This window comes from Staphylococcus sp. GDY8P126P (genome assembly GCF_017891965.1).
Lineage (GTDB): Bacteria > Bacillota > Bacilli > Staphylococcales > Staphylococcaceae > Staphylococcus > Staphylococcus saprophyticus.
In genome coordinates, this window is the sequence record NZ_JAESKG010000001.1 from 230,686 (window position 1) to 346,028 (window position 115,343).

Here is a 115,343-nt window from a genome sequence, read left to right on the forward strand (position 1 = left end):
AACCACAAAATAGTCTGTCATATCACTAATACCTTGCATATTTAAAGAAATAATATCTTCTGCTTTTTTATTCTCAGTTGCTTCCACAGCTAATTTTAATAATTGATCTGATTTCATTTAATCATCCTTTACTCTTTCGTCACTGTAATTGTAATAATTCAAGCATGCAATCGTCGCGTCATAGACATTAATATCTTTATTAATTAAATATAAAACGGTACGCTTAGATATTTCATATATTGTTTTATCTAAGCTACCTTTATTGTATGCTAAATCTCTAATTTCTTCAACGCCTGGGGTTTGACGCCCAGGTTCTATATAGTCTGCAATAAAGACAAGTTTCTCTGTTTTTGTCATTTGAGCACGACCTGTCGTATGGTTTTTTATCGCTAATAATACTTCTTCATCATCGATACCATACTTCTCTTTCATAATAACCGCACAAACAGGTCCGTGTAAAATTTCCGAACCATAACTTAATAAATTGCTATCTAAATCATGTTGCGTAACAACTTGATACATCGTTCCTAAATCATCATATTTAGAATAATCGTGTAATACACCCGCAAGTTCTGCTTTATCTTTATCACCATCATAAATATCTGCTAATTTAACCGCAGTTTCAGCCACTCTTAATGAATGGTTAAACCGCTTTTCAGGCAATTTCTCTTTGACAATTTCTATTGCTTCATTAACTTTCATATAATCCTTCCTCTCGGATATATTGTTCAACACTTGGAGAAACGAGTGCTTGAATATTCTCTTTATTCTTCACTCTTTTTCTAATTAATGTTGAGCTTATATCAATACGTGGAATTGTTATCGATAGCATATCTGATTCGACTTCTTGTGTCGTTTTATCTCTATTGACGATTACAAAAGTAATGTACGATTTTAATTCATTAATCTTATACCACTTATGCAGTTGATTATATTGGTCTGTCCCTATCACAAGATAAAGTTTTGCATCAGGATGCTTATCTAAAATATACATCACTGTATCATAGGTATAACTTTGTCCTCGTCTTTCTATTTCATTTAAACAGATACGACCAAAACCCAGATCATCTATAACAGATTGAATCATATCAACTCTATATCGACCTTCCAAATAATCTGTATGTTCTTTTAGCGGAGATATAAAACTAGGTATAAAATAAAATACGTCCGGTTTTATAAATGCGTTAACTTCACTAGCTACGACCATGTGGGCGATATGAATCGGGTTAAATTGCCCACCATATAAGACAATCGATTTAGCCATTATGGTAACTGAATTTGTTTATTATCTTGTGATTCTTTGTAAAGTACAATCATCGACCCGATTACTTGTACAATATCACTACGTGTTGCATCACTTAATGATTGTGCTAAGTCATTTTTATCTTCAAAGTTGTTTTGCAATACATGTATTTTAATTAACTCTCTATTTTCTAGAATATCTTGTATTTGCGCTACCATATTGTCATTAATACCAGCTTTCCCTATTTGAAAAGTTGGATCTACGTTATGAGCTTTACTTCGTAAAAATCTTTTTTGTTTACCTGTTAACATAATTCAATCTCCTTTTATAAATATTTTAAAACAGTGTCTTTCATTATTTGAATTTGTGGTAATTCACCTGTCCAAATTCTATAACTTTCAGCACCTTGGTATACGAACATATCTAATCCATTATGAATAGGATTTCCTTTAGCTTCTGCAATTTCTAAAATAGGTGTCTTAAATGGTACATAAACGATATCACTCACTAACGTGTGACTATCCAAATTATCAAGGTTAATAATAACCTCTTTATTTTGATTCATACCTGCTGGCGTTGTATTGATAATAATATCAAATTCTGATAATGCTGCTTCAGCTTCTTGTAAACTAATTTTATTCACTTCTAATTGCCAACTTTCAAATCGATCCATAGATCTATTGGCTACTGTAAGTTTGGGTCTAACGAATTTTTTTAGTTCATTAGCGAGCCCTTTACTCGCACCACCAGCGCCTAAAATTAATATATATGCATCTTCTAAATCTGGATATACTTGTCTTAAACCTGTTACATAGCCAATACCATCCGTATTGTAACCAATCCATTTACCGTCCACAATTTTCACCGTATTAACTGCTCCAACTGTTTTTGATTGTTCATCGATTTCATCCAGATAGGGTATAATACGCTCTTTATGTGGTATTGTAACGTTAAATCCAGAAAGTGCTTTGTCATTAATTATCTCTTTGATACGATGAAAGTCTTCGTTTCTAATATTAATCGCTTCATAAGATGATAAATCATTTAAAGCTGCAAAATTTGCATTATGCATAACTGGTGATAAAGAGTGATCAATAGGATTGCCTATCACTGCGTACTTCACATTAAACCCGCCTTACATTATAGAATTTCGTAATACGACATCGACATTTTTAGGTACACGAACAATGATTTTAGCACCTTCATCAATGGTAATAAAACCTAATCCAGAAATCATAACATCACGCTTTTCTTTACCTGTTTCTAGGCGTACGGCTTTAACATTTTGCAAATCAAAATGATCTGGGTTATTAGGGGGCGACAATACATCCCCTAATTGATTACGCCACAATTTATTTGCATTTTCCGTTTTAGTTCTATGGATATTAAGATCATTTGAAAAATAACATACTAATGGTCGTTTACCACCACTTATATAATCAATACGTGCTAAACCACCGAAAAATAATGTTTGTCCTTCATTTAATTGATATACACGTTGTTTAACCTCTTTTTTAGGCATGATTGTTTTTAATTCTTTTTCCGTTACGTAATGCGTCATTTGATGTTCTTGAATCACACCAGGTGTATCATACATGAACGAAGTGTCATCAAGTGGTATATCAATCATATCTAAAGTTGTACCAGGGAATCGAGAAGTGGTAACTACATTCTTTTCACCCACACTGCGCTCTATCAATTTATTAATCAGTGTAGATTTACCTACATTTGTAGTCCCTACAATATAGACATCGTCATTATTTCTCAAAGTATTAATAGCATTCAATAAATCTTCGATACCCTCATTTTTTTCAGCAGAAATTAAAATGACATCTTCTGCATCTAAGCCGTATTTTCTCGCTGTTTTCTTCAACCATTCTTTTACACGGCGTTTATTAATTTGTTTCGGTAATAAGTCTAGTTTATTACCTACTAAAATGATTTGTTTATTTCCAACAATGCGTTTGATTGCATTAATAAAAGATCCTTCAAAGTCAAAAACATCCACAACATTTACAACAATACCTTTTTTGTCTGCTAAGCCATTAAGTAAATTTAAAAAATCTTCACTATCCAAGCCTACATCTTGCACTTCGTTGTAATTTTTTAACCTAAAACATCTTTTACAAATAACGTCTTCTTTATAAAGACTACTTTCTGGAACATATCCAGGCGCATCTGAATCTTCAGATTGTAAGGGTGCGCCACAACCGATACATTTTAATATCTCAGTTTCTGCCAATCAATTTTCCTCCCATTTAATATAACCTTTTTCTCTAAAATGCTGTAGTAATCTACGTTCAATCATGCGATTAAACTTCGTTATAAATCCATCTGTTTTTTTCACTGGGACAACCATAATTGTGAATAATCCGCGTCTATTTCCGCCAAACACATCTGTTAGCATTTGGTCTCCAATGACAACTATTTCTTCTGGATTCAAATTCATTAATTTAGATGCTTGATTAAAGGCGCGACCTCTGGGTTTTTTTGCTTTAAATATATAGTCCACATTTAATGATTTTGAAAAATTGCCTACGCGTTGTTCGTTGTTATTTGAAACAATTGTTACAGTTATGCCGAGTTCTTTTGCTCTATCGAACCATTCTTTTACTGCTTCTGTTGGATCAGCTACATCCCATCCTACAAGTGTGTTATCTAAATCTGTAATTATACCTTTTACGCCTGAATTTGCGAGTTGTTCTATATCAATTTGAAAAATAGATTGTACATATTCGTTTGGCATAAAATAGTGCTTTATCATACCCATGTTTTATTTCACCTTTTTATATAGTTTTAATTAAACGATCAACAATTTGACTTGAAGCAATTGCTGCTTTTTCTAAGAATGCTTCGAATGTTATACCTGCATCACCATCTGCTAAATCAGAAATAGCACGTGTAATTATGAATGGTAGGTTAAACTGATAACATGTCTGGGCAATCGCTGTTGCTTCCATTTCTGCTGCCATGGCTTGTGGAAAGTTTGTTTTGATATCTGCGCGTTGTTCTGCAGTGCCAATAAAACTATCTCCACTTACAATTAAACCAGATTTAGCAACCCATTTTTGATCATTTATTGCTTCTTTTGCTAATTCAATTAAATGGCTATCCGCAACAAATTGTGCAGGCATTTGAGGAATTTGACCCAATTGATAACCAAATGCTCTTGCATCTGCATCGTGATAAGCTACCATGTCACTTACTACAATATCTCCGACACCAAGTGATTTGTCTAATGCACCCGCCGAACCTGTATTAATAATTAAATCTGGGTGAAAACGATTTATTAATAAAGTAGTAGAAATTGCAACATTTACTTTTCCAATAGCACTTTGAGTCAAGATAACTTCTTTATCATGTAAACGCCCTTTATAAAAAACAACATGAGCAACATTAATTATTTCTAAGTTAACAATTTTATCTTTTAAGATAGCTACTTCTTCTTCCATAGCACCTATAATACCTATCATTATATTTCACCTCATCTTAAAATCCTAGCCTTTGTTATTCTACCATATTTGAACACATAGCTCGATAATAGTTCAATGTTTTTGCATAAAATAATAATTATTGAAATTATTTAAACTTTTTAATTATATTAACTATCATAAATTCGTTTATTTTAAAAACTTAACATGAAAAATACCCTGAACTTATTGTATTGTAACCATAAGTCAGGGTATTATCTATTTTCATTTAGCTACCAAATAATTCAGTTAAACCTTGAAGCGAGAAGATACCAGTTACAATCGTTACGACTACTGCAACAATCCCGAACCAAAGCATCCATGTCGGGTGTTTGTAATCTCCTACGATTGATTTACGTTTACTAGCAATTAATATCGTACCTAATGTAATAGGTAAAATCAAACCATTTAGTGCACCTGCTACAATAAGTAACGTGACAGGTTTGCCTAAGAATAAAAATACTAACGTTGACACTACAATGAAACTAATTACAATAATATTCGTTTTATTATAAACAGATTTATGTAATGTTTTTAAGAATGTTGCACTTGTATATGCAGAGCCAATAACTGAAGACATTGCAGCCGCAAATAGTACAATACCGAAAATATTTCGTCCTATAGGTCCTAACACATGTTCAAATACAGAAGCAGGTGGATTATCAGCATTCAATGTAACGCCCGTTACTACTACACCTAATACAGCTAAGAATAATAATGTTCTTAGTACACCAGTTGTTAATATACCTGAAATCGCAGCCTTATTTACAAATGGTAAATAATCTTTACCTTTAATTCCAGAATCTAATATTCTATGTGCGCCAGCAAAAGTAATGTATCCGCCAACCGTACCACCAACTAATGTGATAATTGGTAAAACAAGCGCTAGTGGTTGCTCTGGCATCACTAAATGTTTTGCAGCCTCAGCATAGGGTGGATTGGCTTTAAACATAACAAAAGCGACAACGATAATCATCAATACACCTAAAAACATTGTTACGATGTCCATTATCTTTTGTCCACTTTTACTAATAAATATTGCAATTGAAAGAACGGCAGTAATTGCTGCACCTATTTTAACATCTAACCCAAATATCGCATTCAAACCTAATCCAGCACCGGCTATGTTACCAATATTAAAAGCTAGACCACCAATTGCAATGAGGATTGATATAAATGTACCCAGTCCATTAAAAATTTCATTAGCTACTTCTTGTCCACGTTTACCTGTAACAACGAGTACACGCCAAATATTAATCTGTGCACCAATATCAATTAATATAGATAGTAAAATTGCAAATGCAAAACTAGATGCAAATTGTTCTGTAAATACAGCAGTTTGTGTTAAAAATGCTGGTCCTATCGCGGATGTTGCCATTAAAAACACAGAACCTAATAATAACCTTTTGTGATTTTTAGTAAACTGGAAATCTTTCTCGTCTGACCTTAATTTTTCTCCCATTGCTTACCCCCCTAGCCTTGTAATTGAAATGCCTTCTTTCGTTAATTGTTCTCTAATTTGTGTTACAAATTCAATTGCATGTGCCCCATCGCCGTGCACACAAATAGTATCTGCTTTAATATCTATTGTATTGTCATTTTTTGTAATTACTTTTTGAAATTTAACCATATTTATCACTTGTTTAATCGCTTCATCTGTATTGGTAATCAATGCATCAGCTTCTTTTCTGCTTACTAACTGTCCATCGTCTTCATAACGTCTGTCGGCAAAAACCTCAGAAGCTGTGGACAATCTTAAAGCCTGTGCTTCTGAAATTAATAAAGTATTATAAAGTCCCACATAGATTAAAGTCGGATCAAAGTCATAAACTGCTTTTGCAATAGCATGCGCAATAACTTTATCTCTTGCTCCCATTTGATAAAGTGCACCATGCGGTTTAACATGATTAATCTTAACGTCATGAATTCTACAAAAACCATTCAATGCACCTAATTGATAAACAACAATATCATAAACTTCTTCAGGAGATAAATCCATATTTCTTCTGCCAAAGCCTTGTAAATCAGGAAGTCCTGGGTGTGCGCCGATACCTATACCGTTGTCTTTTGCAAGTTTAATGGTATCGTTCATCACATGTTGATCGCCAGCATGAAAGCCACATGCAATATTTGCTGATGTTATTAAAGGAATAATTTGATTGTCACTACCAAATGAATAGTTACCAAACGCTTCTCCTAAATCACAATTCAAATCTACTTTCATTTATACTTCCTCCTTTAAAATTTGATGTCTATCTAAAAATTTAATGTCTACTTGGCTTGCATCACCATCAGCATATTCAGGATAAGATAATACAGCATATAGAAAATCAGCAGTTGTCGTAAAACCATCGATGACCATTTCATCAAGTGTTACTTTTAATTTATTAATAGCAAGTTGTCTAGTGGAAGACTTCACAATCACCTTTGCAACTAATGAATCATAATATGGTGAAACTTTATATCCGTGATATAACAAACTATCAACACGTATATTAAAGCCCTGTGGCAGATGTAAAGCTTCTACAGTGCCTGGTGTAGGTTGAAATTGTTTCTCTGGATTTTCTGCATTGATTCTTGCCTCAATGACATGACCATCAAAAGTAATGTCTTCTTGTGTGAATGGTAGTTCATTATGTTGCATGAGATACAATTGTGCTTGTAATAAGTCTCTGTTTGCTCTCATCTCTGTTACTGTGTGTTCAACTTGGATGCGTGCATTCATTTCTATAAAGTAATACGCATCATCCGTAACTAAATATTCAATGGTGCCTGCACTGCGATAATGAGATGCACGCGCCACTTTAACAGCATCATTACACATTGCTTCTCGCATCGACTCAGAAATTGCAGCGCATGGTGATTCTTCAATTAACTTTTGATTTTTCCTTTGTACAGAACAATCTCTTTCACCTAAGTGAATAAAATTATTTTTGCCATCACCGATAACTTGAACTTCCACATGTTTTGCAATAGGGATGAAAGCTTCAACATAAATACGGTCATCATCAAAATACTTTTTACCCTCACTTTTAGCTTCTTTAAAAGCTTTTTCGAGTGACGCTTCTTCTTTGACAATACGTATACCTTTACCGCCACCACCACTCGCTGCTTTTAACACAAGTGGATAACCAGTATCTTGAGCAATAGATTTCACTTCACTTATCGAATCAACATCACTTGTAGAACCCGGAATAATAGGAACACCGACATTATCAACTGTTTGTCTAGCAGTGATTTTATCCCCCATCATTTCCATAGTTGTCTTAGTAGGACCAATAAAATAAATCTCGTTCTCTTCAACTTTTTGGGCAAACGATGCACTCTCCGATAAAAAGCCGTACCCTGGATGAATCGCGTTAGCTTGTGTTATTTTGGCTGCGCTAATAATTCTGTCTTGGTTTAAATAACTTTCAATTGGATTTGCCTCACCTATACAAACAGCTTGATCTGCTAAACTTACATGCAAACTTGATTCATCACCTATCGCATAGATTGCAACAGTTTCAATATTTAGTTCTCTGCACGCTCTTATAATACGTACAGCAATTTCTCCTCTATTTGCTATCAGACAACGATACAATGCAAACACCCCTTTATTTGACTTATTTTACGTTAACAATCAGTTGATTGTATTCTACGCTCGAACCGTGCTCAACTAAAATTTCTTCTACAACGCCTGAAACATCGCTTGTTACTTCATTAAGCACTTTCATCGCTTCAATATATCCGACTGTATCTCCTTTTTTAATTTCGTCACCCACTTGTATAATAGGGTTTGTTAACTCTTTTTCGTCTTGTAAGAAAAATGTGCCTACCATTTGAGATTTAATTTGTTGATATGTATGCTCATTTGTTGAATCATTCTCTTCATTTTTAGCATTATCTATTTTATTACTATCATTTTTTTCTGCTTGGTTTGATGTAATATGATTTGCATCATTCTCAGTAAAATCAAGTTCGATTTCGTTTTCATAGTCTTTATATTTAAATTTTTTAACGTCGTTCTCTTTAACTAATTTAATTAACTGTTCTATTTTTTCAAAATTCATTATAATTCCCCTTTTAATAAATTTTTGATTCGTGACGCTGTTGGTCGAAGTTGTTTTATTTTAAAAATTGGATTTTTTATTATTTCTTTTCTTTTTTCAGAAAAACATTTTTCTTTTTGCTTTAGTGTCTTGATTGCATCTTCGACTGATATCCATTGGAATCGGATGGTTTCACCTGGCTGTTTTTGTGCCAGTATCGATAAATCAGCTGCACAAACTGTTGCAATTTTAGTATAGCCTCCCACAGTTTGCTTATCATTCAGTAAGATAATGGGATTACCATCGTTAGGCACTTGAATACTACCAAGTGCTACTGGTTCTGAAATGATATCTGCAGAATTGGTTGGCGCAATATTTTCGCCTTGTAAGCGGAATCCCATACGGTCAGATTTTTCTGAAATTTTAAACGATTCAGATGTTAATTTTGCTTTTACTTCTTCTGAAAACTGCTCTATTTGTGGCCCTTCTATAATATGAATCGTGTGTTGTTCATCGTTTTCATTTTCAATACGCGCACTTATACCTATCTGAGATAAATAGTGATCGTTTTGTTGAATAGTCAATACATCACCTTTTTTTAAAGCTCGTCCTTTATAGCCGCCAATTTGACTACGGGTGTGTGTGGCATAACTATTAGCTATCAAAGGTACATTGATAGGTTGTCCAAAAGCTATGTATCCTCTGGCACCATGTAACGCTGAATTTAACTTTAATATATCGCCTTTTTGTGCTTTAATAACCGTTTGATGAGATATAGGTTCATCATTAATAGTAGCGTCAAACTGAGCACCTGTTATAACAAAGGTATTATCTGCTAAAAATTGAATGGACGGGCCGATAATAGTAACTTCTATTGCAGGTCCTTCATTATTAATTAATGTTTGTGCAAGTCTATACGCATAGATGTCTAATGCACCAGCTGTTGAAAACCCTTGATTTTGATAACCAATTCGCCCTTTGTCTTGGATTGTACTAAACAAACCGGGCGTTAATATTTTAATACTCATTACTTACTGTCACCCACTTTTCAATATCAAATTGATTACTTTTTTGTTCCTCTTCAATCTGATTTAAGGTTTGTTCATTAATAGCATAAAACTTAATATAATCTCCTGAGTTGTATAAACACATTGGATCTCGATTTATATCAAACACTTGTATAGGTGTTTGTCCGATAATTTGCCAACCACCTGGAGAAGATTTTGGATATAATCCTGTTTGGTTATTTGCAATACCAACAGAACCCGCAGGAATACTTGTCCTCGGTTCCTCTCTTCTGGGTGTATGTAATTGTTTATTTAACCCTCCTAAAAATGGGAAACCTGGCATAAAGCCCAGCATATATATTAGGTAGGTATTTTCAGTATGTAATTTAATAACTTCTTCTGAAGTTAATTGATTATGTTTCGCGACTGTTTCTATGTCTGGGCCACGGTCACCACCATAGTATACGGGTATATGTAAAATTTTAGATTGTGAGTTTGATGTCAGTCCTGCATCAACATCAACATTGCCTAAGTCCAAGCTGTTTATGATTTCTGTCGCATCGCTTTGAGTGATATCGATAGTCAACATAATTGCGCGATACGAAGGTATTATTTCTAAAATAGCTTTATTACTTTGATCCTTAATATACTGTTCTATTCGCTGTACTTCTTTAAAAATATCAGGATCAATCTGTTCATCAAAATAAATCATGATGGTTTGTTCATTAATGATTTTATATTCCAGAAACGTTGCCCCCTTTGTTAATTATCACAACTTATTATAAAAACAAACTAAGTTGTACATTCAACATTTCTATTATATCATTTATTATAAATTTCTGTTTAATAGCAAATAATTATCATAGATTATAATAAATAATGAATTCGGCTTATATGAAAAGAATCAATATAGATAGCCTAAATAATTTTATAATTGTTATCAATTTATCAGAATATAGTCTGCAAGTATAGAAATATTTTAGCAAAGTGTAAAATCCCCCCAGACATTTAACATGTGTGGGGGGATTTGCACTAAAACTTATTTGATATTTACGATTTTAACATTTATTTCTCCACCATTTGGTAGTGGAACACGTACTTCATCGTCTAATTTTTTGCCAATTAAACTTTTGGCCATAGGTGATTCGTTAGAAATTTTACCTTTAAATGCGTCTGACTCTGCAGAACCAACAATTTGATATTCTTCTTCTTCTTCACCAGGTAATTCAACAATCGTAACTGTTTTACCTAATTGTACTTCGTTATTATTACCTGTATCTTCGATAATAAGTGCATTACGTAACATGTTTTCTACACGTTGGATATCTTGCTCAATAAAACCTTGTTCATCTTTTGCCGCATCATACTCTGAGTTCTCTGATAAGTCACCAAAAGAACGGGCAATTTTAATTTTTTCAACGACTTCAGGTCGTTTAACAGTTTTTAATTCTTCAAGCTCATGTTCTAATTTCTCAAAACCTTCTTGCGTCATTGGATATTGCTTTTGGTTTTCCATTATGTCATCTTCCTTTACTTATAAATACTATTGTTTACTAACTAAAGTTTGAATCTTCGTCGTCATTATATCGATAGCTACTTTATTACTTCCGCCTTCTGGTATGATAATATCTGCGTATCTCTTAGTTGGTTCTATGAATTGATTATGCATAGGCCGAACTACATTCAGATATTGATTAATAACAGATTCCATTGTACGTCCTCTTTCTTCGGTATCACGAAGCAGACGTCTTAATATGCGCAGATCAGCATCTGTATCAACATAAATTTTGACATCCATTAAATCTCTTAATGTTTTGTTTTCAAGTGCAAATATACCTTCTACGATGATAACATCTTTTGGCTCAAATGCAATCGTTTCCTTACTTCTCGTATGATTTGAGTAGTCATATGTTGGCACTTCAACCTGCTTACCATTCCTCAAGTCATTCAAATTGTCAATTAATAAATCATTATCAAATGCAAATGGATGATCGTAATTGGTTTCTAAACGTTCATCAAAAGTTAAATGTGATTGGTCTTTATAATAATAGTCTTGAGCCAATAGTGCAACACTATGACCTTCTAAATTTTTCATTATTTCGTTTGTAACGGATGTTTTCCCCGATCCTGAACCACCGGCAATGCCTATTATTGTTGTACTTTTCATTATCCAATTTCCTTTCTCATCATGTTATTCGCATAAATTGGATGATCGACTTTAATTTGAACTATCTGCAACGGATGGCGTGCAGCATCAAGTTCATTTCCCTCTTCATCATAAATTGTTTCCACAACTTGTCGAAAAGTATCAATTTCTGGTCCAAAAAATTCAATTTCCTGTCCAGGTTCAAATTTATTGCGTTGTTGTACTGTAGCAATTTTAGTCGCTTTATCATAATCTAACACTAACCCACAGAAATCATAAGCAGAATTTTTCTTATTTTGTTGACCAAACATTTGCTCTTCATAACCTGGTGTACCTTCTATAAATGCAGATGCAGTATCTCTATTAGCGCATTTGTCTAGTTCAATCAACCATTCTGGCTTAATCTTAAAGTTCTCTGGATCACTTGCATATGCGTCTATAACTTTTCTATAAATTGAGACTACTGTCGCAATATAATGTATGGATTTCATGCGTCCTTCAATTTTTAAAGAATCTACACCAATATCCATCATATTGGGAATCGATTCTATTAATTTCAAATCTTTAGGGCTCATTGCAAAAGGTGCAACCTCATGATCACCATAATATAAATCTAATTCCCCATCAGATTCAATATGTAATAAATCATAATCCCATCGACAACTTTGACAACACCCACCACGATTTGAGTCACGCGCAGTCATATGATTACTTAATGTACATCTTCCTGAATAAGCAATACACATTGCACCATGTATAAAAGATTCAATTTCAATATCAACTTTTTCTTTCATCTCTTTCATTTCCATAGCACCTGTCTCACGTGCTAAAACAACCCTATCTAAACCTTCTTCTTTCCAAAACTCAACTGCTCTGTAATTAGAAAGTGATTGCTGTGTTGAAAGGTGGATTTCCAATTCTGGCGCTACTTTTTTACAAGTTTCAATTATAAGCGGATCAGCAACGATAATACCAGTTGCACCTGTTAATGCTAAATCGCGTAAATAGGTGTCTAAGCCGTCTATATTTTCATCATGAGCAATTATATTAGTGGTTACGTATATTTTAGCACCATAACGCTTTGCAAATGCAACACCCTCTTGGATTTCTGGCATTGTAAAGTTATCTGCATTAGATCTCAAACCATATTCTTGTCCACCGAGAAAAACAGCATCTGCACCATAATGTATAGCTATTTTAAGTTTCTCTAAATTACCAGCAGGTGCAAGAAGTTCAGGCTTTTTCATTTTAGGTTTATTTTGAACATTAATTTCTTCTAAAATTTTCACGAGTTAACCTCCATTAGTATACTGTTTGTTTATATAAGAAGCCTTCGTCAAACGGGCGATGTTCCGGTTGTATTGCTTCTATTGGATCGACAAGCATGAATTTTTCATCTTCATATGCATCTGGGTCCTCATTATACAGATCTATTGCTTCTCTGTATTGTTCAGTACAAACATTGATATAACTTTCTGACTGTAAGATGCCGTCTATTTTCAGTGAATCTATACCCGCTTCAAGTAATGGTTCCAATTCTTCTATTAAGCAAATATCGTTTGGTGACATAATATGTGTTCCATTATAATCTTCATAAACTGGGTATTTATTATCACGTTCTTCGTCATATAATAATAAATCATTCGTTTCATCGTTACGGGAGATCTTCATTTGACGTTCTTGGAAAGTGTAATAATTACCTAACAACATACGCTTAGATTGGAACATGCAAGTCATACCATGAACTTGAACTTCAATTTCAACATTCGCATGGGCTTTGATATTAAGGATTTCGTCCAAACTCAATTCTCTAGCAAGTTGTGCACGTGCAGCTCCTTTTGCTCCCCAATAATTACATTGAAAATAATTAGTCACCAGTGCTTCTGCATCCCAATGTAAAGGAATTGGATCTGTGTGTTGTTTAACATACATAACAACAGCTGGGTCTCCAAAGATAATTCGATCAACTTTTATTTCATGAAGAAAATCAATATAAGCTTCAACTGCACTTAAATGATAGTTATGGAATATACCATTTACTGCAGCATATGCCTTTTTACCATTACGATGAATCATATCCACTGCTTCAATCATTGCTGCTTTATCAAATTCTCCTGATAATCTCAAACCAAATTTTTGCTCGCCAATGACAAAGGCATCAGCACCTTTTTCAATTAATGTTTCGATATGTTTAACCGATTTGGGTGTCACTAATAATTCTGTCATTTAGATTCTCCTTTAATTGAAATGGCTAATCCATCATCAATATTTAAAAAGTTAGTCGTATAAGCTTCGTTATTCATAAGCCATTCGTTATATTCAATCACCTTTTTAACCATTTGGCGCACATTGCGAGTCCGCACAACTGAAATATCAGAAACAAAGCCATGATAGAGTACATTATCCGTAATAACTACGCCACCTTCTTTTAATAAAGGTGTATATAATTCAAAGAATTTCTTAGACTGTGCTTTAGCAGCATCAATAAATATCATATCGAAACTTTCTTGTTCGACATTATGAAATTGCTCTAACGCGTCACCCTCAACCAATGTCACTTGATTTGAAAAATCGTATTTCCTAATATTTTCTTTTGCTTGCTGTTGCATATCTGAATCACGTTCAATTGTCGTAATATGTACATCTTTAGATACAGATGCAAATTGCATTGCACTATAGCCAATCGCTGTACCAATTTCTAAAATATTTTGTGGTTTATGCAGCCTAATCAATTGCTTAATCATTTCTAAAGTAAGTCTGTCTACAATAGGGACGTTATTCGCTTCTGCATATGGTCTCAAAGACTCTATCGTTTCATCGGTTTGTTTATGTAAATTTAATAAATAGGATTGATTATTATCCATTTTCAAAACTTCCTTCGTTATAATATAATACATAAGTTTTAACAATAAAATAGGGAGTAGTATAGAAGCCTTTTGCACATAAGGTTCCTTGCCCCATCCCGGCAAAAATGGCCAATTAAAAACTCAAAATACTTATAGATTTGCGCTAGAATGCGTCATTTTATGTATGACCATCATATTTTCTTTAGAAATTATGCTTTAACATCTATTATCATTGTATTTTCAACTTAATCAGTTACCGCACAGACTATCAATCACACTAGTCATTGGTGCTCGTGCTAGTTTAATTTTAGTAAAGATGAAAAATATATTTACATATAACATTTATATGGTCTATTCCATTATTAATAAATGCAATTTCAAAATCGTATGTGTTTGAATTTAACTTTATATATTTTACCATAAACACCCCGATAATATAAGCATAAATTCCGTAGTTAGTTAACTCTTAAATATATAATTATCATTAATCATTCGATTTTTATTCGTTTATTTACAGAAAAAAACCATACTGCTTTTCCAGTATGGTTTACTTCATAGTGACTTATATTTAAAGAACGATTTTTTAATTATTCGTGGTCATGATCGTGGTCATGATCATCCATTTCTGTATTAACGACTTCTTCAATCATATCCCATTCTTCGTCAGTTTCCACTAGTAAGAATTTGCCACCTTCACCATTTTCATCTGGCTCATTAATCATAGGCACCAATTCAATTAAATCGTCATCATCTGATTCTGCACCTTCTTCAGCAAGAATAACGTATTCTTTTTTGAATTCTGGGTGGAAAAATTCTAATACTTTACGATATAAGACTTCATTACCTTCTTCATCATATAATGTAAGTAATTCCTCTTCATTGTTAATTTCTAATTGAGAATCATGGTTATGCTCTGTCATTATTAAAAGCTCCTTTTTATTGTAATGAGTCTAAATAGCCTTGCAATATAAATACTGCTGCCATTTTATCTATTACTTTTTTTCGTTTCTGTCTAGAAACATCCGCTTCAAGTAATGAACGCTCCGCAGCCATAGTGCTTAGACGTTCATCCCACATAATTATTTCTAATGATGGCAGTGCTTCTTGAAGTTGCTCCTTGTATTGTAACGAAGCCTCGCCTCGAAATCCAATAGAATTGTTCATGTTTTTTGGTAATCCAATAACTACAGTACCAACGTTATCTCTTTTTATAATTTTTACTAATGCTTCAATACCTAATTCATTGTTCTCTTCGTCTATACGGAGTGTGTCTAATCCTTGGGCTGTCCAACCCATCAGATCACTTATTGCAATGCCAACAGTCTTACTTCCTACATCTAATCCTATAATTTTATGCTTTAACATAAACTAATTCGATTTCTCTTGCAAATAGTTTGAAACTAATTCTTCCATGATATCATCGCGATCAATACGACGAATTTGATTTCTAGCTTCGTTATTGCGTGGAATATACGCAGGATCTCCTGATAATAAGTAACCAACAATTTGGTTCACAGGATTATATCCTCTTTCTTCTAAGGTATGATAGACATTTTGTAATACTGTTTTGACATCTTCTTTTGGAATTTCATCATAATTAAATTTCATTGTTTTATCAAAATTTTCCATTGTTCTTACACTCCTTTGTATCGAGTAAAAAAAGTTCTTACTTATATTCTACATTAGAATCGAATCAACTTATAGAGATTTAATGTAATCTTTAATGAAACGTAATGATTCTGTTATGTTCTCTGGTTCAGTACCGCCGCCTTGAGCCATATCAGGGCGTCCGCCACCTTTACCGCCTACTACAGGAGCCATGTTTTTAATGATATCTCCTGCTTTCACTTTATAAGTTAATGCTTTTGGTACGGTAGCTACTAATGACACCTTACCATCTATATTACTAATAAGTACAATAACAGTATCTTGTAATTTTGATTTAAAATCATCCATAGTTTCACGTATTGCTTTAGCATTAGGAACTTCTACTTCCGTTGCTAAGACTTTCAATCCATTAATTTCTTCTACTTGATTAGTGATGTCACCCATTTTTAATGATGTCACTTCTTTATTCTTTTGTTCAAGTTGTTTTGTAAGCTCTTTTTCTTTGTCTTGCATATGAACGATTTTCTCTAATACTTGGTCATCTGATTTTACTTTTACTTGCGATTTAACTGCGTTAAATTGAGATTGAATCGTTTCTAAGTATAAGAAAGCTGATTTACCAGTCAATGCTTCTATTCGACGCACTCCAGCACCTGTACCAGACTCACTTACTATTTTAAATAAACCGATTTCTGATGTGTTGTTCACGTGAATACCACCACATAATTCAATTGAAAATGGGGCCATATTTACAACTCTTACAATTTCACCATATTTTTCACCGAAAAGTGCCATAGCACCTAGTTGTTTTGCTTCAGAAATTGGCATTTCTTGAATATCTACTTCAATACTGTTCCAAATTTCTTCATTAACACGACGCTCAACCGTGTCAATTTCCTCTTGTGTCATTGGGCCAAAGTGTGAAAAGTCAAATCTTAGACGATCTGCTTCAACAAGTGAACCTGCTTGATTAACGTGATCTCCAAGGACTTCTTTTAATGCAGCGTGTAATAAATGTGTTGCACTATGGTTTTTCTTGATTGAACGACGTTCTTTGTGATTCACACTCGCTGAAACTTCAGCATTCTTCTTAACAGTACCAAATTGAATCTCACCTTTGTGCAAATTCTGACCATTTGGTGCTTTAGTCACTTCAGTAACTGCGATTTCAAAGTTTTCATTACTAATTGTACCTTGGTCTGCCACTTGACCACCACTAACAGCATAAAATGGTGTCTCACGTAAAATAAAGTAAATCGTCTCTCCTGCTTCTGCAGATTCTACAAGTTCACCATTTTGGATAATATCTGTGATGACAGAGGCTTTGTCCATAACATCATACCCAACAAATGTGCTATCTGTGGTAATCTTTTTCAATACTTCACTTTGAACTTGCATAGATTGTGAATTTTGTCTTGCTTGTCTTGCTCTGTCTCGTTGCTGTTGCATTTCTTCTTCGAATGTTTGCATATCTATTGATAAATTTTCTTGTGTCGCAATTTCTTCTGTTAACTCAACTGGAAAGCCGTAAGTGTCATATAATTTAAAAGCGTCTTTACCACTGATTTCATGGGTAGATGTTTTCGCTTGTGCAACTAAGTTATTTAGAATAGCTAGACCTTCTTCTAATGTTTCATGGAAGCGTTCTTCTTCTGATTTAATGACGCGCTTAATAAAGTCTGCTTTTTCTTTAACATTAGGATAATATGGTTCCATAATGTCAGCTACAATATCAACTAGACGATACATAAATGGTTCATTAATATCTAATGATTGACTGAATCTTACTGCTCTACGTAATAAACGACGTAAAACATATCCTCTTCCTTCATTAGCTGGTAGTGCACCATCTGCAATGGCAAATGCAATTGTACGAATATGGTCGGCAATCACTTTAAATGCCACATCATAGTTATCATTTTCCAAGTATGTTTTACCTGATACTTTTTCTACTTCATGAATGATAGGCATAAATAAGTCTGTTTCATAATTTGTACGCACATTTTGAGCAAGTGATGCCATTCTTTCAAGACCCATGCCGGTATCAATATTTTTATTGGGCAGTGGTGTATAAGTGTGATCTTTATTGTGATTGAACTCACTAAACACTAAATTCCATACTTCAAGGAAACGTTCATTTTCTCCCCCTGGATACATTTCTTCTGCAGGATCATCTTGTCCAAAATCTTCTCCACGATCATAGAAAATTTCCGTATTCGGACCTGATGGACCTTCACCAATATCCCAGAAGTTGCCTTCAATGCGAATAATACGACTTTCCTCAAGTCCAATGTCTTCATTCCAAATTCTATACGCTTCTTTATCCTCTGGATGTATTGTTACATATAAAAGTTTAGGGTCCATTGCCATCCACTTTTCACTTGTTAAAAATTCCCATGCAAATTCTATAGCTTCTTGCTTAAAATAATCCCCAATTGAAAAGTTACCTAACATTTCAAAAAATGTATGATGACGTGCTGTGAAGCCAACATTTTCTATATCATTTGTACGAATTGCCTTTTGAGAATTAACTATTCTTGGTTTTCTAGGTGTTTCTCTACCATCAAAATATTTTTTCAATGTAGCTACACCAGAATTAATCCATAATAGTGAATCATCGTCAATAGGGACTAATGGTGCAGAAGGTTCTACCATATGGCCTTTTTCTACGAAATAATCAATAAAATTTTGTCTAATTTCACTTGCTTTTAAGTTTTTCATACTTAAAATTCCTCCATCTCAACTCATGTTAGTTCTTTAAATAATTAAAAAAGAAAATAAAAAACGCCCATCCTCATAAAAGGGACGAACGTTTCGCGGTACCACCCTAGTTATAAGTGTTAACAAATTAATTCAATCTTAATTGTAAGTATCATACAGATCAAACGACTGACTTTAATTCCCTAACATACACTTATCACTTAATTAGTTATTATGCTTGCTGACACAAAGTAGCATTCAACTATACCGACTGTACTTTTCACCAACCAGTACATCTCTTTTCGCTCAGTATAATTTACTCATCTTTATGTGAAGTTAATTATATTGTATTTATTTTCTTGTCACATGTCAATCTTCAACGAAGTCATATGGGGAAATATCTCCCATATTAATCATTGGGTTAATTTTAAAAATATTGTCTTCAGTTAGAATGATATCAGCATCAAATGTGTCGCTGATTTCTTCTTCAGTAGATGCATCGTTATTAAAGTAGGCTTTTAAAAATGTGCATAACTGTGTCATTCTCACTTGTCCATGCGTTTTTAAACCAATATCAAAGGCTTGCGGATCACCTAAAAAGACAAGGGATTGTTTAGCCCTTGTTAAGCCAGTATATAATATGGGCTTTTGTAGCATTCTAAAGTATTGTTTTACCATAGGCATGATGACTATTGGGAATTCAGAACCTTGTGATTTATGGATCGACGTACAATAAGCATGAGTTAATTCTATTATATCTTGACGAACAAAAGTAATTTCATTACCTTCAAAATCAACGACTAATACATCTTTGTTCAACGCATTTTCTTTTGCCCAAAAAACACCCACGATTACACCAATATCACCGTTGAAAATATTATCATTAGGCCTATTTACAAGTTGCAAGACTTTGTCACCTTTTCTAAAAAGCACATCACCAAATTCTATTTCACGTGTATCTTTATCCTTAGGATTTAAAATATCTTGTAATACCATATTAAGTTTTTTTATGCCTGCTGACCCTTTATACATTGGTGCAAGCACTTGAATATCACTCATATCATAGCCTTTATTCACAGCGCTTGAAACAACTTTTTCCACAACTGTCGGAATCTGATCTGTATTACAATTTATAAAATTTCGATCATGAAAACGTTGGGTTATATCAATCGGTTCACCTAGTTTCATCCGATGCGCTAATTCAATAATACTAGAACCATCTTGTTGTCTATAAACTTCTGTTAAATTAACACGAGGAATCACTTTTGAATCAATTAAATCTTTAAATACTTGACCAGGACCTACAGAAGGCAATTGATCTTCATCACCTACTAAAATGATTTGTGCATCTATTGGAACTGCACTTAAAAATTGGTGGAACAGCCATGTATCAACCATAGACATCTCATCAATGATAATTAATTTTGCTGATATTTCATTATCTAAAATATCTTCCGGTTGTGTATCCTGATTCCATCCGATTAAGCGATGAATTGTCATGGCTTCTAAACCTGTCGACTCTGCCAAACGCTTTGAAGCTCTTCCTGTAGGCGCACCTAATACGACTGGATAATCATCATTTTGATAATCATCATAATTTAATGAGAGACCATGAATTTCTGCATATAATTCTACAATACCTTTTATCACAGTTGTTTTACCTGTACCAGGACCACCTGTGAGTAACATAATTTTAGAATTAATAGCAGTCTGTAACGCATCTTTTTGTGAATTTGCATAATTAACTTGATTGCGCTCTTCAATTTCTCCAATCTTCATTAAAAGATCAGACTGTTCTATTTGTTTGAGTTTATTCGTATACGCATAATTGCGATAAAGATTCTGCACACTTTTTAATTCTGAATAATATAAACTCGGAATTGCAACTTCATTTTCTTGTTGAATGAGTTTGGTATCATTTACCAATTCTTGTAATACATGATTCAATTGTTGCATTTCTATTATTTCACTAGGTGCTTGAGAAAGCATATCTTGAGTCATTTCTAATACATTTTGAGTAGGTAAATATGTATGTCCTTGCTTAATACATTCCTCTTCAAGTACATATAACAAACCCGCTTTTAGTCTTTCTGTATCATTGAACTGGATTCCAACATTTCGTGCTAAGGTATCAGCTTTATTAAATCCAATTCCTTTTACATCATATACGAGTTGGTAGGGTTTATTTTCAACAACATTAAGTGTTTCTCCTAAATACGCTTGGTAAATCGCCATAGCTAGTTTTGGTCCAAACCCTAAATCATGTAAGCGTATGATAATTTGCTCCGTCTCTTGATTACTAGCAATTTGTTCAGCAATTTGTTTTTGCTTTTTCTTAGGTAAACCAGGTACTTGCTCTAATACCGACGGGTCATTCAAGATATCGTTTATAGCATTTTCACCTAGTTTATTAACAATACTTTGCGCAGTTTTTTTACCAATACCTTTAAATAAATCACTTGATAAATAACTAATAATTGCCTCTTTAGTTTGTGGTAATTCTTTTTCAAACGTTTCAGCTTTAAGTTGTTTACCATACTTCGGATGTGTAACAACTTGGCCTTTGAATGTATAAACATCACCTTCAGCAATTTCTGGGAAAAACCCTACAATCGTAGGCATTGAATCAAATGTTTCACTTGACTCAATTGTATCAACTTTTAAAACCGTATAAAAATTTTCTTTATTTTGAAATAAAATCGCATCAACGGTTCCTTTAATCATTGAATTATTAAATAGTGTAGGGTCTCCCATCAGTTATTCCTCCTCTGCGATAGATTTAAATGTTTTTATAGCATGCTGACTCATAACATGTTCTGGATTTGCGTCTACAGCAGCTTCAAAATATTCAATTGCTTGTGCTGTATCTTCAGTCTGCATATAAGTTGCCAAACCTAAATTATATAATGCATCTGATTGTTTATTATCCATTTCTAACACCGACTTAAGTTGCTTTATCGCTTGATCAAACATTTCTAAATGACAAAGTACAAGTCCATACTGAAATTGAACCTCAACATCATGACGGTCATCTTGTTCTGCTGCAGTCATTAAAAAAGGTAAAGCCTCTTTAAATGCTTCTAATTGATTAAATGACATGCCAATCATATAGTTAGTATCGACTTGATCAACGTTAAATTTCAACGCTTGTTGATACAATTTAATCGCTTCATTAAAACGGCCTTCATTGTAATATACATTCCCGAGATTATAATAGATTGCGCCATTTTGCGGATCTAAAGTAATTGCACGTTGAAAGAATTTTTCTGCTTTATCTACTTCGTTCGCTTCAGCTAATAAAATCCCTGCATTTATGTAATTTTCTACTTCTTTTGGATTTGCTTCTATGTTTTCAAATAATGCTTTTAATGCTTCTTCAAAATTGCCCTGTTTAATTAAATTATATATCTGTTCTTGATTCATTTCTAACCCTCATTTCTGACTACTTATTATAACATTTACCACGGTATTTGAAATGATAATTTCAAAAAAAGAAATCGCTAGTTACTATATTGAATAGCTTTCTAACGATTTCGAATAAAATTCAAAATTAATATTTATACAACGTAACTTAGTTGACCAGATTCTTTATAAACGTCATCTATCGTAGCGCCACCTAAACATACATCACCATCGTATAAAACGACAGATTGGCCAGGTGTAATAGCGCGAACTGGTTCATTAAATATCACGCGTATAGCATTTTCGTTTTCTTTTTTTACAAATACTTTCGTATCTTTTTGACGATATCTAAATTTAGCTGTACATTCGAAACCATTTTCTAGATTTACATCATTTACGAAAGAGATATCAGATGCTATAAGGTAATCGCTGTATAATGCGTCATGATGGAATCCTTGTTCCACATATAAAATATTGTCATCTAAATTTTTACCTACAACAAACCATGGATCACCATCGCCACCAATACCTAATCCGTGACGTTGACCAATTGTATAATACATCAAGCCAGCATGAGTGCCGATTTTTTTACCTTTTAGTGTTCTCATTTCTCCAGATTGTGCTGGTAAATATTGTGATAAGAATTCTTTGAAATTACGTTCGCCAATAAAACAGATTCCTGTTGAATCTTTCTTTTTAGCTGTAGCTAGGTCTTGTTCTTCTGCTATTCTGCGTACTTCTTTTTTCTCTATATCTCCAATCGGGAACATCACACGTGACAACTGGGATTGAGATAACTGATTCAAGAAATATGTTTGATCTTTATTATTATCAACACCTCTTAGCATTTCAACATGACCATCTTCATGACGACGCACACGTGCATAATGTCCAGTTGCAACATAATCTGCACCGAGTTTTAACGCATGTTCTAAAAATGCTTTAAATTTAATTTCTTTATTGCACATAACATCTGGATTTGGTGTACGTCCTTTTTTATATTCGTCCAAGAAATAAGTAAACACTTTATCCCAATATTCTTTTTCAAAATTAACTGCATAATATGGAATACCTATTTGATTACATACAGCGATAACATCATTATAATCCTCTGTTGCAGTACAAAATCCATTTTCATCTGTATCATCCCAATTTTTCATAAAAATGCCAATTACATCATATCCTTGTTCTTTTAAAATATGTGCTGTAACTGAACTATCAACGCCGCCTGACATGCCAACTACTACGCGTGTATCTTTATTTGACAACTACATTTCCTCCCTAAATTTATGGTATATTTTGTGAATTTCTGAAACTATATATTTAACTTCTTGTTCTGTTGTCTGTTCATTAAAGCTAAATCTAACTGAGTGCTTCGCTCGCTCATCATCACTATACATTGCTTGTAACACGTGTGATGGCGTCGTTGTTCCTGCTGTACATGCCGAGCCTGATGATACATAAATATTTGATAAATCTAATAATGTGAGCATTGTTTCAACATCTACAAACGGTAAATATAAATTAATGATATGTCCTGTTGAATCTGTCATGGATCCATTGAGTTCAAAAGGAACTGAGCGCTCTTGTAACGACACTAGAAACAAATTCTTTAAATTCATAAGGTGCACATTATTTTCATCTCTATGCTCATTAGCTAATTTGATTGCTTCAGCTAAACCTACAATTTGTGGCACATTTTCAGTACCAGCTCTACGTTTTGCTTCTTGTTCTCCACCTAATTGTTGATACTTCAATTTAGTTTCTTCTTTTAGCAAAAGTACGCCGACACCTTTTGGACCACCAAATTTATGTGCAGTAATACTCATAGCATCCATATTAAAATCATGGAAATCAATTTCTAAGTGTCCAATAGCCTGAACTGCATCAACATGGAATAATGCATTCGATTCTGAAACAATTTCTTCAATATCATACATAGGTTCAACAGTCCCAATTTCATTATTAACAAACATAATTGAAACTAAAATGGTTTCTTCAGTAAGTGCATTTCTTAATTGATTAAGGTTAATCAATCCTTCTTTATCCACTTCTAAATAAGTAACTTCGAAACCTTCTTTTTCGAGTTGTTCAAATACATGAAGTACAGAATGATGCTCAATCTTAGTAGTAATGATGTGTTTACCTTTGTGCATGTGCTCATAAGCAATACCTTTAATTGCAGTGTTATTTGATTCAGTTGCGCCACTAGTAAAGATGATTTCACTTGGCTTAGCATTAAACGATTTAGCAATTGTAAGACGCGCATCATCTAAGTATTTTCTGGCATCCCTACCCATGCTGTGAATTGATGACGGATTACCAAAATGTACTGAATAGACTTCCATCATTTTATCAATAACTTCTTGTTTGACGGGTGTTGTTGCAGCATAATCTGCATATACTTCCATGTTTGACACTCCTTAAATTTTTATCAATGTTCCAATAATAGCACCATATAATTTATTTTTCTAGTCGTCTGTTTCAAAATGGCCATTTTCATCTATATCTCTGAAATCATTTAATAAATTCAACGTATTTTGCGTATTAATTTTTTGTTCACTATTCATTGTAACATTAAGTAATTGTTTGTTTTTTACAACCCAATGTGTCGCATCAAAATGTTTTTGTAAATATAAATCATGTGTAACAATCAAAACTTGTCCTTTGAACTGTTTGATCATATTTAAAATTAAGTCTTGCGTTGTAATATCAAAGTAATTCGTTGGTTCATCTAAAATGAGTAAATTAGCATTTGAAAAAAACAATAGTACAAATTGCAATCTACTTTTTTCACCCATAGATAAAGAACGAATCGTTTGTTGTATTTTATCTTTATCAAAACCGAACGAAGCCAAGATTGTTTGAGCATAACTACGTGTCATATGATCTATTGACATGACCATATCTAATGGTGTTTGTCTGTAATTCAAATTATTATTTTGTTGATCAAAATACGCAATTTTTACTGAAGGCGTTACATAAACTGTACCTTTATCCGGTTTCACTTGTTGTCTTATAAGCGCAATTAGTAATGATTTACCACTACCATTCGGACCAGTTAATAAAATATGTTCATCTTTTTTAATTTCAAAATTTGCTTTGTTATAAATTATTTTTTGTCCAATACCTATACATATATCTTCTAATTTCACTAATTCTCGATTATGCACTGATTGTTCATCATTAAAATGAAACTTTCTATCCTGTTTATCCGGAGACTCTAACTGCTTTTCATTTAATTTATGTGTTAACTGAGCATTTTTTACTTTTGCTTTTTTAGCTAGTTTGCTAAGACGCTTTTGTTGTTTAGGATCACGCACACTTGTCGTAGCTTTGGCAGTTGAATGCCATTCATTCACGCGTGCAATTGATTCTTCCAGCGCTTTGATTTCTTTTTGTTGCTTATCATATGCATTTTTATGAGATTGAAATTCTAATTGTTTGACTGAATGGTATTGATTATAATCACCTTGAAATTTTCTCGATGTTTTTTTAGTGATTTCATAAACATGACTCGCAGTCTGATTTATAAAACCACGGTGATGTGAAACGTAGAGTATCGTTTGCTTAGACTTATTTATTTCTAAAATTAAATTATCTAGCATTGCTTGATCAAGATGATTTGTAGGTTCATCTAATATAATTAGCGGTTTTTCAGATATAAACGCTCTGATTAATGCAACGCTTGTTTGTTGTCCGCCACTTAATAATCGTATTGGCTTATCTAAATCTTGTTCACTTATATTAAACCGCTTTGCGGTAGTAATTATTTTTTGTTCTATCTCATAACCATTTAAAGCGATATAATCACTTATCTTGTCATAATCGGTTACAATTTGCGTTTTCAAAGTTGCAACCTCAGGAAATATTGAAATGATAAAGGTCATCGCGGTTAAATCAAATACTTGCGTCAAGTCTTGCTTCATTAAATATGATTGCGTTTCATATTTTAAATTTAAAGCATTTAACAATGTTGACTTGCCGACACCATTATCACCAATCATTGCAACATGCTTACCTAGTTCAATATCAATATTTACGTCTTCTATCAATATTTTACCAAACTGTTCAAATGGTTTTTCTGAAAAATAAAAAGACATATCATCTTCCTCGCTCTCAATAAGGACATGACACATCTTTAAATATTATAACTGTAAAAGATTATAAGGTGCTTTCACATAAAAATACTAACCAGACAATGCCTATCCCATAATAGTTTTATTTTCTTGTACATCGTTGTTATTTACCTTATGAGCATTATCCATAGTATTTTTCTTGAGCCACCTCTCATTTTAATTTCATTAATTATAACAGTGAGCAATTTCTTACGCAAGTTTAAAAACCACTGTTATACTTCTTTATATTAGTTATTTAAAGGAGGATTACGTTAATTATGAAAGACTTAAAGTTATCGGCACTTAACTTAGTGCCAATTCGTGAAGGTCAAAATGACCAGAATGCCATAGAAGATATGGTGACGTTAGCACAACAATTAGAATCCTTAGATTATGAGCGTTATTGGATTGCCGAACATCATAACGCGCCTAATCTAGTCAGTTCAGCGACCGCATTGTTGATCCAACACACTCTAGAACATACTTCAAAAATACGTGTTGGATCTGGAGGAATCATGTTACCTAATCATGCACCTCTGGTTGTCGCTGAACAATTCGGTACAATGGAAACAGTGTTTCCAAATCGTGTAGATTTAGGTTTAGGTCGTGCACCAGGAACAGATATGATGACGGCTAGCGCGTTAAGAAGAGACCAGCATAATGGCGTTTATGAATTCCCTGAAGAAGTTGAACAATTGGCAACTTATTTCGGACCAGCAAATAAACAGGCTTATGTTCGCGCGTATCCTGCAGTAAACAAAAACGTTCCACTTTATATACTTGGTTCTTCCACTGACTCGGCTCATTTAGCTGCGCGTAAAGGCCTTCCTTATGTATTTGCGGGTCACTTTGCTCCTCAACAGATGAAAGATGCTATACAAATATACAAAGAATTATTTGAACCATCAGAGGTATTAAGTGAACCTTACGTTATCGTTTGTTTAAATGCAATCGTCGCAGATACAGATGAACAAGCTGAATACTTATCAACGACACAAGCACAAGTAATGGTCAGTATAACTAGAGGAAGAATGCAACCAGTTCAACCGCCAACAGACGATTTAAGAGGTTTATTAACGCCTACTGAATTTGAATTAGCGAAACAGAGAATGGCTCAATCATTAATAGGATCAGAAGAAACTGTAAAAGCTAAATTAACTTCATTTATTGAAGAACATGGTGAGATAGACGAACTAATGGCAATAAGCTACATTTACGATCAAGATGCACAGGTAGAATCTTACCGTAAATTAAAACATGTGATTGAATCTCTATAACATTATGTTATATACAACACTGATAAAATTCAATGCACTAGAGCGCGTATGTGTACTATACATTGGAATATCAACTCAAGTAATGATAAAAAAGCACAACTTACTTTATAAAAGTAAGTTGTGCTTTTTATTTAATCGAATAAACTATTATTTTTCGTCTTTTTCTTTTTTACCATCTTTATTATCGTTATCACTGCCACCAGTGAATTTATCGATTTGTTCAGATGCTTGTTTAGCTTTTTCATTATCTGTATCTTTTAATTTATCTGATACTGTTTTTGCAGTTTCTTTTGCTTTTTCAAAGAAATTTTCAGCCATATGAATCGCTCCATTTAATTAATTGAATTAGTGTAAATTATTTTTTGAATTTATCGATAACTTCATTAGCTTTATCTTTTGCATTTTCTACAAACTCTTTAGCTTTACCTGAAGTTTTATCTTCTTTACCTTCGTTTTCTAATTCTTTATTATCAGTAACGTTTCCAACTGTTTCTTTCACATTACCTTTTGCTTGTTCAAATTTATTTTCATCTGCCATAATAATTACCTCCTTGCGATATATAATATACATACCACTCAGTAAACTAATTAAACATACAAATAAAAAATTTTTGTTTTTTACTAACATAGATATATAAACTAATAAAAAATGATAGCTTACACATTAAATATAAAACATATAACCGTCTAAGTTATTAGTTTCTTTATACTCAGCTAAATATTTTAAAGATGTATTATCAAGTACATCTCTTACCGCATCTCTCATTCTGATCCAAAGCTGTTTCTGTGCAGGTGGTTCAGACTCTATGCTTTCGACAAAGGTAATTGGTCCTTCAAGTAAGCGTATAATATCACCAGCAGTAATTTCATCCGCTGGTACTCTTAATTGATAGCCACCTTTTGCACCACGAACACTTCGAATTAATCCGGCATTTCTTAATGTACCTACTAATTGCTCTAGATACAGATCACTTAAGTTGTTTTCTTCTGCTATCGATTTTAATGACACACATCCTTGGCCTTCTTTTTTGGCAAGCGATATCATTAATGTTAACCCATATCTTCCTTTTGTTGAAATTTTCATTATATTACCTCACTTAATTCGAATACTATATATTAACATTCTATCATTTTTTAAGTTAATATAGAATAAGAAAGGTGTGAAAGATTTTGACAAATGAACCATTAGCTTCAAGAATGCGTCCAAATAATATCGATGAAATCATTTCTCAAGAACACTTAGTTGGACCAAAAGGAATTATTCGAAGAATGGTTGAAACTAAAAGACTTTCTTCAATGATATTTTATGGACCTCCTGGTATTGGTAAGACGAGTATCGCGAAAGCCATATCAGGAAGTACTCAATTTAAATTCAGACAGTTAAACGCTGTTACAAATACTAAAAAAGATATGCAACTCATTGTAGAAGAAGCAAAAATGTCTGGACAAGTTATTTTATTACTAGATGAAATCCACCGTTTAGATAAAGCGAAACAGGATTTTTTATTACCACATTTAGAAAATGGAAAAATTGTGTTAATCGGTGCTACGACGTCAAATCCCTATCATGCGATAAATCCTGCGATTCGATCTCGTGCTCAAATTTTCGAGTTATATCCACTTGACGAAAACGATGTCAGGGTATCATTGGATAGAGCATTAAATGATTCTGAAAGAGGTTTAGCTAGCTACAATCCAATGGTCGATGAAGACGCTATGGCTTATTTTACAACCCAAAGTCAAGGTGACGTTAGGAGTGCATTAAATGCCTTGGAACTAGCCGTATTGAGTTCGGAAAATATTGATCAACAACGACATATTACTTTGCAAGATGCAAAAGATTGCCTACAAAAAGGCGCTTTTGTAAGTGATAAAGATGGCGACATGCATTATGATGTGATGAGTGCATTCCAAAAATCAATCCGCGGTAGTGATGTTAACGCTGCGTTACACTATCTTGCCCGTTTAATTGAAGCTGGGGATTTACCCACAATAGTTAGAAGATTACTGGTAATCAGTTTTGAAGATGTTGGACTAGCTTCTCCAAGTGCAGGTCAACGTACACTAGCTGCAATTGAATCAGCTGAAAGATTAGGTTTTCCTGAAGCTAGAATCCCATTAAGTCAAGCAGTCATAGAACTTTGTTTATCTCCAAAATCAAATTCAGGTATCAGTGCGATTGATGCAGCCCTTTCCGATATTAGAAAAGGTCATGTTGGTCAAATACCAGATCATCTAAAAGACGGTCATTATGCTGGTGCAAAAGAACTTGGTCGTTCTATCGGTTATAAATATCCACATAACTATGAAAATGGTTTTGTCGCACAACAATATCTACCAGATAAATTGAAAAATAGAATATACTATGAACCAAAAACAACTTCAAAAAGTGAGCAACAATTTAAAGCTGTGTTCGATCATATTAATCAATCGCAGCAAAAAAATAAAGGCTAAAGCCACATTACCTCAAATACGATGAAATCATTTTCTATTTTAAGCCTTACAAATATAAAAAGCGCTAACCCAATGAAGATGGATTAGTGCTTTTTAATTTAGGCTTTATTATTACTTTTAATTGTTTGAATTAAATATCGCACAAAAATAGTCTTTTGTAGCACTTATTATTTTTTATCCTTAATTCTAGTTACAGGTATATCTTTTAAAATGTCATTAACAACGTAACTAGCACTAATTAAACCCACTACACTCGGTACAAAGGCATTAGATGAAGGTGGAATTTGTGCCTTTCTTGTTGAAGCATTTGCGTCTCCAACAGTTTCTTTAACATCTTCTCTAATGACGATTGGACTTTCATCAGAAAAAACCACTGGTACCCCTTTGGTTATACCTAATTTTTTTAATTTTCTACGAATGATTTTAGCCATTGGATCCATATATGTTTCTGAGATATCGGAAATTTGGAATTTTGTAGGATCTGTTTTATTTGCCGCACCCATGCTCGAAATCACAGAAATCCCTCTATCCAAACACTCTTTCATAAGATGAACTTTATACATAATTGTATCACTTGCATCGACAAAATAATCGATATCATAATTATTAAATAATTCCTCATATGTATCCTCAGTATAAAACATATGCAGAGATGTCAACTTACAATCAGGATTAATAAGTTTAATGCGTTCCTCCATCAATGTTACTTTACTTTGCCCAATGGTTGTTGTCAAAGCGTGAAGTTGTCTGTTGACGTTAGTAATATCAACATCATCTTTATCTATAAGAATAATATGTCCAATATTAGTTCTTGCAAGTGCCTCAGCTGCGAATGAACCTACGCCACCTACACCTAAGATAACAACAGTCTTTTGTTTTAAAAGCGCCAGGCCTTCCTGACCGTATGCTAATTCATTTCTAGAAAATTGGTGTTTCATGTCATACTCCTTATTCATAAAAAATTATTTATTTTAAAAAATCATATTGTCAAAATTATATTTTCGTCGTTCATGTATTTTAAAAGTATAGTTTATCGTTTAATATCAAAAAAATACGCAAGACCGAAGTCTTGCGTACCGATAGAGTCCGTTAGTGCCGTAGTTATAAAATGCTTGATCATTCGGCCTGCTTATAACAGGTGGGTGCCCTGTTTCTTGTTTTGCAAGTCCTCCTAAATGAGGCGTGTGCGCTGCAAGAAAACCCATTGGGCTCCCGGATCAAAGAGTGTTAGGCCCAAATATGAAGCAAACTTACGAACACTACAGATGACTATCTTATGGAATAATCATAACACAATATTAAAATATAGCAAGAATTAAAACTTCGTGAACCTATTAATGACGTATACGTAATGATAGTTCTTCTAATTGATTTTCAGAAACTTCACTTGGTGCATCTGTTAATAGACACGTTGCTGAAGCCGTTTTAGGGAATGCAATCGTATCACGTAAATTCGTACGACCTGTTAATAGCATAACTAAACGGTCAAGTCCTAACGCAATACCACCATGTGGTGGTGCACCATATTTGAATGCATCAAGTAAGAAACCAAATTGTTCCTGAGCTTGTTCTTCAGTAAAGCCTAAGACTTCAAACATTTTAGCTTGCAGCTCTCCGTTATGGATTCTGATTGATCCACCACCTAATTCGTAACCATTTAACACAACATCGTATGCATTAGCTTGTGCATTTTCAGGTTCGCTATCTAATTTTTCAATATCTTCTTGTTTTGGTGCTGTGAATGGATGATGTGCTGCAGTATAGCGTTTGAGATCTTCATCATATTCTAATAATGGCCAATCTGTTACCCACAAGAAATTCAATTTAGATTCGTCTATTAAGTCTAACTCTCTTGCAAGTTTAAGTCTAAGTGCACCTAAACTTTGAGCAACAACATTGGGTTTATCAGCAACAAATAATACTAAATCTCCAGATTCTGCATTTGTTAATGATTGTAATTTTTCAATATGTGTTGTTTCAAAGAATCTAGCGATTGGACCACTTAAACCGTCATCAACCACTTTGACCCAAGCCAATCCTTTAGCGCCATAAATATTTACAAATTCAGTTAATGCATCAATATCTTTTCTAGTATATTGATCAGCTGCCCCTTTTGCAACGATTGCTTTAACTTGGCCATCATTATTAACGGCATCTTTAAATACTTTGAAGTCCATCTCTTCGCCAAGTTCAGATACATTAATTAACTCCATTTCAAAACGTGTATCTGGTTTATCTGACCCATAACGTTCCATTGCTTCATTATATGTCATTCTTGGGAATGGACGTGGAATTTCAACATGTTTGACATCTTTTACGACATTTTGCAACATTTCTTCACCCATATCCATGACATCTTCTTGATCAACAAAGCTCATTTCGATATCGACTTGAGTGAATTCTGGTTGACGGTCGGCACGTAAATCTTCGTCACGGAAACATTTGACGATTTGATAGTATTTATCAAAACCACTAATCATTAATAACTGCTTAAAAATTTGAGGTGATTGTGGTAATGCATAAAACTCTCCATCATGTACACGAGAAGGTACAAGATAATCACGCGCACCTTCAGGCGTTGATTTAGTTAATACTGGCGTTTCGATATCAAAAAAGCCTTCTTTATCTAAATATTGTCTTATTGAACGTGTTGTTTGATGTCTCATTTTAAAAGTTTGTGCTAATTCTTGTCGTCTTAAATCAAGATATCTATATTTCAATCGAATGTTTTCATCAACATTTTGATTTTCTTCATTAATAGCAAAAGGTGGCGTTTCTGATTTATTAATGATATTGATTTCTGATACTTGCACCTCTACTTGACCCGTTGCAATTTTATGATTGACTGTTTGAGGGTCACGTTTTTTAACTAGACCTTTAACCTCTACAACATATTCCGATCTTACGGTTTCAGCAGTTTTCAATGCTTCTTCAGAAAAATCTGGATTAAACACGATTTGTACATAACCTTCACGGTCACGTAAATCAACAAAAATTAATCCTCCCAAATCTCTACGGTTGTGTACCCAACCCTTTAATGTAACTTCTTGATCTAATAAAGATTCCGTTACTAAACCACAATATGTTGTACGTTTACTCATTTTATCTTCTCCTTATTTTTTAAAATAATTAACTAATTTATCTAAATCAACGCTTTCACTTTCACCTGTTTGCATATTTTTAACATTAATTTTATTTTCTTGTAATTCTTGCTCACCAATAACAATTGTGTAATTAGCATTTAATCTATCCGCTTGTTTCATTTGACCCTTAACTTTACGTTGTAAGTAATCTTTATCTGCCTTAACACCATTTCGACGTAAATCATTAAGTAGTTTAACTGCATATCGATTTGCTTCTTCACCCATCGTAACAATGAATAAATCAAAGTCATGTTCAGTATCTAGTTCAATGTTTTCTTCATCAAGTGCTAACAGTAACCTTTCAATACTTAAAGCAAAACCTATACCTGTTTGGTGAGGTCCATCTAATAACTCTAATAATCCATTATAACGACCGCCACCACATAAAGTTGTTATCGCACCATCATAGTTAGGATTATCAATCATTAATTCAAATGCAGTGTGCGTATAATAGTCTAGGCCTCGTACCAAATTAGGATCTTCAACATAAGGTACACCTAAGTCATCTAAATGTTGTTTGACATCTGCATAATACTGCTTAGATGTTTCATTTAAAAATTCTATAATTCTAGGCGCAGTTTTCACTGCTTCTTTATCTTTATCTATTTTACAATCCAATATTCTCATTGGATTCGTGTGCAATCTTGATTGACAATCACTACAAAAGTCGCCAATAACTGGTTCGAAATGTTTAACTAAAGCTTCGTTATATTCGTGACGTGAATCGATATCACCAATACTATTAATCACTAATTTTAAATGTTTTAACCCAAATGATTGATAAATGTGCATTGCCATAGCTAATACTTCAGCATCAACACCAGGGTTTTCAGCACCAATTGCTTCAACTCCAAATTGTGTAAATTGGCGATAACGTCCTTTTTGTTTGCGTTCATATCTAAACATCGGACCATTATAATAAAGCTTAATAGGTTGATTTGGTAAACCTTGCATTTTATTTTCAATGTATGAACGAACTACTGCAGCAGTCCCTTCTGGACGTAACGTAATGCTTCTATCACCTTTATCTTTAAAAGTATACATTTCTTTTTGTACAACATCTGTAGAATCTCCTACACCACGTGCAAACAATTCAGTACTCTCAAAAATAGGTGTACGAATTTCTTGATAATTATATACTTCCATTAATTCATCTAATCTTGCTTCTATAAAACGCCATTTTTTAGTTTCATTTGGTAAAATATCTTGCGTCCCTCTAGGTATATTGATCATAGAATCTCTCCTTTTATGCAATAAAAAAACCCTTGCATGACTAATAAGTCATACAAGGGACGAATTTCCGTGTTGCCACCCTAATTGGTTATAAGTTGTAATTTATAACCCACTTCTTACGATTAACGCTCGTTACGCGGCTTTTTAAAAAGCACCTGTTCTTGTGTTATATATTTCTAACTTAATTTGCATAATTTTTCAGCCATGAATTATGTCTCTACACACGTAAAATGCTACCATTTCAATTAGAAATTTCAAGAATCATATCGGTTTTAATATAGAATTCATATTCAATGATAACGACTTTGTTAAAAATATGCAACCTTTTTATTCTGAAAAATACGCCCGTAGTCCTTCAACAATTGTTTGTTCTACAATATGACGATGTAATTTTTCTGTAATCATATCTTCATCTGTTGGATTACTAATATAACCTAGCTCTAATAAGACAGCAGGTACGTTTGTTTGTCTCAATACTTGGAAGTTTTCTTGTCTTGCGCCTTTATTGGTTAATAACGCTTTCTTTTGCAAGCTGGCACTTAAGGTTTCAGCTAATGCTTTTTGATTGTCTTTAAACCAATAGACTGTACTTCCATTTGCTGTGGAAGATTTAAGTGAATCATTATGTATACTAATATAAGCATCACCTTTAATATTACGGTCATCAAGTGTTACATAAGTATCAGACTCACGCGTCATACTTACTGTTGCGCCTTCTTTTTCAAGAAGTGCTCTTAATTCTTTAGCCGTTTTTAAAGTATATACTTTCTCTTTGCTTTTTTTGTGGGTATTACTTGATGCACCCTGATCACTACCACCGTGACCAGGATCAAGTACAATTGTTTTATCTTTTAATGGTTTAGCATTGGGATTCTTATCTGCTTGAATATTCAAATTGGTATGCCAACCTGCTACCCAACCTTTTTCTTTGTTATTACTGGATACAACTTCTATCCATTTACCAGTTTTGCCTATTTTATGGAAATTTTGTCCTTTGTCAATTGAATGTATTTCAGGATAAGCAGCGCTAGGTCCTGTTCTCAATTCAGCATCTTCAGTAATATAAATCGTACTACTGTCTTCGTCATTATGATTTAAGAAAGCAATGGCCATAAAAACAAAGAGTACAAATGCAACAACGACAATAAGTGTGGGGATGTTTCTAAGATTATGTTTTTCTAACCAATCATTGAACTTCTTCATATGATTTTGCCATCCTGACTTTCATAAATAATCGTTACAGGACCATCATTGGCAATATCAACAAGCATGTCTGTACCAAATTCACCGGTTAATACATTAATACCATATGAGCGTAAAGTATCATTGAATTGTTCATATAATTCATTAGCGCGATCAGGTGACATCGATTGTGTGAATCCTGGTCTATTTCCTTTTCTAACATCTGCATACAAAGTGAATTGTGAAATAGACAATATTTCTCCTTCAACTTGTTGTAAGTTTAAATTTAATTTACCATCTGCATCCTCAAATAAACGTGCATTAACAATTTTTTTCGCTAATGTAGCAATATCTGCTTCAGTTGATGATTTTCCTACACCAACTAATAAACAGTAGCCTTTATTTATTTTATTATCTACTGAGTCATTTGTAACTGAAGCGTGTTTCACTCTTTGAACTACGATTCTCATTTGGTTGCACCTCTAATTCCATACTCTAGTGACTGTGTATACATCGCCGAGCTGTTTAATTTTATCTACAACTTGGTAAACTTCATTTACATTTTTTACCATAACACTAATATTAATCACTGCATTTTTGTCAATATCTGAACGGCCTGAAACTTTGACTAAGTTGCTTTGTGTTGAATTGACAGCTTGTAATACTTCATTTAAAAGGCCGTTTCTATCGTAAGCAGAAACTTCTAAATCCACTTGATAGCGTTGCGTTGAATCCTTTGAGCGTACCCATTCAACATGTATCAATCTTTCTTTTTCATTCTTGATATTTGGACAGTCCGTTCGGTGAACTTTTATGCCATGACCTTTAGTGATATATCCAACGATATCATCTCCGGGTATAGGATTACAACATTTTGATAATCTAATTAATACATTTTCAATACCTTCTACATATACACCACTATCGGTTGTAATATCATCTTTAATTGGTACAGATTTAGTAATTTCTTGTGCTTCATTCAAGGCTTTTTGTTTATCGATAATACGTTGTTTTTCAGTTAATTTATTGACTATTTGTAGTGCAGTTACGCCACCAAAGCCTACAGCTGCAAATAAATCATCTTCATTTGCAAAATTATATTTATCATTAACGACAGCGATATTATCATCCGTTAGCACGGTATCAACTCTAAAGCCTTGGTCTTTAATTTCCGCTTCAATCATGAATTTACCCTTTTCAATATTTGAAGAACGGTCTTGCTTTTTAAAGAAACTACGTATTTTACTTTTAGCACTAGATGATTTTACTATTTTCAACCAATCTCTACTAGGACCATAAGAATGTTTACTCGTTCTGATTTCTACTATATCACCAGTTTGTAACACATAATCTATCGGCTCAATTTTACCATTTACTTTTGAACCAATCATCTTATTACCTACTTCACTATGTACCGCATAGGCAAAATCGATAGGAACCGCACCATATGGTAATTCAATTACATCACTTTCTGGCGTAAATGCATAGACTTTATCACTTTGCAAGTCAAATTTAAGAGTTTCCATAAACTCTTCAGCATCAGAAGTTGTATTATTTGTTTCAGCTAATTCCTTAATCCAATTCAATTTATTATTAAAATTTTGTGACTTCTCAGTTACTTTCTTACCTTCTTTGTATGCCCAATGTGCTGCAACACCGTGCTCTGCAATTTCATGCATTTCAAAGGTTCTTATTTGAATTTCTAATGGATCGCCATTAGGGCCCACGACTGTAGTATGTAATGACTGGTACATATTCTGCTTCGGCATAGCAATATAGTCTTTAAATCTGCCTGGCATTGGTTTCCATAATGTATGCACTAAACCTAACACAGCATAACAATCATTAATTGAATTGACGATGATACGTATTGCTAATAGATCAAAGATTTGATCAAATTGTTTCTTCTGTTTAACCATTTTTCTATAAATGCTATAGATATGTTTAGGACGACCATTAATATCCCCTACAATATTCATACTAGTTAAATCAGACTGAATTTGATTAATCGCGTTTTGAATATACTCTTCTCTTTCACTGCGTTTCTTTTTCATGAGATTCACGATTCTAAAATATTGTACAGAATCTGTATATCTTAAAGCCGTATCTTCTAATTCCCATTTAATCGTATTAATCCCTAATCGATGTGCTAATGGTGCATAAATTTCTAATGTCTCTTTAGAAATTCTAATTTGTTTTTCCCTTGGCATTGCTTTTAATGTTCTCATATTATGTAATCGGTCTGCTAATTTAACTAAGATAACTCGAACATCTTTAGCAATAGCAATAAATAATTTTCTATGATTCTCTGCTTGTTGTTCTTCTTTAGATCGATATTTCACTTTTTTTAATTTTGTTACGCCTTCAACAATTACTGCAATTTCTTCATTGAACATGCCTTTCACATCATCAAATGTATAAGGTGTATCTTCAATTACATCGTGTAAGAAACCTGCAACAATCGTTGGACCATCTAAATGCATTTCCGTTAAGATACCTGCAACTTGAATTGGATGCATAATATAAGGTAATCCATTTTTTCTAAATTGGCCTTCATGTGCTTCGTAGGCTATATGATAACTTTTTAATACAAATTCATAGTCCTCTTTTGATAAATATGATTTTGCTTTAGATAGTACTTCATCTGCACTATATGGATATTCATTATTCACTTAAGACACCCCTATACTAAATATTAATCGCTATTAGATACCCAGTATTATATTTCGTTAGCTTCAATAGCTTCTATTCATTGTATTATTTTCGATTATAACGTTTTTTTACGTTATTAGGCCAAATTTTGTATAATAGTTATATAATACTACATGTTATTAAATAAATAAATGCGTAGGCCATACGAATAATAAAATCCAGTTTAAAATTATTCTAATTTTCATTTCAAAGTATCATTTAGAACAGTCCATATTTGAATAAATAAAAAAGTCAGATAGCACATGCCTTAAAATGTGCATATCTGACTTCTTTTACTAGATTAATTTAATCTTCATATGAAATTAAACTCATTACATCATAGTCTTTAATTTTTTCAATACCGTTTAAGTATTTTAATTCTATTATGAATGCGATGCCAACAACAATGCCACCTAATTTTTCAACAAGTTTAATAGCAGCTTCAATTGTTCCACCTGTAGCAAGTAAATCATCCGTGATTAATACACGTTGCCCTGGTTTTATAGCATCTTTGTGCATTGTTAACACATTCGTGCCATATTCTAAATCATATTCATAACGGATAACTTCGCGTGGAAGTTTGCCTTCTTTACGCACTGGTGCAAAACCAATGCCCATTGAATATGCCACTGGACATCCAATGATGAAACCACGCGCTTCAGGTCCAACAATAATATCTACGTCTCTAAGTTTCGCATATTCAACAATTTGATCAGTAGCGTAACCATACGCTTCTCCATTATCCATAATTGTCGTTATATCTTTAAAATTCACACCCAGTTTTGGCCAATCTTCAACTTCAGATACATATTGTTTTAAATCCATTCAAACTTCCTCCTATTTATCTACCAGTTCAGTTTTAATCCATTTTTTTAAATTAGCGAAATCATCATAGAGAAGCACTTTTTCAACTTCTATTCTATCTAGTCTGCCTTGATAGTATTTACTAGATTCTATTTCTCTCTTTGTTGAAACACTATTCATTTTAATTATACCATTTTCATCTTTTATAAACTCTAAATCAAGAAAAACTTTTAGAATGAATTTAAGCATACTTGGTTGTATATTTAAAAATTGGCATAATTGCATGCCTTCTTTAGCTAAATCTGTTTCTTTTTTAGTTGCCAATGCTTTAAAGCATTTTTTAAATGTTTCCATTTTGGGCATACCTTCAAAATAAATTGAGCGTTCGTGATTAAGCACCAAGTATATTTGAGAAACATCAACTGTTTTAAGTGTTGTTTTTATAGCTTGAATTGAAGGTGGTAAATCTCTAAATACATATTTATCATATGATTGGTCAATTGTATCACCATAGTAGTAATAATTATCATCTAATTTTTCACTCTTGTTATGAATGAGATATGCAACGTTACTTGAGTCTTGTTCAAATCCACTCACTTTACTTTTGCTTCTATAATCTAAAATTTGTAAATTATTACTTGCTAAATCTTGAATCATAAATTGTGGAGATTGAAATCCGTTCCATTCATTTATTTGAAGTGTACCTATTACATTTATAGGTTGCTGTTCTCCTAGTTCTTTCACAAGATGACCATTCTGCCAAAAAATAGCTTGCAATTGGCTATCACCTAATACCATTTTCAAATGTTTTTTATCTTGACCAATGGCTTTAGCTTGATTGACTATGACGCCTTCTAATTCAAAACATGGGCTTGAAAAGTCAGTACCAAATGGTCTAAGTCTTTGAATATCTTGAATATTCTTGATTGTTATATCTGTTTCTGCTACTTTAACATCCACTTTTTTACGCGGTTCTAGTGATGTTGTTGATGCTAATTGTGCCATCCAATCATTTAAGCCTTGTCTTAAACTTTCGATATTTTCAATTGGCATTGTGATTCCAGCAGCCATATGATGCCCACCAAATTTTGAAATTAAATCTGAATGTGCATTTAAAATTTCAAACATTGAGACTTGTTCTATACTGCGTGCAGAACCTTTCGCATGATCTTGTGCTTCATCAATATTTAAAATCAATGTTGGTAAGCTATATGTTTCTACTATCTTAGATGCAACAATGCCAAGTACACCTTCATGCCAATCTGCCTGTGCTAAAAGTAAAAACTTTGTCCCTTGTTTGACTTGATCCTCAGCAGCAACTAATGCTTCTTCTGTAATTTGGGCAACGATATCTTTTCGTTCTTGATTAAAGAATTCAACTTGTTCTGCTAAAAATTCTGCTTCTTCATCATTATCAGTCATCAATAACTCAGCAGCTAATGCTGCATCTTCGAGTCTACCTACCGCATTCAATCTTGGGCCAATAATAAATCCGATCGTTTCTTCCGTAATTACATCATTATAACCCGCTTGTTTAAGTATTGCCTTAATTGATGCTGGACAATGATCGTTTAGTATTTCTAAACCTTTTTGGACTAAAGCTCTGTTTTCATCAGTTAATGATACCAAATCGGCAACCGTTCCAATAGCAACTAATCCAAGAAAATAAGCTGGCGGTTCATCTAATAAATTTTGCGCTAATTTATATGCAACACCAGCACCACATAAATATTTAAAGGGATAGTCAAACTCAGGATGCATTGGATGGACAATAGCAAACGCACTAGGCATTGTTCTACCAATTTCATGATGATCTGTAACAATAACATCGACACCTAAATCTTGAATCATCTGTATTTCATCATGTCCTTGTATACCGTTATCTACAGTTATTATTAAAGATATACCTTCCTCATGTGCATTTTTAAAAGCCATTTCATTGGGGCCGTAGCCTTCTGAAAATCGATTGGGTATATACCAGCCAACATGCGCACCTAGCGCTTTTAATGTTTCTACTAATATTGTTGTTGATGTTACACCATCTGCATCGTAATCGCCATAAACTAATATTTTTTGATTTTGATCGATGGCTAAATTAATACGTTCTATGGCTTTTTCCATATCGCTCATCAACCAAGCATCATGCATAACTTGTTTATTTTTTAATAATTGATCTATCGCTGCTTTATCGGTAATTTCTTTACTCTCTAATATTTTTTTTACAATAGGAGTTAGTTTTAAATCTAATGAAACATCCTCTGTAATTTCATTTTCTGGTGATTTAACGTCCCAAGTATATTTTGATTTAATCATACTATTCTCCCTCATTTCCACAAGTCATTATACAAAAGAAATCCAAAAATAAAAAGTGGTTCCATTTAAAAATAAAAATCAAGTGCCTGAACAAAGATATAGTTACTACTTTGATAAAGAAAAACGACCTTCTACAATTTATGCAGAAAGCCGTTTCACTATAATTTCAATGACTGATTGTTTATACTAAAATCTTTTCATCATTTGATTTTTTCTCTTTATGAACAATGATTTTGTTATTGTCTGATTTCTTAAGCTGTCGTTTCTTCATAATACCCCATAGCGGTACTGCAATAAATACAGATGAGAATACGCCTGAAATTAATCCAATTAATAAAGCTAATGAGAAGTTAAAGATACTTGGCGCACCGAAAATCAACAATGCAATTACAACAATAACTACAGTTAGTACAGTATTAATAGAACGTGTCATTGTTTGACGTATAGATCTATTAACAATATCATCAATTTGTTCATTTTTAGTAATCACTTTTACTTTGTGTAAGTTTTCCCGTACCCTATCGAATGTAACAATCGTATCATTGATAGAATAACCAATTATTGTAAGAACTGCTGCGATAAACGTAATATCGATTTCTATTCTAAATAGACTGAAGACGGCAACTATCATAAAGGCATCATGTAGCAATGCAAGTACAGATGACAGACCCATTCGCCATTCGAATCTAAATGTAATATAAATGATGATACCAATTGCTGCGTAAATGAGTGCTAACATTGCATTTTTAGCTAATTCCTGTCCTATAACTGGTGATACAGTGTTCACAGTCGGTTTATTACCAAATGATTGGTCTACCGTATCTTGAATTTTAGAAACTTCGTCTTTAGACAAGTCATGCTTAAATTGTACTGTTGCGTTTTTATCATTTTCACCAAGAGAAACTTGATCCGGTTTAAAGCCTTTACTTTCTAAAGTATTTGTAACTTTATTCTCGTCGACTTTATTATTAGATTCAAAATCAACTCGAGTACCACTTGTAAAATCAATACCTAAATTTAATCTGAAAATAAATAATATGATAGCACCCACAACAATAATAAGCACGCTTAAACCTAATAAAGGTTTTGCTAATTTCATAAAATCAATGCGCTCGTATGGTGTTTTCAAGTCATGTATTTCTTTTTCTTCATTAGCGTTATGGATATTTTTCTTACTAACACCAAATAGCCAATTGGATTTCTTAAAGAAATTAGATGATATTAATAACGATAATAACCATCTTGATAAGAATACTGCCGTTACGAAAATCATTAGGATACCTAATAATAACATCGTTGCGAAACCTTTAACAGAACTTTCACCAAAGAAGAATAACACTGCTGCTGCAATGACTGTAGTCAGCTGTGCATCGACAATAGTTAAGAAAGAGCTCTTATTAGCTTTTTTATAGGCTTGTTTAAGCGTTCGCCCAATCTTCAATTCATCTTTGATCCGCTCATACATTATAATATTAGCATCGACTGCCATACCTACACCAAGTACTAACGCAGCTAATCCTGGCAATGTTAATACACCAGAAATAAAGTTAAACGCTACTAATGTTAAATAAATGTAAGTTGTTAAAGCGATAACTGCAACTAATCCCGGTAAACGATAGAAACCTAACATAAATAAGTAAATAACAGCAATACCAATTGCAGCCGCTAATACAGTTTTATCTAAAGCGTCTTGACCAAATTGTGCACCTACAGAATTTGAGTATATTTCTTTAAGGTCTACTGGTAATGAACCAGAATTTAATAAATCAGCGATTTGTTTTGCTTTCTCTACGCCTTCTTCACCATTGAAACCACCAGAAATTTCCACACTATCTGAGTTAATCGGTTTGTCTACAGACGCTGCAGAAACGTATTTAGGATCTTTTTTATCCATTTCTTTATGGTAAGTATCACCTTTTTCATGATCTAACCATACAACCATGACATTTTCATCTTTTTTAGAAATTTCTTCAGTTACTTTTTTAAATTTATCGCTATCTTTTAATTTAAAAGTAACTGCTGGTTGATTTGTATTTTGCTTAAATTCTTGTTTAGCTGACCCTTGTTGAATATCTTTACCTGTCAGTTTGACATTGTCATCAGCATCACGAATCGTTAAATTCGCTTGTGAAGATAAGATATCGCGGGCTTGAGATTGATTTTTCACACCTGCTAGCTGCACACGAATTCTATTATTATCTTCGACTTGTATTTTAGGCTCTGAAACCCCTAAGACATTGACACGGTTTTCAAGCGTCTTAGCTGTCGCTTTTACCGCTTTATCATCTATCTTATCGCCTTTTTGTAAAGGATCAACTTGATACAAGACTTCAAATCCACCTTGTAGGTCTAATCCAAGATTGACATCTTTAACTACGTTCTTATATGTAAGTCCCATGCCTGCAAACAACAGAACTACAAGTAATATGAACGCAACTATTCTACTACTTTTCTTCACTTGAACACCTCATTGTAAGCTTATGTTTTAAGAATACTCGCTTAAATTATATTAATGCAAGTTTAATGAAACTAGAAAATTTTACTCAACAACCTTATATATCTTAACATATTACAACGAGTGTAAAAACTAACTCAACTAAATTAACCTTGTATATTTCATTGTAACGATAGCAAAGCCCAGTTTTGACTAACATTCGTATAATGTTAAATATATGGTATTACATTAAATTATAACACTCTATAGCGTTAAAGGTCTTACTTGTCATTATAACTAGCTGAAGGTAACCTAATAACCAACATCATCTTATTATATATTAGATCAATTTGATTAAAAGATATAAAAAAAGAACTGATATAAACATATCAGTTCTAACATTTATTATGAAGGATCAACTTGTTTAATAGCTGGTTTTTCTAAAGTGATTTCAGTACCATTACCATTTAAAGTTAATACAACTGTTGTTTCGTCAACACTACGAACCGTACCTTTGATACCGCCGATTGTTGTAACACGTTGACCTGAGCTTACTTGACTAATCATTTCACGATGCTCTTTAGCCTTTTTTTGTTGTGGTCTAATTAAGAAGAACCACATTAATACTAATAATAATATTGGTAATATCAATGAAGTAAATTGCATTATTTTTTCTCCCTCTTAAAAGTTTTTTGGGTTTTCAACATTAAGTCCATACTGTTCAAAGAATTCTTCTTTAAAATCTAGAAGGCGATCTTCACGAATTGCTTGTCGGATATTTTCCATTAATTTCAGCAAGAAATGTAAATTATGATAAGTAGTAAGACGTATTCCAAAAGTTTCTTCTGCTTTTATTAAATGTCTTATGTATGCCCTACTATAATTTTTACAAGTATAGCAATCGCAATTATCATCAAGTGGTCCCAAATCTTCAGCGTATTTGGCATTTTTAATGATTACACGACCATGAGAAGTCATACAAGTACCATTACGCGCTATACGTGTTGGTAATACACAGTCAAACATATCCATGCCTCTAATACTACATTCAATTAATGCGTCAGGCGAGCCAACACCCATTAAATAACGTGGTTTATCTTTGGGCATGAATTGTTCCGTATGGTGTACCATATCGTACATCACTGGTTTAGGTTCTCCTACAGACAATCCGCCAATCGCATATCCAGGAAAATTTAAAGCTACTAACTCCTCAGCGCTTTGCTTTCTAAGATCTTTATATTCTCCACCTTGTATGATACCAAACAAGGCTTGATCCTCTGGTCTCGAATGTGCTTTAAGACAGCGTTCTGCCCATCTTGTTGTTCTTTCAATCGAGTCTTTAACATATTTATATTCAGCTGGCATAGGTGGACATTCATCAAATGCCATCATGATATCTGAACCTAAGTCATTTTGAATCTGCATAGATTTTTCAGGACTTAAAAATAGTTTAGATCCATTTGTGTGATGGCGAAATTCTACACCTTCCTCAGTAATCTTTCTTAAATTACTTAAACTAAATACTTGGAAACCACCAGAATCTGTCAGTATTGGACCATTCCAGTTCATGAACTGATGTAATCCCCCACTCTTTCTGATAATATCATTTCCCGGTTGTAACCACAAATGATATGTATTACCTAGTATAATCTTAGTTTCCATTTGATGTAATTCTTCTGGACTCATTGTTTTTACGGTTGCTTTCGTTCCAACAGGCATAAACATTGGTGTTTCAAACGAACCATGAGGTGTATGAACGATACCTAGTCTTGCACCTGATTGTTTACAAGTTTTAATATGCTCATATGTAACAGCTGGCGTTGGCATATAAAATCCCCTTTCATTCCCTAAATAATTAACATTGCATCTCCAAAACTAAAAAATCTATATTCTGAAGCTACAGCTTGATTGTAAGCATTAATGATATAATCTCTAGAACTAAAAGCAGACACAAGCATAACGAGTGTTGATTTTGGTAAGTGGAAATTGGTAATTAATCCGTCAATTGCTTTAAAATTAAATCCAGGGAAGATAAAAATATCTGTCCATCCACTTTTAGCGACAAATCTATCACTTGATTGCATAATTGTTTCTAAAGTTCTTGTAGAAGTCGTACCAACAGAAATAATTCGATTACCATTGTCTCTTGTACTATTTAAAAGATTTGCTGTAGCTTCATCCATTTGATAATATTCACTATGCATTTCATGATCATCGATATTATCTACACTAACTGGTCTAAATGTTCCTAGACCTACATGTAATGTAATAAAAGCTATATTTACACCTTGAGCTTTAATACGTTCTAACAATTCATCTGTGAAATGCAATCCTGCAGTGGGTGCTGCTGCCGACCCTGATGCTTTAGCATATACAGTTTGATAACGTTCTTGATCATCTAACCGTTCTTTAATATATGGTGGCAATGGCATTTCACCTAGCTCATCCAAACGCTCTTGAAGGATACCATCATAGTGCAATCGCATGATACGACCACCTTGATCCAATTCTTCAATGCATTCGGCTATGATTTTCCCTTCACCAAAGGTCAATTTGTTACCAACCTTAATTCTTTTAGCTGGTTTTAATAATACTTCCCAATCATTGCCTTCGATTTGAGTAAGCATTAACATTTCTACCTTAGCACCTGTTTTTTCTTTCATTCCAAATAAACGTGCTGGCATAACCCTTGTATCATTTAATACAAGTGTATCCCCTTCATTAAGGTAATCTGTGACATCTTTAAAATGTTTATGTTCAATATTACCAGATTGTCTGCCAAGAATTAGCAATCTACTTTCATCTCTGTTCTTCAGAGGTGTTTGTGCAATTAATGCTTCAGGCAAGTGATAATCAAATGCTTCAATATCCAAACTTATTCCTTCTTTCCATTCTTCTTGCTAAAATGTTCAAATGCATAAGGTGTCGCTTTTCTACCTCTTGGTGTACGTTCTATAAATCCTTTTTGAATTAAAAATGGCTCGTAAACATCTTCGATAGTTACACGTTCTTCACCAATCGAAACTGCAATCGTATCTAAGCCAACAGGGCCACCTTTATATTGTTCTAAAATACAATTCATCATTTTATGATCAATATAATCTAAACCTTCATCATCAACTTGAAGTAATTGTAATGAAGCTCTTGTTGTGGCAATACTTATTAATTCATCTTCGTTGACTTGTTGGAAATCACGCACGCGTTTCAACAACCTATTTGCTACTCTTGGTGTACCACGACTACGTTTCGCTAACTCAATTGCACTTTCGTCGTCAATGGAAGTGCCTAAAACTTCTGCCGTACGTACGATGATTTCTTTTAATTCAAGCTCTTGGTAATACTCAAGTCTTAAATGTACACCAAATCTATCTCGTAATGGTGCAGTTAAGCTACCAGCTCTTGTTGTGGCACCAATTAGCGTGAAAGGCGGTAAGTCAATTCTAATACTCCGTGCTTCCTCACCTTTACCAATAACAATATCTAAAAAGAAATCCTCCATCGCCGGATACAATACTTCTTCAACAACGCTACTCAATCTATGAATTTCATCTATAAATAGCACATCTCCAGGTTGTAAACTTGAAAGAATTGCAGCCAAATCACCCGGCCGTTCTATAGAAGGGCCTGAAATGATTCTGATATTTACCTCCATTTCATTGGCTATAATATTTGATAATGTTGTTTTACCTAAACCAGGGGGACCAAATAATAAAACATGATCTAACGGTTCTTGTCGCATTTTGGCAGCTTTAATAAACACTTCTAAATTTGACTTAATCGTAGATTGTCCAATATATTGGCGTAGTTTCGTTGGTCTTAAAGATAACTCAAATGAAGATTCTTCATCATGCATAGATTGATCAACCATTCTATCATCCATTTTTTTACCCCCTTTTTAAATATAATTGTATATTTATGCTATAAGTAATTGTAACCCTCGTTTAACCGCATCGTCTACTGAGTCAAATGTTTCTTTACTCAATGATTTTTCAACTTTTGTTAATTCTCGCTTAGAGTACCCTAAAGCTTCTAGAGCAAGCAAAGCTTCTTTAATAATCGGTGCATTAGCGTGGTCCTGAGTATCCATATTTAAAATTTGGCTACTGTCTACATCATTAATTTGGACCTTGCCTTTAAGATCCAATACAATTTGTCTCGCTGTTTTTTTGCCTATGCCAGGAAATTTTGTTAAGTAAGCATCATTTTCATTTTCAATTGCTATTTTGACATCGTTTGGTGAACTACTTGCGAGTATAGCCAATGCTGATTTAGGTCCGATGCCAGTTACCTTAATTAGGCTTAAAAACATATCTTTTTCTTCTTGATTTATAAAACCGTAAAGCAATTGTGCATCTTCTCGCACGATAAGTGATGTATGTACAACCACTTCATGGTCCATGTATTTCTGAAAACGATAAGAATTTGGCGTTTGTATTTCATAACCAACACCTGAAGCCTCAACAACTACGTGTGTAGGGTTTAATTCAGTTAATGTGCCTTTAATATATGCGTACATGAATACACTTCCTTATATAGTCATACTAATTAATTCCACTTTAGAAACATAATCAACGATTCTTAATGCTTCCATTACATCATCAATCTCTAAATCGGTACTTGTAGCATCCAATGAAAGTGTGATGGTTGCTCTACCTTCCATCGGTATACTTTGATGAATTGTCAAGACAGATAAATCTAAATTCGATAATGTATTCAGTACTTCTGCTAACATGCCTACAATATCATTTACGTATAATATCAACGTAAACTCTCTTGTTGATTCGATTTTTTCATCAATTGAAAATATCGTATCTCTGTATTTATAGAATGCACTTCTTGATAAATCAAATTGCTTAACAGCTTCAAATATGGACAGTGATGGATCATTTTTTAAGACTTCTTTTATCTTTAAAGTTTTCACAACAGATTCAGGTAATACATCCTCACGAATTAAGTAAAACTTTTTGTAATCTTTTTTGTCCATATTATGCACTCCTATTCAACAAATTCAAATTCTCCACCTAAAATTCTCACGATATCACCATTTCTACAACCACGTGCTCTTAAAGCATCATCAATACCCATTGAGCGCATTTGACGTGCGAAACGACGTACTGCTGGATCACTATTGAAATCAGTCATCTTGAACATTCTTTCAATTGCCTTACCACTAACAACGTATGCAGCATCATCATCTCTAGTAATAGTGAATTTATCTTGACTAGGCGTATGTTTATAAACAACTCTATTCACACCTAAATCTTCTTCCTCATCTTTACTGAAGTCAATGTCTTTAACTGCTTCTAATTTATCAGCAATCGCATAAAGTAATTCATCTATGTGGTCATGCTTAAATGTAGAAAGCGGTATAATGTGTACTGAATCGTCGTTTATTTCTTCTTTGAATAAAGCTAAATTATCTTCTGCATTCGGCATATCCATCTTATTTGCTACCACTATTTGTGGTCTTTCTTCTAAACGATGTTCATATGCGCTTAATTCTTCGTTAATTACTTTATAATCTTCATAGGGATCTCGTCCTTCAGAACCACTCATATCTATCATATGTACGATTACTTTAGTACGTTCAACATGTTTTAAAAATTGATGCCCTAATCCAACACCTTCGGAAGCACCTTCAATCAGACCTGGTAAGTCAGCCATAACAAAGCTTCTTTGATCTTTAGTAGATACTACACCTAAATTTGGTTTAATTGTAGTAAAGTGGTATGCTCCAATTTTAGGTTTAGCTTTAGAAACGATAGATAACAATGTTGATTTACCAACACTCGGAAAACCTACAAGTCCAACATCCGCAAGTAATTTCAACTCTAAGGTTACTTCAATTTCCTCGCCAGGTTCTCCGTTTTCACTAAAATCAGGCGCAGGGTTTCTTGGTGACGCAAATCGAGAGTTTCCGCGTCCTCCACGTCCCCCCTTAGCTACAACGGCACGTTGGCCATTTTCAACTAAATCTGCTAATACTTCTTCAGAATCTGCACTTTTAATAATAGTGCCTGGTGGTACCTTCAAGACAAGGTGTTCAGCGTTTTTACCGTGCATATTGCTGCTTTGACCACCGTCACCTCTTTTAGCTTTGAAATGTGTTTGGTATCTAAAATCTAATAAAGTTCGTAAGCCTTCATCAACTTCAAATATAATAGACGCGCCATCTCCACCGTCACCACCGGCTGGCCCACCAAATGGTACATATTTTTCTCTGCGATAAGCTGTAATACCATTACCACCATCGCCTGCTTTAAGCGATATTTTAACTTGATCAACAAACATGATTTCACCTCTTTTTTTCAAATTTTAAACTTCTATATCTTTTTTATTATATCATTATCTCATTAACTAGAAAATAAAGACAAAAAATAAACACCAGAAGTGATCACTTCTGGTGTTAACGATGACAAAAATTACTCAGCTGCTGCGTATACAGAAACTTGTTTTTTGTCGCGACCTTTGCGTTCAAATTTAACAACGCCGTCGATTTTAGCGAATAATGTATCGTCGCCACCACGACCTACATTTTCACCAGGATAAATTTTAGTACCACGTTGGCGGAATAAAATAGAACCACCTGTAACGTATTGACCATCAGCACGTTTAGCTCCTAAACGTTTTGATTCTGAGTCACGACCGTTTTTTGTAGAACCAAGTCCTTTTTTAGATGAGAAAAATTGTAAGTTTAATTTTAACATATGCTTGCACCTCACTTATAATTTAGTCTAATATTTTCTTTATATTCCTCTTCAATTGTTTGCAATGATACGAGCATTGCTTGAAGAATTAATTGCGCTTGTTCATTTGTAGTGTCTACACTTCTAACGTGGAAATGTCCACCGTCATCATTGTAATCAATGTCGGGCTTCTCGCTTGTTAATCCCATTATAGCATTAACACTTCCGAAGAGAACTGCGGATGCACCTGCACAAACTATATCATGTCCATATTCGCCATGTTCTGCATGACCATCCATGATAACATCAGTTACTTGACCGGCATCGTTCAATGTAACATCAACAGTAATCATGATTACGCGTTGATTTTGTCGATTGTTAATTTAGTGTAAGGTTGACGATGACCTTTTTTACGTTTTGAGTCTTTACGACGTTTGTATGTGAATACAGTGATTTTTTTACCGCGACCTTGTTTTTGTACTGTAGCAGTAACTGAAGCACCTTCAACTGTTGGCGCACCAACTTTAACTGCATCTCCACCTACAAATAATACTTTGTCAAAAGTAAATGAATCACCTTCGTTAACATCTAATTTCTCAACGAAGATTTCTTGTCCTTCTTCAACTTTAACTTGTTTTCCACCTGTTTCAATAATAGCAAACATACTTTGCACCTCCTAATAATTTAAGTCACGCCAAACTCAGGTGACATACATGTACTTTAACCTGAATCCGAGCGGTTGTATGTAGCTAAAAACTACTCAACTACTGCATTTTAGCATTACGATTACTTACTGTCAATCTTCATTTGTACTTTTCTGAAGAATTTAGTAATAATTGGATATAGTATCACTAATAAAATGAAATTTAATATTAGTGTTGGTATTAGTCTGAAAACAATAAAGTCTATAAAATTAAATGCAATTAAACCTAATATACTATAAATGATTGCAACGTATATTTCTAAGAATATCGTACTTAACCAAACCGTAATAAATAGCATCGTGTTATCTCTATAAAACGTTTTAAAGAAAAAGTCCATGATGACAACAAATAAAATGAAGCCAAATAAATATAATCCGTAAAAACTACCGAAATAAAGGTCCGTTACTATTCCAAATACAGCAGCTAAAATCATAGCAACACCAAAGCTTCTGTAAACACAAATTAATAGTAAATACATAAGCATCAAATGAGGTACAAAAACAATGTCCTTATCCCCTATTTGCATTGGAATGACTAACCCAATAACTGTGTCAATATAGAATAAAACTATACCGATTAGAAAGTAGTATAAAGCTCGCATTAATTATCCCCACTTCCATCGTCAGGTATCGTCTTAGGATCTCTTTTAGCTACATAAACATGGTTTAAGTCTGATAAATTAGCTGCCGTTTTAACTCGAACCTCTTTCGATAGCCCATACTCATCATTTTCAACTTTAGATACTTCTCCTATGTAAATACTGCTAGGTAGTTGATCCGCTAAACCACTCGTAACAACTTTATCTCCTTTTTTAATGCTATCTTTGTTATTAATATCAGTAATTACTAATTCTTCACTTTTCGAATCATAATGATCAATTAAACCAAAGACATTTTTACTATCGTGTTGGATATTTACTGATAATCGATTGGCACGTGTATTGGTTGAAATCAAATCAACCTGAGATGAAAATTGATTAACTTTAGAAATACGACCAACTAAGCCTTCTGATGTCATGACAGCCATATTATCTTGAATGCCATCTTTAGACCCTTGATTAATGATTAATGTATTCATCCACTGATCTGGATTCCTAGATAAAACCGTACTAGAGATGGGTTCAAACTTAGATATATCTTCAATATCCAATTCTTTTTTATACTTTTTATTTTCACTTTCTAATCTTTCATTTTCAGCTTCTAATTGCTTCAATTTTTTCGATTGCTCTTTTGAACCATCGTTTGAAAATAGATTATTAATTGATCCAGTCACAAATTGCACAGGATAACTTACCGCTTTTTGTCCAAACGCTACAGAATCCCCTACGTATTGTTCTACCGGTGATTGCGATTGCGAACGTAAAGACACGCCTATTAAGGCAATAAACACAATGATTGCACACAAAATAACAATCAATTTGTTGTTTTTAAAAAACTTTGACAACCTAAACACCTCTATTACACGACTATTTTATGTTCTTCTATCATTTTATATTACTCATAGTTTGAAATAAAGCACGAACCTCAATAATTTTCAAATCAGTTCTTTTTGTTTAGGTATTCTATTAATACAAACTTTAACAAACTACTTTTAATTAATATATAAGAGAACGATACATTGTATTATAACAATTTTCAACGTGAATAGTGTATTAAAATGATCGATATTAAATAAATAAAGTGCTAAGACGTATTATCTATATAAAACATAGTATAGTTACCCACTCATTGTTCAAATCTGAAACTACAATTCAAACAAATAAAAGTCGTTACATTATAATAAAATAAGCCTGAAACGTTTTGGTTTCAGACTTAATTACCTATGAACTAAATATTATGATTTATCTTCTTCTGAAGTTTCAGTGTTAGCGTTCTTTTCGGCTTCTTTTTCATCTTCTTTATATAATGTTTCTTCTTTTCTCCAACGTGCAAATAGATTTTGTGCTTTAGCTTGCTCATCTACTTTTTTATCATTAGATTTTTCTTCACTCATAATTAGACACCAACCTTTAACGTTTTTACTTATATAAGGCTAACGCATTTTAGCATAGAATTCAAACGCCTTACTCGTAGCTTGAAGGTGGTAATAGTTCTATATGTTCACCCAGTTGGTTTAAATCTTGCTCCATCTCTATTTCTGTTCTATATACTCTGATTGAATCTGAGCCAAATTTATAAATAATAAATTCATCTCCGCGCTGACCAGCTAAATAATCATCACTGTATCCCATCCTGTATATGCCAGATACAGACATGAATTCTTTTTTATCTATCCAATCAAAAACATTTTTAGTTTGGCTGAGTGGCACGTTATTCAATATATCATTATCTTTAACAGTATAACGTTGACCTCCAGCTAAATCTTTTTTCGTTTGCGTATGGTTTACAGATGATTCATCGTTACTAACTGGATTCCATTGTTGGTCTTTTAAAAAAGGTGCATATTTAAGCGCAAAGAATACAATAATAACGATTGCTATAATTGCTACAATATTTTTAATGATGCTAAATATAAAACGCATGAACCATCCTCCTATTAAGTCATGTTAAATTATAAAATTTTACCCATAAAAAATCATCAGTCTGAAGTAGTATTTAAAAAGTTCCCCATAGATTGATGAATAGTCATTCAATTCATAGTACAATTAAAAGCAAAGGGAGTGAACATAGAATGAATATTTTATCTATAATCCTGCTTGCCCTCTTGGTTATACTATTATTTAGAGTAGGTTTATCTTTATTAAGAGTTTTAATATATATTGGAATCATTGTATTATGTATCTACTTAGGATATCAAGGAATTCTTTGGATCATGGATCATTTTAACTACTATTTCAACTTTATAAATTAAATTAATATTTATGAAATTGGAAAACAGTGAATAGATTCATTTGAGTAAGATGCATGTGAATAATCTGAGCCTGAGGCATGAATAGATGCCTCAGGCTTTTTTAATGCATAGTGATAAACATCTCTACGTTATAAAACTGTTTTTAACTCAAAATTAGCGATGGTTTTGCATGCGCTTTAGTTTATAGATGAACCGTAACATTGTCATCCATTCTTGAATTGGAGCATGAAATGATTAATCGAAATTTTGATTTTAGCTTTCTACATCAAATTATTTTTATAATGCATTCATGGTTAAAATTTAATCATACTTAATTCAGTCGTACATCAACTATTACTATATTTAAAAGAAACAACTTATTTTTTTACATTATTAGAAAGTATTTGATAAACATAATAACACGCGCTTAATAATAATGCCCATACGATTGATACAATGATTGCACTGATAACAGTATGCCATATCTCAATTTTCGCATGATTAAAGACAATAAATAAAATGGTTACTATTAAAACACTAATGATCGAGATGACAATTGTATTTATTGTCCGTTTCAAATTAATAGCTACTTTCTTTTTTGTCAGTTGCATTAAATATACAACTGGAATTAATAGCCCAATTAAAAATAAAATCCCCAAACATTCTCCCTCCTTAGTTAACTATTTCATTATACCTCATCTATTTTATAACAAAAAATTGAAATTAGACATTCTATTATATGTCAAAGTAACCTTCTTCAACCATACTTAAATATGTATGATCACCAATAATGACATGATCTAATAATTGTATGCCTAATATATCTCCACATTCTCGTAATCTATCTGTAGTTTTAATATCCTCTAGTGATGGTGTTAAGCTTTATCAAGAGTAAATTACAAAAGAATCATTTAAATCAATACTTTCACTTTGAATACATGTATTTGAAGTGAAAGGTACTTATTTCAAAAATAGTAAAACCTGTATCTTAAATTACTTAATAGTAACATAAGATACAGGCTGATTTTTTATTCATTGTTATTTATACTAAAGCACCCGATAGCTCTGAAAACAATCACAAATTCAACTTTTCAAAGCCACATCTTTAAGTTATTTTGTCCAGACAAACCCCATTGCCCAACCCATTTTATGGAATTGGCATCCAGGCAACAACTTTCCATATAAATCGTAATAATTTTGTTCAGATAGGTACTTATCTGAAGCTAAATGCTCAAGCCATGATTTAGATGTGTTGTGATTATAAATTCTAATCGCATTTTTTATTCCAAATTTGAAACAATGCGGTAAAAACTCTTGGATTGCCCCTATTTTATAAACATAGGTAGGCGGTGTCTCGACTTCAGATACATTATCAAGAATAACTATTCTTCCTTCCTCATTCAACAGTTCCTTCATTTGCTGTATTACGCTGGCTATATCATCCAAATGATGAAAGGTTGTTCGGCTTACAATAAAATCAAACTTCTCATTAAAATTAAGTTGTTCTGCATTCATATTCAGATAGACCGTATTTGTTAGTTGACGTTTAGATTTGGCAAGATCGAGCATTTGATTAGAAATATCAATCCCTACCACTTCATCATAATAACTTGCTAATTTCTCCACTAACAAACCCGAGCCACATCCGATATCTAATGCTCTGCCTTTCTTTGGAGACATATTAGACACAAAGAATGAATAATCATTCAAAAGCTCATTCACGAAATCGTAATCTTCTGCAACCTTATCAAACTGTGATTCTATTGTATTCAAAAAGATCCCCCATTCCTACTTTATCGACATTCTTTCATTACTTACCACTTTAGATGTTTTTTCGTTGGGGATAAAACTTCCCTTTAGACAATTTTATCCAAAGACAATACAACAGTGCAACTTTATTAAAGTCACTGTCCTTTATCGCAGCCTTTACTTTTTAGTAAAGACAGTGGCTTCTCTTATCAAGTTTCAAAACATATTATTTTGAAGAAAACGTCCATCTGAAGTGTCAAGTGCAAAATTACATATAAAGGTTTATTCTAAAATGAAAAGATGATACAATCATATTCAGTTACATAAGGAGGTTTCAATTATGTGCACCAGTATCGCAGTAGTAGAAATTACTGTATCTCATTCATAATGAAAAAAATGGAAAGGAGATAAAAGTATGGGTACTTTTTCTATATTTGTTATTAATAAAGTTCGTTATCAACCAAATCAAAATTAATTGGTTATAATGAACGCTTAATGTCAGTTCATTATAACCAGTAAGGAGAAGGTTATAATGAACCAGAAAAACCCTAAAGACACGCAAAATTTTATTACTTCTAAAAAGCATGTAAAAGAAATATTGAATCACACGAATATCAGTAAACAAGACAACGTAATAGAAATCGGATCAGGAAAAGGACATTTTACCAAAGAGCTAGTCAAAATGAGTCGATCAGTTACTGCTATAGAAATTGATGAAGGCTTATGTCAAGTGACTAAAGAAGCGGTAAACCCCTCTGAGAATATAAAAGTGATTCAAACGGATATTCTAAAATTTTCCTTCCCAAAACATATAAACTATAAGATATATGGTAATATTCCTTATAACATCAGTACGGATATTGTCAAAAGAATTACCTTTGAAAGTCAGGCTAAATATAGCTATCTTATCGTTGAGAAGGGATTTGCGAAAAGATTGCAAAATCTGCAACGAGCTTTGGGTTTACTATTAATGGTGGAGATGGATATAAAAATGCTCAAAAAAGTACCACCACTATATTTTCATCCTAAGCCAAGTGTAGACTCTGTATTGATTGTTCTTGAACGACATCAACCATTGATTTCAAAGAAGGACTACAAAAAGTATCGATCTTTTGTTTATAAATGGGTAAACCGTGAATATCGTGTTCTTTTCACTAAAAACCAATTCCGACAGGCTTTGAAGCATGCAAATGTCACTAATATTAATAAACTATCGAAGGAACAATTTCTTTCTATTTTCAATAGTTACAAATTGTTTCACTAAATTAAAGTAATAAAGCGTTCTCTAATTTCACAAGAGGACGCTTTATTCTTCCCAAAAATTGTTCAATATTTATCAATAAATCAGTTGTTTTAAAAGTAAGCACCTGTTATTGCAATAAAATTAGCCTAATTGAGAGAAGTTTCTATAGAATTTTTCATATACTTAACGAGTGCTTTCACCTTTGAATATAGTCCTTCCCACTTATCATCACACTCTCCCCGATAGCCTTTTCTAGCTATATCCAGTAAAGTTACATGCTCTTTAGGTAAAAGAGGTATAGCCCATTCTGCAGCGACATCTTTCGAGGTAATTTCACCAGTAGTCACTGTTTGCCACATTCGAGCTAGGGTTAAAATTACATTACGCTCATCACCTTTTATCCCCTCAATTAGTTCTGGCAAAGAATCCTTAATTGCTCTTCGAATATCTGTCAAAGGTACGGAGACAAGTATACTTGAAGAATCAGGACCAAATAGAGAAATACTATTCTTTCTTGCTTGTGCTAAAACAATAGCCAAATCAGGATCATAGCTTGGTTCCTGAATTTGTCCATTCTCAAATTCACCCCTGAGCCACTCACCGTATATAAATTCTCTTTTTGGAGGATATTGCCAAGGGACAACTTCACTCCTATTTATAACCGTAACTTCAAGTGGTCTAACAGAATCCGTATTTCCAATCTTTCCTGATATAGTCATTAGTCTTTCTGTTAGTTTTTTTCGAGTTAATTGAGGTAAACTATGATTCACGACGACTAGAACATCTACATCGCTGTTAATGCGTAAACCACCATTTACTGCTGAACCAAATAGATATACTCCAACTATTGAACTTCCAAATAAATCTTTTACGATTTTTAATGTTTGAATCGCTTGATTTGGTATTTTTCCGTTAATCAAATTGCTCATGATTTCACCTCGTAACTGATTATGTTCATATAAAGTTTATATTGATACTCAATTTACTTACCCTAGATTGGACATATACCTAAATGACTGTTCAATAAAGCTGAACATTAGCGTTTAAGTACATCCTTTCACAATTTGTCTACAGATTAATAATTATTCTTTATTATACAGATCTCCATATAATTTTTGAATTTGGTTCTGTAATTTTTTATTTTCTTTTTCTAATTCCATTACTCTTCTTTTTAAGGTTTTAATAAGGATTTCCTCCGAACGAGAACTTTTCTTGGGTTTTGAGACTACATTTGATGTTATTTGACGCTCACGAAGGGATTCGATTCTTTGCCTAATATCGTGTTCCTTATAAAGCCATGATTTAGAAACATTAGCTTCCTTTGCTATTGAATTAAAATTAATAACTTTACCTTCAATCGAAAATTTAGAAATCGCTTTGTCTACTTTTTCCCTTGTCTTTTTTGATTTCTGCTTCGCCAAACGTACAATTTCTGTTGTATTTCTAACTTGTTTATCCATTGATAATTACCCCGTCAAACTTCCAATGATTTGTTCTAAACGCTCTTTAACACGGCTGTTAGTCTCTACTTGTCTTTGCCATTGTTTATCCTTAGCTATGGCTAATAACTCTTTTGTACGCTCTAACTGTTCTTCGTGCTGTGGTAAGAATTGCTTACTGGTACAGAAGTGGGTACAATCTAAGCATGCATTCGCATGTGGACAACCTCCTGCTACTACTGGCAATCTACAATAACCATTTGGAAGCACTTGTGCATTTATATTTTTCTTGAACCATTGAAGCTCTACATCATCGACTTCATTATCTTCATGTAGATCAAGCACATCTCCATTATTGGTAACCAGTTTTTCCTGAAATTTAGTAAATTCATTTTTTAGAGTTTCATCAAAGATATGAGCGTATCTGCTTGTCATTTCTGGGCTTTCATGCCCCAAAAATTTCTGCACAATATGCTGGGGCATCCCGTTGTTAATCATTCTTGTTCCTACTGTATGGCGAAAGGCATGGGCATGGAATCTATAAATCTCACCTGATTTATCCACTATATTTTGCTCATAAGCTAATTTATTTAACTCACCTCTAAATGTTTCTTGTTTTAATGGCGATCCATCTTTTCTTGGAAAGAGGTATTCACTATCTGGAAATTCCTCTGAAACTTTATCTTCCCGAACTTTAATAAGTAAAGCTACCTCTTTAGATATTGGAACTATATGCTCCTTTTTCATTTTCCATTGATAATACTTTAAAAAGAAATCTCCATCTTTGTCCTCTAATAGACAGCCTTTTTTCAAGGTGCACAATTCACTTATCCTCATTCCACATTCTTGAACAATCATAGTCATCGTAGCTATATATTCGGGTAATTTATCAAGATGACTGTTCAATTGCTCTAGGACGAATTCATCTATAAAGCGTGGTTTTGCTCTTGGTATTTTCGGATAGTCCTCAGAATAAATTAATATTTTGGAAGGAACATCATCCCATTCTAGCCTAAGAAGGGTACTAAATAGTCCTTCCAATATAGAGATCCTCCCAGTTATTGTACTAGGTTTTATTCCCATCATGTTTAGTTCACTTAAATATGCTTCAATTTCCACTCTCGTTAATTGGTGTACTCTCTGAACTTGTTTAAATTTCATGTCCAGAAAATTAAAGAACTCTTTAAGTCTTTGGGCAATATCACTTACATAGGAAAAGCTATCCATGTTCAATCTCAACTTACAATATCTTTTTACAAGTTGTTTAAAATATGTATTCCGAAACCCTTTAAAGTTAATTGTATATTCATATTGTGTTGGGTTAACCTTATCATCTGGCAAAGGTAAGTTACGTCTATCCCAAACGTCTTTATCCCACTCCTCTCCATCAAAATAAAAGTTCTCATAAAACTCCATAAATTGTTTTAGATTAGTAACATAGTAGGAATTAGCTTTTACAGGTGTTTTTTCTTGATTAGCAGTAATCTTATAATTAGTAGTGGTAATTCTAACACCCCGTTTTGTCAAATATGTTCTATACTCCGTCATTGCTTTTTCAATAGGAACTTCAGTAATTGAAGTAATGCTAGGATACTTTAAATCTAAGAAATCTAACATTTTATTAATTACTGTTCCTTTTCTAATCCAGACAGTTTTTGCATTCCATATTCCATTGTTTAAATTGTAAAAATAAAAATATTTCAATTCTGTTCTTAACCACAGATTTTTAACACGTTCAAAACGAACCCAACGATTCCTTAAAGCAGGATTCTTACTTAATTCTATGGCAGAAGGATGTGGACATTTTCTTATATCCCAACTATTATTAGCCCAAAACCCCTGCATTTCTTCATTCATTACAGCTATTTTTTTGCTAATCTCACTCTGACTAATAATTTTCCTTTTACTAGAAGCATTCATTTCTTATGCTCCTTTCTCTCGAGGTATTTATTAAACTCATTTTTCATATCCTGATCTGAAAGATGAACATAGGTATTTAACGTTGTCTGAACATGTGCGTGACCTAATCTCTTTTGAACGAACGCAACATCCCATCCTTCCCTAATTAGCTGCGTTGCGTGAGTGTGGCGAAGCATATGCGATGTAAATTCTATTCCAGTCCTTTTAACTATTCTTCTAACTAGATCAAGAACACTTTGGTACTTTAGTGGTTTCCCAAAATAGCCTTCTTTTAAGGAAATAAAAACATAATCATGCTCCAATTCCTCACTATACTCATATACCAAGTAATCTGTATAAAGTGACATAAGTTCTTTACTCACATGTATTGTTCTTTCCTTCCTTAATTTAATATAAGCTTCATTAACATTAACATCTCTAGGTGTTAAATGGATTTGATTGTCCCAAGTGGCAATATCTTCAAGCCTAAGCGATAACACTTCACCGATTCTTAAACCCCCCTCATACATAAGCATTAAAATTAATTTATCTCTTTTCGTATGACAAGCATCAATAATTTGCTTAACTTCCTCTGATCTCAATGTTCTTATCTGTTTCTTTTTAACCCTTAACTTTAAGACATTCTTTTGGTATCTACCCTTATTAACATGATGTAAAAATCCTTTGAAATTTCCTCCCTTTGCTTGTTTAAATACATCAATTGATTTAAATTCTCCTAATCTACTTAAATAATCAAGAAAACTCATAACTGCATTTAAAATTGTATTCACTGTCGTTTCTTCTCTTATGGATTTTTTTGACTGAAGATCAATTACATTTGATGCTGAAGGATATCTCAACCAACCTACGAAGTCTGCTAACAACTCAAAGTTAATATCATTAAGAATAACACCTCTCTGTTCCATGAACTCGTACAGCAACTTTAAATGATAACAGTATGCTTTAATGGTATTAGGAGACTTACCAGTATTATCTAAGTATTTAATAAATTTCATTACTGGTTCTATTAGCTGGTATTCTTTATCTAGTAATAAATACAATGGATACGGCTTATTCTCCACTTCTATCCTTTGAACCTTCACATGTTCCCACCTCTTTAAATACTTTAACTACTACAAATTATAAACCTTGTTAATTTTTATTTAAAGTAAAATATCTCTTTAATATCTCCTCTTAAACTACTTTAACTACTATTATTTATTATACTATGGTTAAAGTATCGCCTGAAGGATGGTTATGGAGGACAATAATTGCATTACTTGCACATTTAACTGCTTCACTGTAGATTTCTCGAGGATGCACAATAGCACTATTCAATGTCCCCATAAAAATTGTTTTTTGCTTGATAATGATATTCTTAGAATTTAAAAATAACGCTATAAATTTTTCTTGAGTTAAATGTTCCATTTTCCCCATCATAAAGTCTGCTACATCTTTAGGGCTATTGATTTGAATTTTATCATCAACACTTCCAGAATGCATTCGTTCACCTAATTCAAAAGCAGCTTTTAAAGTGAGTGCTTTGTATAGTCCAACGCCTTTGATTTTATTTAAATCATTAATTGATAGATGCTTTAATTCTTTTAAATTCACAATAGATTTAAGTAATTCATTCGCAATATCTAAACTAGAATATCCTTTTCTACCAGTATTAATTAAAATTGCTAGTAATTCAGCATGTGATAGATGAGAGGCACCATAATTTAACATACGCTCCCTGGGTTTTTGATGATTTGCAAGATCATTTATTTTCATAAGAACTTCACTCCGTAGCTTATACTTTGTTGGAATATGATTGTGAGATTAAATGCAAGAAAGATAAAAGGAATCAGTGGTACACACTGTTTGGTATTTCTAAAAAATATGAAATGAAATAACGCAAATACGCCACCGATAATAAAAGTAAATAAAAAAAGGTATCTAAATAAAGAAAACGGCAGTGCTAATGCTAATACAGAGAAGACAAGAATGTCTCCGTATCCAATTGATTTATTACAAAAGAAATATATTAAATGAAGTAAACTACTTACGAGTAAAAAAGAAATGAAATGTATCGGTACTATAACACAAATACAAAATGTAAAAATAAACAGCATATGTAAGGGGATTGAAAAGGTAGCAATATCATAAAGTGCAAGCACAAGTAAGAATAAATAAATGAGTAAAAAAGTGGAATAATCTATGTTTAATAAAGTGTTATATTGTAGTACAAAAAATACTGGTAATAAAGCAAGACTTTCACCAACGAAATAACAACGATTGAGTTGTTTATTACAACATGTCGTTTTACCTCTTTGAAATAAAAAGCTAAATATCGGGATCATTTCATAAATTCGAAGTTGTCGATAACAATAATCGCAATGCGAACGTAATTTAAAGTAAGTCAAATCAAGCTTCTCTACAAAACTTAACTGATATAAATAACTAAATAAAATAGGGCAAATTAAAAACAATAGAAACACTTAAGCACCTCCTATCACCCATTATAACATGAATTATTTATTAAATAACAAAATTAACAAAAAACAGATAATATTAATATAATCTTAAATTTAAATTTATTTTTTGTTCTAAAATGAAAGTTATAATTAGCAATAGTTTGTATATATACACTAAAATAAAGAAACAGCAATCAAATATAAATTTGATTGCTGTTTCTTTATTAATTCTAACTGAGACATTTTTAATGCATCATTAATCTTTTTGTATTTCTTCAACTGTTTCTTCTACTTCAGAACGTGATATTTTTTCACGTCCATTTTTCATCGCTTTAAGCGATTTATGTGCAAGTGCCAATGGTAAGCGACAAAATAATAATATTGTCTTTTTATTAATGTCTTTCATATAAGCATCAGCTTTAGCTAAATTATCTTGAGCATATTCGAACAAGTCATCTCTGTCCCAATCATCTGGAACAAAACTTACGCCTCGTTCTTCATAATCTTCATGTTGATTTCTCAGAATATTTACAGCTTGTAAACCTCGACCATATCCTATAGCTAAATCTCGGTCTGTTTTAACGCCAGCGCAAAGATCCCAAAGTTGTGAAAGCATCACACCAACAAGTCCTGCAACATAATATGTATAGTCATCTAAATCCGCTTTAGTATGGATATCCCAATTGGCTTTCGCCCATTTTGCCATACCATACGCCATCTCACTTGAAGCCTCTAATACAACAGCTCTCGTATGTTCTGGACAAGCATCTATCCATTCGCCTAATCGTATTGTAACTTCAGGCATGTCATTTTTAACAGGCGCTAAAATTTGTAAATATTTATCCTCGTCGAATGTTTCCTTAAATAATTCACTTATTTGCATGAGCATATTGTATTTCATATCGTTACTTAATGCTTCATGGTCTTCAATTTCATCTATTGCTCGTAATACGAGATACGCAGAAGCTACCGTATGCTTTAATTCTTTTTCTAAAAAAGTAATCGGTATATAAAAAGTTCGGCTTGTCTCTTTTAAAACTCGCATTGCATCTTTTGGGAATTTCTTGTCTGCCATTTTATTCTCATACCTCCCCTTTGTAAATACTATCATATAACACCAAATTTAAATAGGAAATATATGTTTCATTTTTAGACGAAATTCAATACGCTTAGCGCCCGTTTACTACGTTGAATTTCTATCACAAATACATATTTTCTTCATAATAATATATTACCTCACACGTATATCATTGAAACTAAAACAACAACAGGCTGAAACATCAATGATGTCTCAGCCTGTTAATCTTAAAGTTACGCTTCACTAAAGAACTTTAACATTAGTAAACCATATAGAATTTTAGTAGCACTTACGAATAAGTTTCAGTTTAGGTAGTATTAAACTCAAGCTCATATAACTAGACATATTGCTATACTTTAATATATGCATCATTTATGTCCTAATTGCTCTCATTAAAATTCACTTTAGATTTTACTTCGCTAATAAAGTATAAACTGCCAGTAATGATTAAACCTTCACCCTCATAAGTTTCTATAAACTTAACATAATCATCAACAAGTGCTTTTTGATCGTATCTGACGTCTTCAAAAATCTCTTCTTTTGTTAAGGCTTTCGGGAAATCAAAATCAGTAATATAGAGTGTCGATGCAATCGTTTTAAGTTGATCTACCATGGCATTGATGGGCTTTCCTTTAATTGCTGAAAACAAGATATCTATATTTTCTATGTTGTAATATTGCTTAATTGTGCTAATTAACGCTTCTACGCTTTCTACATTATGCGCTCCATCCATAATCATTAAAGGCTGATCTTTTACTTGTTCAATTCTACCAGTCCAACTTACGGATTCTATACCATCTATCATTTTATTGAAATCTAAATCAACGATACCATCTTCATTTAATTCAATTAATGCCGTAATCGCTAGAGCTGCATTTTCTTTTTGATGTTCACCGACCATATTCAGAAGTAGTGTTTCTAATTCATAATCTTTATAGCGATAAGTAAATTCTTCATCTTCTGAAATAATACTAATATCGCGATCTAATTCGATGCCTTCAGCCTCTTGTTGCTCAACATAATCTCTAATCACTTTAAGTGCTTCATCGTTTTTCACGGCATAAATAACAGGTGTATTAGGTTTAACGATAGCGCCTTTGTCTTTCGCGATATCTACATAAGTATCACCTAAAAGGTCTGTATGATCTAACCCAATACTTGTAAGGATTGATAATATTGGTTTAAATATATTAGTCGAATCATTTTTAATACCTAATCCTGCTTCGACTATAACAAAATCTACTGGATGAATTTCTCCAAAATATAAAAACATCATTGTTGTTATAATTTCAAATTCGGTAGCAGTGCCAAGTTCTGTTTCTATTTCTAATGCTTCACTGACGGGTTTGACGTGTTGAACGAGTGCAACAATCTCATCATCACTTATTGGATTCCCATTTAAACTAATGCGTTCATTGAAGGTCTCGATAAATGGTGAAGTGAATGTGCCCACTTCATATCCGTTATCAACAAGTGCTGATCTCAAATATGAAACGGTCGATCCTTTACCATTTGTACCACCTACATGAATACCATTTATATTAAATTGTGGATTATTCAAGCGCTCTAGCATCCATTCCATGCGTTTGACGCCTGGCTTTATACCAAACTTAGTTCGCTCGTGTATCCAATATAAGCTATCTAGGTAATTCATCTTAAGGACTCCTATGCTTTTAATTGATTAATTCGTAATTTAACACCATCATATTTCTCTTGATAGGTTTGCTTTTTCTCACGTTCTTCATTAATCACTTTTTCAGGTGCTTTATTGACGAAGTTTTCATTTGCTAATTTTTTATTTACTCGATCTAGCTCTTTTTCCCATTTTAAAAGTTCATTTTCTAAACGTGCAATCTCTTTATCCATATCAATCAAACCTTCTAATGGAAGTACAACTTCACCGGCTGTCGTTACAGATGTCATTGCTTTTTCAGGAATTTCAATTGTTGTATCAATCGTTAATTCACTTGGATGACAAAATCTATCTATATAATTTGAATTATTCAACAATGTTTCTTTAATATTTTCATCTTTTGCTTTAATGAAAATTGGAATCGCCTTAGATAAAGGTGTATCCACTTCTAAGCGTGACTGTCTCACAGATTTTATAATTTCAACGAGTTGCTGCATTGTTTCTTTACTGTCATCAAAAACAAGCGCTTCGTTTACTTTTGGCCAAGCAGCTTTAACAATTGTTTCACCTTCGTGAGGTAAATTTTGCCAAATTTGTTCAGTCACAAATGGCATGAATGGGTGTAGCATTCTCATCGTATTATCTAGTACATAAGTAAGTACAGAGCGCGTGATTTGTTTCTGTGCTTCGTCTTCACCATTCATTGGTATCTTACTCATTTCAATATACCAATCACAGAATTCATCCCATATGAAATTATATAACGTTCTGCCTACTTCACCAAACTCATATTTATCACTTAATTCCGTTACATTCTCAATTGTTTCGTTTAAGCGAGTTAAAATCCACTTGTCAGCAAGTGATAAATCACCTGATAAGTCAACTTGTTCTACCGTAAAGTCTTCACCAATATTCATAATACTGAATCTCGCAGCATTCCAAATTTTGTTAATAAAATTCCATATAGACTCCACTTTTTCAGTAGAATAACGTAAATCATGACCTGGTGACGATCCTGTGGCTAAGAAATAGCGTAAACTATCAGCGCCATATTCATCAATAACATCCATTGGGTCAACACCATTACCGAGCGATTTACTCATCTTACGGCCATCTTCCGCACGAACCAATCCATGTAATAATACATCATTGAACGGACGTTTTCCAGTAAATTCTAATCCTTGGAAAATCATTCTAGCTACCCAGAAAAAGATAATATCATAACCAGTCACTAAAGCATTTGTTGGGAAATAACGTTGGAAGTCATCTGCTTCGACATCAGGCCAGCCTAGTGTAGAAAACGGCCATAAAGCACTGGAGAACCAAGTATCCAAGACATCTTCATCTTGTACCCAGTTTTCAATATCTTCTGGTTCATGCTCACCTACAAATATTTCACCAGTTTCCTTATGGTACCATGCTGGAATTTGATGCCCCCACCAAAGTTGTCTAGATATTGTCCAATCTCGAATTTCTTCCATCCATCGATTAAATGTTTTTTCAAAGCGGGCTGGAACAAAATCGATTCTGTCGTCTGTTTTTTGGTTATTTAATGCTTGTTCAGCAAGTGGTTTCATCTTAACGAACCATTGCGTAGATAAATAAGGTTCTACGACTGCACCAGAACGCTCAGAATGACCAACTGAATGTTCATGCTCTTCAATTTTAATGACTAGGTTTTCCGCTTCTAAATCTTTTACTAATTGTTCACGACAATCAAAACGATCCATGCCTTGGTATTTATCAGCTTTGTCATTCATCTTACCTGATTCATCCATGACAATAATACGCTCTAAATCATGTCGATTACCTATTTCAAAATCATTTGGGTCATGCGCAGGTGTAACTTTCATCGCACCACTACCAAATTCAATATCTACATATTCATCAGCCAATATTGGTAATTCTCTACCTACAATAGGTAAAATAACTGTTTTACCTATTACGTCTTTATAACGTTCATCATTCGGGTTAACCACAATTGCAGTGTCACCTAACATCGTTTCTGGACGTGTCGTTGCAATTTCAATATAACCATTACCATCTGCATAAGGATATTTAAAATGGTAAAATTTGCCTTGCACATCTTCATGTATAACTTCAATATCAGATAAAGCCGTGCGCGCAATAGGATCCCAATTAATAATATATTCGCCACGATAAATCAAGCCTTTATTGTACATATCAACGAATACTTTTTTAACTGCTTTACTTAAACCTTCATCCAATGTGAATCTTTCTCTACTATAATCTAGACCAAGACCAAGTTTAGCCCATTGTTGTCTGATAAAGTTTGCATATTCCTCTTTCCAGTCCCATGCTTGCTCCAAGAATTTTTCTCTTCCTAAATCATGTCGAGATAAACCTTGTTCATTTAATTTTGCTTCTACTTTAGCTTGTGTCGCAATGCCTGCATGATCCATGCCTGGCAGATATAAGGTATCGTAACCCTGCATGCGTTTCATACGTGTCAATATATCTTGTAATGTTGTATCCCAAGCATGACCAAGATGTAATTTACCAGTTACATTTGGAGGCGGAATAACGATTGTATATGTTTCTTTAGATTGATCATCTTTTGCTTTAAAATATCCACTGTTTACCCATTGGTCATAACGTCCAGACTCAACTTCCCTTGGATTATATTTTGGTTTCATTTCCATGTGTTAAAATCCTCCTTAAAAATAAAAATATCCGCCCTATCTAAATAGGACGGATATTCCGTGGTACCACCTAAATTCAAGAAATTACAAACTAATTTCAAGCACTTAATTACATGATTAACGCTCAAGCACGCTTTAACCTATTAAACAGATATCTTCATATGATTAGTGTTCAGTTAAAGTTCAATGTGGGCTACCTTCAATAAGTTAAATTGTACATTTTCAGCATTCTTGTACTCTCTGTTAAATTCAAGCCTATTTACTCTTCCCAGTAGACAATATTTATTTACTTAATTATAGTATAATGGATGTTAAAATAAGTCAATAAAATGGAGTGAAATTTATGAACGACTGTGCATTTGGTACCAAAGATCCAATCTATTTAAAATATCATGACGAAGTATGGGGGCAACCACTATATGATAGTCTCAAATTGTTTAAACTCTTAGCACTAGAATCTCAACATGCTGGTCTTTCATGGTTAACAATATTAAAGAAAAAAGAATCCTATGAACAAGCATTTTATGATTTCGATCCTCATCAAATTGTAAAAATGACAGATAAGGATATTGATCAATTAATGACTTTCCCTAATATCGTACATAACAGAAAAAAATTAGAAGCAATTGTAAGTCAAGCAAAAGGTTACTTTGAAATTGAAAAAGACTACGGTAGTTTCAGTGATTATTTATGGTCAACTGTTGATTATGAACCCATTAATTGTGGTTACAAACAACCTAGTGACCGAATTACTGTAGATGAACGTGCAACAAAACTTTCAAAATCTTTAAAAAGTTATGGGTTCAAATTTTTAGGTCCAGTAACAGTTTTTTCATTTTTAGAGGCTGCTGGATTGTATAATGCGCATTTGCAGTCTTGTCCAAACAATCCGATTTATAACCATAACTAAATAATTAGATGATTAAAATTTGTTAAACTAAATTACTTGTAAAAGTGACTCGTATATATTCATAACCTATATGCTTATTTTTAAATAAAAAAATACTTTTCAATGATTTCATTTGTTATAAGTAAAATGAAATCATTAAAAAGTACATCGCTGTTTCATAATGTAATTAATAGATTATTTATTTTGTTGGCTTTCTGAATGCCACCATAATGAATCTTTAGGGTTTTCAACAGCTATTTTAAATTCTTTTTCATTAGAAACAGTTGGATAAGAGCCTTTTAAAGACTGTTTGAAGTGTCTTTAAATAAAAACACGACAACTATAAGGCCAATAATACTCACTATTAACCAATAAAAGCCTGGGGCAATGTTGTTTCCAGTTTCATGTACCAACCATGTCGCTACTAAAGGTGTCGTACCACCAAACACAGACACTGAAATGTTAAATGTCCAAGACAGTGTTCTATAACGAACATTTGAAAAGAATAGTGTCGGTAGTGTGCCTGGCATTGTGCCTTCGTAGACTGATAATACGATACCGATCATTAGTAGACCTATAAATAAGAATATTAAGTTACCCATATTTAAAAATTGGAATGAAATTAATGATAATCCCCTTAAAATGTCTGATTATTATTTTATGCATTTTGTTTTCATTAAAAAATAACCTTCTATGAATAGAAGGTTATTTGTGAACATATTTCATTTTAAAATACCTAATCAAACTCAATAGTAAATCAATAAATTCTAATAGCTCTAAGAATGTGATCTATCTATATATTTGAGTAAATGACCTAATAAAGGTGCAATTAAGAATAAAATAAAGAATATCCTAAAAATATGATAACTCGATATCAGCGCCACATCGGCACCTGTTTCAATTGCTACTAATACGATTTGGCTCATGCCACCAGGTGCAGCACCAAGGAACAATTCATTTACAGAATGATTAGACACCATCGAAATTAGCAACACCATGATAAAGGCAAGTAATATCAAAAGTACATTTTGAAATGCAATCGCAACTGCAATTCTCCCTTTCATTTGATCTAGCAACTTAGCTATTTGTAGACCAATGCGAATCATATAGATCACCTGGGCCGACGCAATAATATAATTATCTAGAGTAAATGTTACACCTGTAATTAAATTCCAACTAATAAGTACTATAATCGGTGCTAGTAACTGTTTCGTTGGAAAATTAATCTTACTCATTATGATATAAACAATAAAAACTGCTAATGCTAAAAGTAATATTTGGGGAATTGATACTGCATCTGTCAGTACCTTCGTTGTCGCCTTTTCAGGGCTACCATTACTACCATTATCTCTGAAAAAGTAAGAAATAAATGGTACTAGAATAACTACAAAAATAATCCTTGAAGTTTGTGTCAAACTGACTACCATAATATTTGCTCTTTTATTTTCTTCCGCCATGATTAACATTTGACTTAAAGCCCCTGGAATCACACTAAGAATAGCAGTTTCCGTATTAACTTTGGCAATTTTTTTGAAAAAGAATGCTATCACTAATGCTAGGGCTAACAACATGACAGTAATCAAAATAATCGTTAACCAATCATCTTTAATATCTAATATTACATTTTTAGTGAAAGTTGAACCAATTTGAACACCTAGCAAAACCAAACCTATCTGACTAAGCCAAAATGGCCATTCAATCTCTAGACGAAAGACCCTCACACAAATCACACTTGCAATAATAGGACCAAACATGAATGGCAACAATATATGCGCTGCGTTTAATATCAAACTTAATATCACGGCGAACAGTAATACGATCATATTATTTCTTAATTGCTTATTCATGTTCTCACAACTTTCATCATTATCGTCAATCACAGTCAATCCAAATAAAATGCCCGCTCAACACATTGGTTGCTCGGGCATCATTTAAACTTTATACAATTCGACTTAATGCTGTATCAAATGCTTGTATGGTTTTGTTAATATCTTCTTCAGTATGTGAAGTAGAAAGGAACGTTCCTTCAAATTGTGAAGGTGGTAAAAATACGCCCTCTTTTGCCATTTCTCTATACATTTGGCTAAACATTTCTAAATCGCTATTGTTAGCTTGTTCAAAATTCGTTACTGGCCCTGCATTTAAGAAATATCCTATCATAGAACCAGCACGATTTACAGTGATTGGCACATTATGTTTGGCAAAAACATCTTTTAAGCCTTGCTCTAGTAAATCACCTAATTTATTGAAATAGTCATACGTTTCAGGTGTTAATTGACTTAATGTTTCGTAGCCGCTCGTCATGGCTAATGGATTACCGGATAATGTACCAGCTTGATAAATATCACCTGTTGGGGCAATTTGATCCATAATTTCTTTTTTACCTCCGAATGCACCTACTGGCAATCCACCACCGATTACTTTACCTAAGCAAGTTAAATCAGGAGTGATATCGAAGTATCCTTGTGCACAGTTATATCCTACACGGAATCCAGTCATTACCTCATCGAAAATCAATAACGAACCATACGCTGTTGTGATATCTCTTAAGCCTTGTAAAAAACCTTCAACTGGAGGTACCACACCCATGTTACCAGCTACAGGCTCAACAATTACGCCTGCGATATCGTCACCGAATTCTTCAAACGCAAGTTTGATTGCATCTAAATCATTATAAGGTACTGTAATTGTGTTTTTTGCAATACCTTCTGGCACACCCGGTGAATCAGGTAATCCAAGTGTTGCTACACCAGAACCAGCTTTTATTAACAGTGAGTCACTATGACCATGGTAACAACCTACAAATTTCACAATTTTATTTCTACCTGTATAACCACGAGCCAAGCGTAATGTATCTAACGTCGCCTCAGTACCTGAAGATACCATACGCACTTTTTCTATAGATGGTACACGTTCGATAACAAGTTCAGCTAATTTATTCTCCTGTAATGTTGAAGCACCAAAACTTGTTCCTTTGTCCACCGCTTCATGTATCTTTTCAATGACTTGTTTATTTTTGTGTCCTAAAATTAAAGGACCCCAACTTAATACATAATCGATGTATTCATTACCATCAATATCATAAATTCTTGAACCTTCACCATGATCCATAAATATGGCTGGTGTATCAACAGATTTAAATGCTCTTACTGGACTGTTTACACCACCAGGCATTAATTCTTCGGCTTTAGCCATTGCTTTTTCTGAGTTACTGTAACGCATTCACATAACCTCCTAATCACTATTGTTCGTCTAAATAACGACAAATATCTTTTGAAAAATACGTAATAATCATATCCGCACCAGCACGTTTCATGGAAGTCATTTGTTCCATAACAACTGCTTTTTCGTCTATCCAACCATTCAATGATGCGGCTTTAGTCATACTGTACTCACCACTTACATTATATGCAACAACTGGAACGTTCGTAGTATTTCTAACATCTCTAATAATATCTAAGAAGCTAAGGGCTGGCTTAACAATCATCATATCTGCGCCCTCACGTAAATCACTATCTAGTTCTCTCAATGCTTCTCTACGATTAGCTGGATCCATTTGATAAGTCTTACGATCTCCAAACTGTGGTGTTGATTCTGCAGCATCACGGAAGGGACCAAAAAAACTTGATGCATATTTAATTCCGTAACTCATAATTGGGACATTATAATATCCAGCGTCATCTAGACCTGCTCTGATTTCAGCAACAAAGCCGTCCATCATATTACTAGGTGCAATGATATCCGCACCAGCTTCAACTTGTGATATAGCTGTTTTCACTAATAATGGTAGTGATTTATCGTTATCTACATCTTTCGTTTGTTCATTAATGACACCACAATGACCGTGGTCTGTATATTCACATAAGCATGTATCTGCAACAACTAATAAGTCATCATACATAGCCTTTGCTTTTCTTGTAGCTTCTTGAACAATCCCATTATGATCATATGCACCTGTTCCTATAGCATCTTTTTCATTTGGAACGCCGAAAAACATAACACCTCTAATGCCTAAATCATATGCTTCTTTAATTTCTTCGTCTAATACATTTAAGCTTAATTGGTAAACGCCAGGCAATGATTTAATTTCTTCTTTAACATTATCACGTTCTACTACAAAGATTGGATAAATTAAATCTTCTTTGTTCACATGTGTTTCTCTAACTAAATTTCTCATTGATTTACTACTACGTAAACGTCTATGTCTATCAAATTGCATTTTCTTCCCAACTTTCTAAAATTTTATTAACTAAAGCATCTAATGTCTGTATATCAGCAACGATACCTTGTTTTTGATAATGATTCAATGTATCTAGCGTTTGTTGCCCTATCACAAAATAATTATTAAATGATACGTTTTGATTATCTTCAAAAAAATAACGCACTGCGGATGAACTTGCGAATGTAATTGCATCCACTTTGCCTTGCTCAATCAACATTTTAACATGCTTAATATGCTTTGTATGTGGCACAGGCTCATATAAATCAATCTTTTGAACATTATAATTTTGTTGTTTCAATCCTTCTTCAAGCGTGGACCTAGCAGCTGCGCTAGAAGGTAATAAAATATTGCTTTGTTCATGTGTTTTAAATGCTTTCAGAAATCCTTCTTGCGAATAGTCTTTAGGACAAAATGATACTTTCAATCCAATTGAAGTACAATAATCTGCAGTTTTTTCACCAATCACAGCAATTTTTTTGTAATTCAGTTTAGATAAGTAGGGTTTGAAGTATTCCACAGCTTTTTTGGACGAAAAAATAAGCCAGTCATAATTAACATCGAGTAAATTCAGATTAAATGATAACGGTTCTACATTTATGAAAGGTTTATGTAGTATACATACATCTGATTTATAAAATTCACTCGTTTGAGTCATTACTATAACTGGTCTCATTTATTTTCACCTCGAAGTATTATTGTTCTTCGTTTAGTGCTTTAATTATTTCATACGCGCCTTGTTCATTTAATACTTTAGTCACTTCTTCACCTAATGCAACGGGATCTATGCCACGTACAGTGTGCTGATATCGTTCTTTACCATCTGGAGACATGATTAACCCTGTAAATTCGATTGTGCCATCAGCTTCTTTTGTTGCATAGCCACCGATTGGCACCTGACAACTACCATTCATTCGAGTTAAGAACGTACGTTCAGCAGTGACACAATCAGCAACATCTTGATTATGAACTTTGCTCAATAGTGATAAAAGGGTCTCATCATCTGAACGACATTCAATGCCTAATGCACCTTGACCTATTGCTGGAATTAATGTTTCTTTGTCTAAATAGCTCGTGACGATATCATCAGACCAACCCATACGTTTTAATCCGGCAGCAGCTAGAATGATTGCATCATAATCTTCTGTTTCAAGTTTATTTAAACGAGTATCAATATTTCCTCGTATCCATTTAATTTGTAACTTAGGATATTTTGCAAGAATTTGTGCACCTCTGCGTAACGAACTTGTTCCCACAATGCTATTATCAGGAAGTTCATTTAAAGGAACATGATTTTTTGCAATATATGCATCGTATGGATTTTCACGGTCAGGGATACACCCTAAAGTTAACCCATCAGGAATGACGCTAGGTACATCTTTCAAAGAATGTATCGCCATATCGATGCCATGATTAAATAATTCATTTTGAATTTCTTTCACAAAAAGGCCTTTTCCGCCTACTTTCGATAATTGTTTATCTACGATGAGGTCACCCTTTGTCACTATTTCTTTAATTTCTATTTCTAAACTTGGGTCAATAGCTTTTAATTTATCTATAAATTGTCGACTTTGTGTTAAAGCCAATTTACTTCTTCTTGAACCAACGACTAACTTACGCATTTTGCGTAACCTCCTAGCAATTTATCGTTTCATCATTTATATTTAGTATCTCTTTAAATCCCAGTCCATTGATGAAAATCAGAGACATGGGAAGTGAATAATAAATTAATCATGTTTAAACAAAATAGAATGATATTAATATAAATCAACTTATGTTTTGATATCGACTGCCTTACTCTTAATAATAAGTATAAACCATACAATATCGTAATAATTACAGACATAATTACTTTCGGATCTACAAAAATATCCATCCCAATCGTATTGATGCCCCATTGAGCACCTAAAATAATGCTTAATATGATAAATAAAAAACCCACTAAACTATTATAAAATACAACTTTTTCAAGTGTAGCTACACTACTAATTCTAAAGTATTTTTGAGTAAATCGCTTTTGTTTCAAATTTTTAAATTGAATTAAGTATAAAATGCTATTCACAAATGCAAAGGCAAAAACAGCATAACTTATTATCGCAAACGTTACGTGTACAATAAGTAATTCATTGATTACATTCAATTTTTCACCAGCACCTTGATAGTGCATAGGTTGAAATGTACTAATTGCGATAAAAACGAAGCCAATTATATTAAATAAGAAAATGGATATATTGACTTGTTTAATCACACTAATCACGATTGATATCGAAATAATCAACCACGCAAGTGCAAATAATACATCAAAAACATTGCCCAATGGCACTTGATTTGTTGCGGTTACGTAAAAAGATAAGGAGATTGTTTGTAACACCCAAACAATCCCCAATGTAACAAATCCAATGTTTCTAATCTTATAAAACCTTTTAATAAAATCAAAAAAATAACAAGCAATACTAAATAGATAAATTAATAATATTAGTTCATTTAACCTTATGAATAATAGTTCTTGCATATTATCACCATTTGCTAATGCTTATTCAAAACTTAAGATTTGACCTGTTTTCATATTGTTCTTTTGCTTTTTAGCTTCATATGCATTTTCAGCTTCAATATCAAATATGTTTTGAAATAGCTCTAATTTTTCGTTACTTTTCTTATCACTACTCAATTCTTTAGCTTGTTTTATAGGATCTTTCAACATTTGGTTTATAATGCTTTTTGTATGTTTTGAAATGATTTTGCGTTCTCTTTCAGATAATCCAGGTAATTTTCTGTCTATACTATCCATTGTATCCTCTTGAATTGACATGGCTTTTTCTCTAAGTGCGCGAATAACTGGCACAACGCCTAACATATTAACCCATTCATTATGTGCTTCAATTTCATTTGGAATGTTTTGTATAATTTGTTCTGCTGCTAGTTGTCGTTCTCTCAGATTAGCATCTACTAAACCTTTCAAATCATCAACATCATAGCTAAACATATCGTGGATTGTATCTATATTCGGTTCAATGTCCCTAGGAACCGCAATATCAATCATTACTAATGAATCGTGTTTACGTTCAGTGCTAATAGATTGCAACATTTCATTTGTCACAATATAATTTTCTGAACTTGTTGAACTTATTACTATATCTACGTCTGCTAAAAGTCTTGGTAATGATTCCATTGGTTCAAATTTAACATGATGTTTCATTGCTAAATCTTGAGCTTTACTCAATGTTCTATTTACAATTGTGATATCAGTTACACCTGAACCAATTAAATTTAAGAGTGATAATTCACTCATATCCCCTGCACCTATAATTAAAGCTTGCTTATTATTGACTTTGCCAAACACTTTTTTACTTAGTTCAACAGCCGCATACGAAACACTTACTGCATTATCAGCAATATCAGTCTCATTATGTGCTTTCTTCGCAAAAGTAATTGCTTGTTTAAATAGATGATTAAAGATAGTGCCTGTTGTATCTTCTTCTTGAGCTAAAAAGAATGCGTTTCTAATTTGCCCTAGAATTTGTGTCTCACCTAGTACAACAGAATCTAAACCTGAAGTGACTTGCAATAAATGTTTTACTGCTTCGTCCCCCACTTTTACTTCAGTCATATCTTTAATATCCTCAACATCTAATCCAAATGATCTCGCTAAAAATCTCTGTATATAATAGCGACCCGTATGAATTTGATCTGCAACAGCATATACTTCTGTTCGGTTACAAGTTGATAGTATAACGTTTTCTAAAATAGATTTCGTTTCATATAAATCAACATTGGCTGAACGCATGGCATCATCTTTGAAAGCAACTTTTTCTCTAAGTGCTACATCTGCAGTACGATGATTAATGCTTACCGCAATTAAATGCATTTATAACGCCCTCCATACATATTACAATAAGTTTATTATAACACAATTATGACATGCGTTAAGTAACTCGTCCTGTAAATTAGAAGAATTATAATCTGTAGTCATATTGTTGTCATAATTATACTTAATTTTCTATTATATGTAATGATAAAAAGCCTGTTCTTTATAATAATTACAAATACTTTTCTATAACATTCCAAATTTGTTGTTGTTTATTATTTTTCACAGATGAATAACTTATAATTTCATCTTCCGGTTCCATTTCTAATTTTTGTTGAATATTTGCTAAGTGTTTTTGTACTTTACCTTTTGTAATTTTGTCTTCTTTAGTTGCTACCACAAATGTAGGGATTTCATAATATTTTAAGTAGTTATACATTAAAATGTCATCCTCAGTTGGGTTATGTCTTAAATCTACAAGTTGAATTACTAATTTTAATTCTTCTCGTTGTGAAATATATTTTTCAATCATTTTGCCAAAAGCTTCACGTTGTTTTTTGCTCACTTTAGCGTATCCGTATCCTGGTACATCGACAAATACAAGTTGATTATCAATATTATAAAAATTAAGTGTTTGTGTTTTCCCAGGTTGTTGTGACGTACGTGCCATATTTTTTCTACCAATCATGCTATTAATAAACGTAGATTTACCTACATTAGATCTTCCACTTAAACCGACTTCACTTAGACCTGTTTCAGGATATTGTTCTGGTTTCACCGCACTTATCAATAATTCAATTTCGTTAGGATTAACTTTCATTTTCGCCCCTCCTTTCTGTTAAACTCTCTGTTTCATTATATTACACAAATTATTAAATGAATATGTATTCTCACTATAAAGTGGTTATTTTGAATAAAAATAGGAGTGGGTTAGCAATCTCAATTAACTTTGATTGCTTAGTCCCACTCCCAGTTTACTTCTTAAAATATATTAAGCAGATGTTTGTTCTTTATTCACAAGATTTCCATCTTTATCGTAAAGTTCAGGTTCTTTTTCATCATTAATCGTTTCTGCAGTAATTACTACTTTAACAACGCCATCAGAAGATGGTACATCGTACATAATATCAATTAATGCTTCTTCGATAATTGAGCGTAATCCACGCGCACCTGTTTTACGTTCTATTGCTTTATTACTAATTGCTGACAATGCTTCATCTGTAAATTCTAATGTGACATCATCAAGTTCAAGCATTTTAGTATATTGTTTAACTAACGCATTTTTCGGTTGCGTTAAGATGTTTTTTAATGCGTCTACATCTAATGTCTCAAGGTTCGCTACAATTGGCACACGTCCAATAAATTCTGGAATTAAACCATATGATTGTAAATCTTCTGGTCTAATTTGTTCAAGAATCGCATCTTCATCATACTTAGATGCTTCGCTACTAGAGAAACCAATTACTTTTTCACCTAATCTACGTTTGATTACTTCATCAATACCATCAAAGGCACCACCAAGTACAAATAAGATGTTAGTCGTATCAATTTGAATTAACTCTTGGTTTGGATGCTTACGTCCGCCTTGTGGTGGAACACTTGCTGTTGTGCCCTCTAAAATTTTAAGCAATGCTTGTTGGACACCTTCACCAGATACATCACGTGTAATTGACGTGTTTTCTGATTTTCTTGCAATTTTATCAATTTCATCGACATAAATAATACCTTTTTCAGCTTTATCTATATCAAAATCAGCAGCTTGGATTAAACGTAGTAATATATTTTCAACATCATCACCGACATAACCAGCTTCTGTTAAACTTGTAGCATCAGCAATTGCAAATGGTACATTTAATGTTTTAGCTAATGTTTGTGCTAGAAGTGTTTTACCACTACCAGTTGGACCGATTAAAGCAACATTACTTTTTTGTAATTCCACTTCGTCTTCGTTAGGTCCTAATTGTTGAACACGTTTATAATGATTATAAACAGCAACAGCTAATGATTTTTTAGCTTTTTCTTGTCCAATAACATAATCATTTAATTTGTCCATAATTTCTTTAGGTGTTGGTAATTCAGTTAGCCCTTCAGGCTCTGATTGAGCTAATTCTTCTTCAACTATTTCTGAACATAGCTCTATACACTCATTACAAATATACACGCCACTTCCTGCTACTAGTTTTTTAACTTGGTCTTGATCTTTACCACAGAAAGAGCATTTTAAATTTTCTTCACCTTCATTGAATTTGAACATTCTATTTACACCCCTATTCCCTAAAGACTATACTAGATAGTATTTTAATATGCAACTTGCACCTTTCACAAGTTATTTGCATAAAATAGTGTAGCAGACACATTATTTGAATGCATCTGCTACTAGTTTACTATATTAAACGACTAACATATAATTCCCAAAACAATTTGCTCTATTTATATTTAGTTACGCTTCTGAGTCATCTTTAGATGGTTCTACTAATTTAGCTTCATCAACTAATAAGTCGATAACTTTTTGAATACGTACATCATTTTTAACGATATCCGTATTACCTAGTGTTTGTTTAATATCTTCTACTGAAATATTAAATTGTTCACTCATTTTTTCTAATTCTTTATCGATATCATCATCTGAAACTTCAATATCTTCTGCATCAGCGATAGCAGTTAATGTTAAGTTTGTTTTAACACGTTCTTCTGCATCGTCTTTCATTTGTTCTCTTAATTGTGATTCATCTTGACCAGAAATTTGGAAATAAGTTTCTAAATTAAGACCTTGTTGTTGCATACGTTGTCCAAATTCTTGAACCATACGATCTAACTCAGTATTAATCATTGCATCTGGAACATCAATTGAAGCATTGTTTGCTGCTTTGTTAATTGCTTCTTCTTTTTGATTGTTTTCAGCATCTGTTTCTTTTTGTTCAGTTAGACGTTTACGTAAGTTTTCTTTATATTCATCAACAGTGTTTGCTTCTGAATCTAATTCGTTAGCAATTTCATCTGTTAATTCTGGAACATCTTTATATTTAATTTCATTAACTTTTGTTTTGAATGTAGCTTCTTTACCAGCTAATTCTTCAGCATGGTATTCTTCTGGGAATGTAACGTTAACATCTTTTTCTTCACCAGTTTTAACACCTACTAATTGTTCTTCGAATCCTGGAATAAATGAACCTGAACCAATTTCTAGATCGTAGCCTTCAGCTTGTCCACCTTCAAATTGTTCTCCATCAACATAGCCATCAAAGTCAATGTTAACTGTGTCGCCATTTTCAATAGCGCCATCTTCTTTAACAACCATTTCTGCTAAATGACCTAATTGATGATCAATTGATTCTTGTAATTCTTCATCAGTTAATTCAACATCTTGTTTTTCAACTTCTAAACCTTTGTAGTCACCTAATTGAACTTCTGGTTCTACAACAACATTAGCTTCAAATGTCATTTCTTTACCTTTTTCAATTGATGTTACATTGATTTCTGGTTGATCAACTGGTTTAATTCCAGTTTCGTCAATAGCTTCACCATAAGCTTCTGGTAATAAGATATCAACTGCATCTTGATATAAAGCTTCTACACCAAAGCGTTGTTCAAAAATTGGACGTGGAACTTTCCCTTTACGAAAGCCAGGTACATTGATTTGTTTAACTACTTTTTTGAAAGCTTGATCAATTGCTTTGTCTACTTTTTCTGCTGGAACTGTAACGCTTAATACACCTTCGTTACCTTCCTTTTTTTCCCAAGTTGCTGTCATGTATAAAAACCTCCATGATTATCCTATTTTATTTTTTCAACTTCACTATTATAGCATAGGACTATTCACTACACAAACCCTGTGCTTATAACATTTTATTTTCCTGTGAAATTGAAATTATTTGCTTTATTATAACACTATTTTTTACAATTACCCGAAATACAAATGATTAATTATTCAATTTATCTATTTCAGTAATAAATTGAATTGCCGCATTAGACTCATCTAAAGATTCTAAACCTATCATCGCTTTAAAGTAATTCGTATATGCCTCAACCCAAACATCTATATGAGCGATTCGCTCATTATCCAATGGATAAAATAAAATGGCATGATTATTCATTAAATGAAGCGCTTCTTCTATCAATTGCGCAGCATCTTCTTCAATGTGCTGAATCACATTTGGAATGATGTTAAGTTTAAATTCCGTATGCTCTAATCCTGGTAATTTGCTAGGTATAACAGACATGTCAAAATTGTATTTTATTATATCTATCTCTTGATCATATTCTGCAAAACGTAAATATTCAAGCATGATACTTAACACATTAGGTGCGAGAGTAACATGCTCAATAATATTCACAACCGTATTTTTATAGCTGAACTGACTATAATCAATTAATGTAAGTATCGTATTAATTTGATCACGAAGTGAAATTGACTCGAAATTTTGTAGCATTTTGGTAGCATGTTCATTATGACTATCTATTTGACTCATTGCATATTCTTTAATCGGGAACAATTCCATTCTAGTTCTATGGTCATTAACTTCATCTATAATTTGATTGATGACTTCTACTACTTCAAAATACTGTCCCAAGCCGTTTAAACTTTTCACATAATAAACCATTAAATCATCATACTTTGTCGTTCCTTGTTTAAGTAAAATAATGGCCTCTTCACGTAATTCTAGAAAATACTGCATATTATATAACATCGAACATTTTAATAAAGCCATTTGTTCATCTAATTCGAAGTGTTCTTCAAAGTCTTCAAACAATTGATACATTTGCTCTAAATCATTGCTATTAAACGATTGCTTAATTTCTCTAATCAGTTTTTCTTTTGATCGAGGAAAAGGAATGACATCGGACATCTTTATACACCCCTACTGTTTAGCTTGTAATATTAAAGCGCTCCATGATTCAAATTCATCATAGTTATCAATTTTACTTTGATCTACCCATTTTATTCTCAATGTGTCGGTTTCTTTTGATTCTACATCATTGCTATTTACATTGATTTTAAAGACAACACCTAGATGTACTTCGCCTACCTCATTCGTGTCATCATTGATGAAACCGATGTAAGCTAAATTCTGAGACTTACTATCCGATAAACCAACTTCTTCTTCTAATTCTCTTTGAGCGTTAACTCTCAACACTTCATTTATAGATTCAGCACCCTTAACATCATTCATATGACCACCAACACCGATTGACGACTGACCATGTAAACGTGCCTCTCCACCACCAGACAAACGTTCATAAACTAAAATTTCATCATGTTCATTTTCTAATATACAATATGAAATTAATTGTTTGTATGATGGGTCTTCTTCCATATCACCGCGTCGTTTTATCTCATATTTTGAAAGTGTGTCAAAAATATCTTGACCTTTTGTAGTATTTTTATCTAAGAAACCATTAAATTTATTTTTTTCATTATCAAATAAAATTGTTCTTGGAACTACTGTTATCATTTCATCAAATTTAGACATTAGTTTCTCCTTCATATATGACTTCTTCATTATTTTATCAAACCGTAGTTATTTATCAAAATGATTATTCAAAATCATATTGTAGATTATTAATATAACTTTAGAAATTACAAAAATTAATTTGCTATGTATTTTAATCTCATTCATTAAATTTAAGACAACAAGAGAAAAGTTGAATTTTCATTGTTTAACTTTTCTAGAATTAAATTGAAACGAATCGATAAACATAAATGATCTCCAATATAGAGATTGCATTTCAACCATCTTTTGTCCTATATGACAAAGAGTCTGAGACAATAATTCATGTCCCAGACTCTACTTGATTATTATTTTAAAGCATCTTTTGCTTTAGCTACTAATTCACCAAAAGCTTTTTCATCTGAAATTGCAATTTCAGAAAGCATTTTACGGTTGATATCAATTTCAGCTTTTTTCAAACCATTCATTAATCTTGAATAGCTCATGTCATGTTGACGAGCTGCTGCATTGATACGTGTAATCCATAATTTACGGAAATCACGTTTTCTTTGACGACGGTCACGGAATGCATATTGACCTGATTTCATAACTTGTTGTTTTGCTACTTTATACAATGTACGTTTTGAACCGAAGTAACCTTTAGCTAATTTAATCGTCTTTTTACGACGCGCTCTTGTTACTGTTCCACCTTTAACTCGTGGCATAATAAATTCCTCCTCTAAATATGTTCGATCTTATCTTTTTTATATCGTTAATTATTTTTTATAAGCTAATAATTGTTTTACACGTTTCATATCTGATTTGCTTACTAATGAAGCTTTACGTAATTTACGTTTTTGTTTAGTACTCTTGTTTGCAAATAAGTGAGATGTGAAAGCTCTAGAACGTTTTAATTTACCTGAACCAGTTCTTTTAACACGTTTAGCTGCTCCACGGTGTGTTTTCATTTTAGGCATGATTCATTTCCTCCTGTAATATCGATTATTATTTTTCGTTAATTGGACTTAACATGATGAACATTTGACGTCCATCCATTTTAGGTCTTTGTTCAACTGTAGCGATGTCTTTGCATTGTTCTGCAAATTTTTCTAATACACGTTGACCAATTTCTTTATGCGTAATTGCACGACCTCTGAAACGAATTGAAACTTTACATTTATCGCCTTTTTCTAAGAACTTACGTCCATTTTTCAATTTCGTTTGGAAATCGTGTTCCTCAATTGTTGGACTTAAACGAATTTCTTTAAGGTTGATTGTTTTTTGTTTCTTTTTCATTTCTTTTTCTTTTTTCTGTTGTTCAAATTTGTATTTACCGTAATCCATAATTCTAGCAACAGGTGGTTTAGCGTTTGGAGCCATAATGACTACATCTAAACCAACGCGTTCCGCCATTTCTAGAGCTTCATTTTTAGTTTTAACACCAATTTGTTCTCCGTCTTGACCGATTAAGCGTAATTCTTTTGCACGAATCTTTTCGTTAACTTGAGTTTGATCTTTTGCTATGGTTGACACCTCCAAGATTTTTACGAAATTATCCCAAGCAAAAAGAGCGAGTATATAATATACCCGCTCTTCTCTACACATGAAATTAACATGTATATATAAGACCTGCCAACTGCCTATAGCGTCGCAACAGGTGAGAAGCGGGAGCTTCTACTTGGTTCGTTTCGTATTCAACGTTACCTATCTTATCAATAATACATATACAAGTCAATAGCTTTTTTATTATTTATTAATTTCTTCCATATCAACATCTTGTCGTAAGTTCACTTTTTCTAATGGGACCATTTTCGTTTTATATCTCACTTTATGATAAATGAAGAACGCCAAGAATACTGGAATTCCCATATAAGTGATAACAAACCTGTTAAGGTCAAAGTCACCTGTTTTAATAAAATCTACATCTTGTCCAATAATGACTAACACACACAAGATACCAGCAAATATAGGTCCAAATGGGAATAATTTCGCTTTGTATTTCAATTTAGATTTATCATAATCTTGTTTATCAAATGCTTTTCTAAATCTATAATGACTCACAGCTATACCTACCCATGCAATGAAACCAGTCATACCACTCGCAGCTACGATATATTCATATGCATCACCACTCAAGTGTTGCAATATAAATATGCCTATAACTATAATTGCTGTAACGATTAAAGATACATAAGGAACACCGCTTTTATTTGTTTTACCAAATATAGGGTATGCCAGTTTATCTTTACTCATTGAATAAAGCATTCTAGTTGAAGCATACATACCTGAGTTACCTGCAGAAAGCACTGAAGTTAAAATGACTGCATTCATGAATGATGCAGCAAATGCTAAGCCTGCATTTTGGAATACTAATGTAAATGGTGAAGTAGAAATATCATCTCCGCCGCCCATTAACGCTGAACTATCGTAAGGTATTAGCATACCGATTACAAATATAGCAAGTATATAAAAGATTAATATTCTCCAAAATACTTGTTTAATTGCTTTTGGAACTGCGCGTTCTGGATTTTCAGATTCACCAGCAGTAATACCAATTAATTCTGTACCTTGGAATGAGAAACCTGCCACTAAGAACACACCTAAAATAGTAAGTAAACTACCTCCAAGACCGTCACCTAAAATAGGTCCACCGCCTTTAGTAAATGTATCAAAGCCTACAAATTCTCCTCCCATAATACCTAGAATCGTTAATAGACCAATTGCAATGAAAATAATCACAGTAACTACTTTAATTAACGCGAACCAATATTCACTTTCGCCATAAACTCTTACAGATAATGCATTAAGTCCAAAAATAATAATTAAAAAGAGACAACTCCAACTCCAAGCTGGAATACCAGATAACGGCGTCCAATATTGAATAACTTGCGCAGCTATTGTAACATCGGCAGCAACAGTAATGACCCAGTTAAACCAGTAGTTCCATCCCAACGCAAATCCTAATGAAGGATCTACAAAGCGTGTAGCATATGTACTAAACGATCCAGATACAGGTAAGTATGTCGCCATCTCTCCTAATGAAGTCATAAGGAAGAAGACCATTGCTCCAATGATTGCATATGCTAAAAGTGCACCAAGTGCACCAGCATCGTGAATCGCACCACCGGAAGTCATGAATAGTCCTGTTCCAATACAACCCCCAATAGCAATCATGGAAATATGACGATCTTTCAACCCTCTTTTAATCCCAGTGTTTTGATTTTCTTGATTTGCCATAGAAGCTCCCTTTCTTTAAATTTAGAGGCTAACTTTCTATATGATTAATCCAATACGTTTATAGTAAAACATTGTCATCTGTGTTCAGTACATCCATTACACATGACTTTATATTTTCGCTCTATCCCGTTAATGTATTTTCAATAATCATTCAACCAAAACAAAATGGTTGCATACCCATTAGATATGCAACCATTTTAATAATAGCATTTATATAGGTAGCACATCACATATGTGACAGTCCAGTTTCTTTCGATAACTGTCCCAACCTGTATTGTAAATGGTCAATACAGGTTTCGGCATTTTCACCTTTCATGCATTCAACATACGCCCCATCTGGCTTCTGAATCATTACTCTTTAAAAACGCAACCTCTAACTCAAATTTAATTTTTTATTACTCACTAAACTGTAATATACATGATTTTAACAATAGTTTCAAGACTATCTTTGTTTTTTCAATCTGATTTCATCAACTAAGTTCCAAATGAATTCATCTTTTTCAAGCGTTTCTTGATCTTGGGAACCATATTTTCTAACATTTACTTCTTTGTTTTCAACTTCTTTGTCACCAACGACTAGTTGATATGGGATTTTTTGCATTTGTGCTTCTCTAATTTTATAACCCATCTTTTCATTACGATCATCAATCTCTACACGTACACCTTGAGATTTTAGTTCATCTTGAATAAGTCTTGCATAATCATAATGTAAGTCAACATTAACTGGAATAATTTCTACTTGTTTTGGTGATAACCAAGTTGGAAAGACACCTTTAGTTTCTTCCGTTAAGAACGCTACGAAACGTTCCATAGTTGATACAACACCACGGTGAATAACTACTGGTCTATGCTGTTCGCCGTCATTACCTATATAAGTCAATTCAAATTTTTGTGGTAATAAGAAATCAAGTTGCGCTGTAGATAAAGTTTCTTCTTTACCCATCGCTGTTTGAACTTGTACATCTAGTTTAGGACCATAGAATGCCGCTTCACCGATGGCTTCTTCATAGTCTAATCCTAGTTCATCAACCGCTTCTTTTAACATGCTTTCAGCTTTAATCCACATATCATCGTCATCAAAGTATTTCTCTTTATCTTCTGGATCTCTATAACTTAAACGGAAGCTATAATTCTCAAAATTAAAGTCATTATAAACATCTATAATTAAATTAACTACGCGTTTAAACTCTTCTTTGATTTGATCTGGACGAACAAAAATATGCGCATCATTTAAAGTCATACCACGAACACGTTGCAATCCTGAAACCGCACCACTCGCTTCATAACGGTGCATTGTACCAAGTTCAGCAATTCTAATTGGTAGTTCACGATATGAATGAGGTTTATTAGCATAAATCATCATATGGTGTGGACAGTTCATCGGTCTTAATACCATTTCTTCATATTCATCTAATTTCATTGTCGGGAACATATCTTCTTGATAATGATCCCAGTGTCCAGATGTTTTATATAAATCAACGTTTGCCATTACTGGTGTATAAACGTGATCGTAACCCATACTCACTTCTTTATCTACGATATAACGTTCAATTTCACGACGGATTGTTGCACCATTAGGCAACCATAATGGTAAACCTGCGCCTACTAACGGATTATTAGAAAAGAGTTCTAACTCTTTACCAATTTTACGATGGTCACGTTCTTTTCTTTCTTCAAGCATTTGCAAATGGGCTTTTAAATCTTTTTTATCAAAGAAAGCTGTACCATAGATACGTTGCAACATTTTATTATTGCTATCGCCACGCCAATAAGCACCCGCAGTTGATAACAATTTGAATTCTTTAATTTTTGAAGTTGATGGTACATGGACCCCACGACATAAATCAGTAAATTCTCCTTGTGTATACAATGTCACATTTTCATCTTCTGGAATCGCATCAATTAATTCTTGTTTATACGGATCATCTGAGAAAAAAGCTTTTGCTTCATTACGTGACACAACTTTGCGCTCAATTGGATAATTTTCGTTCACAATTTGTTTCATTGTTTTTTCAATTTTTTCAAAATCATCCGATGAGATACTTTCTTCCATATCAAAGTCATAGTAGAAACCACCTTCAATAACAGGTCCAACACCAAAATGAACCTCACCATACAAACGTTTTAATGCTTGCGCCATTAAATGTGCTGTAGAATGACGTAAAACTTCCAACGCTTCATCTGAACCAGGTGTCACGATTTCAATATCTCCATCACTTTCAATAGGTCTAGTTAAATCAATTAATTGTCCATTCAACTTACCTGCCACAGCTTTTTTTCTTAATCCTGGGCTGATGGATTGTGCGATATCTTCAGTTGTTGTTCCTTTGTCAAATTCCTTTGTATTACCGTCTGGAAATTTAATTTTAATTTGATCCATGTCACATTCCTCCTATTTTTTTCAAGCTCTTAAACCTTTACGAATCACCCTATGTTACTACTCAAAAACACAAAAAGACCTCATCCCAAAAAAGGGACGAGGTCTTCGTGGTACCACCCTAAATTAAAGTTATTCAACAAAAATATTGCATAATAACTTCACTCTACATAAGATAACGGTCTTGAGCCGGATGTTTATTACAACATCATTGACGAAGTAGTAATCAATAAATATACCTACCAATTCTCAACAAACATTGGTTCTCTGTGAGGTATCCATTTATTCATCTTGTCTCCGTATTATTTCGTAAGATTTAGATTTAATTATATTATACAACATTTATTTCAAATTTCAATCATTCCGGTAATTTTTTCCTTCTAGATAATACGGTATAGAAAGTGTTTTAATTCGCTCCATAATTCTGGCAGCTTTTGTCTTTTCAGTGCCGTCTCTCGTAACTGAAAGATGATATTCTAATTCTTCGAAACTTAAATTTGAACTGAAGAAAGTTGGCAGTTCTTGAACCATTCTATAATGTAAGAGCGGGCCAATGACTTCGTCTCTTGCCCATGGTGTAATTTCTTCAGCACCAATATCATCCAACATGAGTATATTCGCTTCTCTGACTCTTTGAAGTTTAGACTCAAAACTACCGTCTTTAAATCCGCCTTTTAACGAACGAATAAACTCTGGTAAATAAACAATGGTCGATGGTATTTTTTCAGTTTTCAATTGATTCGCTATAGCACCTAATATAAAAGATTTCCCCGTTCCAAATGGCCCGTGTAGATATAAACCTTTCACTTGCGATTCGTGATTTGTAATTTTGTCGCAGATTTGGTTTGCAGCCATAGCAACATCTAATCTATCTCTTCTGTCCATATAAATATCTTCCAACTTAGCATCTAGTGTGTCGCGTTGCATGTGATGGGATGTAATCAAATGTGCATTAAACTTTTCTTCATCATGCTTGATTTTGCAAGGACAAGGTAAATAGCGAATCTTTATATGATTATTTTCAATGTACAATTCAGGTATGTGTCCTTTAACAAAATTGGGACAATCTTTATAAGCATGACCATCATAATGCTTTTCTTGGTCTTTATATTCTTGCAAAATATTTAAATCTTCATCAATCATTGCATTGGTCAATTCGGACTTATGTTTCTCTAAAAATTGTTTGACGTCTGGATCATTGACGACATCTTTTTTGATTTTTTCGATGCGTTTTGATAAATCATTTGATTCACCCATAATATGGTTGAAAGATTTCATTTATTGTCCTCCTTCCATCTATTTTTTAATTGATTAAGAAATTGTTCTCTATCTTTTTTTAATTTCTCATCATCTTCATCTTTGGATGGTTCATTCGATTGCTTATTGTCGCGTTCTTCTAACCATTTTGGTGTCATTTCTCTGGAAGCTAATTGTTTCTGTTTATAATTACGTTTATTAGATTGGTTTTCTTTCTTAGGCTGATTTACTTTCACGGCGTATTGATATGCTTGTTCTGCTGTTTTAATGCCTTTTTTCTTCCAATTAGATGCAATCTCAAATATATAGGATTTAGGCAGCTTCATATCTTCTTTTAACATTACAAACTGCAATAGAATATTAATAACGCCAAATGATAAATGTTCACGTTCAATCAGTTCTTCAATCATATATTTTTGTTGGGTAGTTGGTTCAGACTCTGACCATGATGCAAGCATATCAATAGGACTTGTTTCCTCCAATTGTTTAAGCCAATTATCATTTTCACTTTCAGTTTCCACTGGTTGATTCTCTAGTTTAGTTTCACTATCCGCTTCTGTTTTAACGTTTAGTGTAGGCAATTGTTGTTCATGCTCCATTAAATAATACGTTCTTGCATGTTTACGCAATTCTTCAAATGACAATTCTTGTGCACTTGTGATGGATTTTAATATGATGCGTTTCATTGCTTCAGGTGTCAATCCATATAATGTAGCAATTTGTGTGATTAATATTTTAGCATCTTTATCAATTATTTTTGTACTTATAAAATGGCTTTGTAATAAATCGTAAAGTGTCTCAAAATCAAACTGAACTTGACTTAAGTTTAAACCAGTATATGCTGTTTCTTTTATTTCTATACCATCATTTTCCACCGTTTTATTTGGCACTTTAAATACATCAGTGAACGTACGAGTCACATCTTGATATTGACAATAATCAATACGCTGATCACTCTCGAAATGCCGTTTGAGTTGTTGATAACGTTGTTTACTTACCTCACTATATAAATAAACAGATAACATAGGGTCGTTAAAAAATTGTTTCGCAGAAGGTGGTTGAATCAAATCATAAATAAACGATGAATGTTGCGCACTGTGATTAACATATGATTTAACAAGGCCTGTACCTTCTAACAAATCCATTTCTTTTCTGAATTCCAACAAATTTATTTTTAATTCACTCATTATAATATAGTGAGTTAAAACAGTATCAGAACCAACTTCCGCAAATTGATTCAAGTAATGATATAAACCAATCGCATTCATACCAATCATGGGCGTAAACAATCTATTTAATATTTCTAAATGGTTATTATTTAAATTAAAATCACGAACAACATTGAAATTATCATGTGGTCTCAAACCATAATCGTAGGATTGTAACCCCATTAAGAATCACTCCGTTTATTTTCAGCTAAAATACCTTGCATAGATTGTAGTAACTGGTCTACATCCTTAAATTCCTTGTATACAGATGCAAATCTTACATACGATACTTGATCTACATGCATCAATAAATTCATAACATGTTCACCAATTTCTCTTGATGAAATTTCAGCACGACCCTCATCACGTAATTTCCATTCGACATTATTTGTAATGTCTTCTAATTGTTCATATCGTACTGGTCTTTTCTCACATGAACGAACTAAACCATTTAATATTTTTTCTCGTAAAAATTGCTCACGTGTACCGTCTTTTTTAACTACGATGAGTGGTCTTTTTTCTATATGTTCAAAAGTAGTGAACCTTGTTTCACACTCTTCACATTCTCTTCTACGTCGAATCGCATTAACTTCATCTGCATGTCTAGAGTCCACAACACGAGAATGAGTCGAATTACATTTCGGGCATTTCATCGAATTATCACCCTCTCTTTTTGATTACCTTACATTATACTATAAATATGCAAGTCACAAAAGATTCGCTATTACACTATATCTATATCGTATAGCATAATTCAAAAGAAACGCCGTATAATTAAGATTTATTAACTTTAAAGCTAATATTAACGAAGAAATAATAATAAAATTAAAAACGCCTCGTAATATAGTTTATAAATTAACAACTATGTTACGAAACGTTTTAGATAATTATTTTTAAAATTTGTAATCGCTATTTTTGAAAATTAATTTGCTACAGCTGCAACATCGTTTTTAAGTAATTGTCCAATTTGTGTGGCAACATCAACTACTCTATTAGAATAGCCCCATTCATTGTCATACCATGCAATCACTTTAACTTTATTATCTCCCATTACCATTGTACTTTGTGTATCGATAATGGCCGAATGTGGATTCGTGTTAAAGTCCATTGAAACGAGTGGTGCATCTTCGGTAGAAATGACACCTTGTAAATCATTCGCTTCAAAAGCTTCGTTCACTTGTGCTGCTGTTACATTTTCATTTAAATCAACCACTAAATCAACGAGTGATACATTTTTTGTAGGTACGCGTAAAGCCATTCCATGTAATTTCCCTTCTAATTCTGGCAATACTTCTTTCAATGCTTTAGCAGCACCAGTTGAAGTTGGAATAATACTTTCATTACATGAACGTGCACGTCTTAAATCTTTATGTGGATTATCAATATTATTTTGGTCATTGGTAATGGCATGTACAGTTGTCATCAAGCCATTTTGGATACCAAATTGATCATTTAATACCTTTGCAACCGGACCGATACAGTTTGTAGTACATGAAGCGTTGCTAAAAATATCATATTTCTCAATATCTAATTGGTCATTATTAACGCCTTTGACAATCATTTGTACATCTCCACCCTTAGATGGACCTGTTAACAATACTTTTTTAGCACCAGCTTTAATATGTGCTATCGCTTTATCTCCATGGTTAAATTTACCTGTTGCTTCTATTGCAACATCTATATCTAATTGCTTCCATGGTAAATTTTCAGGATTTCTATCAGAAACTAATTGAATTTCGTGATCATCAACTTTAATTCCCGATTCTATTGGCTCTACTTTAAAATCATAAACGCCATGTGTTGTATCATAATTTATTAGATGTGCAATTGTTTCCGGTGGGTAACTCGCATTTATCGCCACTACATTTAAATCTTCATTTTTTAGTGCGATTCTCAACACCATTCTACCTATTCTACCCATTCCGTTAATTGCTATATTTGTCGTCATTCGAAGCACCCCTCGCCTTAGTGTTATACTTTATGGAAATAGTATAACATAAATATTTATTTAGGAAAGCGTTTTCTATAATAAATTTAAAAACTTTAGCATTAAGGCTTTTATGTTTTCTAATATTAATCAGTAAGATTTTCGTATATATCCTATTCTCACTTATGTATTTCCTTAAATATTAATAATAAAAACACTTAAGTTATTAGAACGTCTCTTATATAAAACCACCCAATTATCAAAGATAATTGGGTGGTTGTAATCACTTTTATTAAAGTACATCTTCAGAATGACTCTCTATATAGCCTTCTTCTAATAATAAATTTTCTAAATTTTGTTTTAGTTCTAATTTTGTATCACGATTATCTATTTCATGGTCTGCCATTCTACGTTTTTTATCTATAGAAATTTGACTATAAACACGTGCTTTCGCTTCTTCCATTGAAATATTATTTCGTTCCATCAATCTATCGATTTGTATACTTTCTGAAGTATATACTAACCAGACTTCATCGACAGTATCTTGTAAATTATTCTCAAATAATAATGGAATATCCATAATGACATGATAACCTTCGCTTAAGTATTGTGCTTTTTCTTTTTCCATAATTTCTCGCACAATAGGATGTACGATTTCATTTAATTCTAATCTCTTTTCAGGTTGATTAAATACTACTTCGCCTACATAAGCTCTATTCATTTCACCATTTTCATCAATAGCTTGCTCACCAAAGGCTTCTTTCACACGTTCTAGGCCTTTTGTACCTTTTTCTACTGCTTGACGTGATGCAATATCTGCATCTACGATTTTAAAACCATGTGCACTTAATAGTTCTGATACCGTAGATTTACCTGATGCGATACCACCAGTTAGTCCTATAACTTTCGGCATATTCTCACTCTTCCTTTATTGTTGACAAGTTGGACAAAAATGACTATTTCTCGTTGCAATTACTTGTGTTGCAATGTCATCGCCACAAACTTTACAAACTTTTTGTTTATATACGTTTAGGTGTTGCTGCATTGTACCTGTACTACCATCAGCATGACGGTAATCTGAAATGCTTGTTCCACCATATTTTATACCCGCTTCCAGTACTTCTCGAACATAATAGAATAACATTTCTCGTTCCTGATGATTTAAATCTTTTGGTAATCTAGCTGGATGAATACCTGATCTAAATAATGCCTCGCAAGCATATATATTTCCACATCCTGATATGACACGGTGGTCTAGAATCATTTGTTTGATTGGTTTATTTTGATATAACTTTTTATCAAACCAAGCCAAATAATGTGCCATAGCTTCTTTTTCAAAAGGTTCTGGGGCAATTTCTAAAAATGATGGGTAAGCTTCAAATGAAGCAACGTTTCTAATTTCACCAAAGCGTCTAATATCTGAATACACAAGTAATTTGTCATTATCTAATTTAAATATGACATGCCAGTGTTTGCGATAATTTGGCACACTAATATCTTCAAGCTTATCTACGACAAAAAATCCACCAGCCATACCTAAATGACTTATTAGAATTCGCTTATCTCCATCTTTTTCTAAATAGAAGACAATATACTTACTTCTTCGCTCAATATCAACAATCGTATAAAGCCTAGTGAATCGTTTAAAAGTATCAAGCTCCATACCTTTAATAATGGTTTCTCTATGATTCGCTTTTCCTTCTTGTACTTTATCAGAAAAGAGAATAGATTCTATTTTTTGCCCTTTTACAAATGGCTTAATGCCTCTTGTTACATGTTCTACTTCAGGTAATTCAGGCACTTGTTCACCTACTTTCTATTTTGCGTCATACCATGTCTTACCATAACTTGTTTCAACTTTGAGTGGTACGTCTAATGCCAATGCATTATCCATTATTTCTTCTATAAATTCACTAAAAGCCTCTACTTCATCTTTAGGTAATTCAAAAATTAATTCATCGTGTACTTGTAATAATAATTGCGCATGAAAATCAGTATGTTTAACTTCATTTACAAAATTAACCATTGCCAATTTGATAATATCTGCGGCACTGCCTTGTATCGGTGTATTCATAGCCGTTCTTTCCGCAAAACCACGTAAATTAAAGTTTCTACTAGTGATGTCCGGAATATAACGACGGCGATGTAATAGTGTCTCAACATAACCTTGCGCTTTACAATCTTTAACAATATCTTCCATATATTGTTTCACACCAGGGAAACTATCGAGATAATCATCAATAAACTGCTTTGCTTGTTTACGTGTAATACCTAAACTTTGACTTAACCCATAGTCGCTTATGCCATATACGATACCGAAATTTACTGCTTTCGCTTGTCTACGCATTAGACTATCAACTTCATCTGGCTGTACATTAAATACTTTCATAGCAGTTGCTGTATGAATATCTTCATCATTGATGAATGCTTGTTTCATGCTCTCATCTTGAGTAATATGTGCAAGTACACGTAATTCAATTTGCGAATAGTCAGCTGAGAAGATGACATTGTTATCGTCACTAGATTTAAATGCCTTTCTAATTCTTCGACCTTCTTCTAAGCGAATTGGAATATTTTGCAAGTTAGGATCTACAGATGACAATCTACCCGTTTGTGCAAGTGTTTGATTAAAACGCGTATGAATGCGATTATCTTCACTAATCACTTTTTGCAGTCCTTCTACATAAGTAGATTGTAGTTTTGATAATGTTCTGTACTCTAAAATATAGTCGATAATAGGATGTTGTCCTTGTAGTTGCTCTAGTACATCTACGGCCGTAGAATAACCTGTTTTAGTTTTTTTAATAACAGGTAATTCTAATGTTTCAAATAGTACCACGCCTAATTGTTTTGGTGAGTTAATATTAAATGGTTCGCCAGCCGCGTTATAAATATTATCAATTAGTACATCAAGTTTCGCTTGAATTTCTTTTTCCATTTCTTGCAAATCGGTTGCTACTGTGTAAATGCCAGTTTCTTCCATTTCACTTAAAATACGTGCTAACGGTAATTCTAAATCATCTAATAAGTTAGTTTGATTATATTCTTCTAACTGCGCTTCCATTTTTGGTTTAGTTTTGTTAATTGCTTCGATAATCGTTCCAACGTGATGATCTAAAATATCATCCTCAGGTACATGTCTTTTTTTACCTTTACCAAAAACTTCTATACTTTCTTTCACATAATGTTGATCAAAATACGAAACCACAGAATTCACATCATCAATTGTGCGAGATGGATCGATAATATAACTCGCGAGCATAACATCAAAAACGATATGTTTAATAGCTATGTCTAAGCGATGTGCAACAATATATGATTTTTTAGCATCATAGACGATTTTTTCTGTCTTATCATTTTCTAACCAAGCTATCAATTCCGGATAGTCATGAACCTTATCCGCATCAATGACAACATGATTTGATCCATCATATAAAGCAAATTTCAAAATATCATCTTTCAAATAATTCGATCCATCTAATTCAAAATGAATAGTGGCTTCTGATAATTCATTAAAATCTACATTACTAAAATCCGATGTAATTTCAAGTTCTAATTCTTCAGCAGAAGTATGCGTGCCCTCTACATCGACTTGATCTAAAAGCTGCTTAAATTCAAGTTTTTTAAAGATATCAATTTTTGCTGTTGAATCAGGACTTTCAGGTAACTTCGTATCTGCTAAAGTGACTTCTATAGGGCTATCACAGTTGATTGTAGCAAGTTCTTTACTCATTAAAGCATCAGATTTACTATTTTCTAGTTTTTCTTTTAATTTTTTACCAGACACTTCTTCAATATGATTATAAACATTTTCAACAGTAGAAAATTGCTTCAATAACTTGATTGCTGTTTTTTCACCAACCCCAGCCACGCCAGGAATATTATCTGATGCATCGCCCATCAATCCTTTCATATCAATGATTTGATTTGGGACTAAGCCATCATATTTTTCAGCAATAAATTCAGGCGTATAATGATCAACATCTGTTACGCCTTTTTTTGTGTAATAGATTGTTACATCATCTGTAGCTAACTGCGTCAAATCTCGATCACCTGTAACAATTATTGTTTCAAATTTTTCTGCATTTGCCTGTTTACTTAATGTTCCTATAATATCGTCAGCTTCATAATTGTCTAATTCGTATCGTTTAATTTGATACGCATCTAACAATTGTCTGACATATGGAAATTGTTCACTTAGTTCCGGTGGTGTTTTTTGACGTCCACCTTTATATTCACTATATTGTTCATGTCTAAATGTTGTTTTTCCTGCATCAAATGCAACAAGAAAATGTGTAGGCTGTTCTTCTTTAATTATTTTCTCAAGTAACATCGCAAAGCCATAAACAGCATTGGTATGTATACCTGCCTTATTTTGTAAAAGTGGTAAAGCATAAAAAGCTCTAAAGCTCAGACTGTTACCATCAATTAAGATTAATTTATTCAATATTTTAACCTCCAACACATATTTATATTTATTTTAGCATAAAAAACTCCCGTAACTGTATTGATACGTCATATTTGCGATATTCAAATAAATATTAACGAAATAAAAAAGCCGGTCAAATACCATTTAGGTTATCTGACCGTTATATACATATAAGCTACTTTGATTTTAAAATTATAACATGTGTCACAACGTTATTCGAAAAATGTGACTCTAAAAGTAGAGCCTTCATTAGGGCGACTAAAGACATTAATACGTCCATTATGTGCTTCCATAATGTGTTTGGTTATTGAAAGTCCTAAACCAGTACCGCCTGAATCTCTACTTCTCGCTTTATCTACGCGATAAAACCTTTCAAAAATATGCTGCTGATCCTCAGTACTAATACCAATACCAAAATCTTGGACTTCCATGATACGTTTGTTTGCATCTTTATATACACGTACAATCACTTCACTTGATGCTTTAGAGTAACTCACGGCGTTAGACAACAAATTCAAGGCCACTTGTGATACTTTATCTTTATTTGCATCAATGACTATGTCAGGTTTAATTTCATTAACAATTGTGATTTGCTTTTCTTCTGCAATATTTTGCATATTCTTAATTGTGCTTTCTGCGATTTCCGAAAGACTCACATATTCTGTTACAATTTCTGTTTGTTGCTCAACATGTGAGAGATCTAATAAATCAAACACTAATGTTTCTATGCGATCTGATTCTTTAGAAATAATTTTTAAAAATTCATTTAACGTCTGTTCATCGTTTTTTGCACCATCTAATAATGTTTCTGCAAAACCTTTGATAGACGTAATTGGTGTTTTTAATTCATGTGACACATTAGCAACAAATTCTCTTCTCAAATTTTCTAGTTTTTTAAGATTCGTAATATCGTGTAACACAATCACCATACCATATAAATTTTTCTTTGTTTTAGAAAGAATCGGTACACAAGATGTGTCAAAATATTTTTGATGAACTTGATCAATTGTTAATTCAATTTGATCATATATTGGCTTTTCTACTTTAAATGCTTCGATAATAAGTTTTTGCAGTGTCAAATCTACAAAGTCAACATAACTTTTATGCTCTACAGCTTCTTCAGGTGTAAAAACATTATAAAATGATTTGTTAGCTACAACGATTTCACCATATTTATCAATCATCAATATGGAACTTGGTATATTTTCTACCGTAGTTTTTAATCGATTAGATTGAAGTTTTTGTTTGTGATTTAATCTTTGCAACCTGCGAGCAAGTTCATTCGTCGTTACAAATAACTCTTTGGTTTCTTTGACATTACTTTCAGGTACTCTCACATGGTAATATCCTTCTGCTAACAGGTTCGTTGCATAAGTCACTTCATTAATTGGTCTAATATAAGTCCGGTTAATACTTCTAACAACTAAAAATATGATGATAATCACAAATAAACCAATCAGTGCAATATATTTCCACATTTGAATCTGTAATTCTAATATCTCATTATTTATTCCACTAAGGTATACATCTTTATCATCAATAGTGGTTTTAAATGTATATCTGCGATCATCATTTTCTTTATCATAGATTAATCGAGATGGATTTGCTTCATTTTTTATATCCTCATTTATTTGTGTTCCTTGATTTGTGGAAAACAAGACATCGTTACTTTCCTCTATTTTAACTGTAAGCTTTTCACTTTTAGCAATATCAGTCATCTCATTTTCTTTGTCATTCTTATATAGTTTGACTAGATGATCAGCTTGATGTTCCAAATCACCTTCTTGAGCTGAAGAAGCTGTATTATATATTGCATGTGTAATAATTGCACCTAAAGCTAAAAAACTTATAATAACGATGGTACATAATAAAAATAAAAGTCGTTGATGAAACTTTAACATTAGACTTTAGGTCTCTCCAATTTATAGCCTAACCCACGAACTGTCTTAATTAGTTTGGGTTGTTTTGGATTTTCTTCTAATTTATCTCTTAAATGACTTATATGTACATCCACAATTCTAGAATCACCAGCGAATTCATAATTCCAAACAGAGTTCAACATATGCTCACGTGTGATAACTCTGCCTTGACGCTCAATTAAATACAATAATAATTCAAATTCTTTTGGTGTTAATTCAAGCAATTCATCTTCTCTATATACTTCAAAATATTCAGGTCGAATTCTTATCGAACCAATGAGTATGTCATCTTCATCATTTTCAACTGGTGCCGCCTCATTTACGATTGCAGACCTTCTTAATATTGCCTTTACTCTGGCAACAACTTCTCTTGGTGAAAATGGTTTAGTCATATAATCATCTGCGCCTAACTCTAGACCTAGAACACGATCAAACTCATCATCTTTGGCAGTTAGCATAAGTATAGGTACAAGATTTTTATCAGAACGTATTGATTTACAAACTTCAATTCCATCTTTTTTAGGAAGCATTACATCCAAGACAATCAATTCTGGGTTTGTAGCATTTACTTTTTCTAATGCCTCTTCACCATCATAGGCTACTTCTACTATGTATCCAGCTTGTTCTAAATTATATTTTAATAAGGTTACAATTGATTGCTCATCATCTACTACTAGTACTTTTTGTGACATAGTATACCTCCATATTTTTGTTTACAAATTAATTATAACTTAATTTTTAATAAAAATAACATAGTTTAAAATTTTTTAACATAAACTTTACAAAGCAAGTAATAACAATCTATGTAAATATTTTTTGAAACTTTTGTAATTTTGCTTTAAACAATGTATTACGCTATTTATAACTGAAGTCATTATTGAAAACAATATATTGCGTTAATAGAATCTTAACACTATATACATAATATGAACACCTAAATAAGCGTTTTCATTTACTCTGTGTATTTTATTCCAACCCTATCTCACATAGACTCCCTTAGTTATCAAAGAGTTTTAGTAGCCAATTGATATAAAAAGACGAAATTCCATAAGTGAGAATTTCGTCTTTTTTAATATATGCTAAATGTATGCTTTCAGACTTAATTTTAACTGAATTATAGATTTTTAATTAATTCATCAGCAAAGTCAGATGTAGAAACTTCCTTCGCACCATCCATTAAACGAGCAAAGTCATAAGTAACTACTTTAGACGCGATTGTTTTTTCGATAGATGCAGTAATTTTATCTGCAGCTTCTTGCCATCCTAAATGTTCTAACATTAATACGGCACTTAAAATTTCTGATGATGGATTCACTTTATTTAAGTCAGCATATTTAGGCGCAGTACCATGTGTTGCTTCAAAAATAGCATGTCCAGTTTCATAATTTATATTTGCTCCTGGAGCTATACCGATACCACCAACTTGTGCTGCTAATGCATCTGATACATAGTCACCATTTAAATTCATAGTAGCAACAACATCGTGATCTGACGGACGCGTTAAGATTTGTTGTAGGAAGATATCAGCAATTGAATCCTTCACTATAATTTTACCATCTTTTTCAGCTTGTTCTTGAGCCGCATTCGCTTTGTCTTTACCTTCTTTTTCAACGATTTCATCATATTGTTGCCATGTAAATACTTTGTCACCAAATTCGTTATGCGCTACATCATAACCCCATTGTTTAAATGCGCCCTCAGTAAATTTCATGATATTACCTTTGTGGACTAATGTTAATGATTTACGGTTATTGTCTAACGCGTATTGAATCGCTGCACGAACTAAACGCTCTGTACCTTCTTTTGATACTGGTTTAACACCAATACCTGATGTTTCAGGGAATCTAATATTTTTAGCGCCCATTTCATCTTGTAAAAAGTCGATTAGTTTTTTAACTTCTGGTGTGCCTTCTTTAAATTCAATACCAGCATAAATGTCTTCAGTGTTTTCACGGAAGATAACCATGTCTGTATCTTCTGGACGTTTAACTGGTGATGGAACACCTTGGAACCAACGTACTGGACGTAAGCATGTGAATAAATCTAATTCTTGTCGTAACGCAACGTTAAGTGAACGAATACCGCCACCAATTGGTGTAGTTAAAGGCCCTTTGATAGCAATTAAATATTCTTCAATTGTATCAAGCGTTGCTTGTGGTAACCATTCACCTGTTTCATCATAGGCTTTTTGGCCTGCCAATACTTCTTTCCATTCAATTTTCTTTTCACCATTATAAGCTTGCTCTACTGCAGCATCGATTACTCTGCTTGCTGCTTTCCAAATATCTGGTCCAATACCATCACCAATAATAAATGGGATGATTGGATTATTTGGTACTGTTAAACCTTCATTTGTTTTTGCTACTTTTTCGCCTGCCATGTATAAAAACCTCCGTGTATTTGAATTATATTTTAATTGCGCTAACTAAAATAATACTTATTTATATAAAGCAACTCACTTATTTATGAGTAGTGATGCCTCTATCTGACTTATCTTTCTTCAATCGGTTCGTATGTTCTGTTTGTTTCACCAATATATTGTGCTCTTGGACGCATAATTCTATTATCTCTATATTGCTCTAAGATATGTGCAATCCAACCTGAAGTTCTGCTTACTGCAAAAATTGGTGTAAATAAATCATGTTCAATGTTCATACTATGATAAACAGTCGCACTAAAGAAGTCGACATTTGCAATTAAACCTTTTTCGGCTTTCATTTTATCTGCAATTTTAACTGAGATATCAAACAATTGACTTTGCCCAGTTTCAGCAGTGATTTTTCTACTCATTTCTTTTAAGTATTTTGCTCTTGGATCGCCATCTTTATATACACGGTGTCCAAAGCCCATAATTTTTTCTTTATTTTTTATTTTGTTATCAATGTAATCATCAACTTCATCAATGGATTTCACTTCAGATAACATGCTCATTACACGTTCATTTGCCCCACCATGTAATGGACCTTTTAATGAGCCAACTGCTGCAACAATACCTGAATACATATCAGATAAAGATGAAACAGCACATCTTGCTGTAAACGTAGATGCGTTTAGTTCGTGATCCGCGTGTAATACAAGTGCTTTATTAAAAGCTTCAATTTCGATATCACTAGGTAATTCTCCTCTTAACATATATAAAAAGTTACCTGCATAGTTTAAATCTTTATTTGGTTTTACAGCTTCTTTGCCTTCTCTAACACGCGCATATGATGTAACAAGCGAAGCTATTTTAGCTTGAATACGAATAGCTCTTTCCATTGTTCTGCTTTCATCTTCGTCTTCAGCATGTTCATCAAAATGAGCGATATATGAAACAGACGTTCTTAATGCTGTCATTGGATGTACGTTACCTGTAGCGTATTCTTTAAAATGACTATACACTCTAGGATTTAATATCATATATTCAAAGAGCTTTTCTTTAAGTTCTTTCAATTCTTCTTCATTAGGTAATCGATAATGCCAAAGTAAATAGATAACTTCTTCAAATTCAGCATTTTGTGCTAAGTCATCAATATCATACCCAGCATAAGTTAATTGGCTGTCGATGATGGAACTCACTTTCGTTTCAGCTGCAATTACCCCTTCTAAACCTTTTTGTAACTCTGCCATATATAATTCCCCTTTTCTATTCGTTATGAAATGGCTTTCATAAACCATTATATCCAATTTTAGAACTTTTGTGAATATTTAGGTTTTAATTTCCTTACCAATTCAATAAGAAATATGTTTTTGTCTATATGCCCATAAACACGCATCTATCTATATACGTTGTTATAGATATATTTTAATATGTAAGCACGCACACTTCAATTTTTATACCTTTTCAATTGGTTATCATGATTAATAACAAATTATTAATGTACTATTATACTGTGTTCTGTATGATATCGTTTCAGAAAATAGTTGTTTTATTTTATATTGCATAGCATAATAATAAATAACTAAATAAAGGAGTCTTATATATGGCAAAACAACAGTTACAAAGAGAACTAAGTAATCGTCACATTCAGCTCATTGCAATCGGGGGTGCAATCGGAACTGGATTATTCTTAGGTGCTGGTCAAACAATTGCATTAACTGGCCCGTCTATTTTACTTACGTATATCATAATTGGTTTTATGTTATTTATGTTTATGCGTGGCTTGGGAGAAATATTAATTACTAATACTAATTTTAAATCCTTTGCAGATGTTACCAACCATTACATAGGTCCATTTGCTGGCTTTGTTACTGGCTGGACATACTGGTTATGTTGGATCATTACTGGTATGGCCGAAGTAACCGCAGTTGCAAAGTATGTTAGCTTTTGGTTTCCAAACATACCAAACTGGATGAGTGCTCTATTTTGCGTACTTGTCTTAATGTCACTTAATCTATTAAGTGCTAAATTATTTGGAGAATTAGAATTTTGGTTTTCTATAATAAAAATTGTTACAATCATTGCTTTAATCGTAGTGGGCGCTATTATGATTATCATGGCTTACAATACTCAGTTTGGGCAAGCATCTTTAACTAACTTGTACAATAATGGTATTTTCCCTAAAGGTATCAGTGGTTTTGTTATGTCATTCCAAATGGCACTATTCTCATTTGTAGGAATTGAACTTATTGGTGTAACCGCGGGCGAAACTAAAGATCCCACTAAAACATTACCAAAAGCAGTTAACAGTGTACCGACACGTATATTAATATTTTATGTTGGTGCTTTAGCAGTCATCATGTCAATTATTCCATGGAATCAAATCAATCCAGACGAAAGTCCTTTTGTAAGGCTCTTCGCACTAATTGGCATACCATTCGCAGCCGGTATTATAAACTTTGTAGTATTAACAGCAGCCGCATCATCTTGTAATAGTGGTATTTTTTCAAACAGCCGAATGCTCTTTGGATTATCGTCACAAAAACAAGCGCCACCGTTTTTCAATAAAACAAATAAAAACGGTGTGCCACATATAGCGATATTCGTTTCATGTGGATTACTAATGATTGCTGCTTTATTGAACTATATTATACCGAACGCAACACTTGTATTCACATATATTACCACTGTTTCTACGGTACTATTCATTGTAGTTTGGGCGTTAATTACAGTGGCTTATATAAACTATCACCGTAAAAATCCAGAATTACACAAAAATGCGTCATTTAAATTACCAGGTGGTAAATACATGGGATATGCTATATTAGTATTCTTTATATTAGTGTTTAGCTTACTATTCGTAAATACGTATACAAGAATTGCAGTATTTCTTACACCGATTTGGTTTATTATTTTAGGTTTAATGTATATGCGCTATAAACAAGTATCAAAATCACAACAATAAAAACCGATTATGACTGAGCAAATTTAAACTTTATTAAAATATTTTAAGAGAGTTGGACAGAAATCCAATTTTCTAATATAGCATTCGTAACCTGTCTTAGGTTAGAATGACTAAATGAATAAGAGTCTGGGACAAAAATAAATGTCTCAGACTCTTTATTTTTATTGCACATATTGATCTGTCGTTGATATTTAAATGAGTAATAGATTCAAACTATATACATAGTAGTTTGTTATCAAAAAGAAAGCCTCGACATGACGTCGAGGCTTCCTACATATTATATTATGAATTAAATTATATTTTTAAAGTACGTTTGCATAACCTTCAAAGATTTTTCCTTGGTTTGCATCTACTGTAATGAGTACATCACTTTGAATTTCAGATGTAGCGTTCTCAACGCCTACTACGGTAGGAATACCTTTTTCTAATCCTATAATTGCACTTGGAGATGTAATGCCATTTTCTTCAGTAATGAGTCCGATTGCATTTTCAATATATGGTACAAGCGTCTCATCTACAGAACTTGTTACAATTATAGATTCTGATAAGTCTTTGCCTTCTAGTTCACTAGCATCTTTAACTACTAGTGTTTTACCTACTACAGAACTTCTACCAATACCTTGTCCTTTAGCTAGTTCATCACCAACTAAATGTAATTTCATCATATTCGTTGTACCTTTTTCACCAGTTGGTACACCAGCAGTAATAATAATTAGGTCACCATTTTGAACTCTTTCAGTTTCAACGGCTGTTGCTACTGCATTATTTAATAATGCATCAGTTGTTTTACGTCCTTCTTTAACGACTGGGAAAATACCCCATACTAAAGCACACTGACGCGCAGTTTCTGCATTAGGTGTAACTGCAATAATGTCAGATTGTGGACGATATTTAGAAATTGTACGGGCAGTTGAACCACTTTCAGTAGCAGCTACGATTGCTTTGACGTTTAAGTTTAAAGCAGTATGAGCAACTGAAACACCAATAGCATTGACTAATGAAGTTTCAACTAATTTTGTACGGTCAGATAATAATTTTTTATAATCTTGTGCTGCTTCTGCTGATACAGCTATATTACGCATTGTTTTAACTGCTTCTTCAGGGTATTGACCTGCAGCTGTTTCACCAGAAAGCATAACCGCATCTGTACCATCGTAAATTGCGTTCGCTACGTCACTTGCTTCTGCACGTGTCGCACGTGGATTACGTTGCATAGAGTCTAACATTTGTGTAGCAGTTATAACTGGTTTACCTAATTTATTACATTGTCTAATTAAATCTTTTTGCACCATTGGTACTGATTCAGGTGGAATTTCAACACCCATATCACCACGAGCAACCATTAAACCATCAGAAACTTCTAATATTTCTTTAATATTATCAATACCCTCTTGGTTTTCAATCTTAGGTATAATGCTGATATTTTTATTTTGCTTCGCTTCTAATAATTTACGAATATCTAATACATCACTTGGACGACGTACAAAGCTCGCTGCAATGAAATCAACGCCTTCACTAATTCCAAAGTTAATGTCGTCAGCATCTTTATCTGTAATACCAGGTAAGCTTACTTTGACACCAGGTAAGTTTACGCCTTTTTTGTTTTTTAATTCTCCAGTATTAAGTACATCACATAATACTTCACCGTTTGCTTTATCGATTGATTTAACTTGTAATTCAATTAAACCATCATCTAATAAAATATATGAACCTTCTTCAACATCATTGATTAAGTTTTCATACGTTACTGAGAATTTTTCAGGAGTACCTTCAACTTCAGTCATGCTTACGGTAACTTCAGAACCTTTTTCAAGTTCAATAAGCCCATCTTTCATGTTGTGTGTACGTATTTCTGGTCCTTTTGTATCAAGTAAAATTGCAACTGTTTTGCCTAATCTTTTAGAAACTTTACGAATTGATTCAATTCTAGTTTTATGTTCAGCATGGTCACCATGCGAGAAGTTTAAGCGCGCGACATTCATTCCAGCCTTAATTAATTTTTCAAGCATTTCTTCAGATTCGGACGCAGGTCCAATAGTACAAACAATTTTAGTTTTTCTCATTATTATTTCCTCCCAGTATTTTAAATAGATAATTCGTTCGTTAGCGCATAAGTTTCAAAATCAAACTCATGTTCATGTGATCTAAATATCTCTTCAAAAGGTGTATCAGTTAATTCATTATTACGAATTCCAACACCAATAGCAGATTTTCCATCTAACAGTAAATCAACTGCATGTCCGCCTAATCGTGATGCAAGCACTCTATCTGCACCACTTGGGCTACCACCACGTTGAATGTGGCCTAGCACTGACACACGTGCATCAACATTGATATATTTAGTCAATTCTTCTGCACATACTTCACCTGACATGCAACCTTCTGCGACCATCACGATCGAGTGTTTTTTGCCACGTTTGATTCCATTATCAATCTTTTCTGCTATATCTTTGATGTCTGTCTCAACCTCTGGAACAATAATAGTTTCAGCACCAACGGACAAACCAGCCCAAAGCGCTAAATCACCACAATCGCGTCCCATAACTTCAATGATGAAAGTTCTTGCATGACTAGATGCTGTATCACGAATTTTATCTACACATTCAATTATAGTATTTAATGCCGTATCAAATCCAATTGTAAAGTCCGAACCATTGATATCATTATCAATCGTACCTGGTATTCCAATCGTCTGTATTTCAGGACATTCTTCACTTATACGCTGTGCACCTCTGTAGCTACCATCTCCACCAATAACTACAAGCCCCTCAATGCCTCTCTTACGTAGATTTTCTATACCTTTTTTACGGACTTCTGCTTCTTTAAATTCTGGACATCTTGCAGAATATAAAAATGTTCCACCTCGTTGAATTGTGTCACCTACTGAACCGAGTTCAAGTTTCTCGATATCATCGTTTAATAATCCTTGATAGCCTTGATAAACACCATAGACTTCAATATTATTGTAAATCGCTTTTCTAACCACAGCTCTTACCGCTGCATTCATGCCTGGAGAATCTCCACCACTTGTCAACACTGCAATTTTTTTCATGACGACATACCTTTCTAACATGTATTTCTTACTCTAAAAATACCATAAAATCTAAGCTGTTGCCATTAAAATAGGGCTTCGTGACAAATGTAAACGTTTTAAATATAAGTATTCGATAATTGTACATATAGTAAGCGTTTCCTTATAAGTTCCTAAAATTACTTGAATACTTATGTACTATTTACCTTAATTCGAATTATCGTAAACAAATCATAAATCTATAGCAATTGCTTCATTTTGTAAAAATAACAAAAAGCTTAGACAATAGAAATTATTATCTTAGCTTTCAACATATTTAACACGAATATCAAAAACATCAGACACTTTATTCTGTATACGAACCTATTGTTCTAAATTTTTGATATCTATCTTCAACTAATTCTTCTTGCGTTAATTGGTTCAATTCTGATAAATGCGATTCAAATGTGCGTTTGATACTTTGTGCTTGTGTTTCGACATCATGATGTGCGCCACCTAAAGGTTCTTTGATAACTTCATCCGCTATATTTAATTCATATAAATCTTCGGCAGTAATCTTCATTGTTTCTGCCGCGATTTTAGCTAGATTACTATCTTTCCAAAGTAAAGCGGATGCACCTTCTGGAGAAATAACAGAATATGTACTGTTTTCTAACATTAGGATGCGATTGGTAATGCCTAAACCTAGTGCACCACCACTTCCTCCTTCGCCGATAACAATAGAGATGACTGGTACAGTTAGCGAAGCCATTTCAACTAAGTTTCTGGCTATTGATTCACTTTGACCTCGTTCTTCTGCCGCTTTACCCGGATATGCACCTTTTGTATCAATAAATGAAAAAATCGGTCTATTGAATTTTTCAGCTTGTTTCATCAATCTAAGTGCTTTTCTATAACCTTCTGGATGCGCCATTCCAAAATTGCGATATATGTTATCTTTTGTATCTTTACCACGTTGTTGACCCACTATTGTAACTGCTTGTCCATTAAGATAGCCGATACCACCAATCATAGCTGGATCATCTCTATAATTTCTATCCCCATGTAATTCGATGAATGAATCAAATATGTGCGGGATATAGTCTAAAGATGTTGGTCTTTCTTGTAAACGCGCTAATTGCACACGATCCCATGGTTTCATATTGGTATATACTTTTTCGGTTTCTCTTGCTAATGAAGCTTCCAACATGTCAATTTCTTCTTGTAAATCAACATCATTTTTTTCTTGAGATTCTTTCAAAGATTCAATTTTATTTTTTATTTCAAAAAGCGGCTTTTCAAAATCAAGCATTTGTTTTCACCTCTTGGTGCATTTTTAGAATATTAGATAATGTCGCTTTCATTTCTTTTCTATGTACGACTTTATCTAATTGTCCGTGTTCTAATAAAAACTCTGCAGTTTGGAAATCGTCTGGTAATTTTTCATTTATAGTTTGTTCAATGACACGTCTACCTGCAAAACCAATTAATGCTTTTGGTTCACTTATGTTGATATCACCAACCGAAGCAAAACTAGCAGAAACGCCTCCAGTTGTAGGATTTGTTATATACGAGATATATAATAATCCAGCATCTGCATGTCTTTTTAAAGACACACTTGTTTTACCCATTTGCATTAAAGAGATAATACCTTCCTGCATTCTTGCACCACCACTTGCTGAAAACAATATGAATGGCAATCTATTTTCAGTACAGTGTTCAATGATTCTACAAATTTTTTCACCTAATACAGAGCCCATGCTTCCCATTCTAAATCGCGCATCCATAACTGCCACACCAAATGTCATACCATCTAATTGTGCTGTGCCAGTCACTACAGCTTCATTCAAACCAGTTTTTTGTTGGTCTTTTTGAATTTTTTCTTCATAGCTTGGGAAGTCCAATGGATTAGCAGAGGTCATTCCTTTATCAAATTCCGTAAATGTCCCTTCATCTGATATAGCTTCTATACGATTGTGTGCAGTTAACGCAATATGATGATCACAATTAAAGCAAACATTCAAATTTTCTGCTAGTTCTTTTGTATACATAATTTTTTTACACTTAGGACATTTAGTCATAATACCTGCTGGTACATCACTTTGTTTTGAATCAGATACTGTTACATACTTTTTCTTTTTACTGCTTCTATTGAAAAAATCTTTAAACATTGGTAAACCTCCACTTAACCATCGCTTAGTTACTCACTACCAATTCGGTTTTTGTAATCAGCGTTAATGAATATTATTTATCTAAGTCTGTTAATTTCATTGTTTTATTATATATCTCTTCTGGATCTACATCTACTCTTGCTACACCAGATTCCATCGCTGCTTTAGCTACTTCTCGAGCAACAGATGGTGCAACACGTTTATCAAACGGACCTGGAATACAATAGTCCGGATTTAACTCTTCTGGTTTGATTAAATCAGCAATAGCCTCAACAGCTGCTTGCTTCATTTCTTCATTGATATGTGTTGCTTCAACGTCTAATGCCCCTCTAAATATGCCTGGGAATGCTAAGACATTATTAATTTGGTTTGGAAAATCTGAACGTCCTGTACCGATGACTTTAGCACCTGCAGCTTTCGCTACATCCGGTTTTATTTCAGGATTTGGATTAGCCATTGCAAAAATAATTGGATCGTCAGCCATTGATTCAACCATTTCTTTAGACAATAAATCTGCCACAGAAACCCCAATAAATACATCGGCATCTTCAATCACATCATTCAAACTGCCCTCTATTTTGTCTCTATTCGTCCATTTAGCTACATAAGCTTTCGTGTCATTCATACCAAACGAACGTCCCTCATAAATTGCGCCTTTTGAATCACACATAATCATATTTCTTACACCATAAGAATAAAGTAATTTAATAATCGCAATACCAGCGGCACCAGCGCCATTCAATACGACTTTAATGTCCGATAAGTCTTTATCTACGATTCTCAATGCATTGATCATACCTGCAACTGTTACAATGGCAGTACCATGTTGATCATCATGAAACACAGGGATTTTAGTTTCCTTTTTTAATCTTTCTTCAATTTCAAAGCAACGAGGTGCTGAAATATCTTCAAGATTAATACCACCATAATTGGGTTCAAGTAATTTTACAGTATTAATGATTTCTTCGGTATCCGTCGTATTCAGTGCAATTGGCACACCATCTATACCGGAAAAACTTTTAAACAACACTGCTTTACCTTCCATAACCGGTATACTTGCCTCAGCCCCTATGTTTCCAAGTCCTAATACCGCAGTACCATCAGTAACAACAGCGACGGTATTGCTTTTCATTGTATATTCAAATACTTTACGAGGGTCCTCATGTATTTCTTTACAAGGTTCAGCTACACCTGGCGAGTATGCCAAGCTCAATTCTTCTTTATTAGTCACCTTTACTTTAGGTGAAACCTCTAATTTCCCTTGATTTTTTCTATGCATTTCTAATGCTTCGTCTCTTAATGTCATGTAATCCACCCCTTACATCCAATTAGTTTAAAATAACATTCATATACATTTTTATTACAATCTAACCCAAATTACAAATGATATCGTTAACAAATTGTTATTTTCATTCGCACGTTAATGTTTGTAATAAAAACATATAGATATATAAACTATTATATATTTTTTCACTCTTAATTTTTATAAAAATTAAAACTGATGGCAAGTTTATGCTTTACCATCAGTTAACTATACCATAGTTTATAGTGCGGTTAAAGTTAAATAATTCTAATATCTCGGGGTGATAAAAGTTGGATTAATTTACTTAATAATTCATTATCTCGTGTTATGAAACCAATTGTTTCTATATTGTTTTGGCTTTCATCAAAATAGTTAACCGGAATTTGATTTTGCCCTTTATCGTTAGTTAATAATTGATCCAATTTAGATTCACTATCCCATTTTCGAACAACAACTTGTTGCGCTTCGTCAAATTTAGTTTGCTCAAAATGATCCATGGTATCCACTTGATTTAATATCAGTTGTTGTTTATTATTTCTATTCTCAAACTTACCTCTTACGACTAACATTTTAGAAGTATTTAAATCGATTTCATATTTTTTAAAGGTATCCGGGAATACGACACCATCCAAATTATTGATACCATCATTTAAAGTTACAAATGCCATATTTTGCCCATTTTTCGTTCTAATACGCTTAAATTGATCTATTTGAACAAAAATGGGTTTATTATCTTGTGCGTTAGCAAGCTTATAAATACCCAAATATTGCTTTTGTTCAAATGCTTTTTCTACTGGATGTGTAGATACATAAAACCCTAAATATTCTTTCTCATATTCACTTAACATATGATCTGGTAGCTCTTCTTTTTCTTCATAAGAAGCTTTAGGTGTTAGTACATCAAAAATAAAACCATCTTGTTCAATATCAGAGATATCATCCAGCACTTGATCTATAGCATTTAACAGCGTCGCTCTATTCTTGCCAAAAGTATCAAATGCCCCCACTAAGATAAGAGATTCAAGTAATTTTCTAGTTTTAATTCGTTTAGGTATCCGTCGCGTGAAATCAAAAAAGTCTTTATAGAAACCATTTGCTTTTCTTTCTTCTACAATTAATTTAACACTTTGATAACCTACACCTTTAATTGCACCAATAGATAGGTAGATACCTTTTTTTGTGGCCTTGTAGAACCAATGACTGTAATTAATATTAGGTGGTAATATATTAATTTTTTGATGTTTAGCCTCATCAATCATTTGCGCTGTTTTCTTTTCGCTTCCAATAGCATTACTTAAAATATTGGCATAAAAATAATTAGCATAATGTACCTTTAAATAACTCATAATGTATGCAATTTTTGAATAACTCACGGCATGCGCACGAGCAAAACCATAATCCGCAAATTTTAAAATCAAATCAAAAATCTGTTTACTTAAATTCTCGTCATACCCATTTTTCAAAGCGCCATTCACGAAATGTTGCCTTTCACTTTCTAATACCGCTCTGTTCTTTTTACTCATTGCACGTCTTAAGATATCCGCTTCACCATAACTAAAATTGGCAAATTTACTCGCAATTTGCATTATTTGTTCCTGATAAATAATAACGCCATAGGTCGTTTTTAATATAGGTTCTAAATCTGGATGTAAATATTGCACCTTCTCTGGATGATGTCGTCTTGATATATAGGTCGGAATTTCTTCCATTGGCCCTGGTCTATAAAGTGATGTGACAGCGACTATATCTTCAAAGTGTTCAGGTTGTAATTTTTTTAATACATTTCTAATACCATCAGATTCTAATTGGAAGATACCTGTTGTATCCCCTTGTGACAACAAGTGAAATACGTTTTCGTCATCGAATGGAATTTGTTCTATATCCACATCTATATTCAAATCATGTTTCACTTGTTTTACTATTTGATGAATGATTGAGAGATTACGCAAACCTAAAAAGTCTATTTTTAATAAACCTATTCTTTCTGACTCAGTCATTGTCCATTGAGTCAATAGACCTGTATCACCGAGCGTTAATGGTGCATATTCATATAATGGATGATCATTAATAATAATACCTGCTGCATGAGTCGAAGTATGCCTAGGTAACCCTTCTAATTTCTTACAAATATCAAACCATCGTTCATTCCTATGATTACGATGAACAAACTGTTTAAATGGCTCCTGTGAATATGCGTCGTCTAATGTTATGCCAAGTTTATGTGGAATTAATTTAGAAATTTCATTTAGTGTGATTTCTTCGAACCCCATAATTCTCCCCACATCCCTAGCCACTGCCCTTGCAAGCAAATGACCAAAAGTCACAATACCAGCGACATGGGTTTCACCATATTTCTCTTGAACATATTGGATGACTTTATCTCTATGTGTATCTTCAAAATCAATATCTATATCTGGCATTGTTACACGTTCAGGGTTTAAAAAACGTTCAAATAACAGATTATATTCAATAGGATCGATTGTTGTTATATTTAATAAATAACTTACAAGTGAACCTGCAGCTGATCCACGTCCTGGACCGACTAATACATCATTGTTCTTAGCGTACTGAATTAAATCACTTACGATTAAAAAGTAGTCTTCAAAACCCATTTTAGTGATAATTTGATATTCATGCTCTAAACGTGTTTGATAAAGTTCCTTTTTGTTTAGTGGTAAATTTAATTGCTGAAGATTATCTGCTAGTAATTGCCATAAAAAAGCATCCGATTGTTGTTGATTTGGTGTTTTATATTTTGGTAACAAAGATTGATGATAAATCATTTCCGCCTGACAAAGTGTTTCGAGTTGATTTGTTTGTTCCCAAACCGCATCATCGATTGACAAACCTTGTAATTCAACATTTGAATATAGATGTTCATTGTAATCCGTTTGTTCACTCACTAAATCTAATTTACTATTCTCCTTTATTGCGGCCATGGCAGAAAGCGTATCTGAATCTTGGGAATTTAAATAACGCGTGCTTTGTGCCCAAACTATTGGTAAGTCAAAAGTGACTTTACTCGTATGATTTACAAAGACGTGCGCATGTTCCGAAAAGTTTGAAATAATTGCTTCATGAGATTCAGTTACATTTTTAAAAATAATAACGAAATGACTTTCATATTTTTTTAACCATTCTATCGGTGTTTCCACTTTCTCTTTCATTTTAATTGCCGATGATAGTTTAAATAAATCTTTTAATCCTAAGTTATTTTGCGCCAATACGATTGTTTCAAGCTCTGACAAACCATCTGTAAGATTAATTGTCATACCAAAGATTGGATGAATATTTGCAGCAATACATGCGTCATAGAATTGCGGAAGTCCATACAAAACATTCGTATCAGTAATTGCGAGCGCTGTATAGCCTTCTTGTGCAGCCTTCGCAACAACATCCTTAATTCTAATACTTGAATTTAATAAATCATATGTCGTATGAATGTTTAAATGCGCAACCATTTGCAAATACCTCCCATCTTATTACAGTTTATTATTTAATGCTTCAGCGAGCGTTTCAAATTGAGCCCAATCTCTTACCGATACACCTGAAGCATTTGGATGACCGCCGCCACCAAAATCACTTGCAATGTCGTTGATAACAATACCTTTAGAACGAATGCGACATCTAATTTCTGTGCCCTCATCAACAGCAAACACCCAAATCTTCAACCCTTGTATATCAGCAATTGCATTTACAAATAATGAAGCTTGGTTCGCAGCAATGTCAAATTGTTCTAAAATTTCTTTAGTAATGGTAACTTTACAGAAACCTTTTTCATTTAAATCAAAATGTTGAAGCACATAACCTTGGAATGGTAACAATTTTGGATCCTTTTCACCCATTTTATTAAGTTCTTCATTATGATTAAAAGGAAATGTCAATAATTGACCCGCAACACCCATTGTATGTGATGTAGTGTTATTAAATAGGAATCTTCCTGTATCTCCTACAATGCCAAGATAAAGTACCCTCGCTACAGATGCATCAATGATGGGAATATCATTAAAATGACTGATGAAATCAAAAATAATTTCACTTGTTGAAGAAGCTTGATCGTTTACATAATTAATATCGCCATATTGATCAACTGCTGGATGATGATCAATTTTAACCAATAATCGTCCTTGATTAAATCTTTCATCACTAATACGTGGTGAATTAGCTGTGTCACAAACGATAACTAACGCTTCATTGTAAGTATCATCCGAGATTTCATCAAAAGTACCAATAAAATCTAATGACGGTTCTGTTTCGCCAACAGCAAATATCTTTTTATCCGGGAATTTGAGTTTCAAATAGTTCTTTAACCCTAATTGTGAGCCATATGCATCAGGGTCTGGTCTTACATGTCG

The 115,343-nt window shown here is 33.1% G+C and carries 106 protein-coding genes, 1 other RNA gene, 3 pseudogenes, 1 riboswitch and 4 other annotated features (2 of these 115 only partly in view); of the genes and pseudogenes, 7 read left to right on the top strand and 103 right to left on the bottom strand.

The window, feature by feature from the left end; translation table 11 throughout:
- The 28 genes from rsfS to sal form a co-directional block, all read right to left on the bottom strand.
- Positions 1 to 117, bottom strand: partial view of a ribosome silencing factor gene (gene rsfS / locus KA893_RS01150; protein ID WP_011302986.1) — the 5' end (the start) only. Its footprint begins 237 nt before the window's first position; the window shows 117 of its 354 coding nt (coding positions 1–117); the start codon lies at positions 115 to 117; its stop codon lies beyond the left edge, outside the window.
- Positions 118 to 702, bottom strand: coding sequence for a bis(5'-nucleosyl)-tetraphosphatase (symmetrical) YqeK (yqeK, locus tag KA893_RS01155; RefSeq protein WP_041080588.1), 585 nt, complete (start codon positions 700 to 702; stop codon positions 118 to 120).
- Positions 692 to 1,264, bottom strand: a complete 573-nt coding sequence (gene nadD, locus KA893_RS01160) for a nicotinate (nicotinamide) nucleotide adenylyltransferase (RefSeq protein WP_041080586.1) — start codon at positions 1,262 to 1,264, stop codon at positions 692 to 694. The genes yqeK and nadD overlap by 11 nt, the downstream gene beginning before the upstream one ends.
- Positions 1,264 to 1,554 (bottom strand): ribosome assembly RNA-binding protein YhbY, encoded by a 291-nt coding sequence (gene yhbY / locus KA893_RS01165; protein ID WP_002483139.1) that lies wholly within the window; start codon positions 1,552 to 1,554, stop codon positions 1,264 to 1,266. Before yhbY ends, nadD begins: the two co-directional genes overlap by 1 nt.
- Before the next feature lie 14 nt (positions 1,555 to 1,568).
- Entirely contained in the window at positions 1,569 to 2,366 is a 798-nt protein-coding gene (gene aroE / locus KA893_RS01170; protein WP_011302983.1) for a shikimate dehydrogenase, read from the bottom strand.
- Between the two features lie 12 nt (positions 2,367 to 2,378).
- Positions 2,379 to 3,485 carry a ribosome biogenesis GTPase YqeH gene (yqeH, locus tag KA893_RS01175; protein WP_041080584.1) on the bottom strand — a complete coding sequence of 369 codons (1,107 nt, stop codon included), beginning with the start codon at positions 3,483 to 3,485 and terminating at the stop codon, positions 2,379 to 2,381.
- Complete coding sequence (locus tag KA893_RS01180; RefSeq protein ID WP_194375711.1) at positions 3,486 to 4,013, bottom strand: YqeG family HAD IIIA-type phosphatase; 528 nt, start codon at positions 4,011 to 4,013, stop codon at positions 3,486 to 3,488.
- Positions 4,014 to 4,029: 16 nt separating this feature from the next.
- The gene (gene mtnN, locus KA893_RS01185) at positions 4,030 to 4,716 is read right to left on the bottom strand and encodes a 5'-methylthioadenosine/S-adenosylhomocysteine nucleosidase (RefSeq protein WP_194375712.1); all 687 of its coding nucleotides are present in this window, start codon (positions 4,714 to 4,716) and stop codon (positions 4,030 to 4,032) included.
- A gap of 226 nt (positions 4,717 to 4,942) precedes the next feature.
- On the bottom strand, positions 4,943 to 6,175 hold the full coding sequence (locus KA893_RS01190) for an NRAMP family divalent metal transporter (protein WP_194375713.1): 1,233 nt from the start codon (positions 6,173 to 6,175) through the stop codon (positions 4,943 to 4,945).
- A 3-nt stretch (positions 6,176 to 6,178) separates the two neighbouring features.
- Positions 6,179 to 6,937 (bottom strand): 5-oxoprolinase subunit PxpA, encoded by a 759-nt coding sequence (gene pxpA / locus KA893_RS01195; protein ID WP_194375714.1) that lies wholly within the window; start codon positions 6,935 to 6,937, stop codon positions 6,179 to 6,181.
- Positions 6,938 to 8,296 carry an acetyl-CoA carboxylase biotin carboxylase subunit gene (locus KA893_RS01200; protein WP_041080580.1) on the bottom strand — a complete coding sequence of 453 codons (1,359 nt, stop codon included), beginning with the start codon at positions 8,294 to 8,296 and terminating at the stop codon, positions 6,938 to 6,940.
- Between the two features lie 22 nt (positions 8,297 to 8,318).
- Positions 8,319 to 8,765 (bottom strand): acetyl-CoA carboxylase biotin carboxyl carrier protein, encoded by a 447-nt coding sequence (locus tag KA893_RS01205; protein ID WP_041080579.1) that lies wholly within the window; start codon positions 8,763 to 8,765, stop codon positions 8,319 to 8,321.
- Positions 8,765 to 9,772: a 5-oxoprolinase subunit C family protein gene (locus KA893_RS01210; RefSeq protein WP_069822030.1), complete on the bottom strand. Its 1,008-nt coding sequence runs from the start codon at positions 9,770 to 9,772 to the stop codon at positions 8,765 to 8,767. Before KA893_RS01210 ends, KA893_RS01205 begins: the two co-directional genes overlap by 1 nt.
- Positions 9,762 to 10,496, bottom strand: coding sequence for a 5-oxoprolinase subunit PxpB (gene pxpB, locus KA893_RS01215; protein ID WP_194375755.1), 735 nt, complete (start codon positions 10,494 to 10,496; stop codon positions 9,762 to 9,764). Before pxpB ends, KA893_RS01210 begins: the two co-directional genes overlap by 11 nt.
- Before the next feature lie 294 nt (positions 10,497 to 10,790).
- Positions 10,791 to 11,267: a transcription elongation factor GreA gene (greA, locus tag KA893_RS01220; protein WP_002483128.1), complete on the bottom strand. Its 477-nt coding sequence runs from the start codon at positions 11,265 to 11,267 to the stop codon at positions 10,791 to 10,793.
- Between the two features lie 27 nt (positions 11,268 to 11,294).
- Positions 11,295 to 11,918: a uridine kinase gene (gene udk / locus KA893_RS01225; RefSeq protein WP_011302972.1), complete on the bottom strand. Its 624-nt coding sequence runs from the start codon at positions 11,916 to 11,918 to the stop codon at positions 11,295 to 11,297.
- Positions 11,918 to 13,186: a peptidase U32 family protein gene (locus KA893_RS01230; RefSeq protein ID WP_373688265.1), complete on the bottom strand. Its 1,269-nt coding sequence runs from the start codon at positions 13,184 to 13,186 to the stop codon at positions 11,918 to 11,920. The genes udk and KA893_RS01230 overlap by 1 nt, the downstream gene beginning before the upstream one ends.
- Positions 13,187 to 13,199: 13 nt before the next feature.
- Positions 13,200 to 14,123 (bottom strand): peptidase U32 family protein, encoded by a 924-nt coding sequence (locus KA893_RS01235; RefSeq protein ID WP_002483125.1) that lies wholly within the window; start codon positions 14,121 to 14,123, stop codon positions 13,200 to 13,202.
- Positions 14,120 to 14,761, bottom strand: a complete 642-nt coding sequence (locus KA893_RS01240; RefSeq protein WP_002483124.1) for an O-methyltransferase — start codon at positions 14,759 to 14,761, stop codon at positions 14,120 to 14,122. Before KA893_RS01240 ends, KA893_RS01235 begins: the two co-directional genes overlap by 4 nt.
- A gap of 569 nt (positions 14,762 to 15,330) precedes the next feature.
- Complete coding sequence (locus KA893_RS01245) at positions 15,331 to 15,663, bottom strand: DUF1292 domain-containing protein (RefSeq protein ID WP_194375716.1); 333 nt, start codon at positions 15,661 to 15,663, stop codon at positions 15,331 to 15,333.
- 16 nt (positions 15,664 to 15,679) lie between these two features.
- Complete coding sequence (gene ruvX, locus KA893_RS01250; RefSeq protein WP_011302969.1) at positions 15,680 to 16,108, bottom strand: Holliday junction resolvase RuvX; 429 nt, start codon at positions 16,106 to 16,108, stop codon at positions 15,680 to 15,682.
- A gap of 3 nt (positions 16,109 to 16,111) precedes the next feature.
- Complete coding sequence (locus KA893_RS01255) at positions 16,112 to 16,372, bottom strand: IreB family regulatory phosphoprotein (protein WP_002483121.1); 261 nt, start codon at positions 16,370 to 16,372, stop codon at positions 16,112 to 16,114.
- Positions 16,373 to 16,441: 69 nt separating this feature from the next.
- Positions 16,442 to 19,072 carry an alanine--tRNA ligase gene (gene alaS / locus KA893_RS01260; protein WP_069822033.1) on the bottom strand — a complete coding sequence of 877 codons (2,631 nt, stop codon included), beginning with the start codon at positions 19,070 to 19,072 and terminating at the stop codon, positions 16,442 to 16,444.
- A gap of 348 nt (positions 19,073 to 19,420) precedes the next feature.
- Positions 19,421 to 21,805 carry an SF1B family DNA helicase RecD2 gene (recD2, locus tag KA893_RS01265; RefSeq protein WP_041080574.1) on the bottom strand — a complete coding sequence of 795 codons (2,385 nt, stop codon included), beginning with the start codon at positions 21,803 to 21,805 and terminating at the stop codon, positions 19,421 to 19,423.
- Between the two features lie 3 nt (positions 21,806 to 21,808).
- Positions 21,809 to 22,474: a tetratricopeptide repeat protein gene (locus KA893_RS01270; RefSeq protein WP_115352934.1), complete on the bottom strand. Its 666-nt coding sequence runs from the start codon at positions 22,472 to 22,474 to the stop codon at positions 21,809 to 21,811.
- A gap of 134 nt (positions 22,475 to 22,608) precedes the next feature.
- Positions 22,609 to 23,721, bottom strand: a complete 1,113-nt coding sequence (gene mnmA, locus KA893_RS01275) for a tRNA 2-thiouridine(34) synthase MnmA (RefSeq protein ID WP_002483117.1) — start codon at positions 23,719 to 23,721, stop codon at positions 22,609 to 22,611.
- Complete coding sequence (locus tag KA893_RS01280) at positions 23,722 to 24,864, bottom strand: cysteine desulfurase family protein (protein ID WP_041080572.1); 1,143 nt, start codon at positions 24,862 to 24,864, stop codon at positions 23,722 to 23,724. It lies immediately after the preceding gene.
- A gap of 60 nt (positions 24,865 to 24,924) precedes the next feature.
- The gene (gene sal / locus KA893_RS01285) at positions 24,925 to 26,556 is read right to left on the bottom strand and encodes a Sal family ABC-F type ribosomal protection protein (protein WP_075339788.1); all 1,632 of its coding nucleotides are present in this window, start codon (positions 26,554 to 26,556) and stop codon (positions 24,925 to 24,927) included.
- A gap of 293 nt (positions 26,557 to 26,849) precedes the next feature.
- Here sal and KA893_RS01290 point away from each other — a divergent pair, with 293 nt between their 5' ends.
- Positions 26,850 to 27,848 carry an LLM class flavin-dependent oxidoreductase gene (locus KA893_RS01290; protein ID WP_069822035.1) on the top strand — a complete coding sequence of 333 codons (999 nt, stop codon included), beginning with the start codon at positions 26,850 to 26,852 and terminating at the stop codon, positions 27,846 to 27,848.
- 147 nt (positions 27,849 to 27,995) lie between these two features.
- On the opposite strand, the gene KA893_RS01295 is transcribed toward KA893_RS01290, so the two are convergent.
- From KA893_RS01295 to cymR, 3 genes are all read right to left on the bottom strand, one after another.
- Positions 27,996 to 28,166: a hypothetical protein gene (locus tag KA893_RS01295; protein WP_162835595.1), complete on the bottom strand. Its 171-nt coding sequence runs from the start codon at positions 28,164 to 28,166 to the stop codon at positions 27,996 to 27,998.
- A 37-nt stretch (positions 28,167 to 28,203) separates the two neighbouring features.
- Positions 28,204 to 28,386: a CsbD family protein gene (locus KA893_RS01300; protein ID WP_002483111.1), complete on the bottom strand. Its 183-nt coding sequence runs from the start codon at positions 28,384 to 28,386 to the stop codon at positions 28,204 to 28,206.
- A gap of 126 nt (positions 28,387 to 28,512) precedes the next feature.
- On the bottom strand, positions 28,513 to 28,932 hold the full coding sequence (cymR, locus tag KA893_RS01305) for a cysteine metabolism transcriptional regulator CymR (protein ID WP_002483110.1): 420 nt from the start codon (positions 28,930 to 28,932) through the stop codon (positions 28,513 to 28,515).
- 86 nt (positions 28,933 to 29,018) lie between these two features.
- Here cymR and KA893_RS01310 point away from each other — a divergent pair, with 86 nt between their 5' ends.
- A complete protein-coding gene (locus KA893_RS01310; RefSeq protein ID WP_041080570.1) occupies positions 29,019 to 30,302 on the top strand; it encodes a replication-associated recombination protein A in 1,284 nt (427 codons plus the stop codon).
- Between the two features lie 167 nt (positions 30,303 to 30,469).
- Here the strand turns inward: KA893_RS01310 and KA893_RS01315 are convergent, their stop codons facing one another.
- From KA893_RS01315 to KA893_RS01430, 24 genes are all read right to left on the bottom strand, one after another.
- The gene (locus tag KA893_RS01315) at positions 30,470 to 31,240 is read right to left on the bottom strand and encodes a tRNA threonylcarbamoyladenosine dehydratase (RefSeq protein WP_210125526.1); all 771 of its coding nucleotides are present in this window, start codon (positions 31,238 to 31,240) and stop codon (positions 30,470 to 30,472) included.
- Positions 31,241 to 31,381: 141 nt separating this feature from the next.
- Positions 31,382 to 31,573, bottom strand: a non-coding RNA gene (gene ssrS, locus KA893_RS01320) — 6S RNA.
- 63 nt (positions 31,574 to 31,636) lie between these two features.
- A complete protein-coding gene (gene aspS / locus KA893_RS01325; protein ID WP_069822037.1) occupies positions 31,637 to 33,403 on the bottom strand; it encodes an aspartate--tRNA ligase in 1,767 nt (588 codons plus the stop codon).
- 12 nt (positions 33,404 to 33,415) lie between these two features.
- Positions 33,416 to 34,678 (bottom strand): histidine--tRNA ligase, encoded by a 1,263-nt coding sequence (hisS, locus tag KA893_RS01330; protein ID WP_194375718.1) that lies wholly within the window; start codon positions 34,676 to 34,678, stop codon positions 33,416 to 33,418.
- Between the two features lie 327 nt (positions 34,679 to 35,005).
- Positions 35,006 to 35,881 (bottom strand): N-acetylmuramoyl-L-alanine amidase family protein, encoded by an 876-nt coding sequence (locus KA893_RS01335; RefSeq protein ID WP_075339790.1) that lies wholly within the window; start codon positions 35,879 to 35,881, stop codon positions 35,006 to 35,008.
- The gene (gene dtd / locus KA893_RS01340) at positions 35,878 to 36,330 is read right to left on the bottom strand and encodes a D-aminoacyl-tRNA deacylase (RefSeq protein WP_037538327.1); all 453 of its coding nucleotides are present in this window, start codon (positions 36,328 to 36,330) and stop codon (positions 35,878 to 35,880) included. Before dtd ends, KA893_RS01335 begins: the two co-directional genes overlap by 4 nt.
- A 12-nt stretch (positions 36,331 to 36,342) precedes the next feature.
- Complete coding sequence (locus KA893_RS01345; RefSeq protein WP_002483103.1) at positions 36,343 to 38,532, bottom strand: RelA/SpoT family protein; 2,190 nt, start codon at positions 38,530 to 38,532, stop codon at positions 36,343 to 36,345.
- Between the two features lie 325 nt (positions 38,533 to 38,857).
- Entirely contained in the window at positions 38,858 to 39,376 is a 519-nt protein-coding gene (locus KA893_RS01350; protein WP_194375719.1) for an adenine phosphoribosyltransferase, read from the bottom strand.
- A 12-nt stretch (positions 39,377 to 39,388) separates the two neighbouring features.
- Positions 39,389 to 41,668, bottom strand: a complete 2,280-nt coding sequence (gene recJ / locus KA893_RS01355) for a single-stranded-DNA-specific exonuclease RecJ (RefSeq protein ID WP_002483101.1) — start codon at positions 41,666 to 41,668, stop codon at positions 39,389 to 39,391.
- A 181-nt stretch (positions 41,669 to 41,849) separates the two neighbouring features.
- A complete protein-coding gene (gene secDF, locus KA893_RS01360) occupies positions 41,850 to 44,126 on the bottom strand; it encodes a protein translocase subunit SecDF (RefSeq protein WP_198065245.1) in 2,277 nt (758 codons plus the stop codon).
- A 381-nt stretch (positions 44,127 to 44,507) separates the two neighbouring features.
- The gene (yajC, locus tag KA893_RS01365) at positions 44,508 to 44,768 is read right to left on the bottom strand and encodes a preprotein translocase subunit YajC (protein ID WP_011302951.1); all 261 of its coding nucleotides are present in this window, start codon (positions 44,766 to 44,768) and stop codon (positions 44,508 to 44,510) included.
- Positions 44,769 to 44,783: 15 nt separating this feature from the next.
- Positions 44,784 to 45,929 carry a tRNA guanosine(34) transglycosylase Tgt gene (tgt, locus tag KA893_RS01370; RefSeq protein ID WP_210125527.1) on the bottom strand — a complete coding sequence of 382 codons (1,146 nt, stop codon included), beginning with the start codon at positions 45,927 to 45,929 and terminating at the stop codon, positions 44,784 to 44,786.
- A 20-nt stretch (positions 45,930 to 45,949) separates the two neighbouring features.
- On the bottom strand, positions 45,950 to 46,975 hold the full coding sequence (gene queA, locus KA893_RS01375; protein ID WP_145437531.1) for a tRNA preQ1(34) S-adenosylmethionine ribosyltransferase-isomerase QueA: 1,026 nt from the start codon (positions 46,973 to 46,975) through the stop codon (positions 45,950 to 45,952).
- Positions 46,976 to 46,977: 2 nt separating this feature from the next.
- Positions 46,978 to 47,982 carry a Holliday junction branch migration DNA helicase RuvB gene (gene ruvB, locus KA893_RS01380; protein WP_002483095.1) on the bottom strand — a complete coding sequence of 335 codons (1,005 nt, stop codon included), beginning with the start codon at positions 47,980 to 47,982 and terminating at the stop codon, positions 46,978 to 46,980.
- Between the two features lie 33 nt (positions 47,983 to 48,015).
- Positions 48,016 to 48,618 (bottom strand): Holliday junction branch migration protein RuvA, encoded by a 603-nt coding sequence (gene ruvA, locus KA893_RS01385; protein WP_041080565.1) that lies wholly within the window; start codon positions 48,616 to 48,618, stop codon positions 48,016 to 48,018.
- 12 nt (positions 48,619 to 48,630) lie between these two features.
- On the bottom strand, positions 48,631 to 49,086 hold the full coding sequence (locus tag KA893_RS01390; RefSeq protein ID WP_069837972.1) for an ACT domain-containing protein: 456 nt from the start codon (positions 49,084 to 49,086) through the stop codon (positions 48,631 to 48,633).
- 11 nt (positions 49,087 to 49,097) lie between these two features.
- The gene (gene obgE, locus KA893_RS01395; protein WP_037538322.1) at positions 49,098 to 50,393 is read right to left on the bottom strand and encodes a GTPase ObgE; all 1,296 of its coding nucleotides are present in this window, start codon (positions 50,391 to 50,393) and stop codon (positions 49,098 to 49,100) included.
- A 131-nt stretch (positions 50,394 to 50,524) separates the two neighbouring features.
- Entirely contained in the window at positions 50,525 to 50,809 is a 285-nt protein-coding gene (gene rpmA, locus KA893_RS01400; RefSeq protein WP_002483091.1) for a 50S ribosomal protein L27, read from the bottom strand.
- An 11-nt stretch (positions 50,810 to 50,820) separates the two neighbouring features.
- Positions 50,821 to 51,141 carry a ribosomal-processing cysteine protease Prp gene (locus tag KA893_RS01405; RefSeq protein ID WP_002483090.1) on the bottom strand — a complete coding sequence of 107 codons (321 nt, stop codon included), beginning with the start codon at positions 51,139 to 51,141 and terminating at the stop codon, positions 50,821 to 50,823.
- 2 nt (positions 51,142 to 51,143) lie between these two features.
- Positions 51,144 to 51,452 carry a 50S ribosomal protein L21 gene (rplU, locus tag KA893_RS01410; RefSeq protein ID WP_011302944.1) on the bottom strand — a complete coding sequence of 103 codons (309 nt, stop codon included), beginning with the start codon at positions 51,450 to 51,452 and terminating at the stop codon, positions 51,144 to 51,146.
- A gap of 13 nt (positions 51,453 to 51,465) precedes the next feature.
- Positions 51,466 to 51,539: a sequence feature (ribosomal protein L21 leader region), on the bottom strand.
- A gap of 35 nt (positions 51,540 to 51,574) precedes the next feature.
- On the bottom strand, positions 51,575 to 52,093 hold the full coding sequence (mreD, locus tag KA893_RS01415; protein ID WP_002483088.1) for a rod shape-determining protein MreD: 519 nt from the start codon (positions 52,091 to 52,093) through the stop codon (positions 51,575 to 51,577).
- Positions 52,093 to 52,935: a rod shape-determining protein MreC gene (mreC, locus tag KA893_RS01420; RefSeq protein WP_037538318.1), complete on the bottom strand. Its 843-nt coding sequence runs from the start codon at positions 52,933 to 52,935 to the stop codon at positions 52,093 to 52,095. Before mreC ends, mreD begins: the two co-directional genes overlap by 1 nt.
- A 390-nt stretch (positions 52,936 to 53,325) precedes the next feature.
- Positions 53,326 to 53,484 carry a hypothetical protein gene (locus KA893_RS01425; protein ID WP_002483086.1) on the bottom strand — a complete coding sequence of 53 codons (159 nt, stop codon included), beginning with the start codon at positions 53,482 to 53,484 and terminating at the stop codon, positions 53,326 to 53,328.
- Between the two features lie 70 nt (positions 53,485 to 53,554).
- Positions 53,555 to 54,013: a DUF4930 family protein gene (locus tag KA893_RS01430; protein WP_069837971.1), complete on the bottom strand. Its 459-nt coding sequence runs from the start codon at positions 54,011 to 54,013 to the stop codon at positions 53,555 to 53,557.
- 149 nt (positions 54,014 to 54,162) lie between these two features.
- Between KA893_RS01430 and KA893_RS01435 the strand changes: the two genes are divergently transcribed.
- Positions 54,163 to 54,342 (top strand): hypothetical protein, encoded by a 180-nt coding sequence (locus tag KA893_RS01435; RefSeq protein WP_011302940.1) that lies wholly within the window; start codon positions 54,163 to 54,165, stop codon positions 54,340 to 54,342.
- 356 nt (positions 54,343 to 54,698) lie between these two features.
- On the opposite strand, the gene KA893_RS01440 is transcribed toward KA893_RS01435, so the two are convergent.
- The 3 genes and pseudogenes from KA893_RS01440 to KA893_RS01450 form a co-directional block, all read right to left on the bottom strand.
- Positions 54,699 to 54,980, bottom strand: a complete 282-nt coding sequence (locus KA893_RS01440) for a hypothetical protein (protein ID WP_011302939.1) — start codon at positions 54,978 to 54,980, stop codon at positions 54,699 to 54,701.
- A 76-nt stretch (positions 54,981 to 55,056) separates the two neighbouring features.
- Positions 55,057 to 55,200 (bottom strand): annotated as a pseudogene (locus tag KA893_RS01445) (JAB domain-containing protein); the annotation flags it as partial.
- A 231-nt stretch (positions 55,201 to 55,431) separates the two neighbouring features.
- The gene (locus KA893_RS01450) at positions 55,432 to 56,094 is read right to left on the bottom strand and encodes a class I SAM-dependent methyltransferase (RefSeq protein WP_204195750.1); all 663 of its coding nucleotides are present in this window, start codon (positions 56,092 to 56,094) and stop codon (positions 55,432 to 55,434) included.
- A gap of 391 nt (positions 56,095 to 56,485) precedes the next feature.
- Between KA893_RS01450 and KA893_RS14225 the strand changes: the two genes are divergently transcribed.
- Both KA893_RS14225 and erm(A) read left to right on the top strand, forming a co-directional pair.
- The gene (locus KA893_RS14225) at positions 56,486 to 56,545 is read left to right on the top strand and encodes an erythromycin resistance leader peptide (protein ID WP_010959190.1); all 60 of its coding nucleotides are present in this window, start codon (positions 56,486 to 56,488) and stop codon (positions 56,543 to 56,545) included.
- A gap of 57 nt (positions 56,546 to 56,602) precedes the next feature.
- Positions 56,603 to 57,334, top strand: coding sequence for a 23S rRNA (adenine(2058)-N(6))-methyltransferase Erm(A) (erm(A), locus tag KA893_RS01460; RefSeq protein ID WP_204195749.1), 732 nt, complete (start codon positions 56,603 to 56,605; stop codon positions 57,332 to 57,334).
- Between the two features lie 125 nt (positions 57,335 to 57,459).
- Here erm(A) and KA893_RS01465 read toward each other — a convergent pair whose 3' ends face one another.
- The 9 genes and pseudogenes from KA893_RS01465 to KA893_RS01505 form a co-directional block, all read right to left on the bottom strand.
- Positions 57,460 to 58,242: an aminoglycoside nucleotidyltransferase ANT(9)-Ia gene (locus KA893_RS01465; protein ID WP_000067268.1), complete on the bottom strand. Its 783-nt coding sequence runs from the start codon at positions 58,240 to 58,242 to the stop codon at positions 57,460 to 57,462.
- A gap of 153 nt (positions 58,243 to 58,395) precedes the next feature.
- The gene (locus KA893_RS01470; RefSeq protein WP_000361060.1) at positions 58,396 to 58,773 is read right to left on the bottom strand and encodes a DUF6262 family protein; all 378 of its coding nucleotides are present in this window, start codon (positions 58,771 to 58,773) and stop codon (positions 58,396 to 58,398) included.
- Between the two features lie 6 nt (positions 58,774 to 58,779).
- Complete coding sequence (locus KA893_RS01475; protein ID WP_210123848.1) at positions 58,780 to 60,672, bottom strand: site-specific integrase; 1,893 nt, start codon at positions 60,670 to 60,672, stop codon at positions 58,780 to 58,782.
- Entirely contained in the window at positions 60,669 to 61,754 is a 1,086-nt protein-coding gene (locus tag KA893_RS01480) for a tyrosine-type recombinase/integrase (protein WP_204195746.1), read from the bottom strand. The genes KA893_RS01475 and KA893_RS01480 overlap by 4 nt, the downstream gene beginning before the upstream one ends.
- A 136-nt stretch (positions 61,755 to 61,890) precedes the next feature.
- Positions 61,891 to 62,427, bottom strand: a pseudogene (gene radC / locus KA893_RS01485) (RadC family protein); the annotation flags it as partial.
- Complete coding sequence (locus KA893_RS01490; protein WP_075339795.1) at positions 62,424 to 63,134, bottom strand: prepilin peptidase; 711 nt, start codon at positions 63,132 to 63,134, stop codon at positions 62,424 to 62,426. The pseudogene radC and the gene KA893_RS01490, both read right to left, overlap by 4 nt.
- A 232-nt stretch (positions 63,135 to 63,366) precedes the next feature.
- A complete protein-coding gene (locus KA893_RS01495; RefSeq protein WP_002483082.1) occupies positions 63,367 to 64,185 on the bottom strand; it encodes a squalene/phytoene synthase family protein in 819 nt (272 codons plus the stop codon).
- A 382-nt stretch (positions 64,186 to 64,567) separates the two neighbouring features.
- A complete protein-coding gene (locus KA893_RS01500; RefSeq protein ID WP_210125530.1) occupies positions 64,568 to 65,842 on the bottom strand; it encodes a bifunctional folylpolyglutamate synthase/dihydrofolate synthase in 1,275 nt (424 codons plus the stop codon).
- A gap of 11 nt (positions 65,843 to 65,853) precedes the next feature.
- Positions 65,854 to 68,484: a valine--tRNA ligase gene (locus KA893_RS01505; protein WP_002483080.1), complete on the bottom strand. Its 2,631-nt coding sequence runs from the start codon at positions 68,482 to 68,484 to the stop codon at positions 65,854 to 65,856.
- Between the two features lie 42 nt (positions 68,485 to 68,526).
- Positions 68,527 to 68,769: a binding site (T-box leader), on the bottom strand.
- A gap of 58 nt (positions 68,770 to 68,827) precedes the next feature.
- Between KA893_RS01505 and KA893_RS01510 the strand changes: the two genes are divergently transcribed.
- Positions 68,828 to 69,394 carry a DNA-3-methyladenine glycosylase I gene (locus tag KA893_RS01510; protein ID WP_002483079.1) on the top strand — a complete coding sequence of 189 codons (567 nt, stop codon included), beginning with the start codon at positions 68,828 to 68,830 and terminating at the stop codon, positions 69,392 to 69,394.
- A 174-nt stretch (positions 69,395 to 69,568) separates the two neighbouring features.
- Here KA893_RS01510 and KA893_RS01515 read toward each other — a convergent pair.
- The 29 genes and pseudogenes from KA893_RS01515 to KA893_RS01655 form a co-directional block, all read right to left on the bottom strand.
- Positions 69,569 to 70,002, bottom strand: a pseudogene (locus KA893_RS01515) (MFS transporter); the annotation flags it as partial.
- 147 nt (positions 70,003 to 70,149) lie between these two features.
- Positions 70,150 to 71,220, bottom strand: coding sequence for an AbrB family transcriptional regulator (locus tag KA893_RS01520; RefSeq protein WP_037538355.1), 1,071 nt, complete (start codon positions 71,218 to 71,220; stop codon positions 70,150 to 70,152).
- A gap of 91 nt (positions 71,221 to 71,311) precedes the next feature.
- Complete coding sequence (gene hemL / locus KA893_RS01525; protein ID WP_115343815.1) at positions 71,312 to 72,595, bottom strand: glutamate-1-semialdehyde 2,1-aminomutase; 1,284 nt, start codon at positions 72,593 to 72,595, stop codon at positions 71,312 to 71,314.
- A gap of 19 nt (positions 72,596 to 72,614) precedes the next feature.
- Entirely contained in the window at positions 72,615 to 73,592 is a 978-nt protein-coding gene (gene hemB / locus KA893_RS01530; RefSeq protein ID WP_002483075.1) for a porphobilinogen synthase, read from the bottom strand.
- Positions 73,582 to 74,268, bottom strand: coding sequence for a uroporphyrinogen-III synthase (locus KA893_RS01535; RefSeq protein ID WP_011302931.1), 687 nt, complete (start codon positions 74,266 to 74,268; stop codon positions 73,582 to 73,584). Before KA893_RS01535 ends, hemB begins: the two co-directional genes overlap by 11 nt.
- A gap of 19 nt (positions 74,269 to 74,287) precedes the next feature.
- Complete coding sequence (hemC, locus tag KA893_RS01540; RefSeq protein WP_002483073.1) at positions 74,288 to 75,214, bottom strand: hydroxymethylbilane synthase; 927 nt, start codon at positions 75,212 to 75,214, stop codon at positions 74,288 to 74,290.
- Positions 75,215 to 75,267: 53 nt separating this feature from the next.
- Positions 75,268 to 76,104, bottom strand: coding sequence for a cytochrome c biogenesis protein CcsA (ccsA, locus tag KA893_RS01545; RefSeq protein WP_041079988.1), 837 nt, complete (start codon positions 76,102 to 76,104; stop codon positions 75,268 to 75,270).
- A gap of 21 nt (positions 76,105 to 76,125) precedes the next feature.
- The gene (gene hemA, locus KA893_RS01550; RefSeq protein ID WP_002483071.1) at positions 76,126 to 77,457 is read right to left on the bottom strand and encodes a glutamyl-tRNA reductase; all 1,332 of its coding nucleotides are present in this window, start codon (positions 77,455 to 77,457) and stop codon (positions 76,126 to 76,128) included.
- 172 nt (positions 77,458 to 77,629) lie between these two features.
- Positions 77,630 to 78,217, bottom strand: coding sequence for a ribosome biogenesis GTP-binding protein YihA/YsxC (gene yihA, locus KA893_RS01555; protein ID WP_002483070.1), 588 nt, complete (start codon positions 78,215 to 78,217; stop codon positions 77,630 to 77,632).
- Positions 78,218 to 78,388: 171 nt separating this feature from the next.
- On the bottom strand, positions 78,389 to 79,651 hold the full coding sequence (gene clpX / locus KA893_RS01560) for an ATP-dependent Clp protease ATP-binding subunit ClpX (protein WP_002483069.1): 1,263 nt from the start codon (positions 79,649 to 79,651) through the stop codon (positions 78,389 to 78,391).
- Between the two features lie 186 nt (positions 79,652 to 79,837).
- The gene (tig, locus tag KA893_RS01565) at positions 79,838 to 81,148 is read right to left on the bottom strand and encodes a trigger factor (RefSeq protein WP_002483068.1); all 1,311 of its coding nucleotides are present in this window, start codon (positions 81,146 to 81,148) and stop codon (positions 79,838 to 79,840) included.
- Positions 81,149 to 81,317: 169 nt separating this feature from the next.
- Positions 81,318 to 82,244 (bottom strand): hypothetical protein, encoded by a 927-nt coding sequence (locus tag KA893_RS01570; RefSeq protein WP_002483067.1) that lies wholly within the window; start codon positions 82,242 to 82,244, stop codon positions 81,318 to 81,320.
- Positions 82,245 to 82,256: 12 nt separating this feature from the next.
- Positions 82,257 to 82,868 (bottom strand): NUDIX domain-containing protein, encoded by a 612-nt coding sequence (locus KA893_RS01575; RefSeq protein ID WP_002483066.1) that lies wholly within the window; start codon positions 82,866 to 82,868, stop codon positions 82,257 to 82,259.
- Positions 82,869 to 83,194: 326 nt separating this feature from the next.
- Entirely contained in the window at positions 83,195 to 83,551 is a 357-nt protein-coding gene (gene rplT / locus KA893_RS01580) for a 50S ribosomal protein L20 (RefSeq protein WP_002483065.1), read from the bottom strand.
- A 51-nt stretch (positions 83,552 to 83,602) separates the two neighbouring features.
- A complete protein-coding gene (gene rpmI / locus KA893_RS01585; protein WP_002483064.1) occupies positions 83,603 to 83,803 on the bottom strand; it encodes a 50S ribosomal protein L35 in 201 nt (66 codons plus the stop codon).
- 28 nt (positions 83,804 to 83,831) lie between these two features.
- The gene (infC, locus tag KA893_RS01590; RefSeq protein ID WP_002483063.1) at positions 83,832 to 84,359 is read right to left on the bottom strand and encodes a translation initiation factor IF-3; all 528 of its coding nucleotides are present in this window, start codon (positions 84,357 to 84,359) and stop codon (positions 83,832 to 83,834) included.
- Positions 84,360 to 84,382: 23 nt separating this feature from the next.
- Positions 84,383 to 84,512 (bottom strand) — a sequence feature (ribosomal protein L20 leader region).
- Positions 84,513 to 84,572: 60 nt separating this feature from the next.
- A complete protein-coding gene (locus tag KA893_RS01595) occupies positions 84,573 to 86,063 on the bottom strand; it encodes an amino acid permease (RefSeq protein WP_002483062.1) in 1,491 nt (496 codons plus the stop codon).
- A gap of 211 nt (positions 86,064 to 86,274) precedes the next feature.
- A riboswitch (Lysine riboswitch) is annotated at positions 86,275 to 86,447 on the bottom strand.
- A 58-nt stretch (positions 86,448 to 86,505) separates the two neighbouring features.
- Entirely contained in the window at positions 86,506 to 88,443 is a 1,938-nt protein-coding gene (gene thrS / locus KA893_RS01600) for a threonine--tRNA ligase (protein ID WP_210125532.1), read from the bottom strand.
- An 89-nt stretch (positions 88,444 to 88,532) separates the two neighbouring features.
- Positions 88,533 to 88,747 (bottom strand) — a binding site (T-box leader).
- A gap of 47 nt (positions 88,748 to 88,794) precedes the next feature.
- Complete coding sequence (gene dnaI, locus KA893_RS01605) at positions 88,795 to 89,718, bottom strand: primosomal protein DnaI (RefSeq protein ID WP_002483060.1); 924 nt, start codon at positions 89,716 to 89,718, stop codon at positions 88,795 to 88,797.
- Positions 89,715 to 91,088, bottom strand: coding sequence for a replicative helicase loading/DNA remodeling protein DnaB (locus KA893_RS01610; protein ID WP_210125534.1), 1,374 nt, complete (start codon positions 91,086 to 91,088; stop codon positions 89,715 to 89,717). Before KA893_RS01610 ends, dnaI begins: the two co-directional genes overlap by 4 nt.
- Positions 91,088 to 91,558, bottom strand: coding sequence for a transcriptional regulator NrdR (gene nrdR, locus KA893_RS01615; protein ID WP_011302921.1), 471 nt, complete (start codon positions 91,556 to 91,558; stop codon positions 91,088 to 91,090). Before nrdR ends, KA893_RS01610 begins: the two co-directional genes overlap by 1 nt.
- A gap of 269 nt (positions 91,559 to 91,827) precedes the next feature.
- Positions 91,828 to 92,853, bottom strand: a complete 1,026-nt coding sequence (gene gap / locus KA893_RS01620; RefSeq protein WP_210125536.1) for a type I glyceraldehyde-3-phosphate dehydrogenase — start codon at positions 92,851 to 92,853, stop codon at positions 91,828 to 91,830.
- Positions 92,854 to 93,124: 271 nt separating this feature from the next.
- Positions 93,125 to 93,745 (bottom strand): dephospho-CoA kinase, encoded by a 621-nt coding sequence (gene coaE / locus KA893_RS01625; RefSeq protein ID WP_002483056.1) that lies wholly within the window; start codon positions 93,743 to 93,745, stop codon positions 93,125 to 93,127.
- A gap of 15 nt (positions 93,746 to 93,760) precedes the next feature.
- A complete protein-coding gene (mutM, locus tag KA893_RS01630; RefSeq protein ID WP_002483055.1) occupies positions 93,761 to 94,633 on the bottom strand; it encodes a bifunctional DNA-formamidopyrimidine glycosylase/DNA-(apurinic or apyrimidinic site) lyase in 873 nt (290 codons plus the stop codon).
- Between the two features lie 15 nt (positions 94,634 to 94,648).
- Positions 94,649 to 97,279: a DNA polymerase I gene (gene polA, locus KA893_RS01635; protein ID WP_002483054.1), complete on the bottom strand. Its 2,631-nt coding sequence runs from the start codon at positions 97,277 to 97,279 to the stop codon at positions 94,649 to 94,651.
- Between the two features lie 194 nt (positions 97,280 to 97,473).
- Positions 97,474 to 99,162, bottom strand: coding sequence for a two-component system histidine kinase PnpS (gene pnpS, locus KA893_RS01640; RefSeq protein ID WP_002483053.1), 1,689 nt, complete (start codon positions 99,160 to 99,162; stop codon positions 97,474 to 97,476).
- Positions 99,162 to 99,872: a response regulator transcription factor gene (locus KA893_RS01645; RefSeq protein WP_002483052.1), complete on the bottom strand. Its 711-nt coding sequence runs from the start codon at positions 99,870 to 99,872 to the stop codon at positions 99,162 to 99,164. Before KA893_RS01645 ends, pnpS begins: the two co-directional genes overlap by 1 nt.
- 422 nt (positions 99,873 to 100,294) lie before the next feature.
- On the bottom strand, positions 100,295 to 101,560 hold the full coding sequence (gene icd, locus KA893_RS01650) for an NADP-dependent isocitrate dehydrogenase (RefSeq protein ID WP_041079995.1): 1,266 nt from the start codon (positions 101,558 to 101,560) through the stop codon (positions 100,295 to 100,297).
- A gap of 110 nt (positions 101,561 to 101,670) precedes the next feature.
- Complete coding sequence (locus KA893_RS01655; protein ID WP_002483050.1) at positions 101,671 to 102,789, bottom strand: citrate synthase; 1,119 nt, start codon at positions 102,787 to 102,789, stop codon at positions 101,671 to 101,673.
- 353 nt (positions 102,790 to 103,142) lie between these two features.
- Here KA893_RS01655 and KA893_RS01660 point away from each other — a divergent pair, with 353 nt between their 5' ends.
- Complete coding sequence (locus KA893_RS01660) at positions 103,143 to 104,504, top strand: amino acid permease (RefSeq protein ID WP_210125538.1); 1,362 nt, start codon at positions 103,143 to 103,145, stop codon at positions 104,502 to 104,504.
- A 302-nt stretch (positions 104,505 to 104,806) separates the two neighbouring features.
- Here the strand turns inward: KA893_RS01660 and pyk are convergent, their stop codons facing one another.
- From pyk to KA893_RS01695, 7 genes are all read right to left on the bottom strand, one after another.
- Positions 104,807 to 106,567, bottom strand: a complete 1,761-nt coding sequence (pyk, locus tag KA893_RS01665) for a pyruvate kinase (RefSeq protein WP_002483048.1) — start codon at positions 106,565 to 106,567, stop codon at positions 104,807 to 104,809.
- A gap of 20 nt (positions 106,568 to 106,587) precedes the next feature.
- A complete protein-coding gene (gene pfkA / locus KA893_RS01670; RefSeq protein WP_037538353.1) occupies positions 106,588 to 107,556 on the bottom strand; it encodes a 6-phosphofructokinase in 969 nt (322 codons plus the stop codon).
- A 325-nt stretch (positions 107,557 to 107,881) separates the two neighbouring features.
- The gene (locus KA893_RS01675) at positions 107,882 to 108,826 is read right to left on the bottom strand and encodes an acetyl-CoA carboxylase carboxyltransferase subunit alpha (RefSeq protein ID WP_037538295.1); all 945 of its coding nucleotides are present in this window, start codon (positions 108,824 to 108,826) and stop codon (positions 107,882 to 107,884) included.
- Positions 108,819 to 109,685 carry an acetyl-CoA carboxylase, carboxyltransferase subunit beta gene (gene accD, locus KA893_RS01680; protein ID WP_011302908.1) on the bottom strand — a complete coding sequence of 289 codons (867 nt, stop codon included), beginning with the start codon at positions 109,683 to 109,685 and terminating at the stop codon, positions 108,819 to 108,821. Before accD ends, KA893_RS01675 begins: the two co-directional genes overlap by 8 nt.
- 73 nt (positions 109,686 to 109,758) lie before the next feature.
- Positions 109,759 to 110,991 (bottom strand): NADP-dependent malic enzyme, encoded by a 1,233-nt coding sequence (ystJ, locus tag KA893_RS01685; RefSeq protein WP_002483044.1) that lies wholly within the window; start codon positions 110,989 to 110,991, stop codon positions 109,759 to 109,761.
- 254 nt (positions 110,992 to 111,245) lie between these two features.
- Positions 111,246 to 114,449, bottom strand: coding sequence for a DNA polymerase III subunit alpha (locus KA893_RS01690; RefSeq protein WP_210125540.1), 3,204 nt, complete (start codon positions 114,447 to 114,449; stop codon positions 111,246 to 111,248).
- Positions 114,450 to 114,470: 21 nt separating this feature from the next.
- Positions 114,471 to 115,343 carry the 3' portion of a DHH family phosphoesterase gene (locus KA893_RS01695; RefSeq protein WP_002483042.1) on the bottom strand. The gene runs 63 nt beyond the window's last position, so the window shows 873 of its 936 coding nt (coding positions 64–936); its start codon lies off the right edge, out of view; it ends in the stop codon at positions 114,471 to 114,473.

Excerpts from the sequence above, each read along its gene's own strand:
- KA893_RS01270 (WP_115352934.1), bottom strand. The coding sequence starts at position 22,474 with ATGAATCAAGAACAGATATATAATTTAATTAAACAGGGCAATTTTGAA.
- icd (WP_041079995.1), bottom strand. The coding sequence starts at position 101,560 with ATGGCAGGCGAAAAAGTAGCAAAAACAAATGAAGGTTTAACAGTACCA.
- KA893_RS01190 (WP_194375713.1), bottom strand. The coding sequence starts at position 6,175 with ATGGGAGAAAAATTAAGGTCAGACGAGAAAGATTTCCAGTTTACTAAA.
- hemA (WP_002483071.1), bottom strand. The coding sequence starts at position 77,457 with ATGCATTTAATTGCGGTAAGCATTAATCATCGTACTGCAGATGTAGCA.
- KA893_RS01535 (WP_011302931.1), bottom strand. The coding sequence starts at position 74,268 with ATGAGACCAGTTATAGTAATGACTCAAACGAGTGAATTTTATAAATCA.
- KA893_RS01290 (WP_069822035.1), top strand. The coding sequence starts at position 26,850 with ATGAAAGACTTAAAGTTATCGGCACTTAACTTAGTGCCAATTCGTGAA.
- KA893_RS01240 (WP_002483124.1), bottom strand. The coding sequence starts at position 14,761 with ATGGATAATAATCAATCCTATTTATTAAATTTACATAAACAAACCGAT.
- tig (WP_002483068.1), bottom strand. The coding sequence starts at position 81,148 with ATGACAGCAACTTGGGAAAAAAAGGAAGGTAACGAAGGTGTATTAAGC.
- KA893_RS01405 (WP_002483090.1), bottom strand. The coding sequence starts at position 51,141 with ATGATTACTGTTGATGTTACATTGAACGATGCCGGTCAAGTAACTGAT.
- cymR (WP_002483110.1), bottom strand. The coding sequence starts at position 28,932 with ATGAAAATTTCAACAAAAGGAAGATATGGGTTAACATTAATGATATCG.
- KA893_RS01575 (WP_002483066.1), bottom strand. The coding sequence starts at position 82,868 with ATGTCTAAATTTGATGAAATGATAACAGTAGTTCCAAGAACAATTTTA.
- yajC (WP_011302951.1), bottom strand. The coding sequence starts at position 44,768 with ATGCAATTTACTTCATTGATATTACCAATATTATTATTAGTATTAATG.
- KA893_RS01280 (WP_041080572.1), bottom strand. The coding sequence starts at position 24,864 with ATGGAAGTATATGCAGATTATGCTGCAACAACACCCGTCAAACAAGAA.
- rplU (WP_011302944.1), bottom strand. The coding sequence starts at position 51,452 with ATGTTTGCTATTATTGAAACAGGTGGAAAACAAGTTAAAGTTGAAGAA.
- KA893_RS01595 (WP_002483062.1), bottom strand. The coding sequence starts at position 86,063 with ATGGCAAATCAAGAAAATCAAAACACTGGGATTAAAAGAGGGTTGAAA.
- mreD (WP_002483088.1), bottom strand. The coding sequence starts at position 52,093 with ATGCGAGCTTTATACTACTTTCTAATCGGTATAGTTTTATTCTATATT.
- KA893_RS01235 (WP_002483125.1), bottom strand. The coding sequence starts at position 14,123 with ATGACAGAATTATTAGTGACACCCAAATCGGTTAAACATATCGAAACA.
- ruvX (WP_011302969.1), bottom strand. The coding sequence starts at position 16,108 with ATGTTAAAGCATAAAATTATAGGATTAGATGTAGGAAGTAAGACTGTT.
- KA893_RS01675 (WP_037538295.1), bottom strand. The coding sequence starts at position 108,826 with ATGCTTGATTTTGAAAAGCCGCTTTTTGAAATAAAAAATAAAATTGAA.
- dnaI (WP_002483060.1), bottom strand. The coding sequence starts at position 89,718 with ATGAAATCTTTCAACCATATTATGGGTGAATCAAATGATTTATCAAAA.
- KA893_RS01335 (WP_075339790.1), bottom strand. The coding sequence starts at position 35,881 with ATGAAGAAGTTCAATGATTGGTTAGAAAAACATAATCTTAGAAACATC.
- yqeK (WP_041080588.1), bottom strand. The coding sequence starts at position 702 with ATGAAAGTTAATGAAGCAATAGAAATTGTCAAAGAGAAATTGCCTGAA.
- udk (WP_011302972.1), bottom strand. The coding sequence starts at position 11,918 with ATGAAAAGTACAACAATAATAGGCATTGCCGGTGGTTCAGGATCGGGG.
- KA893_RS01610 (WP_210125534.1), bottom strand. The coding sequence starts at position 91,088 with ATGGGGTTACAATCCTACGATTATGGTTTGAGACCACATGATAATTTC.
- KA893_RS01475 (WP_210123848.1), bottom strand. The coding sequence starts at position 60,672 with ATGAATGCTTCTAGTAAAAGGAAAATTATTAGTCAGAGTGAGATTAGC.
- rpmA (WP_002483091.1), bottom strand. The coding sequence starts at position 50,809 with ATGTTAAAATTAAACTTACAATTTTTCTCATCTAAAAAAGGACTTGGT.
- KA893_RS01520 (WP_037538355.1), bottom strand. The coding sequence starts at position 71,220 with ATGAATAAGCAATTAAGAAATAATATGATCGTATTACTGTTCGCCGTG.
- sal (WP_075339788.1), bottom strand. The coding sequence starts at position 26,556 with ATGTCTTTTTATTTTTCAGAAAAACCATTTGAACAGTTTGGTAAAATA.
- KA893_RS01425 (WP_002483086.1), bottom strand. The coding sequence starts at position 53,484 with ATGAGTGAAGAAAAATCTAATGATAAAAAAGTAGATGAGCAAGCTAAA.
- pfkA (WP_037538353.1), bottom strand. The coding sequence starts at position 107,556 with ATGAAAAAAATTGCAGTGTTGACAAGTGGTGGAGATTCTCCAGGCATG.
- KA893_RS01390 (WP_069837972.1), bottom strand. The coding sequence starts at position 49,086 with ATGGACAAAAAAGATTACAAAAAGTTTTACTTAATTCGTGAGGATGTA.
- aspS (WP_069822037.1), bottom strand. The coding sequence starts at position 33,403 with ATGAGTAAACGTACAACATATTGTGGTTTAGTAACGGAATCTTTATTA.
- pnpS (WP_002483053.1), bottom strand. The coding sequence starts at position 99,162 with ATGTTAAAGTTTCATCAACGACTTTTATTTTTATTATGTACCATCGTT.
- alaS (WP_069822033.1), bottom strand. The coding sequence starts at position 19,072 with ATGAAAAACTTAAAAGCAAGTGAAATTAGACAAAATTTTATTGATTAT.
- coaE (WP_002483056.1), bottom strand. The coding sequence starts at position 93,745 with ATGCCGAAAGTTATAGGACTAACTGGTGGTATCGCATCAGGTAAATCT.
- KA893_RS01245 (WP_194375716.1), bottom strand. The coding sequence starts at position 15,663 with ATGACAGAGCATAACCATGATTCTCAATTAGAAATTAACAATGAAGAG.
- greA (WP_002483128.1), bottom strand. The coding sequence starts at position 11,267 with ATGGAAAACCAAAAGCAATATCCAATGACGCAAGAAGGTTTTGAGAAA.
- KA893_RS01205 (WP_041080579.1), bottom strand. The coding sequence starts at position 8,765 with ATGAATTTTGAAAAAATAGAACAGTTAATTAAATTAGTTAAAGAGAAC.
- KA893_RS01470 (WP_000361060.1), bottom strand. The coding sequence starts at position 58,773 with ATGGATAAACAAGTTAGAAATACAACAGAAATTGTACGTTTGGCGAAG.
- nrdR (WP_011302921.1), bottom strand. The coding sequence starts at position 91,558 with ATGAAATGCCCGAAATGTAATTCGACTCATTCTCGTGTTGTGGACTCT.
- hisS (WP_194375718.1), bottom strand. The coding sequence starts at position 34,678 with ATGATCAATATACCTAGAGGGACGCAAGATATTTTACCAAATGAAACT.
- tgt (WP_210125527.1), bottom strand. The coding sequence starts at position 45,929 with ATGCCAACGCCAGCTGTTACATATGAGCATATTAAAACTTGTAAACAA.
- obgE (WP_037538322.1), bottom strand. The coding sequence starts at position 50,393 with ATGTTTGTTGATCAAGTTAAAATATCGCTTAAAGCAGGCGATGGTGGT.
- KA893_RS01510 (WP_002483079.1), top strand. The coding sequence starts at position 68,828 with ATGAACGACTGTGCATTTGGTACCAAAGATCCAATCTATTTAAAATAT.
- KA893_RS01500 (WP_210125530.1), bottom strand. The coding sequence starts at position 65,842 with ATGAATTACCTAGATAGCTTATATTGGATACACGAGCGAACTAAGTTT.
- KA893_RS01430 (WP_069837971.1), bottom strand. The coding sequence starts at position 54,013 with ATGCGTTTTATATTTAGCATCATTAAAAATATTGTAGCAATTATAGCA.
- KA893_RS01690 (WP_210125540.1), bottom strand. The coding sequence starts at position 114,449 with ATGGTTGCGCATTTAAACATTCATACGACATATGATTTATTAAATTCA.
- KA893_RS01350 (WP_194375719.1), bottom strand. The coding sequence starts at position 39,376 with ATGGATTTAAAACAATATGTATCTGAAGTTGAAGATTGGCCAAAACTG.
- KA893_RS01505 (WP_002483080.1), bottom strand. The coding sequence starts at position 68,484 with ATGGAAATGAAACCAAAATATAATCCAAGGGAAGTTGAGTCTGGACGT.
- KA893_RS01180 (WP_194375711.1), bottom strand. The coding sequence starts at position 4,013 with ATGGGTATGATAAAGCACTATTTTATGCCAAACGAATATGTACAATCT.
- KA893_RS01435 (WP_011302940.1), top strand. The coding sequence starts at position 54,163 with ATGAATATTTTATCTATAATCCTGCTTGCCCTCTTGGTTATACTATTA.
- hemB (WP_002483075.1), bottom strand. The coding sequence starts at position 73,592 with ATGCAATTTGATAGACATAGACGTTTACGTAGTAGTAAATCAATGAGA.
- clpX (WP_002483069.1), bottom strand. The coding sequence starts at position 79,651 with ATGTTCAAATTCAATGAAGGTGAAGAAAATTTAAAATGCTCTTTCTGT.
- KA893_RS01570 (WP_002483067.1), bottom strand. The coding sequence starts at position 82,244 with ATGTCCGATGTCATTCCTTTTCCTCGATCAAAAGAAAAACTGATTAGA.
- pyk (WP_002483048.1), bottom strand. The coding sequence starts at position 106,567 with ATGAGAAAAACTAAAATTGTTTGTACTATTGGACCTGCGTCCGAATCT.
- yhbY (WP_002483139.1), bottom strand. The coding sequence starts at position 1,554 with ATGTTAACAGGTAAACAAAAAAGATTTTTACGAAGTAAAGCTCATAAC.
- recJ (WP_002483101.1), bottom strand. The coding sequence starts at position 41,668 with ATGATTAAATCAAAATATACTTGGGACGTTAAATCACCAGAAAATGAA.
- KA893_RS01315 (WP_210125526.1), bottom strand. The coding sequence starts at position 31,240 with ATGAAACACCAATTTTCTAGAAATGAATTAGCATACGGTCAGGAAGGC.
- ccsA (WP_041079988.1), bottom strand. The coding sequence starts at position 76,104 with ATGCAAGAACTATTATTCATAAGGTTAAATGAACTAATATTATTAATT.
- ruvB (WP_002483095.1), bottom strand. The coding sequence starts at position 47,982 with ATGGATGATAGAATGGTTGATCAATCTATGCATGATGAAGAATCTTCA.
- KA893_RS01645 (WP_002483052.1), bottom strand. The coding sequence starts at position 99,872 with ATGTCACAAAAAGTACTAGTAGTAGATGATGAGCAATCAATTGTAACC.
- KA893_RS01495 (WP_002483082.1), bottom strand. The coding sequence starts at position 64,185 with ATGGCAGACAAGAAATTCCCAAAAGATGCAATGCGAGTTTTAAAAGAG.
- KA893_RS01300 (WP_002483111.1), bottom strand. The coding sequence starts at position 28,386 with ATGGCAGATGAAAATAAATTTGAACAAGCAAAAGGTAATGTGAAAGAA.
- KA893_RS01295 (WP_162835595.1), bottom strand. The coding sequence starts at position 28,166 with ATGGCTGAAAATTTCTTTGAAAAAGCAAAAGAAACTGCAAAAACAGTA.
- thrS (WP_210125532.1), bottom strand. The coding sequence starts at position 88,443 with ATGGATCAAATTAAAATTAAATTTCCAGACGGTAATACAAAGGAATTT.
- accD (WP_011302908.1), bottom strand. The coding sequence starts at position 109,685 with ATGTTTAAAGATTTTTTCAATAGAAGCAGTAAAAAGAAAAAGTATGTA.
- ruvA (WP_041080565.1), bottom strand. The coding sequence starts at position 48,618 with ATGTACGCATATATTAAAGGCACATTAACTGAATTAAACCCTACACAC.
- hemC (WP_002483073.1), bottom strand. The coding sequence starts at position 75,214 with ATGCGTAAGTTAGTCGTTGGTTCAAGAAGAAGTAAATTGGCTTTAACA.
- rpmI (WP_002483064.1), bottom strand. The coding sequence starts at position 83,803 with ATGCCTAAAATGAAAACACACCGTGGAGCAGCTAAACGTGTTAAAAGA.
- gap (WP_210125536.1), bottom strand. The coding sequence starts at position 92,853 with ATGACGACAAATATAGCAATTAACGGAATGGGTAGAATAGGTAGAATG.
- yihA (WP_002483070.1), bottom strand. The coding sequence starts at position 78,217 with ATGAAAGTTAATCCTAACGAAATTGAATTATTGATAAGTGCGGTGAAA.
- mtnN (WP_194375712.1), bottom strand. The coding sequence starts at position 4,716 with ATGATAGGTATTATAGGTGCTATGGAAGAAGAAGTAGCTATCTTAAAA.
- KA893_RS01255 (WP_002483121.1), bottom strand. The coding sequence starts at position 16,372 with ATGGAAAATTTTGATAAAACAATGAAATTTAATTATGATGAAATTCCA.
- ystJ (WP_002483044.1), bottom strand. The coding sequence starts at position 110,991 with ATGACATTAAGAGACGAAGCATTAGAAATGCATAGAAAAAATCAAGGG.
- hemL (WP_115343815.1), bottom strand. The coding sequence starts at position 72,595 with ATGCGTTACAGTAACTCAGAAAAAGCAATGGCTAAAGCCGAAGAATTA.
- KA893_RS01660 (WP_210125538.1), top strand. The coding sequence starts at position 103,143 with ATGGCAAAACAACAGTTACAAAGAGAACTAAGTAATCGTCACATTCAG.
- dtd (WP_037538327.1), bottom strand. The coding sequence starts at position 36,330 with ATGAGAATCGTAGTTCAAAGAGTGAAACACGCTTCAGTTACAAATGAC.
- nadD (WP_041080586.1), bottom strand. The coding sequence starts at position 1,264 with ATGGCTAAATCGATTGTCTTATATGGTGGGCAATTTAACCCGATTCAT.
- KA893_RS01210 (WP_069822030.1), bottom strand. The coding sequence starts at position 9,772 with ATGAGTATTAAAATATTAACGCCCGGTTTGTTTAGTACAATCCAAGAC.
- recD2 (WP_041080574.1), bottom strand. The coding sequence starts at position 21,805 with ATGGGAGACCCTACACTATTTAATAATTCAATGATTAAAGGAACCGTT.
- rplT (WP_002483065.1), bottom strand. The coding sequence starts at position 83,551 with ATGCCACGAGTTAAAGGTGGAACAGTAACAAGAGCGCGTCGTAAAAAG.
- KA893_RS01655 (WP_002483050.1), bottom strand. The coding sequence starts at position 102,789 with ATGGCAGAGTTACAAAAAGGTTTAGAAGGGGTAATTGCAGCTGAAACG.
- pxpA (WP_194375714.1), bottom strand. The coding sequence starts at position 6,937 with ATGAAAGTAGATTTGAATTGTGATTTAGGAGAAGCGTTTGGTAACTAT.
- KA893_RS01465 (WP_000067268.1), bottom strand. The coding sequence starts at position 58,242 with ATGAGCAATTTGATTAACGGAAAAATACCAAATCAAGCGATTCAAACA.